Source organism: Georgenia alba (assembly GCF_042665525.1).
GTDB classification, from domain to species: domain Bacteria; phylum Actinomycetota; class Actinomycetes; order Actinomycetales; family Actinomycetaceae; genus Allobogoriella; species Allobogoriella alba.
Window position 1 is genome coordinate 1 of the sequence record NZ_JBHTCQ010000005.1, and the last position, 114,289, is coordinate 114,289.

The window sequence follows — 114,289 nt, forward strand, 5'->3', positions numbered from 1 at the left end:
CGGCACCCCTCGCGTGAGGGGGCCGGGCCGCCGTCGTGCTGGTTCTGCGTCAGGACGCGTTCTCGGTGGTGAGGTTGCGCGTCTTGCTGGCGTCCAGCGGGATGCCCGGGCCCATGGTGGTGCTGAGCGTCGCCTTGGTGATGTAGCGACCCTTCGAGCTCGCCGGCTTGAGCCGCAGGATCTCCTCCTGCGCGGCGGCGTAGTTCTCCACCAGCTGGGTCTCGTCGAAGCTCGCCTTGCCGATGATGAAGTGCAGGTTCGCGTGCTTGTCGATGCGGAACTCGACGCGACCACCCTTGATGTCGTTCACGGCCTTGGCCACGTCCATCGTCACGGTGCCGGTCTTCGGGTTCGGCATGAGGCCACGGGGGCCGAGCACGCGACCCAGCCGGCCGACCTTGCCCATGAGGTCGGGCGTGGCGACGGCGGCGTCGAAGTCCGTCCAGCCGCCCGCGACCTTCTCGATGAGCTCGTCGCCGCCGACCTCGTCGGCGCCGGCCTCGAGGGCCTGCGTGGCCCGGTCACCGACGGCGAAGACGATGACGCGGGCGGTCTTGCCGGTGCCGTGCGGCAGGTTGACCGTGCCGCGGACCATCTGGTCGGCCTTGCGGGGGTCGACGCCGAGGCGGAAGACCACCTCGACCGTCGAGTCGAACGTCGTGGTGGCGCCGGACTTGGCCAGGCGGACCGCCTCGAGGGGGGCGTAGAGCTGGTCCCGGTGGACCTTCTCGACGGCCTTGCGGTAGTTCTTGCTGCGCGTGGTCATCTGCTTTTCTCTTCTCTCGCAGTCGTGGTCGGACGGGCCCGCGCGGGCCCTGCCACTGGTGCGTCCCGGGGGACGCGGGGTGATGAGCTCGAGGCTCAGTCGACGGTGATGCCCATGGAGCGGGCGGTACCGGCGATGATCTTCTCGGCGGCCTCGATGTCGTTGGCGTTGAGGTCTTCCATCTTCGTCCGGGCGATCTCCTGGACCTGGTCCCGGCTGATGGAGGCGACCTTCACCGAGTGCGGCGTGCCGGAGCCCTTGGGGACGCCGGCGGCCTTCTTGATGAGTTCCGCGGCCGGCGGGGTCTTCGTGACGAACGTGAACGAGCGGTCCTCGTACACGGTGATCTCGACCGGGATGACGTTCCCGCGCTGCGACTCGGTGGCCGCGTTGTAGGCCTTGCAGAACTCCATGATGTTCACGCCGTGCTGACCCAGCGCGGGGCCGATGGGCGGCGCGGGGGTCGCGGCTCCGGCCTGGATCTGGAGCTTGATCAGGCCTGCGACCTTCTTCTTGGGAGGCATACGCGCGTTCCCTGCTTTCTACTCGTGGGCCGACGCCGTGGGCGATGACCCGGTTGCATGCCCCGCGACGTGGGCCGCGGGGCGGGTTCGGGGCCGTGCGACCCCAAGTCTGTGGAACATGTGTGTGGAGTTGGCGACCCGGCCGGATGTCCGGGTCCCGGAGGACGAGGCCCCCGCTTGTCGAGAACGTGGTCTAGATCTTGGCGACCTGGGAGAACGACAGCTCGACCGGGGTCTCGCGACCGAAGATCGTGACGAGCACCTTGAGCTTCTGGCTCTCGGGGCTGATCTCCGAGATGGTCGCCGGGAGGGTCTCGAACGGGCCGTCGGTGACGGTGACCGACTCGCCCACCTCGAAGTCGACCTGGATCGGCGTCGGGGCCGGCCCGCCCTCCGCGGCCGCGGCGGGCGCCTTGGTGGCGCCGGCGGCCTGGGCGGGGGCCTGCAGCGTCGGGGCGAGCATCGAGAAGACCTCGTCCTGCGTCAGCGGCACCGGCTGGTGGGTGCTCCCGACGAAGCCGGTGACACCCGGCGTGTGCCGGACGGCACCCCAGGACTCGTCGGTGAGGTCCATCCGCACGAGGCAGTAGCCGGGTACGCGGACCCGGTTGACGACCTTGCGCTGGGCGTTCTTGATCTCCACGACCTCTTCCATGGGGACCTCCACCTGGTGGATGTAGTCCTCCATGTTGAGACTCTGGATGCGGTTCTCGAGGTTCGTCTTCACGCGCTTCTCGTAGCCCGCGTACGTGTGCACCACGTACCAGTCGCCCGGGAGCATCCGCAGCTCACGGCGGAACTCCTCGACCGGGTCCTCGACGGCCTCGGCGGCGGGAGCGGCCTCCTCGGCCACGACGTCCGAGCTGGTGTCCTCTCCCGCGGCGTCGGTCGCATCCTCCGCCGGCACGGCGGAGAGCGCGCCGGCCTCCGGCTGGGACTCGAGCGACGTCTGCTCGACGTCTCGCGGCTCGAGATTCTCCTCAGACACTTCGGACCTGCTTTCTCGGGTAAGGGCTTGCTGGCTGTCGGGCGTCACGTACGGGGTCTCAGCCGAAGATCCACAGCACGAGGCGACCGAACGAGATGTCGAGGACGCCGACGAACGCCATGATCACGGCGACGAACACCAGGACGACGACGAAGTAGGTCATCAGCTCGCTGCGCGTAGGGCGCACGACCTTCTTGAGCTCCCCGACCACCTGTCGGACGAAGAGCACGATGCGCGCGAGCAGGCCGCGCCTCTTCTTCTTCGAGGCGTCCTCCGAGCGTGCTGCGCGCTCGGGCCGCCCCGACGTCGCGCTCGCAGACTCGCTCACGGGGATTCCTTCGTCCTGGGTCAGGTCTTGCCCGTCCGGTCGGACGGACCCGGTCCGCCGTGGCGGGCCGGTCCACCGCACACGAGGTGCGGCCTGGCAGGGCAGGAGGGACTCGAACCCACAACCGCCGGTTTTGGAGACCGGTGCGCTACCAATTGCGCCACTGCCCTTCGACGAACGGACCACCATGCGACCGGAGGGCAGGGTCGAGCATGGTGGAAAGTCCACCGCCGACGAGTGTACGTGCTGATCAGCTCCAAGGTCGAACCCGTCGCGGAGGGACCCTCGTCACACCGCCGGCGCACCGCGGGCGGATCCGTTCCGCGAGATCGCCCGGGACCGGCGCCACGGCCCGTGCGACGATACGCGGGTGAGTGCACCGCAGACGACCAAGCCCCGAGTGTCCGCACGACTGTCCGCCATCGCGGAGTCGGCCACGCTGGCCGTCGACGCCAAGGCGAAGGCCCTCAAGGCCGCCGGCCGGCCCGTGATCGGCTTCGGCGCCGGCGAGCCGGACTTCCCGACGCCGGAGTACGTCGTCGAGGCCGCCGTGGCCGCCGCGAAGGACCCCGCCAACCACCGGTACTCCCCCGCCAAGGGGCTGCCGGACCTGCGTGAGGCCGTCGCCGCGAAGACGCTGCGGGACTCCGGCTACGAGGTCTCGGCGGACGACGTCCTCGTGACGAACGGTGGCAAGCAGGCCGTCTACCAGGCCTTCGCGACGGTCGTGGAGCCGGGTGACGAGGTGCTGCTCCCGACGCCCTACTGGACCACCTACCCCGAGACGATCGCGCTGGCCGGCGGCCGCACGGTCGAGGTGTTCGCCGGCGCTGACCAGGACTACCTCGTCACGGTCGAGCAGCTGGAGGCGGCCCGCACCGACCGGACCAAGGTGCTGCTGTTCAACTCCCCGTCGAACCCGACCGGGGCCGTGTACTCCGCCGAGCAGACCGAGGCGATCGGCCGGTGGGCGTACGAGCACGGCATCTGGGTCATCACCGACGAGATCTACGAGCACCTGACCTACGACGGCGTCACCGCCACCCCGATCCAGCGCGCCGTGCCGGAGCTCCGCGAGACCTCCATCGTGCTCAACGGCGTCGCCAAGACGTACGCGATGACGGGGTGGCGGGTCGGCTGGATGATCGGCCCGAGGGACGTGATCAAGGCCGCGACGAACCTGCAGTCGCACCTGACCTCGAACGTCGCGAACGTCTCCCAGCGCGCGGCGCTCGCCGCGGTGAGCGGAGACCTGAGCGCCGTGGCGACCATGCGCGAGGCCTTCGACCGGCGCCGCCGCACGATGGTGCAGATGCTGTCCGCGATCGACGGCGTCACGGTCCCGACGCCGCACGGCGCGTTCTACACCTACCCCTCGGTCGAGGGGGTGCTCGGCCGGACGATCCGTGGCCGCACCCCGACCACGTCCGCCGAGCTGGCCGAGCTCATCCTCGAGGAGGTCGAGGTCGCCGTCGTGCCCGGGGAGGCGTTCGGGCCAAGCGGCTACCTGCGGCTGAGCTACGCCCTCGGCGACGAGGACCTGGCGGAGGGCGTCGGCCGGATCCAGGAGCTCCTGGCCTGACCCTCGCCCCGCCCGCTCGGCGTCCTCACCCGACCAGGAAGCAGAACGGGTGGCCGGCGGGGTCCGCCAGCACGTACAGCGGCTCCTCCGGATCGTCGGAACGGTCCAGGAGGATCGTCGCGCCGAGCGCGCAGGCACGGTCCCGGTGACGTGCCAGCTCGGTGGCATCCGGCACCGTGAAGTCCACATGGAGCTGCATCGGGACCTCGTGCGTGGGCCAGGTGCTGCGCGGCAGACGCTCGACCTGCTGGAAGGCGAGCTGCCGGCGCCCGGCCTGGTCCACGAGGACCAGCCAGTCGGCGTGCCGGTCGTCACCCGACGGCTCGTCGCCGGGCCGGTACCGCAGGCCGAGCAGCTCGCGGTAGAACTCCGCCGACCCGCGCGCGTCCGTGGTGTCGAGCACCGTGTGCAGCAGGCGCGGGTAGTCCGCCATGGCCGTCTCCTAGCGCCGCTCGAGCGCGTCCACGCCGTCGAGGGTCGAGACCTCGGGCTCGTCTCGGAGCGACGGGTCGCGGCGCAGGTACGCCCGGGTCTCGCGCGCGATGAGGCCACCGCAGATGATGAGGCCGATGAGGTTCGGCAGCGCCATGAGGCCGTTCATGACGTCCGAGAAGGCCCAGACCACGCTGAGCTCCGTCGTCGAACCGACGAAGATGACGGCGGTGAACACGACGCGGTACGGCACCACGCCCTTGATGCCGACCAGGCGCTCCATGCACCGCTCGCCGTAGTAGGCCCACCCCAGCAGGGTGGAGAAGGCGAAGAACATCACCGAGACGGTCACGATGTAGTGACCGCCCGGGAGGCCGGTGTCGAACGCGGTCGCGGTCATCACCGCGCCGTCCTCGCCGGACGTCCAGGCGCCGGTGGTGACGATGACCAGGCCGGTCATGGTGACCACGATGAGGGTGTCGATGAACGTCTGGGTCATCGACACCAGGCCCTGGCGCACCGGGTGCCGGGTCTGGGCCGCGGCGGCCGCGATGGCGGCCGACCCGAGGCCGGACTCGTTGGAGAAGATGCCGCGGGCGACGCCGAACTGGATCGCCGCCGCGACGCCCGCCCCGACGAACCCGCCGGTGGCCGCGGTCCCGGTGAACGCGTCGGTGAAGATGGTGGCGAAGGCCCCGGGAATGGCCTCCACGTTCAGCGCCAGCACGATGAGGGCGCCGACGACGTACAGGACGATCATGAGGGGCACGAACCCGGCTGTGACCCGGCCGATGGACTTGATCCCGCCGATGAGGACGACGCCGACCAGCACCGCCATGACGAGACCGGAGAGCCAGGTCGGCACACCGAAGGAGCTGTCCATCGAGGCCGAGACGGCGTTCGACTGGGTCATGTTGCCGATCCCGAAGCTCGCGATCACGGCGAAGACCGCGAAGAGGATCGACAGGGTGGTGCCGAACGCGTTCGGGATGGCCTTGGCGAGGTAGTACTGCGGCCCGCCGGAGATGGCGCCCTTGGCGTCCTTGGTGCGGAACCGCACGCCGAGGAAGGCCTCGGAGTACTTGGTGGCCATGCCGAGCAGACCGGTGACCCACATCCAGAACAGAGCGCCGGGCCCGCCCATGTAGATCGCGGTGGCGACGCCGGCGATGTTGCCGACACCGACGGTCGCGGCGAGGGCCGTGGTGAGGGCCTGGTAGTGCGAGATGTCGCCGTCCGCCGTCGCGTCCTTGCGGCGCAGCAGCGCGAGTCTCATCGCCGGCCCGAGCTTGCGCAGCTGCAGCCCGCCGAGCCGGGCCGTCAGGTAGATCCCTGTGCCGAGCAGCAGCGGGATGAGGAGCGCTGGTCCCCAGATGAATTCGCTCGCTGCCGCGAGCCAGGTCTCGAGCGTGTCCATGGCGAACTACCGTAGCGCTGCCGACCGCCCCGTCCAGCGAGATGCCGCGCCGACGCCCGTCAGCTGGCCGCCAACCGTCCGGCTTCCTCACGCTCCGCTCCCGGCAGACCTCGTCCCTCGCCCTACCGTCCGCTCGCGCCCGTCAGCGCGGCCACACCAACCGTCCGGCTTCCTCACGCTCCGCTCCCGGCAGACCTCGTCCCTCGCCCTACCGTCCGCTCGCACTCGTCAGCGCGGCCACACCAACCGTCCGGCTTCCTCACGCTCCGCTCCCGGCAGACCTCGTCCCTCGCCCTACCGTCCGCTCGCACTCGTCAGCGCGGACCGCGGCGCGCGAGGAGCTCGCGCCCGTGCGCCAGCCACGTCTCCGCCCGGGCCAGCCGGCCCTCGGCGTCCGATCGCCAGTGCGCCCCGTCGGTCCGCCGAGCCCCCGCGACGAGCGACAGCACCACGCCGGCGCAGCGGGCGTTGAGGGCCACCGGGTCCACGACGCGGCTGCACGCGTCCGTCCACTCCTGCAGGACCGACGGCACGTGCGGGTACGTCTGCGGCGCCAGGTGCGGCAGCACCGACACGTGGCCGAGGAGGCAGGCGAGGTCGTCGACGCGGTGCCCCGGGCCGACGGCGTCGACGTCGAGCAGGCTCGCGACCGAGTCGGTGGCGGCGTCCATGAGGACGTTGGCCTCGTAGAAGTCTCCGTGGGTGGGCACGACGGGTCCCGGGTCGGAGGAGGCCATGAGCTCGCTGACCCCCTGGGCCAGCAGCCGGGTGCGCTCGACGTGCTCGGGCAGCACGGTGGCAGCCGCGTGCGCGTAGTGGTCCACGCGGTCCGACCACGAGGGGCGGCGCGGGAGCTCGAGGACCTGCTCCGGGAGGGTGTCCAGCGTGGCGACCAGGGCGGCGAGGACGGTGCCCGACCGCTCCCCAGGCCCGTGCGCGAGCAGGTTCGCCAGCGGCGTGCCGCGACCGGTCTCCAGCAGCACGAGCCCGTCGTCGTCGGCGCGCAGCACGCGGGGTGCCGGCACGCCGGCAGCCGTGAGCATGCGGTGTCGCTCGACGAACGTCCCGTAGACCGCGGGGCGCACCACCTTCAGGTAGGCGGTGGCGTCCGCGTCCCCTGTCCGTTCCACGCGCGTCACGCGCAGGACGGCGCGGCGCGTCGGGCGGTAGGCGAGCAGCTCGACGCCGACCTGCGCGCCGAGACGCTCGGACAGACGCCCGGCGTCGCACGCGACCGGCAGGCCGGGCAGCTCCGGGTCCGCCGGATGCCGCCACAGGTGGACCGCGCGGCCACCGGGCGCGGGGAACCGGACCAGTCCCGGGGTGGTCGGCCGGCTCAGTCGCGCCGTCGTCGCGCACAGGTACTCCTCGGCCCGGACGGGCGCCGCACCTGCCCCGGCGAACCGCTCGACCGTGGCGGTGTAGCCGACGGTCACGCCGGCGCCGGGCCGGTGGTGGACCGTGTGCACCTGCCAGTCCAGCAGTCGCGAGCCATCGCCCTCGAGGGCACCGGCGAGCATCCCGCCGGCCTCGGCAGACGTCAGCATGGCGACGTCGGCCGGCTCTCGTTGCGCGGCCGCTGGGACGCTCATGGCCCCAGTTGACCACGGCTCGGCCGCCGATGTGGGCGGACACGACGTCCCGAACACGCCTCCCGTCCTGGCAGACTGCACGAGGTGCGAGACCTCGATGCCCTGCCGAAGGCGCACCTCCATCTGCACTTCACGGGCTCGATGCGGGTCTCGACCCTGCGCGAGCTGGCGGTCGAGACGGGCATCCGGGTACCGGCGTCCCTCACCGACACCGACCCCCTGCGCGTGCCCGCCTCCGCACGCGGCTGGTTCCGGTTCCAGCGGGCCTACGACGCCGCCCGTGCCGTGGTCCGCTCGGAGTCGGCGATGCGCCGGATCGTCCGCGAGGCCGCCGAGGACGACGCCGCCGAGGGGTCACGGCGCCTGGAGATCCAGGTGGATCCCACCTCGTACGCGCCGCACGTCGGCGGGCTCACCCCTGCCCTGGAGATCGTCCTCGACGAGGCGCGTGCGGCGGCCGCCGAGACCGGCGTGGAGATCGGCGTGATCGTCGCGGCCTCCCGCACCCGACACCCGCTCGACGCGCGCACGCTCGCCCGGCTGGCGGCGCGGCACGCGGGTGACGGGCCCGGCGAGGTCATCGGGTTCGGTCTGAGCAACGACGAGCGCCGTGGGACGACGTCCGACTTCGCCGGCGCCTTCCGCATCGCGCGCCGCGCCGGGCTCGCCGGCACCCCCCACGGCGGCGAGCTGGAGGGCCCCGGCCATGTGCGCGAGGTCATCGCCCACCTGAAGCCGACTCGTCTCGGGCACGGGATCCGCGCCAGCGAGGACCCCGAGCTGCTGGAACGGATCGCTGCGGACGGGATCGCGCTCGAGGTCTGCCCGGCGTCGAACGTCTCCCTCGGGGTCTACCCCGAGGGGCGGGACGTGCCGCTGCGCACCCTGCTCCAGGCCGGGGTCCCGGTGGCGCTCGGCGCGGACGACCCGCTGCTGTTCCTCTCCCGCCTCACCGACCAGTACCGCCTCGCGCGGGACGAGCACGGCCTCGACGACGCGGCGCTGGCGGAGCTGGCCCGTGCCTCGATCCGGGCGTCCCTGGCGTCGGACAGCTCCCGGCGTGCGATGCTCGCCGCGGTCGACGACTGGCTGGCGCAGGAGCCGTGAGCGTACGGACCGGCACCTCGGTCACCCGGCCGGCCGGCGCCTTCCTCCGTGTGCGGCGGTTCGCAGGGCCGCGGGAGGCCACGGCGACGTTCGTGCTGGTGCACGGGCTCGGTGTCTCCTCCCGGTACTTCCGGCCGTTGGCCCGCGTGCTCGCGGACCACGGCGACGTCCTCCTCGTCGACCTGCCCGGCTTCGCGGGCCTGCCCCGGCCGCGCCGCCCGCTCGGCATCGCGGGCTTCGCGGCCGTCGTGGCGCGCGGGCTGCTGGACGCCGGAGTCGCGGACTGTGTCGTCATCGGCCAGTCGATGGGGTCCCAGGTGGCGACCGAGCTGCTGGTGACGCGGCCGGACCTGGTGCGCGGTGCGGTGCTCGTGGGGCCCACGGTCGACGCCGCCGCCCGCGGCGTCTGGCCGCAACTCGTCCGCTTCGCCCGTACCGTGCCGCGTGAGCCCGCCCGGATGCGTGCCATCGCCGTCCGGGCGTACGTCGCGTGCGGGCCACGCTGGTACCTGCAGGTCCTGCCTGCCATGATCCGCTACCCGATCGAGGAGCGGCTGGCCCGGGTGACCGCGCCCGTCACCCTCCTCCGCGGCGAGCACGACGCCGTCTCCCCCGCCGCGTGGCTGCGCCACCTCGCGGCGCGCACCGGAGACGCGGACGCCCGCACGGTACGGGGATCGGCGCACTCCGTGGTCCTCGAGCGCACGGCGGAGGTGGCGGACGCGGCGCTGGACGTCCTGGCGAGAGGACCGTCCCGGTGAGCCCGCTGCGCCTGGGCGTACGGACCCGCGACTACGCCTACGCGCTGCGCCACCAGGCCCGGGCGCTGCTCGGGCCGCGCACCGACCCGGCCGGCCTCCTCGCGCTGCCGGACGCGCCCGCGACAGGACACGGCGCGCCGGTGCTGCTGCTGCCGGGCATCTACGAGACGTGGCGGTTCCTCGAGCCGCTCGCCCGGCGTCTGGTCGCGGCCGGTCACCCGGTGCACGTGGTGACCACGCTCGGGATCAACCGCCGCCCGCTCGACGACGCCGCGGCCCGGGCCGCTGACTACCTCGCGGAGCACGACCTGACCGGCGTGGTGCTCGTGGCGCACTCGAAGGGTGGCCTGATCGGCAAGGCACTGATGCTCTCCCCCGCCGGGTGGCGCGTCGCGGGCATGGTCGCCGTGGCCACGCCGTGGGAGGGCTCCGGATACGCGCGGCTCTTCCCGCCGGGATCCGCGGTCCGGCATCTCAGCTCGCGGGCGCGGCGGGTCCGTGCGCTGTCCCGCGAGCGCGCGGTCAACGCCCGGATCGTGGCGGTCGCACCGGCGTGGGACCCGCACGTACCGGGCACCGGTGAGCTGCCGGGAGCCCTGCGGTGCGTGCGGCTGGCCGGGTCGGGTCACTTCCGGGTCCTCGACGACGCCGACCTACTGGCCGCGGTCCGCTCCGCCGTCGCCGAGCTGGGCCACGCAGGACCGTGAGAGGACCGCGCGGTGCCGTCGCTACAGGCTGACGCCGACCAGGACGGGCTCGGGCTCGAGCGTGACGCCGAAGGTCTCGCGAACGCCGTCGCGGACGGTCCGGGCGAGAGCGAGGAGATCGTGCGCCGTGGCAGCGCCACGGTTGGTCAGCGCGAGCGCGTGCTTCGTGGAGAGCGTCGCGGGGCCGGGCGCGCCGAAGCCCTTCTCGAAGCCGGCGCGCGAGATGAGCCAGGCGGCGGACGTCTTGACCACGCCCTCGACCACCGGCACGGAGACCGCCGAGCGGCCGAGGCTCGCGTGGTCGGTGACCGGGTAGCGCGGGGCGTCCTCCGGCAGGAGCCGGTCCGCCTCGGCGGTCGGCAGGATCGGGTTCGTGAAGAAGGAGCCGGCGGACCACGTGTCGTGGTCGGCCAGGTCGAGGACCATGCCCTTGCCGCCGCGGAGCGCGAGGACCGCGTCGCGGACCTCGGCCGCCGGGACCCGGGTCTCCAGGGGCACGTCGAGGTGCCGGGCGAGCTCGGCGTACCGGACCGGCGCGGAGAGGCTCGCCAGGCGCATCTGGAAGGACACCTCGAGCACCACGTACCGGCCGGAGGGCTCCCAGGTCCGGCCTGCGCCGTCGGCGGGATCGGTGCGGGATCGTTTGAGGACGGACGTGCGGTACCCGAGCCCGAGCTCGCCGACCGCCAGCATCCGCACGCGCCGTTCGTGGCGGTCGTAGACCCGGACCGAGGCGAGGGTCTCGGCGACCTCCTGGCCGTAGGCGCCGACGTTCTGCACCGGGGTCGCGCCGGTGGAGCCGGGGATGCCGGAGAGCGCCTCGACGCCGGCCCACCCCTCCGTCACGGCGGTGGCGACCACCTCGTCCCAGTCCTGGCCGGCGGGCACGGTGACGTTCGCCCCCGCGCACGCGGAGTCCGCCGTCGCGTCGATGCCGCGGCGCAGGTCGCGCACGACGACCCCGTCGAAGCCGGCGTCGGCGACGAGGAGGTTGGACCCGCCACCGAGCACGAGCAGCGGCGTGCCGGACGCGTCGGCCGCCCGCACGGCGTCCACGAGCTCGGCCTCCGTGGTCGCCTCGACGAGATCCCGCGCGGGGCCGCCGACGCGCAGCGTGGTCAGCTCGGCCAGGCGAGCCGCTGACCGGCCGGCGGCCGACCCCGTGGCGTCCTGGGTCACCTCAGCCCGTCCGCAGGGTGACGACGGCCTGGGCCTTGGCGAGCACGCTCGTCCCCGCGCAGGTCACCGTGAGGTCGACCCGGACGGACTCGGCCGCGAGGTCGACGTCGCGGACCGTGCCGACCACCTCGACCTCGGTGCCCTCCGGGTCCGGCACGACGACGGGCCGGGTGAAGCGCACGCCGTAGTCCGTCACGGCACCCGGGTCGCCGGCCCAGTCGACGACGGCGGAGCCCGCCAGCCCCATGGTCAGCATGCCGTGGGCGATCACGCCGGGCAGCCCCGCCGCCTCGGCGACCCGGTCGCTGTAGTGGATCGGGTTGAAGTCGCCGCTCGCCCCGGCGTAGCGCACCAGCCGGTCCCGGTCCACCGGGTAGGTGCGGCGGAAGAGCTCCTGCCCGGTCTCGAGCTCGGTGAGCACGGGGGTCTGGTCGGTCATCGTCCGTCCCCCCGCACGGCCAGCGTGGAGGTGACGGTCGCGACAGGTGCGTCGTCGACGTCGGCGATCTCGGCCCGGGTGGTCACCAACGTGATCCCGGCGCGCTCGAGGATCTTGTCCACGTGCACCGTGGTCCGCAGCCGGTCCCCCGCGACGATCGGCCGGTGATGGGAGAAGTGCTCCTCGGCGTGCACCACGCGCGAGAAGTCGATGCCCGACTCCGGGCTGGCCACGTACGCCTGCTCGGCGCGCTGAGCGAGGACGACGGCGAAGGTCGGGGGCGCGACCACGTCGGCGTGGCCGAGCTCGAAGGCGGCGTCCGGATCGGTGTGCGCGGGGTGGACGGCACCGGTGGCGGCGGCCATCTCGGCGATCTTCGCGCGGGAGACCTCGTAGGTCTCGGTCGGGGCATAGGTGCGCCCCACGAGCGTCGGGTCGACGCCGGTGGGGCGCGGGCTGTCCTCGGTCATCCCCTCAGGGTAGGGCCGCGTCGCGGCGGTGGAGGTCAGCGGGTCTCGCGGTGCGTGGTCTTGGCGTTGCAGCGCGGGCAGAACTTCGCCATCTCGAGCCGGTCGGGGTTGTTCCGGCGGTTCTTCTTCGTGATGTAGTTCCGCTCCTTGCACACCTCGCAGGCGAGGGTGATCTTCGGGCGGATGTCAGACGTCTTGCTGGCCACGGCGGTTCCTCACGTTCGTCTCTCACGCGGCCGGCGGGCCGCGGTGTCGCTACCGGTAGCGGGGGCGGGGCTCGAACCCGCGACCTCACGATTATGAGTCGTGCGCTCTTACCGACTGAGCTACCCCGCCGCGTGGTCGCACTCGCCGAGGGTACGTCGAGGCGGACCAGAGCCCCGAAAGGGAATCGAACCCTTGACCTTCTCCTTACCATGGAGACGCTCTGCCGACTGAGCTATCGGGGCAGCGCGGATGAGCCTACCTGGCCGGTGACCGCCCGCGAAATCCTGCGGGGCTCCCCTGCCTGGTGAGACCACTCACACCGCCGGCGGACGTGCCCGGAGGCGGTCCGTGCGGTTCCGGTCACGACGGCGTCATGCCGGAGACCGGTCCGTGGCGGGTGCAGGATTCGAACCTGCGAAGCGTGACGCGGCTGATTTACAGTCAGCTCCCTTTGGCCGCTCGGGCAACCCGCCGTGCGCGAAGCGCAGATGGAACCATAGCAAGTGCGCGGCACCGGATGTGACCTCGCGCGGGCGAGGATGATCACATCGGGTACGCACCCGACCAGCGAGAACGGGACCGAGGAGCATGTCATGGCCGATTCGTCGTTCGACGTCGTGAGCAAGGTGGACCGGCAGGAGGTGGACAACGCCGTCAACCAGACCGCCAAGGAGATCGGGCACCGCTACGACTTCCGCGGCGTCGGGGCATCCGTGTCCTTCGCGGGTGACGCGGTGACGATGACCGCGAACTCCGAGGAACGGGTCCGGGCGGTCCTGGACGTGCTGCAGACGAAGCTGATCCGCCGGGGCGTCTCCCTCAAGGCCCTGGACCTCGGCGACGGCGAGCCGAGGGCCTCCGGCAAGGAGTACCGGCTCGTCGGTTCGATCAAGGAGGGCCTGAGCCAGGAGAACGCCAAGAAGATCACCAAGCTGATCCGCGACGAGGGCCCGAAGGGCGTCAAGACCCAGATCACCGGCGACGAGGTGCGGGTGAGCTCCAAGAGCCGGAACGACCTGCAGGCCGTCATCGCGCTGCTCAAGGACGCCCAGGACATCGACGCGGCGCTGCAGTTCGTCAACTACCGGTGAGCCGTGGCGGACAGCGGGCTGAGACCCGGTGTCCGCCCACGACCGCACGGTCCACATCGGGAGCCGTGAGTGACGGCACGTCCACCGGGACAGGTCCGGCCTCGGCGGGTGGTCGTCGCGCCCTCCTAGCGTCCGGGGCATCGCCGGACCGGCCGGCGTCCGACCTCGGGAGACCCGCATGTCCCAGCAGCACCCTGCCCGCCCCGCCCACCGTCTGCTCGTCCTCCTCGGGTCGGCGCTCGTCCCGCTCGCGACGCTGGGCGGTGCCGCGGCCGCGGCGCCGAGCGCCCCGTCACCTGCCCCGCCGCCCGACACGATCGTGCTCGTCACCGGCGACGCCGCGAACGGCTTCGGCATCAAGCACCACGACGGGACGTGGCTCTACCCGCCCACGGACTCCGAGGCGCTCGCCGAGTGCGGCGAGTACGACACGCGCCTGGCGCGCCAGCGCTGCCGCGTGGAGGTGCAGACCTGGTACCGCGACCTCGCGGCGATGCAGCAGACCATCGACTACTACCGCTCGCTCGGGCCGGGCTCGTCGGCACCAGCGGCGCAGCCGTCGCGGCCGTGAGCCGCCGACCGCTTTCCAGCGGCTGGGCGCTCAGTACCCGGCCAGCTTCTCCAGGCGCGCGATCCGCTCCCGCATGGGCGGGTGCGTGGAGAACATTCGGGACAGGCCGCCGCCACCGCGGAACGGGTTGGCGATCATCATGTGGCTGACCGTCTCGTTCCGCGGCGTCGGTTCCAGCGGCCGCGCCGCGGCGCCCGTCTCGATCTTCCGCAGCGCGGAGGCGAGGGCCAGCGGGTCGCCGGTCAGGCGCGCGCCGTCCTCGTCCGCATCGAACTCCCGGGTGCGGGAGATGGCCAGCTGGATGAGGGCTGCCGCCACCGGGGCGAGCAGCGCGGTCGCCAGCAGGGCGATGGGGTTCGCGCGGTCCCGGCCACCCCCGAAGAAGAGCGCGAACTGCGCGACCGACGTGATGACGCCGGCAACGGCGGCCGCGACGGCGGAGGTCAGGATGTCGCGGTTGTAGACATGCATGAGCTCGTGCCCGAGGACCGCGCGCAGCTCGCGCGGCTCGAGCAGCCGCAGGATGCCCTCGGTGCAGCACACGGCGGCGTGCCGCGGGCTCCGCCCGGTGGCGAACGCGTTGGGCTGGCCGGCCGGTGAGATGTACAGCCGCGGCATCGGTTGGCGCGCCGCGGTGGAGAGCTCACGGACCATCTCGTACAGGCCGGGCGCCTCGGCCTCGCTGACCGGCCGGGCCGCCATGGCACGGATCGCCAGCTTGTCGGAGTTCCAGTAGCTGTAGAACGTCATGGCGACGCCGAAGGCGGCGAACAGCCACACCACCATCGAGCTGCCGGTCCCCTTGGCCACGAGCGCACCGACCATCAGCAGGACCGCCCACATCCCTGCGAACAGCAGAGTGGTCTTCAGACCGTTGTGGTGGCGTCGGTTCATCGTGACGTGGTTCTCCTCGCTCCGGTGCAGGCTACGTCGGACCGCCGTGGGACTGTCACGGCAGGTGGTCGACACCTCGGACAACGACGTATCGGTCCCGGCCGTTCCCGATGTGGCGAGCGCCACCGGCGCGTTCCGTACGCTGTGCGCCATGAGCAGCGACTCCGGGCAGGTCCCGTACCGCGACCTGCTCGCGTCAGGGCCGCCGGAGACGCGGCCGGAGGCGGGACCCACCCAGGCCGGCACCACGGAGGCCGGCACCGCTGAGGACGGACCGGTCCTGGTGGTGGTCGCGCCGGGCGAGCTGTCCGCCCGTCCGTACCCGGGGACGACGGCACCTCCGGCGCCGAAGCCGGAACCGGTCGGCCCTGCGCGCCTCGCGGGACGCCCCAGGTCACGTCCGCGCCTGGGCGGCTACCTCGGGTTCGCCCTCCTGTTGTTCCTGGGCGTCGGCGTGGCCGGCGCGATCCTCGTGCTCGTCGCCGACGACGTCAGCACCTACTGGGACGAGGAGGTCCCGCTGGGGCAGGAGACGGCCCTCACGCTGCCGCGCGCCGAGGAACGGTGGATCTGGGTCCCGGAGGGGCACGCCGAGGACGTCGCCTGCACCGCCGGCGACGGCGCCGGAGCGGACCTGCCGATGTCCAGGGCGCCGGGGGAGCACCACGAGGACTACGAGACCGCATTCCAGTTCCCCACCGGGAACGGCTCCGTGACACTCTCGTGCCGGCTCACCGACGACCCGCAGAACCCGAGCTGGCAGCCGCAGTCGGCGACCCTGTGGCTGGGTCGCCCCTCGGACCTCACGTACGCGCCGTTCCTGCAGAACGCGATCCTGGTGCTGCTCGGCGGCCCGGGCGTCGGCGTGCTCGTCCTGGTCCTGGCCATCGTGGCGCAGGTCGCGTACGGGATCGTCCGCCTCGTGCGGCCGTCCGTCGCCCGCGGACCGGCCACGGCACCGGCCCCGGAGCCGGTGGACCTCAACACGGCCACCGCGGCAGAGCTCAGGCGCATCCACGGGATCGGGCGGAGCCTGGCAGCCGGCATCGTCGCGTGGCGGGAGACCCATGGCCCGTTCGGGTCCGTGGACGATCTCGTGCGCGTGCCGGGCATCGGCCCCTCCACCGTGGACGCCGTGCGCAGCCAGACGACCGTGTCGGCCGGAGGGTTCCAGCACGCCGAGTGACGCGGCACCGCAGCTCGAGCGCCCGACAGTGAGCTTCACGGGCGCTCACCACCGGCGCTGACGGTGCCGGACCGGTCGTGCCGGCTCAGTACAGCCGGCCCTCGTGCTCCTCGCCCCGCGAGATCGCGGTCATGGTGTCCCGGTCGACGACCTTGATCCGCTCGCGCGGCCCGTCGGTGAACTGGGCACCCAGCTGCTGCTCGAAGGCGTCCAGCAGCTCCCAGCCCTGCCAGGTCGTGTACCGCACGCCGGCCGCGTCGAGCGCCGCCAGCATGGCGTCGTGGCCCACCTCCGCGTCGTCCTCGGAACGGGCCTGGAGCAGTCCGGCCTCGGCGTCGGCGACGAGGTGCCCGATCGTCTGCCGCGCGTCGGACTTCGTGGAGCCGATGAGGCCGACCGGACCGCGCTTGACCCAGCCGGTGGCGTACAGTCCGGGCAGCCACTCGCCGTCCTCGCCCAGCACACGGCCCTCGATGTTCGGGATCACGCCGCGCACCTCGTCGAACGGGACGCCCGGGATCGGCGAGGAGAAGTAGCCGACGGCGCGGTAGACCGCCTGCACGGGCGTGTCCACGTACTCGCCCGTGCCGCGGACGTTGCCGTCGCCCGTGAGCTCGGTGCGCTCGGTGCGGATCGCCTCGACCTTGCCGTCGCCGAGGATCTCCACCGGCCGGTGCAGGAAGTGCAGGTGGATGCGGCGGGACGCGGTGCGCTCGTCCTCCTCCTTGAGCGTCCAGTCGATGAGCGTCTTGACGACCTGCTTGGTCTGGTTGGACGCCCGGATCGCCTCCTCCGAGCCCTCGTCGAACTGGAAGTCCTCGTCGTACACGACGACGTCGACGTCCGGCACCTGACCGAGCTCGCGCAGCTCGAGCGGCGTGAACTTCACCTGGGCCGGGCCGCGGCGGCCGAAGACGTGGACGTCGGTGATCCTGTTGGACCGCAGGCCCTCGGCCACGTTCTCCGGGATCTCGGTGGGCATGAGGTCCTCGACGTGCTTCGTGAGCATTCTTGCGACGTCGAGCGCGACGTTCCCGACGCCGATGACCGCCACCTGCTCGGCGTCGAGCGGCCAGGTCCGCTGCACGTCGGGATGCCCGTCGTACCAGGAGACGAAGTCCGCGCCGCCGTAGCTGCCCTCGAGGTCGACGCCGGGGATGTCCAGCGGGGCGTCCCGGTCCGAGCCGGTGGAGAGGATGACGGCGTCGTAGTGCTTCTGCAGGTCCGCGAGGGAGACGTCCGTGCCGACCGCGACGTTCCCGACGAGGCGGATGTCCCCCCGCTGGAGGATCTTGTACAGCGCGACGATGATCTGCTTGATCCGCGGATGGTCCGGGGCGACGCCGTAGCGCACCAGCCCGAAGGGTGCCGGCATCCGCTCGAAGAGGTCGATGCTGACCTCCAGCCCGGACTTCGACAGGATGTCTGCGGCGTAGATGCCGGCCGGACCGGCACCGACGAGTGCCACGCTCAACGGGCGGGAGTTGGTCACGGGTACCTCTCGACGGCGGGAGCTGCCCGCGCGCGCAGGTGGCGCTGCCGGGCGGGTGTGCGGCGTCCAGTCTATGAGGCCTGCGGGAGGTCGTTCCGGGGACGGGACGTAGGTCACACTCCCGCGGGCGCGGGTCGCGGGCTGGACCGCCGCGCGCGAGCGGCCAGGCCTGTGCGAGTGTTCGACCGTGGCCGACGACAGCACCGCGAACCGCTCCGGCCTGGTCATGGGCCTCTCGGCCTACGTGCTGTGGGGCCTCATCCCCGTCTACTTCCGGCTCATCGACCGGGCCGGCGCGGTCGAGATCGTCGCGCACCGGATCGTCTGGGCGCTGCTGCTGTGCCTCGTGGTCATGGCCGTCACGCGTCAGCTGGGCGGGATCCTCGCCATCGTCCGCCGGCCGCGCACGCTCGCGCTCGTGTCGCTCGCGGCCGGGTTCATCGCCGTGAACTGGCTCGTGTACGTCTACGGGGTCAACACCGGCCGGACGGTCGACGCGGCCCTCGGCTACTTCATCAACCCGATCGTGACGGTGCTGCTCGCCGTGGCCGTGCTGCGCGAGCGGCTGCGCCCCCTGCAGTGGGTGGCCTCCGGGCTGGGCGCCGCCGCGGTGGTCGTCATCGCGGTCGGGTACGGGCAGCTGCCGTGGATCTCGCTGTGCCTGGCCGGCTCGTTCGGCCTGTACGGGCTGGTGAAGAACCGCGTGGGCCGCACCGTCGGGGCGCTGCCGGGCCTCGCGGCCGAGACCGCCGTGCTCGCCCCGCTCGCGGCGGTGTACCTGGTCACTCTCGGCGCCGCCGGGACCGGGGCGTTCGGCGAGGACGCCGGCTTCAGCCTGCTGCTGACCGTCTCGGGCCCGGCAACGGCGGTGCCCCTGCTGCTGTTCGCGGCCGCCGCCCGCCGGCTCCCGCTGAGCGTGGTCGGCATGCTGCAGTACGCCGCCCCGGTGCTGCAGCTCGCCGTCGGGGTGCTCCTCTTCCACGAGCCGATGCCGCCGGAGCGGCTCGCCGGGTTCGTCATCGTGTGGGTCGCCATCGCGGTGCTCACGGTCGACGGGTTCCGGCACCGGCCGCGGCTGGCGCGGCGCACGACGATCGACCCGCCACGGTTGTGAGGACCACACCCCGGGCCCCCGTCAGGCCGGGAGGCCGGGCGCCACGGGTCAGGCCAGGCGGTCCACCAGCAGCCGCGCGAAGGCGGTGAACGCGTCCTTCACGGAGGACTCGGGCAGCGGGTCGAGCTCGGCGACGGCGTCGTGCGCCCACCGCTCGGCGAGCGAGCGGGCCTCCGCGACGACCTCGTGGGCGCGCAGGTCGGCGACGAGCGAGCGCAGCGTCTCCTCCGAGGAGAGCTCCTCGGCGCGCAGCCGGTCCAGCACCGCGACGCCGCTGGCGTCCAGCGCGCCGGTGGCCTGACGCTGGCGCAGGAGCAGCACGGGCATCGTGTCCACGCCCTCACGCAGGTCGGTGCCCGGCGTCTTGCCGGTGGTCGCGGAGTCGTCGGAGAGGTCGATGACGTCGTCGGCGAGCTGGAAGGCCACCCCGACCTTCTGGCCGTAGCGCATGAGCATCCGGGCGATCTCCGGCGGGGCGTCGGAGAACGTGGCGCCGTACCGGGCCGAGGTCGCGATGAGCGAGCCGGTCTTGTCCGCCAGCACCTGCAGGTAGTGCGCGACGGCGTCCTCGCCGTCGACCGGCCCCATGGTCTCGTGGAGCTGACCGAGGCAGAGCCGCTCAAAGGTCTCCGCATGCACCCGGACCGCCTCCGCGCCGAGCGAGGCGATGATCCGTGAGGCGCGCGCGAAGAGCAGGTCGCCGGTGAGGATCGCCACCGAGTTGCCCCACACCTCGTGCGCGGTCGGGGCGCCGCGCCGCATCGTCGCCGAGTCCATGACGTCGTCGTGGTACAGCGTCGCCAGGTGGGTCAGCTCGACGGCCACGGCTGCGGCGCGGACCTGCTCGTTCTGTCCCCCGCCGAGCTCGGCGGCCAGCAGGGTCAGGAGCGGGCGGAGCCGCTTCCCGCCGGCGGCCGCCAGGTGCGCGGTGGCCGGGTCGACGAGGCGGTCGGCACCGACGACCGCCTCACGGAGCTCGTGCTCGACGTGGTCGAGCACCGGGTGGAGGCGTTCCTCGAGCGCCTCGTCCCCCAGGGGCAGCATCGGCGTGGTGGTCACAGGCAGAACGGTACTCATGGCAGGAAGGTGGCCGCCTGCCCCGCGAGCTCGAGCAGCGGACCGGGCAGCACACCGAGCAGGACGGTGCCGGCCAGGCAGACCGTCACCCCGACGGTCGTCAGACCCTCGGAGCTGACGACCACGACCGTGTCCCCGTCCGGCTCGGTGAAGAACATGAGCACCACGAGCCGCACGTAGAAGAACGCGGTCGCCGCCGACGCGAGGACGGCCAGGACCACCAGGACGGTCTGCCCACCGGCCACGGCGGCGGAGAACACCGAGAACTTGCCGACGAACCCAGCGGTGAGCGGGATGCCCGCGAAGGACAGCAGGAACACCGTCATCCCGACCGCCGCGATCGGGCTACGGCGGCCCAGGCCGGCCCACTGCGCGATGTGGTTGGCCTCGCCGGTGACGTTCCCGTCCGGGTCCCGCTCCCGGACGAGGGTCACCAGCGCGAAGGCGCCGACCGTGGCGAGCCCGTAGGCCAGCAGGTAGAACAGCACGCCGGAGACCGCGGCCTGCTCGTAGGCGACGACGCCGACCAGCAGGAACCCGGCGTGGGCGATCGAGGAGTACGCGAGCATCCGCTTGACGTCGCTCTGCACGATGCCCACGACGGTGCCCACGAGCATCGTCAACGCGGCGACCGCCCAGAAGAACGGCGTCAGGTCCCAGCTCAGGTCGGGCAGGGCGACATAGACGAACCGCACCAGGGCGACGAGCGCCGCCAGCTTGGTCGCCGCCGCCATGAACCCGGTCACCGGGGTCGGCGCGCCGGTGTAGACGTCGGGCGTCCAGGAGTGGAACGGGACGGCACCGACCTTGAACAGCAGGCCGGCGATGACCAGGACCGCTCCGCCCAGCAGCAGGTAGTCCATGCCGACGGTCGTCGGAACCGCCTCGGACAGGCCGGAGAAGGTGATCGATCCGGAGTAGCCGTACAGCAGGGCGATGCCGAAGATCATGAACGCCGAGGCGAAGGCACCGAGGAGGAAGTACTTCAGCGACGCCTCCTGCGACAGCAGCCGGCGGCGCCGGGCCAGGCCGCACAGGACGTACAGCGGCAGCGAGAGCACCTCGAGCGCGATGAACAGCGTCAGCAGGTCGTTCGCCTGCGCGAAGACGAACATGCCGCTCAGGGCGAAGAGCGTGAGCGGGTACACCTCGGTCTGGGCGAGTCCGGCGCGGGTCGCGTCGGCCTCGGCGGTGGAGCCGGGCCGGGCGGCGGCCTGGGCGACGAACGCCCCCTCGCCCGACTCGGTCCGGTCGGCGATCACCAGCAGGCCGACGAAGCCGAGCAGCGCCAGCACCGCCTGCGCCGCGAGGGCGGGGCCGTCCTCGACGACGGATGAGCCGATGACGTGCTGCGGGCCGGAGCTGCTCACCTCGGTCCACCGCCACACGACGGCGACGAGCGCGAGCGAGGCCGCGAGGAGGCCGAGGACGAGCTGGACCACCCGGCGCGGCCCGCGGGGCACGAAGGCCTCGACGAGCACGCCGGCGACCGCGGCGCCGGCGACCACGAGGGTCGGCAGCAACGCCGACCAGACGATGGACGGAGCTTCGAACGTGGTCACTGCGTGCTCCCTTCATCGCCCGCCGCGCTGTCGATCGAGGCCGGTTGCGCCAGGGCGAGATCCTCGGCCACCGGGGTCACGACGTCGACCACCGGCGCCGGGTAGATGCCGAGCACGAGCATCGCGGCGACCAGCGGCACCATGACCCACCGCTCCCGCACGCCGAGGTCGGGCAGCTCGGCGAGACCGTCCCTGGTGGGGCCGGTGAAGATCCGCTGGTACGGCAGCAGCAGGTAGACGGCCGCGATGATGACGCCGAGCACCGCGACGGCGCCCGCCACCACGGAGACCCGGAACGTCCCGACGATCACGAGGTACTCGGGGATGAAGCCGCTCAGGCCGGGCAGCGAGATGAGCGCCAGGCCCGAGACGAGGAACGTGCCGGCCAGCACCGGAGCAACCTTCTGCAGGCCGCCGTAGGCCGGGATCTCCTGCGTGCCGCCGCGGTGCGTGAGGAACCCTGCGGCCAGGAACATCGCCGCCGTCGCCACACCGTGGGCGACCATGTAGACCATCGCACCGGTCAGGGCAACCTGGTCGCGGACGAAGATGCCCAGGACGATGAAGCCGAAGTGGCTCACCGACGTGAACGCGATGAGCCGCATGAGGTCACGCTGCCCCACGGCGAGCAGGCCGCCGTAGATGATCGAGACCAGGGCGAGCGCGATGACCAGCGGCGCCGCCCACTCCGCCGCGTTCGGGAAGAGCGGCAGGCACAGGGCGATCATGCCGAAGGTGCCGATCTTGTCCAGCACGCCCACCAGCAGCACCGACGCGCCGGGCGGGGCCTGCTCCGCGGTGTCCGGCAGCCACGTGTGCACCGGCCACAGTGGCGCCTTGATGGCGAAGGCGATGAAGAAGGAGACGAACAGCAGCCGCTCGGCCCACACCGGGACCTCGAGGGCTCCGGCGAGGTTCTCGATGAGGAAGGCCTGCTCACCGCCGGGTCCGAGGACGTACAGCGAGACGACGCCGACCAGCATGATGAACCCGCCGACGAGCGAGTAGAGCAGGAACTTCAGCGCCGCGGGCCGGCGGCGTGGACCGCCGTAGCTGCCGACGAGGAAGTAGACCGGGACGAGCACGGCCTCGAAGAGCACGTAGAAGAGGAACACGTCCCGGGCGGCGAAGACGCCCACGACGAGGGCCTCGAGCGCGAGGACCAGGGCGATGAACCCCGCCTGCCGGCGCTCGACCTGCTCCCCCTCGGCCGGGACCTCGTGCTCGCGCCAGGCGGCCAGCAGCACGACCGGGACGAGGAAGACGATCAGCAGCACCATCGCGAGGCCGAGGCCGTTGACGCCGACCGCGTAGGACGCGCCGATCTGCGGGATCCAGGCGTGGGTCTCGATGAGCTGGACCTCGCCGCCGGCGCCGAGGTCGAACGCCGTCGTCATGACGACGGCGAGCGCGACCTCCACGAGTGCGACCGCCATGCCGAAGGGGCGGGCGACGCGGCGCAGCGGCGGCACCAGCCACAGCAGGGCGGCGGCCGCGAGCGGCACCACGATCAGCACGGTCAGCCACGGGGCCATCGGTTCGACTCCATCCATGTGTCGGTCCCCTCCCTACACGCGCCAGGCGAGGACGACGACGAGGGCCAGGACGACGCCGCCGAGCATGAGGGCGGCGTAGGACCGGACGTAGCCGGTCTGGAAGCGGCGCAGCGTGCTGCCCAGCCCGGCGGTCGACCGGGCGATGCCGCGCACCAGCCCGTCGACGACGGCGACGTCGGTGAGCACGAGCGCACGGGTGAGGTGCTGCGACGGGCGCATGAAGACGCCCTCGTTGACGGCGTCCTGGTAGAGGTCGCGGCGAGCGGCCCGGGTCAGCGGGGACCCCTCCGGCGCGACGGCGGGGACCTCACGGGCGCCGTACCGCAGCCAGGCGAGCCCCGCGCCGATGACGACCAGGACGACGACGAGGACCTGGATCGCCAGCACGGGCAGCACGGGCTCGTGGTGCTCGGCGTGCCCCGTGACCGGCTCGAGCCAGTGGACGAACCCGTCGCCCCAGGCCATCGCCCAGCCCAGCGCGACCGAACCGATCGCGAGGATGATCATCGGGACGGTCATGAGCGCCGGCGACTCGTGCGGGTGCCGCACGATGCGGCCGGCCGCCGCGGCGGCGTCGACGTCCGCGTCGCTCTCGGTCCAGCGGGCCTTGCCGTGGAACGTCATGAAGAACAGCCGTGACATGTAGAACGCCGTGATGCCGGCGCCGACCATCGCGACCACGCCGAAGACCCACGGCCGCCAGCCGTCGCCGGTGGCGAACGCCGTCTCGATGATGGCGTCCTTGGACCAGAAGCCCGCGAACGGGGGGACGCCGAGGATGGCGAGCCAGCCGGCCGCGAAGGTGATCCAGGTGACGGTCATCGCCCTGCGTAGTGCGCCGAAACCTCGCATGTCGACGGAGTCGTTCATGCCGTGCATGACGGACCCTGCGCCGAGGAACATCCCGGCCTTGAAGAAGCCGTGGGTGACGAGGTGGAAGATCGCGAAGGCGTAGCCGACCGGGCCGAGGCCGGCACCCAGCATCATGTAGCCGATCTGCGACATGGTCGAGGCGGCGAGGACCTTCTTGATGTCGTCCTTCGCGCACCCGACGATCGCGCCGAACAGCAACGTGAGGGCACCGACGACCGCGACCGCCAGCATCGCGTGCGGCGCCGCGGCGAGGATCGGCCCGGACCGGACCAGCAGGTAGACGCCGGCGGTGACCATGGTGGCGGCGTGGATGAGCGCCGAGACGGGGGTCGGACCCGCCATCGCGTCCCCGAGCCAGGCCTGGAGGGGGAACTGCGCCGACTTGCCGCAGGCGGCGAGCAGGAGCAGCAGCCCGATGGCGGTGAAGACGCCTTCACCGGCCGCGTCCACGCCCTGGGTGACGTCCGTGAAGCTGACCGAGCCGAACGCGGTGAACATGACGCCCATGGCGAGGATGAGACCGGCGTCCCCGACGCGGTTCATCACGAACGCCTTCTTCGCGGCGACGGCGTAGTCGAGGTTGTGGTTCCAGAACCCGATGAGCAGGTAGGACGCCAGGCCGACGCCCTCCCAGCCGACGAACAGCAGCGCGTAGCTGTCGGCCAGCACCAGCAGCAGCATCGCCGCGACGAACAGGTTGAGGTAGGCGAAGAACCGTCGCCTGGCTGGATCGTGGGCCATGTACGCCACGGAGTAGATGTGGATGAGCGTGCCGACGAACGTCACCAGCATGACGAAGGTCATCGACAGCGGGTCCACCTGCAGGCCGGCGTCGACGCTCAGGTCACCCGCGGGGATCCAGGTGAACAGGTGGACTCCGAGGACCCGCTCCTCGGCCGGCATCGCGAGCATCTGGAGCAGGATGACCAGGCCGACGACGAACGCTCCCGCCGAGGCCAGGACGCCGAGCCAGTGGCCCCACCGGTCCGACCGGCGGCCGAGCAGCAGCAGGAGGCCCGCGGAGGCCAGCGGGATGGCGACGAGGAGCCAGGCGAGGCTCGCCGTCCCCTCGGCGGGCACCGCCTCCGGTGCCGCCGCGGCCGTCACGAGACCGTGCATGGTCGCAGAACCCGTCATGCTCTCCGCCCCGTCAGTTCTTCAGCAGGTTGACGTCGTCGACCGACGCGGACCTGCGGGTTCGGAAGATGGACACGATGATGGCGAGACCCACCACGACCTCGGCGGCGGCGACCACCATGACGAAGAAGGCCAGCACCTGGCCGGTCAGGTCGCCGTGGATGCGGGAGAAGGTCACCAGCGCGAGGTTCGAGGCGTTGAGCATCAGCTCCACGCCGAGGAGCGCGATGATGGCGTTGCGCCGCACCAGGACGGCCGTGGCGCCGATCGCGAAGAGGATGCCCGCCAGCACGAGGTAGTTGACGACGCTCACTTCTCGTCCTCCCCGGAGGTGGTGCTCGCGCCGTCCTCGGCTCCGCCGTCGTCCGCGGGCCTCTGGCCGTCCGCGGGCTCCTCACGCGCGGCGATCGTGGCTCGGTCCTCCTCGAGCAGGGCCACCCGGGGCGGCCCTTCGCCCCGCATGGACGGCATCTGCGCGGTGCTCACGCTGCGCGTCCCCTCTCCGCCCAGCGGCGAGCTCCCCTGCCCCGCCCGGGCCCGCGCGAGGGCCTCGGCGGTCTCGGGGCTGACCTCGCCGATGGTGCGCTCCTGCCCGCGGATCCGCAGCACCCGGGGCACGGAGGTGTCGATGGGCTCGCCGGTCGCGGACAGCGCCGGGAGGTCGGAGGCGTTGGACCGGGCGTACACGCCGGGGGCCGGCAGCTGGGTGATGCGGCCGTGGCCGGCGCGGTAGGCCGCCATCTTGGCCTCGGCGACCTCCTCCTGGGAGAACTTCCGCCCCAGCCGCTCGGTGTGCGTCAGGGTGACGGCACCCACGGCCGCGGTGATCAGCAGCAGGCCGGTCAGCTCCATCGCGAACACGTTGTCGGAGAAGATGATCCGGGCGACGCCGACCGGGTTGGTGTCGGCGTTCGCCGACTCGAGCCCGGCGGGCGGCGGGGTCGTCACGCGCAGCACGACGGCGGCGAGCAGGACCGCCAGCCCGAGCCCGGCCACGCCGGCCACCCATCGCTGACCCTTGATCGTCTCGTGCAGCGAGTCGGAGGCGTCGACGCCGACGAGCATGAGCACGAACAGGAACAGCATCATGATCGCGCCGGTGTAGACCACGACCTGCGCGACCCCGAGGAAGGTCGCGTCCTGAGCGATGTACATGACGGCGACGCACACCATGACCAGGACCACGGCCATGGCGGCGTAGACGGCGCGGCGCGAGAACAGCAGGCCCAGTGCCGCCAGCACCATCACCGGCGCCAGCACCCAGAAGAGCACCGTCTCGCCGGTGGAGACCGTGACCGTCGCCGCGCCCTGCGCGGCAGCCGTGACCGTTCCCGTCACCGCTGCCCCCCGGTCGAGGGCTCGGCGGCCGTGGTCCGCGCGGTGGCGAGCGTCGCGTCGTCCGGGCGGTGCGCCCGGACCCACTCGACCTGGTCCTCGGTCGGGCCGGTGACGTCGCCGCGGTAGTAGTCGTCGTCGTCCGTGCCCTCCACCATCGGGTGCGGGGCGGCCAGCATGCCCTCGAGCATGGGGGCCAGCAGGTCCTGCTTCTCGTAGATGAGGCCCTCCCGGGTCGGTCCGGCGAGCTCGAACTCGTTGGTCATGGTGAGGGCGCGCGTCGGGCAGGCCTCGATGCACAGGCCGCAGAAGATGCAGCGCAGGTAGTTGATCTGGTAGACGCGGCCGTACCGCTCGCCCGGCGAGTACTGGGCGTCCGGGGTGTTGTCGCCGGCCTCCACGAGGATGGCGTCCGCCGGGCAGGCCCAGGCGCACAGCTCGCAGCCGATGCACTTCTCGAGCCCGTCGGCGTACCGGTTGAGCTGGTGCCGGCCGTGGTAGCGCGGCTGGGTGGGCACCTTCTCGAACGGGTACTGCTCCGTCACGGTCGGGCGGAACATCGAGGAGATGGTCACCCCGAATCCGGCGACCGGTGCGAACAGCCGGCCCAGCGGCCCCTTCTCGGCGGGCGCCAGCTCGGGGGGAAGCTCCCGCCGCCTGGCGACCTCCTGCCGCTCACGGCGCTTCTTCCGGCCCACGCTCTTCTCGTCAGCCATCGTCGCCCTCCTTCGTGGCCTCGGGCGCTTGCCTCGTCGCGGTCGCGGTGACCGTCTTGCGCCGTTCCTGCTCGCGCCGGCGGCGCCGTGGCGAGTCCGGCAGCTTCTGACCGGGCCGCGGCGGCACGGGGTAGCCACCGGCGAACGGGTCGAAGGTGGTCTCCGCCGGCAGGACCTCGTCCCGGGTCCGCGGCGTCGCCGGCCGGTCGGAGCGATCCGCCTCGGCAGCGGCCTCCTGGTCCTCCTTCTTCTCCGGCCAGACCAGCATGATGACCATGAGCACGGCGAAGATCCCGCCGATCCACATGAGCATGGTGCGCAGGTCGGTGTCCGTGAACTGCCGGACGCCCTGCACGACCGCGACGGCGACCAGCCAGACGAGCGCGACCGGGATGAGGACCTTCCACCCGAAGTTCATGAACTGGTCGTACCGGAACCGCAGCAGGGTGCCGCGCAGCCAGAACATGAAGAACATGCAGAGCCACACCTTGCCGACGAACCAGAGCACCGGCCACCAGCCGGTGTTGAGGACGCCGTCGCCGATCCACGCCAGCGGCCACGGCGCGTGCCAGCCGCCGAGGAACAGGGTGGTGGCCACCGCCGAGACGTTGAACATGTTGATGTACTCGGCGAGGAAGAACCACGCGAACTTCATCGACGTGTACTCGACCATGTGGCCGGCGACGAGCTCGCCCTCGGCCTCGGGCAGGTCGAACGGCAGGCGGTTGACCTCACCGACCATTGACCCGAGGTAGACGAGGAACGCCGGGGCGAGCGCGACGCACCACCACATCTCGGTCTGCGCCGAGACGATCTGCGAGGTGGACAGCGAGCCGGAGACGAGGAACACGCTGACCAGGGACAGGCCCATGGCCAGCTCGTAGGAGATGACCTGCGCCGAGGAGCGCACCGACCCGAGCAGCGGGTAGGTGGAGTTCGAGGCCCACCCGCCGAGCACGATGCCGTACACGCCGAGCGCCGTGATGGCGAGGATGTAGAGCACGGCAACGGGCATGTCGGTCAGCTGCAGGGGCGTGACGACCCCGAAGATCGAGACCTCCGGCCCGAACGGGATCACCGCCATGACCAGCAGCGCCGAGGTGACCGCGATGAGCGGGGCGAGGACGTAGATGACCTTGTCCGCGCCGCGGATCGAGAAGTCTTCCTTCAGCAGCAGCTTGATGGCGTCCGCGAGGGACTGCAGCAGGCCGAAGGGACCGTGCACGTTCGGGCCCGGACGGGTCTGCATCCGGCCCAGCACCTTGCGCTCGGCCCAGATCGCCACGAGCACCGAGAGCAGCAGGAACACGAGGATGGCGACGGCCTTGATGACCCAGATCCACCACGTGTCGTTGCTGAAGTCGGCCGTCGGGGCGGCGACGGCGGCCATGACCTGTCCCGTCATCGCTCTCCCTCCCGCCGGGTCGCCGGCGAGATCGTCACGACGGCGCCCGCACCGACGCCGAGCATCTCCCGGACCCGTGAGCCCGGGGAGTTCGCGGGCAGCCACACCACCCGTTCGGGCATGGTGGTGACGGCCAGCGGCAGGGTGATCGAGCCTGCGGGCCCGGTCACCGTGACCTTCACGCCGTCGGCGCCGGCCCGGCCGGGCTCGATGCCGATGCCGGCCGCGGTCTCGCGGCTCAGGCGCACGACCGGCCGGTGGGCGGTCCCGGCGAGGTGCGGCTCGCCGTCCTGGCCGCGTCCGCCGTCGAGGTGCAGTCGCCAGGTGGCGAGCACCGCCTCCCCCTCCGCGGGCTCGGGCAGCGGTCCGGGCGCGACGTCGAGCGCCGCGGCGGCGTGCCGCCGGTGGTCGAAGAGATCGGCGATCTCGGCGTGCACCCGCTCCAGGCTGCCCACCCCGAGGTCGGTGCCCAGCTCGTCGGCGAGCTCGGCCAGGGCCTGCCGGTCGGACAGCGCCCGGGAGGCGAGGACCTGGCCGAAGGGCCGCGGCCGCCCCTCCCAGTTGAGGTACGTCCCGGCCTTCTCCGCCGGAGGGGCCACGGGCAGCACCACGTCCGCCCACCGGGTCACCTCGGACCGGCGGACCTCGAGCTGGAGGACGAAGCCGGCCGCGTCGAACGCCTCGCGGGCCAGCGCGGGGTCGGGCAGGTCGACCGCTTCCAGCCCGCCGACCACGAGACCTCCGAGCGCGCCGTCGCGGGCGGCGGTGAGGATCCCGGTGAGGTCGCGGCCGGGCTCCGCCGGCAGCGACGGCACGCCCCAGACGGCCCCGGTGTCGACCCGGGACTCGGCGTCGGCGACGTCGCGGCCGCCGGGCAGCAGGCCGGGCAGCAGGCCGGCGTCCACGGCGCCGCGGTCGCCGGCGCGGCGCGGCACCCAGGCGATGCGCGCCCCGGTGCGTCCGGCCAGCGCGACGACGGCGGACAGCGTGCCGGGCACCTCGGCCGCACGCTCGCCGACGAGGATCACCGAGCCGGGTCCGGCCAGTGCCTCGGCCAGCGTGGCGTGCTCGCCGCCCGGCGCGACGGCGCCGAGGACCTCGGGCTCGGTGCCCGGGGCGGCCGGGAGCAGCTCGGCACGCAGCTTGGCGGTGCCGCGGGTCGCCCACGGCGCGAGCGTCGCGACCCGGACGCTGCCGGCGAGGACACCCTTGCGGAGCCGCAGGAAGATCGTGCCGCACTCCTCCTCCGGCTCGAGCGCGACGAGCAGGACCTGGCCCGCGGTCTCCAGGTCGGGGTAGGTGACGCCGTCGCGAGCGGCGACGTGCCCGGCGAGGAACGCGGCCTCCTCGTCGCTGTGCACCCGGGCGCGGTGGTCGACGTCGTTCGTGCCGAGCACGACGCGCGCGAACTTCGACCAGGTGTAGGCGTCCTCCAGCGTGAGCCGGCCGCCGGGCAGCAGGCCGACCCCGCCGGCCTCCTGGGCGCGGCGCAGCCCGGTCGCCGCCACGTCGAGCGCGTCGGCCCAGCTGGTGGGCACCAGCTCGCCGGTCGTCTCGTCCCGGACCAGCGGCATCGTGAGCCGGTCCGGGGCCGTCTGCCAGGTGAAGGCGAACCGGTCCTTGTCGGTGATCCACTCCTCGTTGACCTCCGGGTCCTCGCCCGCGAGCCGGCGCAGCACGACGCCGCGGCGGTGGTCGACACGGATGGCCGACCCGCCGGCGTCGTGCTCGGCGATCGACGGGGTGGAGACGAGGTCGAAGGGCCGGGACCGGAACCGGTAGGACGCCGAGGTCAGGGCACCGACCGGGCAGATCTGGATCGTGTTGCCCGAGAAGTAGGACGCGAACGGCCGGCCGGAGGTGTCGGTCTCGGCGACGCCGAGCGGGCCGGCGGCCAGGCCGTCGGTGAGGCCGGCCTGCCCGCCGGGGCCGACCATGTCGGTGGCGAGCACCACCGGCTCCTCCTCGCCGGAGGAGGTGAAGTGCAGGACGTGCTCGTCGAAGGCGCCGATCTGGGAGCCGTTGACGCCGTGCACCTCGTCGCCCGGCGTGCCACCGCCCCGGCCCTGCAGCGCGATGAACGGGTCGCCGGCGATCTCGTCGGAGAACCGGGTGCAGCGCTGGCACAGGATGCACCGGTCACGGTCCAGCAGGATCTCGGTGGAGACCTTGATCGGCTTGGGGAAGGTCCGCTTGACGACGTCGAACCGGCTGGTGGCGCGGCCGTTGCTCATCGCCTGGTTCTGCAGCGGGCACTCCCCGCCCTTGTCGCAGACGGGGCAGTCCAGCGGGTGGTTGATCAGGAGGAACTCCATGATCCCGTGCTGGGCCTTCTCCGCGACGTCGGAGGTGTGCTGGGTCGCGACGACCATGCCCGGGGTGGCCTCGATGGTGCAGGAGGCCTGGGGCTTGGGCATGGCCCGCAGGTTGCCCTCCCGGTCCGGGGCGGAGATCTCCACGAGGCACTGCCGGCAGGCGCCCGCGGGCTTCAGCAACGGGTGGTCGCAGAACCGCGGGATCTGGATTCCGGCCTGCTCCGCGGCGCGGATGACGAGGGTGCCCTTCGGCACCTCGACCTCGACGCCGTCGATGGTGACGGTGATCAGCTCGACGGCCTCCTCGGCGCGGGAGGCGCTCCTCGTGCTCGCGGTCATCGCACACCCGCCTCGCTGAAGACGGCGGAGGCCTCGTACGGGAACAGCTCCCAGGCGGGGGTGCGGGTGCCCGCCTCGAACTCGTCGCGGAAGTGCTTGATGCCGCTCTGGATCGGGGTGGCGGCGGCGTCTCCGAGGGCGCAGAAGGACCGTCCGGCGATGTTGGCCGAGACGTCCAGGAGCAGGTCGATGTCGCTCTGCTTCCCCTGGCCGGCCTCGAGCCGGTGCATGACCTGCTTCATCCAGAAGGTCCCCTCCCGGCACGGTGTGCACTTCCCGCAGGACTCGTGCTGGTAGAAGTCGGTCCAGCGGGCGATGACCCGCACCACGGACGTGGTGTCGTCGAAGACCATGAGCGCCCGGGTGGCGAGCATGGAGCCGGCCGCGCCGACCGACTCGTAGTCGAGCGGGACGTCGAGCTCGGCGTCGGTGAGGATCGGCGTGGAGGAGCCGCCGGGGGTCCAGAACTTCAGCCGGCGTCCGTCCCGCATGCCGCCGGCCATGTCGATGAGCTCCCGCATGGTGATGCCCAGCGGCGCCTCGAACTGGCCGGGGTTGCGCACGTGCCCGGAGACCGAGAACAGCCCGTGCCCGGCGGACTTCTCGGTGCCCATGGCGGTGAACCAGTCGACGCCGTTCCTGATGATGCCGGGGACGGACGCGATCGACTCGACGTTGTTGACGACCGTCGGCCGGGCGTAGAGGCCGGCGACGGCGGGGAACGGGGGCTTGAGCCGCGGCTGGCCGCGCAGCCCCTCGAGGGAGTCCAGCAGAGCGGTCTCCTCGCCGCAGATGTAGGCGCCGGCGCCGGCGTGGACGGTGACCTCCAGGTCGAAGGGTGTGCCGTCGGCGGTCCGGCCGACCCCTCTCCCGATCAGCCCGGCCTCGCGGGCCTCGCGGACGGCCTTGAGGAGCCGTCGGTAGACGTGGACCGTCTCACCGCGCAGGTAGATGAAGGCGTGGTGCCCGCCGATCGCGTAGGAGGTGATCGCGACCCCCTCGATCAGGCTGTGCGGGTTGGCCAGCATGAGCGGGATGTCCTTGCAGGTGCCCGGCTCGGACTCGTCCGCGTTGACCACGAGATAGCGCGGGCCGCCGTCCGGGGCGGGCAGGAACGACCACTTCAGGCCGGTCGGGAAGCCGGCGCCGCCGCGGCCGCGCAGGCCGGAGGCCTTGACCTCGGCCACCACGTCCTCCGGCGCCATGGTCAGGGCACGCTCGAGCCCCTGGTACCCGCCGTGGTCGCGGTAGACGTCCAACGTCCAGGAACGATCCACGTCCCACAGGTCCGACAGGACCGGCGCGAGCCGGTCGACACGGTAGCTCACTGGTCCTCCTTCGCGGCGGCGCCGTCGCCGGCGTCCTCCGACTCCTCGGGGAGGTCTGTCTCGGCCGTACCCGGCGCCTCGGCCGCTGCGGGCTGGGCGCTCACGTCCGCGGCGCCGGTGGCCGGCCGCTGCGCGGAGGAGGCCTCCTCGGCAACCGGCTGCGTGCCGGACGCCTCGGCTCCGGCGACGTCGACGTCGGGCTCCGCCGTCGTGGTGCCCTGCTCGGGGGTCGGCTCCTCGTCCGCCGGCCGGGGTGCACGCCAGCCCTGCTCGCGGGCGAGCCGCAACCCCAGCAGCGTGGCCTCGCCGGCGCCGGCTCCCTCGTCCGCGCGGCCGTCCTCGAAGCCGGCGAGGACGTGCGAGATCTCCTTGAAGGTGGCCACGGTCTCGGCGCCGCGGGTGGGTCGCACCGGCTCACCGGCCGTGATGGCGTCGACGAGCTCGACGGCGGAGGTCGGGGTCTGGTTGTCGAAGAACTCCCAGTTGACCACGATGACCGGCGCGTAGTCGCAGGCGGCGTTGCACTCGACCTGCTCGAGGGTGATCCTGCCGTCCGGCGTCGTCTCGTCGTGCCCGATCCCGAGATGCTCGCTCAGCCGGTCCCAGATGATGTCGCCGCCCATCACGGCGCACAGGGCGTTGGTGCAGACCCCGACGGTGTACTCCCCGTTGGGGTGGCGCTTGTACTGGGTGTAGAAGGTCGCGACGGCACTGACCTCGGCGCGGGTCAGGTCGAGGATGTCCGCGCACAGCGCGATGCCGCGCGGCGAGACGAACCCGTCCTCGGACTGCACGAGGTGGAGCATCGGCAGCAGCGCGGAGCGCGGCTCGGGGTACCTCCCGATGATCTCGGCGGCCTCCGTGCGCAGGCGCGCCTCGACGTCGGGAGAGAAACGCTCGCGGGACTGGGGGGCCTGGTCGGGCTGGTCGGACAGGGCAGGCTGCGTACTCATCTAGCGGTCCACACCTCCGAGCACCGGATCGATCGAGGCGAGGGTGACGACCAGGTCCGCGAGCTGACCGCCCTCCGCCATGATGGCCGTCGACTGCAGGTTGGAGTACGACGGGTCGCGGAAGTGCGCACGGTACGGCCGGGTGCCGCCGTCGGAGACCACGTGCACGCCGAGGACGCCGCGGGCGTGCTCGACCGTGACGTGCGCCTGTCCCGCCGGCACCCGGAAGCCCTCGGTCACCAGCTTGAAGTGGTGGATGAGGGACTCCATGGAGGTCGACATGATCTCCCGGATGTGCTCGAGGCTGTTGCCCTGCCCGTCCGCACCGATGGAGAGCTGGGCCGGCCACGCGATCTTCTTGTCCGCGACCATGACGGGCCCGGGCGTGGCCTCGAGCCGCTCGAGGACCTGCAGGACGATCTTGATCGACTCGTAGCACTCCTCGAACCGCACCATGGTCCGGTTGTAGTTGTCGGAGTAGTCCCGGGTCGGGACGTCGAAGTCGTAGGTCTCGTAGCCGCAGTACGGCTGGGACTTGCGCAGGTCCAGCGGCAGCCCTGCGGCGCGCACGGACGGCCCCGTCAGGCCGAGGGCCATCGCGGCCGAGAGCGAGACGTACCCGATCCGCTGCTGGCGCAGCTTGAAGATCGGGTTCTCCTGGGCGAGGTCCTGCAGCTCCTTGACCGACAGGCGGATGTTGGGCAGCAGCTCGCGCACGTACTCGACGGTGCCGGGAGGCAGGTCCTGCGCCACGCCGCCGGGCCGGATGTACGCGTGGTTCATCCGCAGGCCGGTGATGCGCTCGAAGATCCGCAGGATGTCCTCGCGGCCCCGGAACGCCACCGTCATCATCGTCGTCGCGCCCAGCTCGTTGCCGCCGGTGCCGATGGCCACCATGTGGGAGGAGATCCGGTTGAGCTCCATGAGCAGCACCCGGATGAGCGTGGCGCGCTCGGGGACGTCGTCGGTGATGCCGAGCAGCTTCTCCACGCCCAGGCAGTACGCGACCTCCTGGAAGAAGGGGGCCACGTAGTCCATCCGGGTGCAGAACGTCACGCCCTGGGTCCAGGTGCGGAACTCCATGTTCTTCTCGATACCGGTGTGCAGGTAGCCGGTGCCGAGCCGGAGCTCGCGGACGATCTCGCCGTCGAGCTCCAGGACCACGCGCAGCACCCCGTGGGTGGAGGGGTGCACGGGGCCCATGTTGACCACGATGCGTTCCTCGCCGAGGCGCTCGGCCTCGGCGGCGATCTCGGCCCAGTCCCCGCCGTCGGCGACGAACTCGGGCGCGCCGGCGAGGTCGGCCGTCTCGGTGGCCGGCCCGGCGGCGGCCGGTCCGGTCGAGGTAGAGGACGTCATCGGTACGACCTCCGGCTGTCGGGTGGCGGGACGACGGCGCCCTTGTACTCCACGGGGATGCCGCCGAGGGGATAGTCCTTGCGCTGCGGGTGCCCGACCCAGTCGTCGGGCATGAGCGAGCGGGCGAGGTCGGGGTGGCCGTCGAAGACGATGCCGAACATGTCCCAGGTCTCGCGCTCGTGCCAGTCGTTGCCCGGGTAGGTCTCGACGACGCTCGGGATGCGGGCGTCGTCGTCGGGGCAGGTGACCTCCAGGCGGAGCTGGCGGGTGTGGGTGACGGACATGAGGTGGTAGACGGCGTGCAGCTCGCGGCCGGTGTCGCCCGGGTAGTGGACGCCGGAGACGCCGAGGCACAGCTCGAAGCGGAGGTCCTGGTCGTCGCGCAGGGCCAGGACCGCCGCGGGGAGGTGCTCGCGGGCGACGAAGATGGTCAGCTCACCGCGGTCGACGACGACCTTCTCGAGTGCCTCGTCGGCGTCGATGCCCTGCTCCGTGAGCACCTCGATGAGGATGTCGACGACCTCGTCGAACCAGCCGCCGTAAGGCCGTTCGGACGCGGGCGGCAGCGCGACGGTCGAGACCAGGCCGCCGAAGCCGGAGGTGTCGCCGGTCCCGGAGACGCCGAACATCCCCTGCCGGGTCTCGACCACCTCGAGCCGGCGGCGGGCGCCGGGGGCGGCGGGCACGTTCTGCGAGCCGGCCTCCAGCGCGGCCGCGGTGGCCGGCTGGCCGACGTCGGAGTCGGCGGAACCCGGCTTGACGGTGTCCGCGGCCGCCTGCTTCTCGTCGTCCCGCCCGCTCACGCCAGCAGCCCCTTCATCTGGTGCGTCGGCGTCGCGGCGAGCGCGGCCTCCTCGGCCTTGCGAGCCGCCTCCTCGCGATTGACGCCCAGCGGCGCGTTCTTGATCTGCTCGTGGAGCTCGAGGATCGCGTTGATGAGCATCTCGGGCCGCGGCGGGCAGCCGGGCAGGTAGATGTCCACCGGGACCACGTGGTCCACGCCCTGGACGATCGCGTAGTTGTTGAACATCCCGCCCGAGGAGGCGCACACGCCCATGGAGATGACCCACTTGGGTTCGGGCATCTGGTCGTAGATGGTGCGCACGACCGGAGCCATCTTGTGGCTCACCCGGCCCGAGACGATCATCAGGTCGGCGTGCCGCGGCGAGGCGCGGAAGACCTCCATGCCGAAGCGGGAGATGTCGAAGCGTGGCGTGCCGACCGCCATCATCTCGATGGCGCAGCAGGCCAGGCCCATGGTGACCGGCCAGACCGAGCCCTTTCGGGCGAGCCCGACGATCTTCTCCACCGTGCCCAGCGCGAAGCCGGCCGGGACCTTCTCCTCGAGACCCATCGTCAGCCTCCTTCCTGCCCTCTAGTCCTTAGTCCCACTCGAGCCCGCCGCGACGCCACTCGTAGACGTACGGCACGGTGATCAGGGCGATGAAGCCCAGCATCGCGACGAGGCCGAAGACGGCGAGCTCGGAGAACGCGACGGCCCACGGGTAGAGGAAGACGACCTCGATGTCGAAGATGATGAAGGTCATCGCCACGAGGTAGTACTTCACCGGGAACCGGCCCGCGTGCGCGGCGCGGGGCGTCGGGTCGACGCCGCACTCGTAGTTCGCGATCTTGACCCGGTTGTAGCGCTTGGGCCCGACGACGGCGCTGGTCGCGACGCCACCGATGGCCATGACCGCGGCGACGGCCGCCATGATGAGCAGCGGGACGTACGGGTTCGTCATCGTTCCTCCGTCGGGTCTGCTCGCGGTCCGTCGACAGGTGTGACGACCATCTCCTCGCCAGCGTACGACGTCCTCGGCCCGCGGACGGGACCTCCCCCGCCGCGCGGACGCACCTGCCCGGACCGGCCGGTGAGCTCGGCCCTCATGACGCCGGGGCCAACCTGGTCAGGGCGGTGATGGTCCGGTCCATCCAGTCGCCGTCGCGCCGGTCGAAGCCGTCCGAGAGCAGCTTCATCGTGAAGCGCATGAGGGTGGGCCGCGGCAGGCCGTGCCTGACGCACAGCCGCATGACCTCCGGCCGCTCGATGAGCCGGGCGAACGCCTGGCCGAGCGAGTAGTAGCCGCCGAGCTCCTCGCCGAGGATCTTCGGGTAGGTGCGCAGCGTCTTCTCCCGCTCGTACGCCGAGGACCGGGCGAGCGCCTGGGCGACGACGTCGGCGGCGATCCGACCGGACTGGAGGGCGTAGGCGATGCCCTCGCCGTTGAACGGCGAGACCATGCCGCCCGAGTCGCCCACCAGCAGCAGGCCCTGGCGGTAGTGCGGCTTGCGGTTGAACGCCATCGGCAGCGCCGCGCTGCGCAGCTCGCCGAGCTGGTTCTCCTCCGTGAAGCCCCACTCCGCCGGGACGTTGCGCATCCAGGTGCGGAACATCGCCTTGTAGTCCAGGCCGGTGGGCTTCGCCGTCGAGGAGAGCGAGCCGAGGCCGACGTTCACGGTGCCGTCCCCGAGGGCGAAGATCCAGCCGTAGCCGGGCATGAGCTTCGACCTGCCCGGCTCGCCGTCCCACAGCTCCAGATGGGACTCCATCATCGGGTCGTCGTGCCGTGGCGAGCGGAAGTAGGTGCGCACGGCGACGCCCATCGGCCGCCTGACGTTCTTCTCGATCCCGATGGCCGTGGCGAGCCGGGCGGAGACCCCGCCCGCGTCGATGACGACCGGTGCCCGGCAGGTGACCTCCTCACCGGTGCGCCGCCCCGACTCGTCGAGCAGCCGGGCGCGCACCCCGAGCACCCGGCCGGAAGGCTCGTGCCGGACCGGCCCGGTGACGAGGACGCCCTCGTGCAGGCGCGCGCCGGAGCGCACGGCGTGACGGGCGAGGGTCTCGTCGAGGTTCATCCGTGCCCGGGCCAGGCCGTAGGAGGGCATCTCGGCGAGCTCGGGCCAGCGCAGCTCGACGGTGTGCCCGGCGCCGTGGGTCCGCAGCCCCCAGTTCCGGATCCAGCCGTCGGACTCCTCGGTGGGCACGCCCATCCGGATCAGCTCGGCCACCGCGCGCGGCGTCAGGCCGTCGCCGCAGACCTTGTCCCGGGGGAAGCGCCCCTTCTCCAGGAGCAGCACCTCCAGGCCGGTGGACGCGAGGTAGTGGGCGGCCGCGGCCCCGCCGGGCCCGGCTCCGACGACGATCGCGTCGGCCTCCGCGGGGGGCGCCTCCGGCGTGCGGGCACGCTCGGTCCGCGGTGCCTCCGCACGCGCAGCTGTACCCACGTCATCGCTCCAGGACAGGTGTTGGACCTTCGTGGTCCCGACGTCTGGCGAGTCTATGAGAGCGGTCACGCACCGTCTTGTTAGGTCCGCCTAACCTCCGTCGCGCACCGCGCGGTGGAGCGCCACGATGCCCCCGGAGAGGTTCCGGTAGGCGACGTCGTGCCAGCCGGCCCGGCGGATGGTGCGTCCGAGCGCGACCTGGTCCGGCCAGGAGACGATGGACTCTGCCAGGTAGGTGTAGGCGTCGGGGTTGGAGGACACCAGGTCCGCCACCCGCGGGACCAGCGTGCCCAGGTAGTAGGTGTAGGCGGCGCGGAACGGCGCCCAGGTGGGCCGCGAGAACTCGCACACCACGAGGCGCCCCCCGGGGCGGGTCACCCGGAGCATCTCGCGCAGCGCCCGGTCGGTGTCGGCGACGTTGCGAAGCCCGAAGGAGATCGTCACGACGTCGAAGGTCTCGTCCGCGAACGGGAGCTGCATCGCGTCACCGGCGACGAAGGACAGGTCGGGGCGGCGGCGCTTGCCGACGTCGAGCATGCCGACGGAGAAGTCGCACGCGACCACGTCGATACCGGAGTCGGCGTACTCCTCGGCCGAGGTGCCGGTGCCGGCCGCGAGGTCGAGGACCCTGTCCCCCGGACGTGCCCCGGTGGCCTTCCTGGTGGCGACCCGCCAGATGCGGTCCTGACCGAGGGAGAGGACGTCGTTGGTGAGGTCGTACCGGCGTGCGACGTCGTCGAACATGCCCGCGACCTCGCGGGGCTCCTTGGCGAGAGTGGCCCGGGTGCCTGCTCGGATCATGCGGCCATGATCCCAGGTCGGACCGGGTGCCACACGGGATCCGTGGCGGGTTCGCGTCCCGGACCGCGTCGTGGCGGCACGTCGGCGGCAGTACGGTTGCCGCGATGACCTCCTCGCACACGCCCGGCTCGCCGGCGACCGGTCCCGACGGCGTCCCGCGCCTCGCGCCGGTCCCCTCCCCCGACGCCGGACCTGACCTGGTGGTGCGGACCCGGGAGATCGAGGACCCCGGCGAGCTGCTGTCGCTGCTGCCGGACGCGCGGGCGCGCGAGACGTTCTCCTGGGTGCGGCGCGGCGAGGGGCTGGTCGGCTGGGGCACCGCGCTGCGGATCGAGACCGCCGGGCTCGGCCGGGTCCGGGAGGCCGACGTCGAGTGGGCCCGGACGGTGGCCGCGATGGCGGTCGAGGACGAGGTCGGGGTCCCCGGGACGGGTCCGGTGGCGTTCGGGTCGTTCTCGTTCGCCCCCGACTCCCCCGCGGGCGGCGTACTCGTCGTCCCCGAGGTCGTGGTGGGCCGGCGAGACGGGCGGGCCTGGGTGACGACGGCCTCGACCGCGGCGGTCGAGGCCGGACCGTTGCCGGCTCCGCCTCCGGTCACCGGCCCCGGGCGGGTCACCTGGGCCGACGGGGCGCTCGGCGCCCGGGAGTGGGCGGACGCCGTGTCCGGCGTCGTGCGGCGGATCTCCGCCGGCGAGGTCTCCAAGGTGGTCATGGCGCGGGACGTGGTCGCCCGGACCGAGCGTCCGGTCGACGCCCGGCACCTGCTGGGCCGGCTCGCCGCCGGCTACGAGTGGTGCTGGACCTTCAGCGTGGACGGCCTGCTCGGCGCGACGCCGGAGCTGCTGGTGCGGCGGGAGAAGGGGCTGGCGGCCAGCCGGGTGCTGGCCGGCACCATCCGCCGCACCGGCGACGACGCCGACGACCTGCGGCACGCGGCCGAGCTGGCCCGCTCCTCCAAGGACCTCGAGGAGCACGAGATCGCGGTGGCCTCCCTGGTGCGGGCGTTGCGGCCGTACTGCGCGTCCATCAATGTGCCGGAGGCGCCCTTCGTGCTGCACCTGCCGAACGTCATGCACCTGGCGACCGACGTGACCGGCGTCGTCGACGGCGCGTTCGGGCACCCGAGCACCTTCCCCGCGCACTCCCCCGGCGGCCTCGGCCCGTCCAGCCTCGCGCTCGCGGCGGCCTTGCACCCCACCGCGGCGGTGGGCGGGACGCCGACCGGGCCGGCGACGCGGATCCTGGCCGAGGCCGAGCGCATGGACCGGGCCCGGTACGCCGGACCGGTCGGCTGGATCGGCGCAGACGGCGACGGCGAGTGGGGTATTGCCCTGCGGTCCGGCGAGGTCGATGCCCAGGATGACCGGGTGGTGCGGCTGTTCGCCGGCTGCGGCGTGGTCGCCGCGTCCGACCCGTGGGCGGAGCTCGCCGAGTCGGAGGCGAAGCTGGAGCCGATGCGCGCCGCCCTGGCGTCGGACTAGGGCCTGCGCGAGGGATCACAGCGTTTGATGGGCCCAGGCGTGACGTATGGCGCACGCCCGGGCCCATCAGCCGTAGGCGGCCCCGCTCAGACCTGGTCCTCCCGGGTGGCGAGCGTGGCCGTGATCTGCTCCTCCTCGCCGTCACGCACGACGGTCAGGGTGACCTGGTCCCCGCTCGCGTACTGGCGGACGTACCCGGTCAGCGACTGCGCGCCGTTGACGGCGTCCTCCCCGATCCCGATGACGACGTCACCGGGCTCGAGGCCGGCGTCCGCGGCGGGCGTCCCGGGCTCGATCTGCTCGATCTGCGCACCGGTGCGCTGCGCGCCGTCGACCTGCGCGGCACCGTCCGTGGCGTAGACGCCGAGGTAGGCGTGCTTGGCGACGCCGTCGGAGACGAGCTGCTCACCGACCCGGGAGGCCAGGTCGCTCGGGATGGCGAAGCCGAGCCCGATGCTGCCGCCGTCCTCGGAGCCGGGCACGCCGGCGTTGGAGCTCGTGATGCCGATGACGCGCCCGGTGGCGTCGAAGAGAGGCCCGCCCGAGTTGCCCGGGTTGATGGCGGCGTCGACCTGGATGGCGTTGGTGACGACGCTCTCGACCTGCTGGCCGGGCATCTGCTGCTCGGCCGAGGCCGTCGCGACCGGCCGGTCCAGCGCCGAGACGATGCCGGTGGTGACGGTGTCACTCAGCCCGATCGGGTTGCCGACCGCCATCACCTGGTCGCCGACGACGACGTCGTCCGAGGAGCCGATCGTGGCCGGCGTGAGGTCGTCGGGCGGGTCCTGGAGCGTGAGCACAGCGAGGTCGGTCGCCGCATCGGTCCCGGCCACCTCGGCCGGGTACTGGCGCCCGTCCGAGAGGGTGACGACGATCTGTCCGCCGTTCTGCGCGGCACTGACGACGTGGTTGTTGGTCAGGATGTTGCCGTCCTCGTCGAGGACGACCCCCGAGCCCAGGCCGCTGCCTCCGGGGGCCTGAACCTGGATGGCGACGACGGAGGGACGGACGGCGGCCGCGACGTTCGCCCAGTCGGGGTCGTCCGTCGTGGACGTCACGACGGGCTCCCCGCTGGGGCCGTCGGACGGGGCGGTGACCTGCGTCTGGGGGCTGCCCGAGCCGTCGGTGTCCAGCGCGCTGGTCAGCCCCACGGTCCCGACGCTGGCCACGACGGCGACGCCGGCCGCGATGGCCACGACGGCGCCCCAGCCCGGTCCGCGACGCTCCCGGCGAGGGCCCGCGCCGACGGGCGCGAAGGTGGCCGCGGAGGCATCCGGTCCCGCGGGCTCGGGCGGTGCGCCGCTTCCGTAGGTGTGCCTGCCCTGGTGCTCGTGCCCGTGGGCTCGGGCTCCGTACGGACCGCTGTACGGGCTGGCGAACGCGCCGCCGTACGGGTCGTGCACGGCCTCCGGTCGGTCGGTCTGCCAGGCCGGCGGCGCGGCCGAGGTGGACCAGGAGGCGGGGTAGGGCTCGGCGGAGGGCCCGTGCTGCTGGTCGTGCGCCGGGTGCCCGGCGGGATCTGGGGTGTGGCTGCTCATCGAACTCTCTCCTCGGTGGATCGCGTGATGAGTCCAGGGAACAACGGTCTCCTGGAGCGCACCTTGTCGCGACCTGGGAACGCGCTGGGTCCTGCTCAGCCGAGCGCGGCGCGCGCCGCCTGCCGCACGGCATCGGCGAGACGCCGACGTGACTCGCGCAGGTCGCGACGGTCGACGACGACCTCGACCACCGAGCGACCCCGCACCGGCGCGGCAAGTGCGGCCCGGAGCTCCTCGACGGACCTGACGGCGCGGTGCTCGGCCCGGTGCGCCGCGGCGAGGGCGGCGATGTCGACGTCCTGCGGTGTGCCGAAGAGCCGCTCGAAGGTCTCGGCGCGCTGGGGGGCACCGTGCTCGAGGGTCGCGAAGATGCCGCCGCCGTGATCGTTGAGGACCACCAGCTGGAGGTCGACGTCGCGCTCGAGGATGCCGCGCCCGAGCGATCCGGCGTCGTGCAGGAACGTCAGGTCCCCCAGCAACACGCGGACCGGCAGACCCAGGCCCAGGGCGACGCCGGTGGCGGTGGCGATCGTCCCGTCGATCCCGGCGAGGCCCCGGTTGGCGAGCACCGGGACCGGCTCGCCGGCGACCGGTCCGGCGGCGAGGTCGAGGTCGCGCACGGGGTTGGAGGAGCCGACCACGAGGGCGCCGACGCTGCGTGCGGACCACACCTCACGTGCCGTCGCGAGCCCGTCCAGGCGTCCGAGCCGGCCCAGGTGGTCCTCGATCGCCGTGCTCGCCGCGGCGGCCGCGAGCGTCCAGCGAGCCAGCCAGGCCGCGTCCTGCTCGGCCGCCGAAGCGTCCGGGGACTCCTCGAGGATGACCGCGCCGGCGACCCGGTCCGCCGTCCCGGCGACGTCCGTCCAGGTCCCGGACGGCGCCACCACGACCACCTCGACGTCCGGCCGGGCCAGCAGTGCGCTGACCGGGCGGGAGAGCGTCGGGTGCCCGAGGACGACCACGCGCTCGACGGCACCGCCGAGCTCGGGATCGCCGAGCAGCGGCCGGTACGGTCCGATCGCGGCCGGACCGCTGCGAGCGCCGGACGTGGGTTCGGCGAGCAGCGGCCAGTCGGCCTGCTCGGCGAGTGATCGCGCCGCGGGGCCGGCACCGTCCCCGGCGACGACGACGGTGCGCGGTCCGCGCAGGAGCGGCACCCCGGAGGGCCGGCCGGTGGCCGCCACGACGTCTCGCCGTGCGGGCGCCGGCCCGGTCTCCCACGGCCCGCCGGGCACCAGCGGGTCGCGGAACGCGACGTCGAGGTGCACCGGTCCCGGGTCGTTGCTGCGCAGGCCGCGGGCGGCAGCGAGCGCCCGGGTGACGACCTGGTCCAGCGCGGTCCCACCGGCCGGCCCGGCCGGCAGGTCGACGGCGTGCCGCACCGCGGTGCCGAAGAGGCCGACCTGGTCCGTGGTCTGGTTGGCGCCGGTGCCCCGCAGCTCGTGCGGCCGGTCCGCGCTGAGCACGACGACGGGCACGCCGGCGTGCGACGCCTCGAGCACCGCGGGGTGGAGGTTGGCGACCGCGGTGCCCGAGGTGGTGACCACCGGCACCGGCCGGCCCGTGGCACGCGCGAGGCCGAGCGCGACGAACCCGGCCCCGCGCTCGTCGAGCCGCACGTGCAGGCGCAGCCAGCCGGACCGCTCGGCGTCGTGCAGGGCGTAGGCGAGCGGTGCGCTGCGGGAGCCCGGTGCGAGCACCACGTCCCGCACGCCGTGCGCGGTCAGGGCGGTGACCAGGGCGCGGGCGGTCGAGGTGGCGTCCATGCTCACCCGGCCACCGCCAGGTGGCCGGCCACCTCGGCGAGACGGTCGGACCAGGCGCGGGTCACGTCGTCGCCGGCGGCGATCTCGGCGAGGGTGCCGGGCGTGGGCTCGGGGCGCCGGACCGGGATGGTGCCGCCGTCGGGAAGCAGCGGGTCGGGCACCGTGTCCGCGGTCAGCAGGTGCACCGTGGCGAGGCCGCAGGCGTGGGTGAGCTCGGGCAGGGCCGCGGCGAGTGCGAGGCCGGCGGCGATCCCCACGGAGGTCTCCAGCGCGGAGCTGACCACCACGGGGAGGCCGACCTCCTCCGCCAGCTGCAGACAGACCCGGACCCCGCCCAGCGGCTGGACCTTGAGGACGACGACGTCGGCCGCCTCGGCGCGGCGGACGGCCAGCGGGTCCTCCGCCCGGCGGATCGACTCGTCGGCCGCGATCGGCACGTCGGTGCGTCGGCGCAGCGCCGCCAGGTCCGCGACGGACGGGCAGGGCTGCTCGGCGTACTCCAGCCCTCCGGCGGCGCGGTCGAGGTGGCCGAGCCGGTGCACGGCCGTCTCGAGGTCCCAGGCGGCGTTGGCGTCGACCCGGATCCGGCCGTGCGGCCCGAGCGCGTCGCGGACCGCCTCCAGGCGGGCCTGCTCCTCCGCGAGGTCCTGGCCGGGCTCGGCCACCTTGACCTTGGCCGTCGTGCAGCCGCCGGAGGCGGTGACGATCGCGTGCGCCCGCTCCGGCCCGACCGCGGGGACCGTGACGTTGACCGGGATGCGGTCCCGGACCGGGGGCGGCCAACCCTCCTCGGTGGCCTCGAGCGCGGCCCGGAGCCAGGCGGCGGACTCGGCGGCGTCGTAGTCCCAGAACGGCGAGAACTCGCCCCAGCCGGCGTCGCCGCGCAGCAGCACGCCCTCGCGGACGGTGATCCGGCGGAACCGGGACCTCAGCGGGATCGCGTACGTCGCGCGGACCTCCGGCAGGGCGGTGGCGGGCATGCTGGCCAGGATAGGGCGGTCCGTACCAGGGCACCGACTGCTGCAGCCGTCGCCCGGTGCTGCTGGCATGCCTGCCACGGTGGGCGACGGCTGCAGCGGTGGCGCGGCATAGGGTTGCCGGGTGAGCAGCGTGCCCGACCGTGTGTCCGACATCTTCGACCCGACCCGCTGGCGCGACGTCGAGGGTGCCGAGTTCACGGACATCACCTACCACCGCGGGGTCGAGCGCGACGGCGGCACCAGCGGCACAGAGCGTGACCTGCCGGTGGTCCGGATCGCCTTCGACCGGCCGGAGGTCCGCAACGCGTTCCGCCCGCACACGGTGGACGAGCTCTACCGGGCGCTGGACCACGCCCGCACCACGCCCGACGTCGCCGCGATCATCCTCACCGGGAACGGACCCAGCCCGAAGGACGGCGGCTGGGCGTTCTGCTCCGGCGGCGACCAGCGCATCCGCGGCCGGGACGGCTACCGGTACGAGACGTCGGACGCCGACGAGGGCAGCGCGGCGCAGCGACGTGAGCAGCTCGACCCGGCCCGCGCCGGGCGGCTGCACATCCTCGAGGTGCAGCGCCTCATCCGCACGACGCCGAAGCCGGTCATCGCCGCCGTCCCCGGCTGGGCGGCCGGGGGCGGGCACAGCCTCAACGTGGTCTGCGACCTGTCGGTCGCCTCCCGGCAGCACGCGCGCTTCAAGCAGACCGACGCCGACGTCGGCTCCTTCGACGCCGGGTACGGCTCGGCCCTGCTGGCCCGGCAGGTCGGTGACAAGCGGGCACGGGAGATCTTCTTCCTCGCCCGCACCTACGACGCCGAGACCGCCGAGCGCTGGGGCGTGGTCAACGAGGTCGCCGACCACGAGGAGCTGGAGAGCCTCGCGCTGGAGTACGCGCGGGTCGTGGCGACGAAGTCGCCGCAGGCGATCCGCATGCTCAAGTTCGCCTTCAACCTGGCCGACGACGGCCTGGCCGGCCAGCAGGTGTTCGCCGGCGAGGCGACGCGGCTGGCGTACATGACGGACGAGGCCGTCGAGGGGCGTGACGCGTTCCTCGAGCGCCGCGACCCGGACTGGTCGCGGTTCCCCCGGTACTACTGATGCGCTGGGCTGCTCATGCGCGGCCCTCGTGCAGGCCAGCGGCATGTGAGGCCGACGGCGCCGCGCTGGCGACCATGCTCGGCCTGAGCGCGGTCTTCATGCTGCTCACCTTCGTGGTGTTCGCCGCCTACGGCGTGTTCGCGGCTGCGATCCGTGATCGCGTCCTGACCAGGCCCCGAGTCCTTGACGCCATGCGCAAGGTCTTCGCCGCCACCTTCGTGGCTCTGGCCGGGCGGCTGGCGGTCCAGAGCAGGTGACCCCGGACCGGGACGGCCGTCCCGTGCTGCTGAGGCGGTTCTGCCGACCGGAACCTCAGCTCACGAACGCCCCCATCCCGGTGATGGCCCGGCCGACCACGAGCTGATTGATCTCGTTCGTGCCCTCGAAGGTGTAGATCGCCTCGGCGTCGGCGTGAAAACGCGCCACGTCGGTGTCCAGGGTGATGCCGTTGCCGCCGCACACCTCGCGGGCGAGCGCCACCGTCTCGCGGGTGCGCCGCGCGATCCACGCCTTGGCCAGGGCGGCGTCGGCGTCGCTGTACCCGCCCTCGCCGTCGACCTGGTCCTCGGCGAGCTGGCTGAGGCGGACCGCCATCCCGAGCGAGGCGGTGAGGTTGCCGAGCATCGTGGCGAGCTTGTCCTGCACGAGCTGGAACCCGGCGATCGGGCGGCCGAACTGGTGGCGGTCCCGGGTGTAGCGGACCGCCGCGCGGAAGGCGCCCGCCTGCGCCCCGGTGGCCATCCAGCTGACCCCGGTGCGCATCGAGCGCAGCAGGCGGTTGACGTCGGCGAAGGAGTTGACCCGCTGCAGCCGGCGGGACTCCGGGACCCGCGCCCCGTCCAGGGTGATGTGGCCGTTGTCGACGATGCGCAGGGCCGCCTTACGCCGGATCTTCTCGATGCGCACGCCCGGGTCGTCGCGCTCGACGAGGAAGGCCTTGACCTGGCTGTCGGCCTCGTCCCGCGCCAGCACCGCCAGCAGATCGGCCTGCGCGGCGCCGCCGATCCAGCGCTTGGCGCCGGTCAGCACCCAGGTGTCGCCGTCGCGCCGCGCCGTGGTCTCCAGCCCGCGGGCGACGTCGCTGCCGTGGTCGGGTTCGGTGAGCGCGAAGACGCCGGTGCGGGCGAAGCTGCGCATGTCGGCGTCGAGCTCGGCCACCTGCTCAGGCGAGCCGCCGAGCAGCACTGTGTTCCGGAAGAGGTTCACGTGGCCGCTGAAGATCACCGAGACGGACACGTCCGTCTGCGCGATCTCGAAGGTGCGGAAGCCGTCGAAGAGCGGTCGGGGCCGGTACCCGGGCGGGGTCCCGCCGTCGACCGGCTCGGCGGGATCCATGGTGCGCAGGGCCGCCAACGGCTCGAGGACCGCGGGCGAGTACTCACCGCGCTCCCACAGGTCGTTGACGTGGGGGCGCACGTCGTTCTCGAGCACGGTCCGTAGCCGGGTGAGCACGGCGCGCTCGGCGTCGGTGAGCATCAGCTCGTAGCCGTACGGATCCACGTCGGCATACAGCCGTGCCAGGACAGGCGCAGCAGTCATCGAGACCTCCTCGTCCAGTTCGCCTTGTGGGCGAGCACGAGGCTACGCGGCCACCGGTGCCTCAGGCGTAGAACCGGGCCAGCGTCGTCGCGGCGACGGCCGGCTTGGTCCCGCCCTCGACCTCGATGACGTTGTCCATGGTGAGCTGGTACCCGCCGGGGACCTCTTTGACCTCGCGCACCGTGGTGGTCATCCGCACGCGCGAGCCGACCGGGACCGGCGAGGGGAAGCGGACCTTGTCCAGGCCGTAGTTGACCTTGGTGGTCACGCCCTCCACGTGGAGGAGCTCCTCCGAGAACGGGATGATCAGCGCGAGCGTGAGGTAACCGTGCGCGATGGGACCGCCGAACGGTCCGGCCTTGGCCCGCTCCGGGTCGGTGTGGATCCACTGGTGGTCGTCGGTGGCGTCGGCGAAGAGGTTGACCTGCTCCTGGGTGACCTCCCGGTACCCGGACGTGCCCAGCTCGACGCCGGTCAGGCTCGGCAGGTCCTGGAAGCTCACGGTCGTGGTCATGCGTCCTCCTTGTGCGCGTCCAGGCCCAGGAGCCGGACGGCGTTGTCCTTGATGATCTTCGGGCGGACCTCGGGCTTCATCTCCAGCCCGTCGAAGTCACGCATCCACCGGTCGGGGGTGAGCAGCGGGAAGTCGGAGCCGAACAGGACCTTGTCCTGCAGCAGCGAGTTCGCCTGCCGCACCAGCTGCGGCGGGAAGTACTTCGGCGACCAGCCGGAGAGGTCGATGTAGGTGTTGCCCTTGTGCGTCGCGACGGTGATGGCCTCGTCCTGCCACGGCACGGACGGGTGGGCCATGATGATCGTCAGGTCCGGGAACCGGGCGGCCACCACGTCCAGCAGGATCGGGTTGGAGAGCCCCATCTTGATGCCGAACCCGCCGGGCACGCCGGCGCCGATGCCGGTCTGGCCGGTGTGGAACAGGGCGGGCAGCCGGTAGCGCGCGATCGCCTCGTAGAGCGGGAAGTGCTGCTCGTCGGAGGGGTCGAAGTCCTGCACCGACGGGTGGAACTTGAAGCCCCGCACGCCGAGGTCCTCGACCTGGCGGCGGATCCGGTCCACCGCGTCGGTGGCCCACGGGTCCACGGACCCGAAGGGGATGAGCACGTCGTTGTTGCGGGCGGCGCCGGCCACGATGTCGGCCACCGAGTTCGGCGGCTGCCCCCAGAACGTGGTCGCGTCGACGGTGAAGACGACGGCGGCCATGGACCGCTGACGGTAGTACTCCGCGGTCTCGTCCACGTCCATGCGGTCGGTGGGGGCACGGAAGTACTTCGCGGCCGCCTCCACCACCTCGGCCGGGAGGGACATGTGGCCGTCGGCGTCCTTCTCGATGTGCACGTGCACGTCGACGGCGACGACCTGCGCGGCGTCGACCGCGCACTCGTACCGGGTCACGACCCTGCCTCTGGGGACGGCGCGGCGTCCGCGGGCGGCTCCGGCATGGGCTGGCCGACGCTCTGCAGGGACTGCCCGAAGGTGGATGCGAAGTCGCTCTCCAGGTCGCTCGCCGCCCAGCCGCCGTCGCGGAACGCGGTCACGACCTCCTCGGGGTGCGACCACAGCGTGAGGCGGTCCCCGCCGGCACCGATCGCCTGGCCGGAGATGCCCGCGGCGGCGTCCGAGGCGAGGTAGGCGATGAGGCCGGCGACGTCCTGCGGCGTGCCGAAGCCGAGCACCCGCCGGGCGAACGGGACGGGCTCACCCCGCTCCGCGGCGTCGGAGAACTGCTTGAAGTAGGGGACGGTGTCCGTCATGGCGGTCGCGGCAACCGGGATGACGGCGTTGGCGGTGATGTTCGCGCGGGCGAGCTCCAGCGCCCAGGTCCGCACCATGCCGACGATGCCGGCCTTGGCGGCGGCGTAGTTCGTCTGGCCGAAGTTGCCCCGCTGCCCGGTCGGGGACCCGATGCAGATGATGCGGCCGCCCTCGCCCTGGCCGCGCAGGTACGTCGCGGCCTCGCGGACGCAGGTGAAGGTGCCGCGCAGGTGGACGCCGATCACGGTGTCGAAGTCCTCGTCGGACATCTTCCACAGCACCGTGTCCCGCAGGACGCCGGCGTTCGTCACGAGGATGTCGAGCCGCCCGTAGGTCTCGACGGCGGTCGTCACGAGGCTCTTGGCCGTCTCGGTCGGACCCACGGGCGCGACGACGGCGACCGCCTTCCCGCCGTCGTCCGTGATCGCGGCGACGGCCTCGTCCGCGGCCTCCTGGTCGACGTCGTTGACCACCAGGCTCGCACCGTGCCGGGCGAGCTCCCGGGCGTACGCGAGCCCGAGGCCGCGTCCGCTGCCGGTGACGATGGCGACTTTCCCGCTCAGATCCATACACTCCTCCATGTCCACCTCGACCCGGCCAGCGGCACAGCCGCACCGCTCGCCGCTGCCGTCGGCGGCAAGTCTCCCCAGGGTTGATAGGCAGTGTCAATCATTGACCCCTGCAACTGTTTGCTCGTAGTCTGCTCGTCACGCGAGGGAGGAGTCCATGGTGACGTCGCAGAGCGTCGGGGCGTCCGACAACATCGGCCTGCTGCTCTCGCTCGCGAGCGCCCAGGGCGTCGCGGCCGCGAACGCCGCACTGCGGCCGATGGACCTCAGCACCCGCTCCTACACGCTGCTGGAGCTGATCATCCGCGCGGGTGGCGCGAGCCAGCGCGAGCTCGCCGACACCCTCCGCCTCGACCCGAGTCAGATCGTCGCCCTCGTCGACGGCCTCGAGCAGCGCGGGTTCGCCCAGCGACGACCCAACGCGGCAGACCGGCGGCAGAAGTCCGTCGTGGCCACGAACCGGGGCCGGCAGGCGTACCGCCGCGCCCGGGACCGGGTGGAGGCGTCGCTCGACGAGGTCCTCGGAGAGCTGGACGAGGCCGAGCGGGAGACGCTCCGCGCGCTGCTGACCAGGATCGTGCATCCGCGGCCGGCCACGGTCGAGCGGGTCAGCTAGAGCGAGCTGGCGTCTCCGGCGTCAGGGTCTCCTGGCACCGCCACCCCGCTCGCGACGGCCACGAGCACCGTCCGGCGCCACCGTGAGCAGATATCCCTCGTCCGCGTCGCGGTCGCCCATCAAGGGAGCCTGAGGTGATCGCTCAGGACTCCGGGTCGTCCTGGAACTTCCGCAGCTCCTGGGGGCAGCGGCAGGCGGCCGCGATCCTGGCGGCCCACTCCAGGGCCGCCTCCCGCGACGGCAGGTCGAGGACGGAGAAGCCCCCGTCGAGCTCCCGGGTCCGCCGGTAGGTCTCCTCCGACACGGTCCCGTCGCCGGAGACGAGGACGGCGTCGACGTCCTCGTCGATCCCGCCGCCGAAGACGTACACCCCGGCGGCCTTCGCCTCACGGATCACGGCGTGTGCGGCCTCGGCGACGGCGTCGAGGTCCGCCTCGGGCACCACCATCGCGGCGCTGGGGAACGAGATCAGGTACTTGACCATCCGATGTCTCCCTCGACGGGACGGTGCCGCCCGCGACGCCGCCGCCCACGACTCGTCGCGGACATCATCCACCCACTCGCCCGCCGCGGCGACGGTTCCGGCACCTCAGGAGACGAGGCTCAGGTCGATCCGGCGCGTCCGGCTCATCGCCCGGAACGCCGCCGGACGCAGCGGCAGCAGCGGCCGCGGCCAGGCCTGCTGGGCCAGGCAGTACAGGACGGCCTGCCGCTGGGTGCGGGCGACCACCGGGCGCACCTCGGACTCCCAGGTCCGCAGCATCGCGGCCACGCCGGCCGCGGTGCCGAGCCGGTCCCGCTCCCGGGCCGCGACCGCCGCGAGGTGGACGGCGTCGAGCGCGGCCATGGCGGCACCCTGCCCGCGGTGCGGCGGCATGCCGTGAGCCGCGTCCCCGATCACGGCCACGCGCCCGTCCGACCACGACGAGCAGACCACGGCGGAGAACGGGGCGAGCGTGGGCCGCTGGGCCGCGACGTCGCGCAGGATGTCCTCCTGCTCGGGGAAGGCGCGGACCCACCTCTCCAGGTCCAGCGCCGTCCGGTCGGCCGTCAGCCCGCGCGCCGGAGAAGAGAGGTAGACCGCGGAGATCCCGCCGCCCAGGGGCCCGAAGCCGAGCCGCAGCGGGCCGGCCCACCGCTCCTGGAACGATCCGGGCCGTACGCCGGTGAGCGGGCGGTCGAGCGTGACGCGCACGCCCCAGTGCCGGAGCCACCGGACCTTCGCCCGGACCGCCGGCAGGCGTGCCCGCAGCGCCGAGCCCACGCCGTCTGCGGCGACCACGAGGTCGGCCTCGCGCACCTGGCCGTCGGCGAGGGTCAGCCGGCCGGCGGGGTCGGCGTCCACGGCCACCGAGCCGGCATGCACGTGCACGCCGGCGTCCCGCGCCGAGTCCAGCAGGGCGCGGTGGACGTCGTGCCGGGTCACGTAGACGTAGCGGCCGCCGGCCGGGTTGGCCGTGGTGCGCACGTGCGGCCGCCCGCGGGTGTCCGCGTAGCTGAAGAGGTGCTTCGGGTCGCCGTTGCGGGTGGCCCGCTCGCTCGCATCCAGCCGGTCCAGGGCACGCATCATGTGCTCGAAGAGCACGATCGCCCCGCCCTCCTCCTTGACCTCGGGACGCCGCTCGTGGACGTGGACCTCGAAGCCCTCCCGCGCGAGCGCCGCCGCGGCGGCCAGGCCGGCGATACCCCCGCCGGCGATCTCGATGGTGAACGGCACCGTCCCGGTCACTCCCCCGTCGCGCCGTCGGCCAGCAGGGCGTCGACGTCGACCTCGTTCTCCACGAGGCCGTACTCGAGCGCGAGGTCGGCCTGGAGCTCGATGGACTCGAGGTTCACGGACCGCGAGTACACCGCGAGCACCATGCGCCGCGCGACGTCCTCCTCGATCTCGGTGAACGACAGGACCGTCTCGCGGGTGAGGTCCTCGTCCTGCCGGGCACGCTCCATCGAGCGTGTCAGGGCACGTTGGAAGGCGGCGACGAGCTCCGGGTCCGACTCGACGAGATCGCCGGAGGCAAAGTAGACGGCGGCGTCGAGGTGGTCCATCGTCGCCACGTACGGGTCGACGATGTTGACCATCCCCTCGTCCTCCCCGAGCGTCACGAACGGCTCCGCCTGCCACGCGACGTCCACGCTCCCGCTCATCACGGCGTGGTTCATCTCCGGGAACGGCAGCTCGACGAACTCCACGGTGCTGGAGTCGACCCCCTCGGCCTCCAGCGCGGCCCGTGTGGTGAGCTCGCCGGCGTTGCTCAGGGTCGTCACCGCGATCGTCTTCCCGGCGAGGTCCTGGACCTCCTCGATCCCGCTGTCCGGCGCGACCAGCAGGCCGTTGCCGCTGGTCTGCGCGTCGGCGCCGCCCTGCGTGCTGCCCGAGACGATCCGGATGTCCAGCCCACGGTCCCGCGCCTGCATGATCGAGACGGGGTTGCCGTAGCCGATCTGGAAGTCACCGCTGACCACGGACGGGACGATGCTCGCCCCGCCCTGGGAGACGACCGGCTCGACGGCGAGGCCCTCCTCCTCGAAGTACCCCTCCTCGATGCCGAGGTACAGGGGGGCCATGTTGGCCACGGGCAGGACACCGACCCGGACCTCGGTCAGGCCGTCGTCGGACCCGTCGGCGCCGCCGTCTCCGCCTCCCCCACCGGCACAGGCGGCCACCCCGACGGCGACCACGGCCGCCATGGCCGCGATGCGGGCTCTACGCATCCGATCCCCTCCAGCGCCTCGTCGCACCCGGTGAAGAATTCAGGAAACCTGTCCTTCTCGTCAAGGCGAAGATCTGCTGATCAGCGCCAGGCCTGAGAACTCTCACGCTACGATGCCACGGTTTCCTGTCGCCGGGCCGGAGGGGTGGACGTGAGGCGGTCGCGGACGCAGGTCGAGGAGCCACCGACGCTGCTGTACGTCGTCAAGCAGGTCGAGCTGGCCCAGCGGGCCCGGCTGGCCGAGGTGCTGCAGGGCTCCGGGATCACCGTCCTGCAGTACACCGCCATGACCGTGCTGCAGCGGCGCGGACCGATGTCCTCGGCCGCGCTGGCGCGCAGCGCGTTCGTGACGGCCCAGAGCATGGCGGACCTCGTCAAGGCGCTCGGCGCCCGCGGCCTGGTCGAGCGCGGGCCCGACCCGGCGGACCGCCGGCACCTGCTCGTCCGGCTGACCGAGGCGGGCCGAGATCTGCTCGACAGGTACGCCGGCGCCGTCGAGCGACTCGAGGCCGACATGGTCGCCGACCTCACGCCGCAGCAGGTCGCGGCGCTGCGCACCTACCTCAACAGCTGCCGCGCCGCGCTCGTGCCGTGACGGTCAGCCGCCGAACAGGGCGGCCGCGTTCACCGCGGTCTGGAAGACGCCGTAGGCCAGCGGCACCCCGACGACGACCCACGCCACCACGACCAGCGGCGAGCGGCGGGGGGCGACGTCGTCGTCCGTCACACCGTCCGCGCCGGACTCCTCGGACGTCGGCTCCACGTAGTCCTTCTCGTGGTACTTCTCGGCCACGGGACGTACGAGGATGTTGCAGACGAATCCGACCACGAGGATCCCGACCATGGTCAGCAGCGCGGGCCGGTAGTCACCGGCGACCAGGTTGCCCGGTTCACCCCGCGCGTCGAGGAAGCCGTTGATGATGAGCGGCCCCGCGACACCCGCGGCGGCCCAGGCGGTGAGCAGCCGGCCGTGGATGGCGCCGACCTGGTAGGTGCCGAACATGTCGCGCAGGTAGGCGGGGACGGTGGCGAACCCTCCGCCGTAGAAGCTGAGGATGATGCCCGCGAAGAGGACGAACAGGAAGATCGAGGCGGAGCCGAAGAGGGCCAGGAGAAGGTAGAGCACGACCCCCAGGCCGAGGTAGAGGATGTAGATGTTCTTCCGGCCGATGTAGTCCGACGTCGAGGACCACACGAACCGCCCGGCCATGTTGCACAGGGACAGCAGGCCCACGAAGCCGGCCGCCGCGCCCGCGGCCACGAGCGAGGAGCCGCCCTCGCGGAAGAAGTCCTGGATCATCGGTGCAGCCTGCTCGAGGATGCCGATGCCGGCCGTCACGTTGCAGAACAGCACGCCCCAGAGCAACCAGAACTGCGGCGTGCGGATCGCGTTGTTGGCGGACACGCTCGCCGTGGTCACCATGGGCTTGCGCTTCACGGCGTCCGGGTCGAAGTGGCGGGGGCGCCACCCCTCGTGCGGGACCCGCACGATCGCCGCCCCGAAGAGCATCACCACGCCGTACGCGAGGCCGAGCGTCACGAAGAGCTTCGCGACGGCGGACCCGGCCGCGACACCGGAGGCCGGGTCGTACGCGGGGTCGTACAGGCCCAGCAGCCACTGCGAGAGCGGGCTGGCGATCATCGCGCCGCCGCCGAACCCCATGATCGCCATGCCGGTCGCCAGGCCGGGCCGGTCCGGGAACCACTTGATGAGCGTGGAGACCGGCGAGATGTAGCCGATCCCGAGCCCGATACCGCCGATGACGCCGTAGCCGAGGTAGACCAGCCACAGCTGGGTGGTCGCGATGCCGAGCGCGCCGACCAGGAACCCGACCGACCAGCACAGGGCCGAGGCGACCATGGCGCGGCGCGGGCCGCCCGTGTCGACCCAGGTGCCGAAGATCGCGGCGGAGACTCCGAGCATGACGATGGCCACGGAGAAGATGACTCCGATCGCCGTCAGCGACGTGTCGAAGTGCTGAACGAGGGCGTTCTTGTAGACGCTCGTGGCGTACGCCTGCCCGATGCACAGGTGGACGGCGAGCGCCGCCGGCGGGATGAGCCATCGGTTGAAGCCGGGGCGCGCGATGGTGCGTTCGCGTTCGAGCACGGCCAAACTCACAGGTCACTCCTTCGTGGTCGGTCCCGCCGGGACTTCCCGCCAGAACCTAGGACCGTCGGCGACCGCGCGCCACTCGAGATCCAGGATCCGGACCGTCAGAAGGACAGCGAACCCCCGGAGACAGGGAGCAGCTCGATCCACGTCGGACCGGGTGCCAGCAGCACCGGCTCCCCGCCGCGGGTGAGCTGCATCGGCCGCGTCGGCCCACCCTTCGACCAGGCGGCCTCCACCGCACGGCCGCGCGAGAACACGACGGCGTCGCCCTCCCCCTGCAGGATCGTCTCGGGCACCTGGGCGCCCGCCGCGTCCCGCGCGCCGGTCATCTCGACCTGCACGCGCAGCACCACGACGTTGCTCGCCAGCACTGCCTTGCCGTCCTCGGAGCTCTGCGCCGCCCCGTCCTCGGTGCGTCGCCACGCCCCCGCCCCGACGCCACGGCCCGTGCGGGCGTCGGGCGTCCAGCGCCAACCCGGGTTCGCCGACGGGAACGAGACGCGGACGGTCCCGGCCCGCTCTCCGTGATCGGCGGCCGTCGCGCCGTCGGCCTCGCGGGCGAACTCGAGGATGTCGTTCGACGGCGACTCCGGCGAGCCGTTCGCGGCACGGAGGAACGCCCGCGGCCGGCCGTAGACGTTGTGCGGGGCGTACCGGTGCCCGGCGCGGTAGAAGCCCGGAGAGCCGGCGTCGAGCGACATGACCTGCAACCCCGCCTGGATGGCCCGGCGCACGTAGGCCCCCTGACCGCCGGAGAATGCCAGCAGGCCGCCGAACTGCCCTGAGATCGCCGCGTCCATCGGCCGGATCGAGCGGATCGGCCCCATGGTGCCCGGCATCACCGAGTGGAACACGGCGTTGAACCGTGTGGTCCCGCCCTCCACCATCTGCTCGAAGACGAGGTCGGCGTCCTCGAGACCCGACTGGGGTCTGGCGTCGTCCGAGTTCTCGATCTTGACCGACAGCGCGGGCCGGGGAGTCGGCCTGCCGTCGATGAGCGCTCCGGTCAGCGGCCAGCGCGGGGCGGACGCGCTCGCCGACGGCCCGGAGCCGGTCGCCGCGTCCCCGTCGGGGACCTGGTAGCCGCGGTCGACGGGCGCCGAGCGTCGCGAACCCTCGTCGCAGCCGGCGATGCCGAGCGCGACCACGGAGACCAGGCCGGCCGCCACCGCCCTTCGTCGGGGCATCCCCGGGAAGGCGTCGGGGCGAGTGCGGTCGTCGTGCTGCGGTTCGTCGGGCGGCTGCCCGACCGGGTTGTGAGTCATGCTCCGCCAACCAGCTCGTCGTCTCCCCCTGCGCCCGGACACCCTAACCGGCGGACCTAGGGTGAGTGTGTGAGCACCGGTCCCGGCGTGGGGCGTCCCTTCGCCCCGAGCCTGCTGCCCCTGCGAGGCGGCACGCGTCCCGACGACGTCGCGGCCCTGCGCGCAGCGGTGCACGGGACACTCCTGGAGGGCCGCCGGGACGCCGTGCTGCTTCCTCACGGCCCCGACCTCGACGGAGGGCGCGCCGTGCGCACGACGACCTCGCGGCTGCGGGGGCCGCTGCCCGCCGGCACCGTGGTCGTCCTGCAGACCTCGGGGTCGACGACCGGGACCGGTCATCTCGTCGCGCTCACGGCCGAGTCCCTGGTGGCCGGGGCCCGGGCGACGGAGGAGCGGCTCCAGGGACCGGGCCGCTGGGTCCTCGCCGTGCCCGCCCACCACGTCGCCGGTTTCCAGCTGCTGGTCCGGTCCGTGGTCGCCGGAACCGACCCGGTGGTCGTGGACACCGGGGCCGGGTTCGAGCCGGCGGCACTCGCGGCGGCGGTCTCCGAGATGGACGACGCCGTCCCCGGCTACCTCTCGCTGGTGCCCACCCAGCTGGTGCGTGTGCTGCAGGCCGGCGAGGGCGCGATCGCCCCGCTGCGACGGTTGTCGGCCGTCCTCGTCGGCGGCGCGGCGAGCTCGCCGCGGATGCTCGCGGACGCCCGCGCCGCCGGGCTCCGGGTGCGCACCACGTACGGGATGACCGAGACGGGGGGCGGCTGCGTCTACGACGGGCGTCCCTTGCCGGGCGTCCGGCTCCGGCTGGGCGAGGCGGGACGGGTGGAGATCGCCGGCCCGGTGCTGGCCGCGGGATACCTGGATGACCCGGCGTCCGACGCCTTCGTCGTCGACGACGGGGTGCGGTGGCTGCGGACGCGTGACCGCGGGGCCCTCGAGGAGGAGCACGGCGAGCTGCGGCTACGCGTGCTGGGCCGGATCGACGAGGTCATCACCACCGGCGGGGTGAAGGTCTCGCCCGGCCCGGTCGAGCAGGTCCTGGCGTCTCACCCCGGGGTCGCCGAGGCCTGCGTCGTCGGTGTGCCGGACCCGGAGTGGGGCGAGCTGCTCACGGCGGTGGTGGTGCCCACCGGACCGACGGTTCCCGCGCTGGCCACCCTGCGCGACCTCGTCGGCCGTGAGCTCGGAGGCCCGGCGGCGCCGCGCGCGCTGGTGGTGGTGGACGCGCTGCCGCTGCGCGGGCCCGGCAAGACGGACCGGCACGGGGTCGCACGCCACGCGGCGGACGCCCTCACGGGATCGGTCACCGTCCGGGGGGTCGAGAGGCACGGCCGGACGGTGTCCGGGACCGGCCGCCCGACCGGCATATCCTGAGGCGTCCCCCGCACGACCCCGGAGCACCATGCCGACCCTCTCCGACTGGATCGCGGGTGCGCGCCTGCGCACCCTGCCGGCTGCGATCGCTCCCGTGGCGGTGGGTACCGGCGCCGCCGTCGGCGCCGCTGCGGCCTCGGTGCCGCGGGCGCTGCTCGCGCTCGGCGTCGCGGTCGCGCTGCAGATCGGCGTCAACTATGCGAACGACTACTCCGACGGCGTGCGGGGGACGGACGACGTCCGCACCGGGCCCGCGCGGCTGACCGGGGGCGGCATCGCCGCGCCGGAGGCGGTGCGCGGCGCCGCGTTCGCCGCGTTCGGCGTCGCCGGCGCGCTGGGCCTGGTCCTGGTGATGCTCGCGGGGGCCTGGTGGCTGCTGGCCGTCGGCGTCCTGGCCGTGCTCGCCGCCTGGTACTACACCGGCGGGCGGCGCCCGTACGGGTACCTCGGCCTCGGCGAGGTGTTCGTCTTCGTCTTCTTCGGGCTCGTCGCGACGCTGGGCACCGCCTACACGCAGTCGCCCGGCGCGGCGCAGACCTGGACCGTCTGGGCGGGTGCCGCGGGGACCGGCACGCTCAGCTGCGCCCTGCTGATGATCAACAACGTGCGCGACGCCCGCACCGACGCAGGCGTCGGGAAGCGCACCCTTGCGGTGCGTCTGGGTGACCGCCGCGCGCGGCTGGCCTACGTCGCGATGCTCGTGGTGCCGGTGCTGCTGGGGCTCGCGTGCGCCGCCGTGCGGCCCTGGTCGCTGCTGGTGCTGCTGCTCGTGCCGTGGGTGGTGCGGCTAGCCCGCGTCGTCCTGTCGGGGGCGGTCGGGCGAGACCTCGTCGCGGTCCTCGGCGGAACCGGACGGGTCGGGCTCCTCTACGGTCTCCTGCTCGGTGCCGGGCTCGCCCTCTGAGTCGACCGGGCGGGCCGCACCGGACCTGGCCGTGGGCCGGTCCTCGGCATCCAGCGCCGCGTCCTCGTAGGCGGCGTCCTCCTCGACGTCGTCGGAGAAGGTCGGCCGCTCGGAGCGGAGCGGGTCGTACTGGGCGAGCACCTCGGCCGCGCCGGCGTGCTGGCGGCGCAGCGCGAGGAACGACACGAGCGCACCGAGCACGATCGCCACGGCCCACAGCAGCCAGGACCGCATGCCCAGGAGGTAGAGGATCCCGGCGCACGCCAGGACGATCCCGACGCGCAGCAGGGTGTAGAGGGCCAGTCGCACCCGGTCAGGGTAGGCGCTCGCGGACCCGCGCCGCCGGTACCGTCCCGCACGACGGCCGCGGGCGACCTACCCTGAGGACATGATCCGCGTCGTGTCCGCCCTCCTCGTCGTCGCGATGGTCGTCTATGCGCTCATCGACTGCTCGCGCACGCCGGACGAGGAGATGCCCGCCAGGATCCCGAAGATCGTCTGGGTGGTGCTCATCGTGGTCTTCCCCGGCATCGGGGCGCTGGCATGGATCGTCGTCAGCCGCGCCTCGCGCGCGTCCAGCGCCTCGGCGGGGCGACCGGGGTTGTGGAGCGGCCCGCAGCGTCCGGCACGACCGCGTCGTCGCGGCCCCGTCGCCCCCGACGACGATCCCGAGTTCCTCGAGCGCCTGGAGCGCGAGCGGCGCCGACGGAACGCCGAGGAGCGGGAGCAGCGCCGCAGCGAGGAACCCGACGACGGCACGAACGCCGACGACTCGACGACCGGCCGCACCTGACCGCCCCACCCGGCGGCGTGCCGGTGGCAGTGGTGCCCGCGGTCAGCCCAGGCCGCTGTAGGAGTGCAGGCTGTCGAAGAGCAGGTTGACCAGGAAGTAGTTCGCGAGCACGCAGACGAACCCGAGGATGGACAGGTATGCGGCGCGGCGCCCCTCCCAGCCGCGGGTGGCCCGGGAGTGCAGGTACGCGGCGTACACCGCCCAGACGATGAAGGACCAGGTCTCCTTGGGGTCCCAGCCCCACGGACGGCCCCAGGCGTGCTCGGCCCAGATGGCGCCGGCGACGATCGTGAAGGTCCACAGCATGAAGCCGACGGCGTTGAGCCGGAAGGCGAGCCGCTCCAGCTCCGTGGACGGCGGCATCGCGCGCAGCAGCCTCGAGGCCCGACCTGTCCCCGCCCCGCGCGGGGTCGTCGCCTTGGCCGCCGGAGCGCCCGCCGTGACGAGCTCCGGCTCCCGCTCGGCGGCGTGCTCGGCCTCCCGCTGCACGGCCCGGAGCTCGGCCCGCTCCTGCACGAGCTGGAGGCTGGAGAGAACGGCCGCCACGGTCAGGACGCCGGTGGCGATGGTGGCGATCGAGACGTGTATGACGAGCCAGTAGCTGTCCAGCGCCGGCTGGACGCCGTCGGCGCGGACGAAGAGCACGGAGACCGCGACGCCGAGCAGCAGCAGTACCGGGCCCACGACGAAGGTCCCCAGGAAGCGCATGTCGCGCCCGCGCTGGAGCCCCAGGAAGATCCCGACCGCGACGAGGGTGGCCAGGATGGAGAACTCGTACATGTTGGCCCACGGCACGCGGCCGGCCGCGATCCCACGGGTGATGACACCGGCGAGGTGCAGCACGACGCCGAGCTTCGTGGTGGTCATCGCGATGCCGAGCGCCTTGCGGCGGGCCTCGGGCGCGCGGGTGCGCAGCCCGGAGAGGTCGGCGGCGAAGGCGACCAGCGCGACGGCGTAGGCGGCCATGGCGCCGTAGACGAGCAGGGTGCTGAGCTGTCCGAGGTCGGTCATCGGGAGGATCCCTTCCTTGCCGTCGCACGCGATCGCGACGGCGGACGTGCCGTTGCCGGCACTGGGTCATTCTGCACGGGTGTACCGGCCGCCTCCACCACGCGGGCGAGGTCCCGGGACAAGCCCGGGTCGTCCCCACGGGCGAGGCCGGCCGAGGTGAGGCGCGTGCCGCCGTCGTCCGCGGGCTCGAGCCGGACCCACAGCCGGCGCCGGGGCAGGAACAGCGACGCGAACAGGCCGAGCATCGCCGCCACGGAGGACCCGAGGAGGTAGGGCAGCGACGGGTCGTACCGCAGGTCCAGGGCGGCGAACCGCGGCAGCCCCTCCCAGGAGACGGACCCGAGGCCCTCGGGGAGGTCGACGGTCTCACCGGGCCGGATGAACAGGGTCACGGGCCGCTGGCCGGTCGCGGCGGACCCGGCCGTGCCGTCGGGCTGCTCCTCGTACACCTGCCGCATCCGGTCGGTGTCGAGGACGTAGACGTTCTGGGGGCGCCCTTCGTCGAGCCCGAGGTCCCCGGCCCACAGGGTGAGCACGAGCAGCGGCGCGTTGGGCTGCGGGTGGATCGAGCGGGCGCCCGAGCCGTCGGGCTCGACGACTGCGGTCGGCAGGAGGGCACCGGTCAGGCCGAGCTGCTCCTGGCCGGGGCTGACGTCGGGCACCTTGACGACACCCCGGGAGGTGTAGACGAAGTCGTCCGGGAGGAACGGCACGGCGCCGGAGAACGCGATCTCGCCGGCACCGTCCCGCACCGTCAGCCGGGGTGCGTACCCGTTCCCGGAGAGGTAGACGTTCGCGCCGCCGGCGTTCATCGGGTGGTTGACCTCGATGGTCTCCTGCCGGGTGCTGCCGTCGGGCTCGATGACGGAGACGTCGGCCGCGAACTCGCGCGCCTGGGCGTCGACGGTGAACTGGGAGCTGAAGCGATCGAGCGTGAAGGTGAACGGCTGCAGATCCCCGGAGTCGAACAGCGTCCCGGGGTCGAAGGAGTCGTAGTCGACGACGGAGTTCGCGAACGACTCGCCCTCGACCACGACCGCCTGCCCGCGGTAGCTGTACAGCTGGCCGGCGGCGAGGGCGAGGAGGATGCCGATGAGCGAGAGGTGGAAGACGATGTTCCCGGTCTCCCGCAGGTATCCCCGCTCGGCGGTGATGCCGTCCGGTGTCGACAAGGCCCGGTACCTGCCCCGCAGGCTGCGCAGCACCGCCGCCTCGACCCGGTCCGGAGACTCGCGCAGGGTGCGGTCCGCACGCACGGCGAACCGGTCGAACCGGCGCGGCACGCGCGGCGGTGCGGACCGCATGGCGCGCCAGTGCACGGCGACGCGCGGCACGATGCAACCCGCCAGGGACGTGAAGAGCAGCAGGTAGACCGCCGCGAACCACGGCGAGGAGTACACGTCGAAGAACCCGAGGCGTTCCAGCCACGGCGCCACCACCGGGTGCTCCGCGCGGTAGTCGGCCACGGCGGTCGGGTCCTGCGGGAGCTGCGGGATGAAGGAGCCGGGCAGGGCGGCGACGGCGAGCAGCAGGAGCAGCATGAGCGCGACCCGCATGCTCGTCAGCTGTCGCCACATCCAGCGCAGCCAGCCGGTGATGCCCAGCCGGGGCTGCACGACGGCCGCGTCGCGCGCCTCCCCCTGACCGGCCTTGGAGCTGAGGTTGGTGGGGTCGGACGAGCTCCGCTCCTGATCCGCCACGCTCACACCACCGTCTCGAAGTCGCTGATGCGCTGCTGCAGGGCGCCGGACAGCTCCGCCCACAGCCCCGTCACGAGCGCGAGCCCGAGCAGGACCAGGAGCCCGCCACCGAGCAGCTGGATGGTGCGCCGGTGCCGCCGCAGGAAGCCGATGACGCGGGTCGAGGTCGAGAACAGCATCGCGAGCACCACGAACGGCACGCCGAGCCCGAGGCAGTACACGGCCGTCAGCACGAGTCCGCGCCCGGCGTCCGCGCCCTGGAGGGCGAGGGTGAGGACGGCGCCGAGGGTCGGGCCGATGCACGGTGCCCAGCCGAGCCCGAACACCACGCCGAGCAGCGGGGCGCCCACCAGCCCGGCACGCGGCGCCAGGTGAGGGCGGCGCTCGGTCTGCAGGAACGGCACGTACCCCATGAAGGCCAGACCCATGAGGACGACGAGGACGCCGAGGACCCGCAGCACCACGTCCATCCACTGCTGCAGCGCGACGCCGACCAGGGAGAACGCGACGCCCAGCAGCACGAACACGGCGGAGAAGCCGACGACGAACAGCACCACGCCCGCGAGCAGCCGACCGTTGCCGCGGCCGGCGGCCGGGGCGGCGCCGGTCATGCCGCCGAGGTAGCCGACGTACCCGGGCAGCAGGGGCAGGACGCACGGCGACGCGAAGGACACCAGGCCGGCGATCGCGGCGACCGGGATCGCGGCCAGCATCGACCCGTCGAGCACGGTCCGCTCGAAGGTCGCGGCGAGCTGCTCCCACACGGTGGCTCAGGCCTCCTCGGCGAGGACGTCGTCGATGAGGCCGCGCAGGATCGTCGGGTCGGCCTGGCCGAGGATGCGGGCCGCGACCCGGCCCTCGCGGTCCAGGACCACGGTCGAGGGCATGGCCTGCAGCGGCACCGCACCCTCGAACGCGGCGACGGCACGTGCCCCCTGGTCGTGCAGCGAGGGGTAGGGCACCTCGAAGGTGCGCTCGAAGGCCTGGGCGGCTCCGGCGTCGTCCCGCGGGTTGACCCCGAGCAGGCGGACGCCCCGCTCGGCGTAGTCGTCGTGGACCGCCGCCAGGTCGGGCGCCTCGGCGCGGCACGGCGGGCAGGCGGCGTACCAGAAGTTCAGGACGACGACGTCGCCACGCCAGTCGGCAAGGTCCAGGTCGGTGCCGTCGTACGTCGTGCCGGCGTGCTCCACGGGCTCGCCGCGGTCGGCCGCGTCCCAGGTGGTGAAGGACCCGTCGCCGGCCTCGTACCCGGAGTCCACGGCGCTGTCGCCACCCGGAGAGCTACCGCCCGGGGCGCACCCGGCGATCAGGAGGACAGCACCGAGAGCGGCGAGGAGCCGACGCGTCACGCCGTCTCTCCGTCGGGACGCGCGGAGGTGACGGTGGCCGGCAGCTCGGCGGGCGAGGTCCCGGGGACCATGTCCCGCGCCCCGACGAGCAGGTCGCCGGCAGGCTCCCAGTACTCCACGCCCGTCAGGCGCGTGCCGGCGAAGGTCAGCGACGTCAACGACGCCAGCGAGCACTCGCGACGGCGTGGGTCGTGCGCGAGCGGGCGTCCCTCGAGGTGGCGGCGAGTGACCCAGATCGGCAGCTGGTGGCTGACCAGGACGGCCTCGCCGCCCCCCACGCGCGGCAGGACGGCGGCGACGGCGTCACGGATCCGGCGGACCTGCTCGCGGTAGGGCTCGCCCCAGCTCGGCCGGAGCGGGTTGACGTACGCCGCCCAGTGCACCGGCCGCGCGAGCTCCCACCGGTTGGTGGACACGCGGAGACCCTCGAAGTGGTTCTCCGCCTCGATCAGACGCGGGTCGGTCTCGACCTCGAGACCGTAGGCCTGCGCCGTCGCCGCCGCGGTCTGCTGGGCGCGCAGCAGCGGCGACGCCACGACCGCGCGGACGTCGTGGCCCCCGGTGTGCAGGGTGACCGCCACCCGGGCGGCCATCTGCTGTCCCCGATCGGAGAGGCCGTAGCCGGACAGCCGCCCGTACAGGACGCCGTCGGGATTGTGGACCTCACCGTGCCGCACGAGGTGGACCGTGGTGCGCTGCATGGGTCCAGTGTCGCAAACGCGCCCACGGGCCCGGCCGCCCCGAGGGTGGCTGTGAGGACGTTCACCTACATCGGGCAGGCGATGTCCTCGCCGTCGGCGAGCACCGACATGATCTCCCCGAGCTGCCGGAGCTGTTCCGCGGTGAGCCGGTCGACGAGCCTCGCGCGCACGGAGGCGACGTGCCCCGGTGCCGCGCCGGCGAGCCGGGCCATGCCGGCGTCCGTGAGGGTGGCGGTGACGCCGCGGCCGTCCTCCTCGCAGCGGCGCCGCTCGACGTATCCCCCGGCCTCCAGCCGCCGCACCTCGTGCGTCAGCCGGGAACGGGAGTGGACCAGGTCCTCCGCGAGGACCGACATCCGCAGCGTGCGCCCCTCCGCCTCCGAGAGGCGCACGAGCACCTCATACTCGCTGAGCGAGAGCCCGGCGGACTCCTCGAGGTCGCGGTTCAGGTGCTCGAGGAGGCTCTGGTTGCCGCGCAGGTAGTTCCGCCAGGCACGCTGCTGCTCCTCGTCGAGCCACTGCACCTCGGCCTGTACCGCCATCGTCGTCCCTCCGCTCTCGCGCCCACGCCCATCGTGCCCCGTGACGTGCCGCACCGTCCCCGGTTTCTCGCACACCTTGCGCCATCGATCCGGTCGCAGTATATAGTTAAATCGTCAACTACCTCCGCCGGTTGCGGCGGACCCGACCAGGAGGGACGCCACCATGACCACCATCACCACGGGCACGTACGAGATCGACGCGAGCCACACCGAGATCGGCTTCTCGGTCCGGCACGCCGGCATCTCCAAGGTGCGGGGCAAGTTCGCGTCGTTCTCCGGCACCATCACCGTGGCCGAGTCCTTCACCGACTCCTCGGTGCAGGTCACGATCGACTCCGCCTCGGTGGACACCGGCGACGAGAAGCGCGACGGGCACCTGCGCTCGCCCGACTTCTGGGACGCCGAGAACAAGCCGGAGTGGACCTTCGTCTCCACCGGCATCTCCGGAGACCCGGAGGAGTTCACCGTCTCCGGCGACCTCACCATCAACGGCGTCACCCGGCCGGTCGAGCTGGCGGCCGAGTTCAACGGGTCCGTCGTGGACCCGTTCGGGTTCCAGCGCATCGGCTTCAGCGCCCAGACGACGATCTCCCGCAAGGACTTCGACCTGACCTGGAACGCCCCGATCGAGGCCGGCGGCGTGCTGGTCGGTGACAAGGTCACCATCACCCTCGACGTCGAGGCCACTCCGGCGACGACGGACGCGGACGCCGCGGCCGAGGCCGAGGCCAACGCCTGAGACGTACCCGACACAGCGAACGACGGCGGCACGGGATGTGCCGCCGTCGTTCGTCTCTGCGCTCGTCTCTGCGCTCAGGAGGCGAGCGCCGCCTTGACCCGCTCCGCCTCGATCCGCCAGTAGCCCTGCTGGACGCCGTCGACGGTGACGACCGGTACGAGCTCCCCGTACCGGGCCCGGAGGTCGTCGTCCGTGTCGACGTCTACCTCCACGAACTCCTCGCCCGTCTCCCGGCGGACGCGCTCCAGCACGCCACGGGCCCGTCCGCACAGGTGGCATCCCTCGCGGCCGTAGAGGACGACGCGTGCGGCGGGCGGTTCGACGGCGGTACCCATGACGTCGAGCCTACGCGGAGAACGACGAAGGCCCGGCGATGCGGCCGGGCCTCACGTCCAGCGCCTCGCGGGCGCCTCGCTCACTTCTTGTTGCGACGCTGGTGACGGGTCTTGCGAAGCAGCTTGCGGTGCTTCTTCTTCGACATGCGCTTGCGGCGCTTCTTGATGACAGAGCCCATAGGGGACCTCGCTGGATGGTCGGGACGAACATGAGCGCGCGGGCACTCACCCGCGCGCCGAACTCCAGGAGTCTACCTGTCTGCAGCGCCCTACCGCGCCGCTGCGCCCCACTCGTCGCCCAGACCCTCGGAGATGAGCTTCTCGACCGCGGCCTCGGGCACCCGGAAGGAACGGCCCATGCGGACGGCGGGGAGCTCACCGGCGTGCACCATGCGGTACACCGTCATCTTGGACACCCGCATCAGCTCGGCGACCTCGGCGACGGTGAGAAACCGTGGCGCTCCCAGCTGGTCGGCCATCTCCACCCGTTCTCTTCGTAGCCGCTCCCCCGCCGGCGGCCCGGACGCATGACGCAATATAGGGGTATCCGGCCTCTTTCCGAAATGCCTGGTCTCGAACAGCGGGCCCGCGGGCCGGTTCGCGATCAGTCCAGGACCGGGTCCAGACCGTGCCAGGGGAAGACCGCCTGGCGGGTCGCCATGATGGCCCGGTCGACCGCGTCGTCGGGGTTGTAGCCGTCGGCGAAACGCGCGAAGTCGGAGGCTCCGCCGTCGGACATCGTGGCGGGGACGGCGACGTCGGCGGACTCGGTGACGAGCCGCTGCCAGGCGGCGGGCACGGGCGCCTGGGGGTCGATCGGCGCACCGGCGACCACGGCCGCCAGGTGGGTCCAGGCGCGGGGCACGACGTTCACCACGTCGTACCCGCCGCCGCCGGTGGCGAGCCACCGTCCCCCGGCCTCCGCGTCGGCGAGGTCGGACATGAGCAGTGCCGCGCGCCGCTGGGCGTCCACCGAGACCTCGAGCTCGGTGAGCGGGTCGCGACCGTGGCTGTCGCAGCCGTGCTGGGTGACCAGGACGTCCGGCGCATGAGCGCGCACCAGCGGCAGGGCCACCGCCTCGACCGCCCGGAGCCATCCCGCGTCCGAGGTCCCGGCCGGGAGCGCCACGTTCGCCGCGGCCCCCCGCGCGGAGGAGGCGCCGACGTCCTGCGGGTAGCCGGTGCCGGGGAACAGGGTGTGCGGGTGCTGGTGCACCGAGACCGTCAGCACGCGGTCGTCGTCCCAGAATGCGCGCTCGACGCCGTCGCCGTGGTGCGCGTCGAGGTCGACGTAGGCGACCCGCCGGGCGCCGGCCTCCAGGAGCCAGGAGATCGCGATGGCGACGTCGTTGTAGACGCAGAAGCCGGAAGCACGCGCGGGCATGGCGTGGTGCAGGCCGCCGGCCAGGCTGAACGCGCGGGTCCCGCCGTCGGCCTGCCACACGCTCCGGGCCCCCTCGAGGGTCGCGCCGACCACGCGTGCCGAGGCGCTGTGCACCTGCGGGAAGGCCGGGTTGTCCGGGGTGCCGAGACCGAAGTCACCGTCCGCGACGGTGCCGCCCTGCTCGAGGTCGCGGACGGCCGCGACGTACTCCGGGGTGTGCACCCGCAGGAGCTCGCTGTCGGGCGCCGGGCCGGCGGCGCGGACCTCGACGCCCGGCAGGTCGAGCACCCCCATGGCGCGCAGCATCTCGACGGTCAGGACCAGGCGCACCGGCGCCATCGGGTGACCGGAGCCGAAGTCGTACGCCACGAGCTCGTCGGACCAGACGATCACGGCGGTGGACATGGACCCCCACCGTAGTCGTCGCGCGGGACACCTTCGCCCAGGACAGCTTCGCCCGACCCACCAGGGCCGACGCCCGCGCGAGCGGCCCGGGCTGTGCCACAGTGGGCACGGTCTTGCGGAACGCCGGCCCGGTCGGGGGCCACCCGCCGCGGGCCACGACACGGGAGGGTTGGTGGCACAGGCACCGGCGACGCGAGACGGCGTCAGGTGGGGCGCCCTGTCCGGCCCGCTCTGGCGGGCCCGGGACTGGGTGGACGATGTCGCCCGGCGGTCGCCGGCGCGCCTCGCGCTCCTCGTGTTCGCGGCGATCATCGCCGTCGTCACCGCGCTGCTCTCGCTGCCGGTCGCGACCGCGTCGGGGCAGCGCGCCCCGTTCGCCGACGCCCTGTTCACCGCGGTCTCGGCGGTGTGCGTCACCGGTCTGGTCACGGTCGACACGGCGACCTACTGGTCGGGGTTCGGCCAGGTGGTCATCCTCGTCGGGATCAAGATCGGCGGCCTCGGCGTGATGACCCTCGCCTCCATCCTCGGCCTGGCGGTCTCCCGACGGATCGGGCTGACGCAGAAGATGCTCGCCGCCACGGAGACCAAGACCACCCGGCTGGGCGAGGTCGGCACGCTCATCCGGGCCGTCGTCGTCGCCTCGCTCGTCATCGAGGCGGTCCTGACGCTCATCCTGTTCCCGCGCTTCCTCACCATCGGAGAGTCGATCGGCTCCGCCCTGTGGCACGGCTTCTTCATGTCGCTGAGCATCTTCAACAACGCCGGCTTCGTGGTCCTGCCTGACGGGCTCACCCCGTTCGTCGGCGACTGGTGGTTCTGCCTGCCGCTGATCGTCGGCACGGCTGTGGGCGCGATCGGGTTCCCGGTCATCCTCGACATCTCTCGCAGCGTGCGGAACCGCCGCTACGGGCAGCGTGCGGTGTGGCGCCGATGGTCGCTGCACACCAAGCTGAGCCTGGTCACGTACGCGGCGCTGGCCGCCGCCACCGCCGTCGCGATCGCCGTGATGGAGTGGACCAACCCCGACACGTTCGGGCCACTCGCGGTCCACGAGCGGATCCTGGCGAGCCTGGTGCAGTCGGTGAACCCCCGCTCCTCCGGACTGGCGACCATCGACGTGGGCGAGATGCGTGAGGCGAGCTGGTTCGTCACCGACGCGCTGATGTTCGTCGGCGGCGGATCCGCCTCGACGGCGGGCGGCATCAAGGTCTCGACCTTCGCCGTGCTGGTCCTGGCGATCGTCGCCGAAGCCCGCGGCGACCGGGACATCGAGGCCTTCGGCCGCCGGATCGGCTCCACCACGGTCCGGCTGGCCGTCTCGGTCGCCTTCCTCGGCGCGACACTGGTGGGCGTGGGCGCGCTGCTCCTGCTCGCGGTCACGGACTTCCACCTCGACGTGGTCCTCTTCGAGGTGATCTCCGCGTTCGCCACGGTGGGCCTGTCCACGGGGATCACGCCGGAGCTGCCGGACTCCGGCAAGTACATCCTCTCCGCGCTGATGTTCGCCGGGCGCACCGGGACGATGACCATGGCCGCGGCGCTGGCGCTGCGCCAGCGCCGCCGCGTGATACGCATGCCCAACGAACGACCCGTCATCGGCTGACCGCCGACGTGAGAGTGAGTGTGTGCCATGAGTGAGAGCCAGGTCTCCCGGGACACTGCGGTGCTGGTCATCGGCCTGGGACGCTTCGGCGCGGCCCTTGCCGCAACGCTGGAGCGACTCGGCCGTGAGGTGCTCGCCGTCGAGAAAGATCCGGACCTGGTGCAGCAGTGGTCGCACCGGCTGCCGCTCGTCGAGGCCGACGCGTCCAACGCGGACGCGCTCGAGCAGCTCGGCGCCGAGGACTTCCAGGTGGCCGTGGTCGGAGTCGGCACCTCGCTGGAGGCGTCGGTGCTCATCACCGCGAACCTCGTCGACCTGGAGATCCCGCAGATCTGGGCCAAGGCCATCAGCGCCGAGCACGGCCGGATCCTGCGCCGGATCGGCGCGCACCACGTCGTCTATCCCGAGTACGACGCCGGCGCCCGCGTGGCGCACATGGTCTCCGGCCGCATGCTCGACTACATCGAGATGGAGGACGGGTTCACCATCGTCAAGATGCGTCCGCCCCGGGAGACGCACGGGTTCACCCTGGCCGACGCGAACGTCAGGCAGAAGTACGGCGTGACGGTCATCGGGGTCAAGCCGCCGGGTGAGCCGTTCGAGTACGCGACGCCGAACACCCGGATCGGCAAGGACGACCTGCTCATCGTCAGCGGCGACTCCTCGCTCCTGGAGACGTTCGCGCACCGCCCCTGAGCCGGCACCGGGGTCATGCGGGCTGGGCCGGCACGGCCGGCGGGCCGGTGGACGCCCGGACGACGAGCGACGTCGCCAGCTCGAAGTGGTGGGTGTCGGGACGGTCCCCGTGCGCCAGCCGCAGCACCGTCCGCAGCGCCACCCGGCCCATCTCGACCATCGGCTGGCGCACCGTCGTCAGCTGCGGCGCCGTCCACTCGGCGGCGTAGGTGTCGTCGAACCCGACGATCGACAGATCCTGCGGTAGCCGCAGTCCTCGGGCGCGGGCTGCCGCCATGACCCCCAGCGCGGACGCGTCGCAGCCCGCCACGACGGCGGACGGCGGCTCCGGCAGGGACAGCAGCCGCTCCGCCATGCGCACGCCGTCCTCGTACGCGAAGCCCTCGCGCAGCACGAGCGCGTCGTCCCTGGGCACACCACGGCTCCCCAGGGCCGCGAGGTGCCCGTGCAGCCGCTGCTCAGCCGGCCGCGAGGCGACCGGACCGCCCGCGAACCCGATCCGCCGGTGCCCGAGCCCGAGCAGGTGCTCGGTGGCCTGCAAGCCACCCGACCAGTTGGTCCCGCTCACGCTCACCATCCGGTCGGTCGACGACGGATCGATGCTCACCGGGTCGATCGCCACGAGACCGAGCCCGGCCGAGGCGCACGAACGCACCTGCTGCGCGCTCATCTCGGTGGTGACCACGATGACGCCGAGGTGCCCGCGGGCCGCGACGGAGCGGAACCACGCAGGGCTCAGCGCCCCCGGCCCGGGACCGGCCGGCAGGTGCGTGACGACGACGTCGACCGCCTGCTCGATCCCCGCGGTCACGACACCGGAGAGCACCTGGGCCGAGTAGAGGTTGACGACCGCGTCGAAGAGCACGGTCACGGTCGGTGCGGCCGGTGTCCGCCGGCCGGTGGTCGGCATGTACCCGAGGGCCGCGATGACGGCCTGGACCCGTTCGCGGGTGGCTGGTCCGACGTCGTCCCGGCCGTTGATCACCTTCGAGACGGTCGCCTTGGAGACGCCCGCCTCGCGGGCGACGACCTCGAGCGTCGGCCGCGACGCCATCGCACCCCTCCTTCGGCAGCTCGCCCCTCGAAACTATTTCGCACGGGTCGAGCCGCCGTCAATGCGGTGCACGAGCGGCCCACCGGGCGACTCCGTGTCGACGAGTGGAGACTGCCGGGCAACGATGGCGAAACGTTTTCGCACCTTGGCGAACCCGACCCTGCCGGTGCTCGCGGCGTAGATGATCTGCCGGACCGGCCGCGGCTTCACCAGTAACGGACTCTTGTCACCAAATCGTTACCGTGTCACGGGCGATCGTGACTTGACGGACTATTGACAGTGCTTCGGGCGCGCAAGAACAATTCGGGGCGAGACCGTAGGGAACCCGGTCGCTCGTGCAGACGGGGATGTTCATCACCGTGGACCATCCGCGTCGTACGTCTTTCCGAGCATGCCAGCTCGCAGGGGGACGGGCCGTCGTAGGCCGCCGTGCGTCGACCGGTGCCGACGTCCCCCTTGACCCGTCGAGCTCGGAGCAGGCATGCGCGGATCAGCGCGAGAAGTCACCCACACCCGGAAGCGCGGGAGCCACCGCGCCGCAGTCGGGACCGTCGCCGCCGCGGCGATGGCCGGAGCGTTCCTCACTCCGCCGGCCGCCGCGTTGCCGAGCGACGACTCGGAGGCGCTCGCGAAGTTCCTCGAGTTGTCCGCCCTCGACCTCGAGGTCGCGGACGCCGTCGGCGCCGAGTCGGGCACACCGAGCGACCCGACGCTCAACACGGCGACCATCGATGCCGAGGTGCTGGGCGGGCTGCTGGGCGTCGACGTCGGGCTGCCCGGCCTGCCGCTCATCGGCGACGGCGAGAGCGAGGGGCTGCTGAACCTCGGCCCGGGAGCCGGCGCGGGTGTCCTGAACGACTTCGCCTACGCCCCGGACGCGCAGCACGCCTCCGCGGCGTCCGGTGCCGTCACCGACGACGGCGCCATCGACTCCGCCGCGATCGAGGAGAACGAGGGCTCGGACGTCGCGGTGCTCGAGCTCACGTCGCTGCTGGGCCAGCTCGGTGTCGACGGTCTCACCGACGAGGTCATCGACGGTGCGGGCCTCGGCATCGGTGCGCTCGCCTCCCGGGCGGACGCGGTCACGGGGTCCGACATCGAGTCGCAGTACGTCGTCTCCGGCCTCGAGCTCCGGCTCTCCGCGCCGCTCATCGAGGGCCTCACCCCCGCGCTCAACCAGGACCTCGACACGGTCAGCGACACCCTCAACGGGGTCCTCGGCCCGGACGGCACCGTGCAGCAGGCACTGAATGCCATCGACCCGGGTCCGGTGAGCGTCGCCGGGCTGGTGAACGTCAACCTCGGGTCGCCGACCATCGACGCACAGGTGGACCTGCAAGGCGTCACCGAGCAGGTGCTCACCGAGCCGCTGGTCTCGGACAACGGCCTGGTGGCGATCGACCTGACCACCGGTGACATCGTCATCGACCTGGAGATGCTGCACGGCGGCAACCTCTCCAACCTGCCGGCCAACACCCAGCTCCTCACCGAGGAGGAGATCACCCAGATCACGGACACCGTCGCGGACCTGCTCGGCCAGCTCACCGACCGCGTGACGACCGCCGTCACCGAGGCACTGCTCTCCACGCCGGTGACCATCACCTTCCCGCCGTCGCTGAGCGGCATCGGCGGCACCATCTCCGGCAACCTCGACGCCACCATCTCGGGAACGCTGGGCGACTTCGTCGGCCAGACCGACACCGACCCCACGGTCGACATCACCGGCAACCTGGTTCTCGACCTGCCGATCCTGCCGGACGTCACCGTGCCGATCAATCAGGTCGCCGGCGTCCTCACCCCCGTCCTCGAGCAGACCGTCCCGACCATCGGCAGCGCGCTGCAGCCGGTGCTCTCCGCCGGCCAGGAGGCGGTCACCGACGTGGTCGGCGGCACGCTCGCCGACGTCGTGGGGACCCTCGACCCGGTGCTCGAGGGCATCCTCGCCGAGCTGCTGACGGTCGTCGTCAACAGCCAGGAGACGGCCGAGAACGGCCTGTTCACGGTCCGTGCACTCGACGTGACGGTGCTCCCCGACCTCAACGCGGTGCCGCTGCCCCTGGCCTCCTCCAGCGTGCGCGTCCAGCCGTTGGCGCCCGCGGTCGACGCTACTCCCGGCGAGCTGTCCCCGGGCGGGACGCTGACGTCCAACATCACCGGGTTCGTCCCCGACTCCACCGTGACGGTGACCTACACGGACGCCGACGGGAACGTCGTCGGCACCGGCACCGTCGAGCTCGACACCACCGGGTCAGGCTCGCACTCGGTCGACCTCCCGGAGGACACCGCACTGGGTGACCTCACGGTCTCGGTCGACGACGGCGCCGGCAACACGGCCTCGGACGTCGTGTCCGTGGTCGAGCCACCGGCCGAGAACACGCCGCCGACCCTCGAGGGCGCGACCGACACGTCCGTCGAGCAGGGCACCGAGTTCGACCCGATGGCCGGCGTCACCGCGTCCGACACCGAGGACGGGGACCTCACCGACGCCGTCGAGGTCACCGGCGAGGTCGACACCACCACCCCGGGCGAGTACGAGCTCACCTACACGGTCACCGACTCCGGCGGCCTGACCACGAGCACGACGCGGACCGTCACGGTCACCGAGCCGCCCAACACCGCCCCGGTGCTCGAGGGCGTGACCGACACGTCCGTCGAGCAGGGCACCGAGTTCGACCCGATGGCGGGCGTGACCGCCACCGACGAGCAGGACGGCGACCTCACCGACCAGGTCGAGGTCACCGGCGAGGTCGACACCACCACCCCGGGTGACTACGAGCTCACCTACACGGTCACCGACTCCGGCGGCCTGACCACGACCGCCACGCGGACCGTCACGGTCACCGAGCCGCCCAACACCGCCCCGGTGCTCGAGGGCGTGACCGACACGTCCGTCGAGCAGGGCACCGAGTTCGACCCGATGGCCGGCGTGACCGCCACCGACGAGCAGGACGGCGACCTCACCGACCAGGTCGAGGTCACCGGCGAGGTCGACACCACCACCCCGGGTGACTACGAGCTCACCTACACCGTCACCGACTCCGACGGCGCCACCACCACCGCAACCCGGACGGTCACCGTCACCGAGCCGCCCAACACCGCCCCGGTCATCGAGGGCGCGACGAACACGTCCGTCGAGCAGGGCACCGAGTTCGACCCGATGGCCGGCGTGACCGCCACCGACGAGCAGGACGGCGACCTCACCTCCGAGGTCACCGTCGACGGCACCGTCGACACCACCACCCCGGGTGACTACGAGCTCACCTACACCGTCACCGACTCCGACGGCGCCACCACCACCGCAACCCGCACAGTCACGGTCACCGCGCCGCCCAACACCGCCCCGGTGCTCGAGGGCGTCGACCCGACCTCCGTGGTCGAGGGCGAGGACTTCGACCCGATGGCCGGGGTCACCGCCACCGACGAGCAGGACGGCGACCTCACCGACCAGGTCGAGGTCACCGGCGAGGTCGACACCACCACCCCGGGCGACTACGAGCTCACCTACACCGTCACCGACTCCGACGGCGCCACCACCACCGCGACCCGCACCGTCACGGTCACCGCCGCGCCGAACACCGCTCCGGTGATCGAGGGTGCGACGAACGTGTCCGTGGAGCAGGGGACGGTCTTCGACCCGATGGCGGGCGTGACCGCCACCGACGAGGAGGACGGCGACCTGACGGACGCCGTCGAGGTCGAGGGCACCGTCGACACCTCCACGCCGGGCGACTACGAGCTGACCTACACCGTCACGGACTCCGACGGCGCCACCACCACGGCGACCCGGACCGTCACGGTCACGGCGGCTCCGCCGGCGAACACGCCGCCGGTGCTCGAGGGCGTCGACCCGACCTCCGTGGTCGAGGGCGAGGACTTCGACCCGATGGCCGGGGTCACCGCCACCGACGAGCAGGATGGCGACCTCACCTCCGAGGTCACCGTCGACGGCACCGTCGACACCTCCACCCCGGGCGACTACGAGCTCACCTACACCGTCACCGACTCCGACGGCGCCACCACCACCGCGACCCGCACCGTCACGGTCACGGCGGCACCGAACACGCCGCCCGTGCTGGAGGGTGTCGCCGACACGCAGGTCGAGCAGGGCAGTGAGTTCGACCCGATGGCGGGCGTGACCGCCACCGACGAGCAGGACGGCGACCTCACCTCCGAGGTCACCGTCGACGGCACCGTCGACACCACCACTCCGGGCGACTACGAGCTCACCTACACCGTCACCGACTCCGACGGCGCCACCGTGTCCGCGACGCGGACCGTCACGGTGGTCGAGGGCGAGCCCGAGCCCGAGCCGACGAACACGCCTCCGACCCTGGAGGGTGTCGACCCCACGAACGTGGCCGAGGGTGAGGACTTCGACCCGATGGACGGGGTCACCGCCACCGACGCTGAGGACGGCGACCTCACCGACCAGGTCGAGGTCACCGGCGAGGTCGACACCACCACCCCGGGCGAGTACGAGCTCACCTACACCGTCACCGACTCCGACGGCTCGACCGTCACGGCCACCCGCGTCGTGACCGTCACCGCGGCGCCGAACACGGCCCCGGCGCTCGAGGGCGTGCAGGACGCGACGGTGGTCGCGGGCAGTGACTTCGACCCGATGGCCGGCGTGACCGCCACCGACGAGGAGGACGGCGACCTGACGGACGCCGTCGAGGTCGAGGGCACCGTCGACACCTCCACGCCGGGCGAGTACGAGCTCACCTACACCGTCACGGACTCCGACGGCGCCACCGTGTCCGCGACGCGGACCGTCACGGTGACCGAGCCGGAGCCGACGAACACGCCTCCGACCCTGGAGGGTGTCGACGCCACGACGGTGGCCGAGGGCGAGGACTTCGACCCGATGGCCGGGGTCACCGCTACCGACGCCGAGGACGGCGACGTGACCGACCAGGTCGAGGTCACCGGCGAGGTCGACACCACCACCCCGGGCGAGTACGAGCTCACCTACACGGTGACGGACTCCGACGGCTCGACCGTCACGGCCACCCGCGTCGTGACCGTCACCGCGGCGCCGAACACGGCCCCGGCGCTCGAGGGCATCGTGGACGCCGAGATCACCGAGGGTGACGACTTCGATCCGATGGCGGGCGTGACCGCCACGGACGCCGAGGACGGCGACCTCACCGACCAGGTCGAGGTCACCGGCGAGGTCGACACCACCACCCCGGGCGAGTACGAGCTCACCTACACGGTGACCGACTCCGACGGCTCGACCGTCACCGCGACGCGTGTCGTCACGGTCACGGCGGCACCGAACACCCCGCCGGTGCTGGAGGGTATCGACGCCACGTCGGTGCCCGCGGGCGAGGACTTCGACCCGATGGCCGGGGTCACCGCCACCGACGAGCAGGACGGCGACCTCACCTCCGAGGTCACCGTCGACGGCACCGTCGACACCACCACCCCGGGCGACTACACCCTGACCTACACGGTCACGGACTCGGGCGGCTCGACCGTCACCGCGACGCGTGTCGTCACGGTCACCGAGGCCCCCAACACCCCGCCGGTGCTGGACGGCGTCGACGCCACGACCGTGGTCGAGGGCGAGGACTTCGACCCGATGGCCGGGGTCACCGCCACCGACGAGCAGGACGGCGACCTCACCGACCAGGTCGAGGTCACCGGCGAGGTCGACACCACCACCCCGGGCGACTACGAGCTCACCTACACCGTCACGGACTCCGACGGCTCGACCGTCACCGCGACGCGTGTCGTCACGGTCACCGAGGCCCCCAACACCCCGCCGGTGCTGGACGGCGTCGACCCGGTCGAGGTCGAGACCGGCACGGCGTTCGACCCGATGGACGGCGTCAGCGCCACCGACGAGCAGGACGGCGACCTCACCGACCAGGTCGAGATCACCGGCGAGGTCGACACCACCACCCCGGGCGACTACACCCTCACCTACTCGGTCACCGACTCCGACGGCTCGACCGTCACGGTGGACCGGGTGGTGACCGTGGTGCAGGCAGCGCCGACGAACACGCCACCGGTGCTCGAGGGCGTGGGGCCGGTCGAGGTCGCCGAGGGCTCGGAGTTCGACCCGATGGCGGGCGTCACCGCCACCGACGAGCAGGACGGCGACCTCACCGACCAGGTCGAGGTCACCGGCGAGGTCGACACCACCACCCCGGGTGACTACGAGCTCACCTACACCGTCACGGACTCCAGCGGTGCGACCGTCACGGCCACCCGCGTCGTCACGGTCACCGAGGCGCCCAACACGCCGCCCGTGCTCGAGGGTGTCGCTGACACGCAGGTCGAGCAGGGCAGTGAGTTCGACCCGATGGCCGGCGTCACTGCCACCGATGCGGAGGACGGCGACCTCACCGACGCCGTCGAGGTCGAGGGCACCGTCGACACCTCCACCCCGGGCGACTACACCCTCACCTACACCGTCACGGACTCGGACGGCACCACGGTCACCGCGAGCCGCACCGTCACGGTGGTCGAGGGCGAGCCCGAGCCCGAGCCGACGAACACTCCCCCGACGCTCGAGGGGGTCGGCCCGACCTCCGTGGTCGAGGGCGAGGCCTTCGACCCGATGGCGGGCGTGACCGCCACCGACGCCGAGGACGGCGACCTCACCTCCGAGGTCACCGTCGACGGCACCGTGGACACCTCCACCCCGGGCGACTACACCCTCACCTACACGGTCACCGACTCCGACGGCTCGAGCGTCACGGCGACCCGTGTCGTCACGGTCACCGAGGCGCCGAACACGCCGCCGGTGCTGGAGGGCGTGGGTGACACCGCCGTCGAGGAGGGCGCGCCGTTCGACCCGATGACTGGCGTGAGCGCCACGGACGAGGAGGACGGGGACCTCACTGACGACATCGTCGTCGAGGGCACCGTGGACACCTTCACACCGGGCGACTACACGCTGACCTACACGGTCACCGACTCCGACGGCACCACGGTCACCGCGACCCGTACCGTCACGGTGACGGAGACTCCGCCGGCGAACACGCCGCCGGTGCTCGACGGGGTCGGCTCGACCTCGGTGGAGCAGGGTTCGGTCTTCGACCCGATGGCGGGCGTGACGGCCATGGACGCCGAGGACGGCGACCTCACCTCCGAGGTCACCGTCGACGGCACCGTCGACACCTCCACCCCGGGCGACTACGAGCTCACCTACACCGTCACCGACTCGGACGGCACCACGGTCACCGCGACGCGGGTCGTCACGGTCACCGAGGGCGACGGCGGACCCGGCGAGCCGGGCAACACCCCGCCCGTGCTGGGCGGCGTGGACTCGGTCGAGGTCACCGAGGGCGAGGAGTTCGACCCGATGGACGGCGTCACCGCCACCGACGCCGAGGACGGCGACATCACCGACCAGGTCGAGGTCACCGGCGAGGTCGACACCTCCACGCCGGGCGACTACACCCTGACCTACACGGTCACCGACTCCGACGGCACCACGGTCACCGCCACCCGAACCGTCACGGTCACGCAGGCCCCGCCGGCGAACACGCCGCCGGTGCTGGAGGGCGTCGGCTCCACGAGCGTCGGTGAGGGTGAGGAGTTCGACCCGATGGACGGCGTCAGCGCCACCGACGCCGAGGACGGGGACCTCACCGACGACATCGTCGTCGAGGGCACCGTGGACACCTCCACGCCGGGCGACTACACGCTGACCTACACGGTCACCGACTCCGACGGCACCACGGTCACCGCGTCCCGCACGGTCACGGTCACCGAGGGCGACGACGGACCCGGCGAGCCCGGCAACACCCCGCCGGTGCTCGAGGGCGTCGACACGGTCGTCATCGAGGAAGGCAGCCCGTTCGACCCGATGGACGGCGTCAGCGCCACCGACGCCGAGGACGGCGACCTGACCGACGACATCATCGTCGTCGGGACGTTCGACCCGTCGACTCCGGGTGAGTACGAGCTGACCTACACGGTCACCGACTCGGACGGCACCACGGTGACCGTCAGTCGCACCGTGATCGTGGAGGCCGGCGACGACGGCCCCGGTGACGGCGGCCCCGGTGACGGCGGCCCCGGCGACGGCGGCCCCGGTGACGGCGGCCCCGGTGACGGCGGCCCCGGCGACACGGGTCCCGGCGACGGACCGTCGGTGGACGCCGGCCCGGACGTGGTCGCACCCGGCGACGAGGTGACGATCGACCTCGACGGGTTCACCCCCGGCAGCCAGGTGCAGGTGGAGTGCGAGCTGTCCAACCCGGGCGTGGTCGGCTCGACCACGGTCACCATCGGCGAGGACGGCTCGGCCTCGGCGACGTGCACCGTTCCGGCCGGAGCGTCCGACGGGGAGCTGACGGTCACGGCGTGGGAGGTCGGTAACTCCGACGCCACCGCGTCCGACACGGTCAGCGTCTCGCGCTCGGGCGACCTGCCGGACACCGGTACCGGATCGGCGTTCACCATGGCGCTGTTCTCGGTGGTGCTGGCCCTGGCGGGTGGCCTCGCCCTCCTGGTGCGGCGCCGGTTCACCAGCGCCTGACGCGCACGAGAATGGGGCCCCGGTCGGATGACCGGGGCCCCTTCTCGTTGCGACGGTCAGTCGCGCTCGGCGACCAGCTCCCGACGCGAGGCGTACCGTTCCCGGACCTCCGGCGTCGCCTCGGCCTCGACCGTGCGGACCCTCGAGGTCTGCCAGGTCGGCGGCTCGTCCGTCGCGGCGAGCACCCACGCAGCCTGGCGCGCCGCGCCGTCGGCGACGTACTCGCCGGGGTCAGGCACGTGCACCGGTCGGCCGAGGATCGCCGGAGCCACCTGCTGGACCGCCGTGGACCGCGCGCCGCCGCCGATGAGCTGGATCCGTTCGACCGGCACACCGAGTGCCTCCACGGCCGCCAGCCCGTCCGCCTGCCCGCACAGCAGCCCCTCGACGGCGGCCCGGGCGAGGTTCTCCCGGGTCATGCCGGCCACCGACAGGCCGAGCAGCGACCCGGTAGCCCGCGGGAGGTTCGGGGTGCGCTCCCCCTCGAGGTACGGCACCAGGGTCAGTCCACCGGCACCGGGCGCACCGGCCAGCGCGAGCTCGGCGAGGCCGGCATGGTCCACCCCGAGCAGCGTCGCGGTCGCGTCCAGCACACGGCTCCCGTTCAGGGTGACCGCCAGCGGGAGGAACGCGCCGGTCGCATCGGCGAAGCCGTTGACCGTCCCGCTCGGGTCGTCCACCGGCTCCGGCGCGACGGCGGACACGACCCCGGAGGTCCCGATCGAGATCGCCACGTCACCGCGCCTCATCCCGAGCCCGAGCGCGGCCGAGGCGTTGTCACCGGCTCCGGGGCCGAGCGCGAGGTGCCCGAGACCGGCCGAGACGTCACCGATGCCGGCGGTCTGGTTCGGGCCGAGCACCCGCGGCAGCACGACGTCGTCCGCGTCATCCCGCCGCAGGGCCATGGCGAGCAGCTCCCGTCGATACTCCCCCGCCGCGGCGTCGAAGTAGCCGGTGCCCGAGGCGTCCGAGCGGTCGGTGGCGAGCGTGTCGAGCGCCTGCGCGCCGGAGAGCTTCCAGGTGAGCCAGTCGTGCGGCAGCGCGACGGCGGACACCCGGGCGGCGTGCTCCGGCTCGTGGTCCGCGAGCCACCGCAGCTTGGTGACCGTGAGCGAGGCGACGAGCACGGACCCCGTCGCCCCGGACCACGCCCCGGGACCGCCGAGCTCGGCGATGAGGTCCTCCGCCGCATCCGCGCTTCGCGTGTCGTTCCACAGCAGCGCGGGCCGGATGACCTCGCCGTCGGCGTCCAGCGCGACCATCCCGTGCTGCTGCCCGCCCACGGAGACGGCCGCGACGTCGTCCAGACCACCGGCGGCAGCCACGGCCGCCTGGAGGGCGTCCCACCAGGCGGCCGGGTCCACCTCGGTGCCGTCCGGGTGTGGCGCCTGACCGAAGCGGCGCAGTGCACCCGTCTCGGCGTCGCGGACGACGACCTTGCAGGACTGGGTCGAGGAGTCGATCCCCGCGACCAGCTGGTCGCTCATCTCTCCCCCGCTCAGCCGACGAGGTGCGCCATCGCGAGCTGGTTCAGACGAACGAACCCGTACTCGCGTTCGGCTGCGGCGTCGGCGTCGAAGTCCTCGAAGGCGCTGCGGTCGGCGAGCAGGTCCTGGATCGTCTCGCCGGCGCCGAGCGTCGGCTGGGCGAGCTCGAGGACGCCGGCCTTCTCGAACGCGGCCTGGACCTCGGGGTCGGCCCGGTAGGCCTTGGCCTTCTCGGCGAGCAGGAGGTACATCTCCATGTTCGCCGCGGCCGACTCCCACACGCCCTCCATGCCCTCGGTGCGGGACGGCTTGTAGTCGAAGTGGCGCGGGCCGTCGTAGGTCGGTCCGCCGCCGGGGAAGCCGTTCTCGACGAGGTCGACGGTGAAGAACGCGGAGAGCAGGTCGCCGTGGCCGAAGACGAGGTCCTGGTCGTACTTGATGGACCGCTGGCCGTTGAGGTCGATGTGGAAGAGCTTGCCCGCCCACAGCGCCTGGGCGATGCCGTGGGTGTAGTTGAGGCCGGCCATCTGCTCGTGCCCGGTCTCCGGGTTGAGCCCCACGATGTCGCCGTTGTCGAGCTTGGCGATGAGGCCGAGCGCATGCCCGACGGTGGGCAGCAGGATGTCTCCGCGGGGCTCGTTGGGCTTCGGCTCGAGGGCGACCCTGAGGTCGTAGCCCTGCTGCTTGATGTACGCGGCGACGGTGTCGATGCCCTCCGCGTAGCGGTCGAGGGCGGCGTTGACGTCCTTGGCGCCGTCGTACTCGCTGCCCTCGCGGCCGCCCCACATGACGAACGTCGTGGCGCCGAGCTCCGCGGCGAGGTCGACGTTGCGGAGCAGCTTGCGCAGGCCGAACCGGCGGACCGAGCGGTCGTTCGAGGTCAGCGCACCGTCCTTGAACACCGGGTGGGTGAAGGTGTTGGTGGTGACCATCTCGACGACGAGGCCGGCGTCGTCCACCGCCTTCTTGAAGGTCCGCAGGATGTCCGCGCGGGTCGCGTCGTCGGAGCCGAACGGCACGACGTCGTCATCGTGGAAGGTGACGCCCCAGGCGCCCAGCTCGGCCAGCTTCGTGGCGTACTCCCACGGGTCGAGCGCGGGACGGGAGGCGTCTCCGAACTGGTCTCGGGCGGTCCAGCCGACGGTCCACAGACCGAAGGAGAAGCGGTCGTCGGGAGTGGGCGTGCGCACCATGGTGGGCTCCGTTCCTGTCTCGTCCTCGAGGGAGATTTGTTGTCCTGTGAAACTTACGTCCGCGTTCGGAGTAGGGTCAAGCCCGTGACCCGACGTGAAGCCAGCCGCGGGACGACCCTCGCGAGGCGTCGTGACCACGCCGCCCGTCAGTCGTCGCTGCGCGAGCACAACCTCGCCGTCGTGTGCCGGACCGTGTTCGCCTCCCCGACCCCGATCTCGCGTGCCCGGCTCGCCGCGGAGACCGGCATGACGCGGTCGACCGTCTCACGTCTCACCGAGGAGCTCGTCCGGGCGGGGCTCATCGCCGAGCGCGACGCCGACGGCAGCGGGCGGCCCGGACGACCCGCCGTGCCGCTCGCGCCCGCAGGCGGTTCCGTTGCGGGGCTCGGGCTGCACGTGAACGTCGACTACATGGCCGGCCGGGTCGTCGACCTGACCGGAGCCGTGCTGGCCGAGGAGATCCTGGAGGGCGACTTCGAGGGCTCCGACCCGGCGGAGGTCCTGCCGCGGGCCGCCGCACTGGCGGCCCGGCTGGTCCGCAGTGCGGCTGCCGGCGGTGCACGGGTCGCGCGCGCGTGCCTCGGGCTCCCCGGACTCGTGGACTCCGGGTCCGGGCGGCTGCTGCTCGCGCCGAACCTGGGCTGGCGCGACGTCACGCCGAGCGCGCTCATGGGTTCCGGGATGCTCCCCGGTGACGTCCCGCTGGAGATCGACAACGACGCGCACCTCGCCGCGTACGGCATCGCGCACGCCGCTCCCGGGCGGGTGGCGGAGCGCGACACGTTCGTCTATGTGGCCGGCGACGTCGGCGTCGGAGCCGCCATCGTCAGCGGCGGGCGCGTCGTGGGCGGCCAGCACGGCTGGGCGGGCGAGATCGGGCACGTCTCCGTCGAGCCGGTCGGTCCGGCCTGCCACTGCGGGGCCCGCGGCTGCCTCGAGGTGTACGCCGGCCGGCACGCCGTGCTCGCGGCCGCCGGCCTGCCCGCGTCGTCCACCGGCTCGGACCTCGCGGCCGCGGTGGCGTCCGGGGACGCGCGGGCGCGCTCCGCCGTCGACCGGGCGGCCTGGGCCCTGGGGATCGCGCTCGCGTCCACGGTCAACATCGTCGACGTCGACGAGATCGTGCTCGGCACCGGGTTCGTGCCGCTCGTCGACGCCCTGTGCCCGGGCATCGACAAGGAGCTCCGCGTCCGCACGCTCGCCGCACCGTGGTCCGCGGTCACCCTGCGCGCGGCTCCCGTGGACCCGACGCCGGCGGCGACCGGGGGCGCCGTCCGCGCACTGGAGTCCGTCATCACCGACCCGGCCTCGTGGATCGGCGGCACCGCCGTCACAGCCGCGGTCTGACACCCACCCGATCCGGCCCCGCGTGACCGTCTCGGGGCTGATGAGGGCGCCAGCCGCGCGCTAGCCTGCCACGGTGGACGTCCGCCGGAGCGGGAACCCGATGATCCGGGCGGTCTCGTCCGGGCTGCGGTGGTTCAACGCGCGCCACCCGTGGAGCCACAACGACCGCTTCCACGGCTGGATCCTGCGGCGCCCGCCGCGGCGCCGTCGGCGAGCGCTCGACGTCGGGTGCGGCACGGGTCTGCTGGTGTCCCGGCTCGCGGGCACCTTCGACGAGGTGGTCGGTATCGACGCCGACGCGACCATGGCGGTACGGGCGGCGCAGCGCCTCGCCGGGTCTCCCGGCGTTACCATCCGCCACCAGCGCCTCCAGGACGTCACCGGCCGGTTCGACCTCGTCACCTTCGTCGCGTCCCTCCACCACATGCCGCTGGAGGAGGGCCTGCGCCATGCGGGGGACCTGGTCGCACCCGGTGGCCGGCTCCGGGTCGTGGGCGTGGCGCGGCCGGCCACGCCCGTCGACCTGGCCTACGACGTCGCGTCGGCGCTGCTCAACCCGCTGGTGGGGCTGGTCAAACATCCCCGGGCGGTGCGGACCCCGGGCCCGTCCGACCCGACGCCGGTGCGGGACGCGACCGAGTCCGTGGACGAGATCGCTCGGGTGGCGCGGCGCGTCCTGCCCGGCGCGGTCGTCCGCCGGCGGCTGTTCTTCCGCTACACCCTCGAGTGGGGCAGGCCGACCGGCCGGTTGGCACGGAAATGACGACTCGGCACGGAAGTGACGACTCGGCGGGAGGAGGTCAGGAGTCCTTCTGGGTGACGGGGCCCAGCAGGGCGTTCGCCCAGGCGCCGTGCACGGACTCGTCGTCGCTCGGGTGGAACAGACCGGCCAGCACGTCACGGTAGAGCCGGGACAGCTCGTTGGTGTTGGCGTACATCCCGCCGCCGGAGACACGGACGGCCTTGGTCACGACGTCCAGGGCGACCTCCGTGGCGCGCGACTTCAGCGCCGAGAACCGCGGCAGGGTGAACGGGCCGACCTCGACGCCCTCGTCCACCTCGCGGGCACGGGCCGCCAGCTGCGGCAGCACCGAGTCGAGCTGCATGGCGGCGTCCGCCAGGCGCCACCGGATGTCGGCGTCGTCGGCATACGGCCGACCGTCGTTCTTGAGGCTGGTGCGCCGCCGGACCGTCTCGGTGGCGAGCTCCACCGCCCGCTCGGCGATCCCCGTGTAGACGGCGGCGAGGAGCACCTCGAAGGTGGTGAAGATGCCGACGACGAACGGGTCCGTCGTCGGGCCGGGCGGCAGGCGCCGCACCACGCGGTCCGCGGGTGCGTGCGCGCCGTCGAGGCGGGTGGCGAAGGATTGCGACGCGCGCATGCCGAGCACGTCCCACTCCCCCACCTGCTCGGTGCCGTCACGGGGGACGAACCCCCAGACGTTGACCTTCTCGCCCTCCGCCGTCGTCTCGGTGCCGAAGGTGCCCAGCCGGGTCCAGACCGGCGCCAGCGAGGTGAAGATCTTCAGGCCGTGGAAGGTGTAGCCGCCCGTGCCGTCGGGCCGTGCCTCGCTCACCGAGGCGAACAGGACCAGGTCGTTGCCGGGCTCGGAGACCCCGAACGCGAACAGCTCGCCGGCCGCGGCCTCCTCGAGCACGAAATCCAGCGACCGGTCACCGGTGGCACGCACCGCGTTCGCGACGGCGACCCACACCTGGTGCATGTTGATCCCGAGCGCCGTGGCCGGGGCGGCAGCCGCGAGCCGCCGCTGCTCGCGCGTCATCTCCTCGAGGCTCAGCCCGCCCCCGCCGAGCTCCGTCGGCACCATGGCGGTGAGGTAGCCCGCGGCGCGCAGGTCCGCCAGGTCCTCGTGGGGGAAGGTGTTCTCGGCGTCGTACCGCGCGGCGCGGGAACGGATGCGGTCGAGCAGGTCCTCCGGCAGATGGCTCACGGCACGGGAACCGCGCTGCGCGGCGCATCATTCCCGCGCTCACGCGTAGCCGGACGTTCCGAGGGCCGGGCGGCCCCTGTACGTCCGGCTACGCGGGCGGGCTCAGCGGGTGGCCTGGGCGCGCCGCTTGTTGTAGATGTCGAACGCCACGGCGAGCAGCAGCACGATGCCCTTGACCACCGACTGCATCGGCTGGCCGACGTCCAGCAGGTCCATGCCGTTGGACATCACCGCCATGAACAGGCCACCGACGAGCGCCCCGACCACGGTGCCGACACCGCCGGTGACCGCCGCGCCGCCGACGAAGGCGGCCGCGATGGCGTCGAGCTCGAACATGTTGCCGGCGTTCGGCTGCGCGCTGTTGAACTTCGAGGCGTAGACGATGCCGGCGATCGAGGCCAGCACACCCATGTTGACGAAGAGGAGGAAGCTGACCCGCTTCGTGTTCACGCCGGACAGCTGGGCCGCGGACAGGTTGCCGCCCATCGCATAGATGTGCCGCCCGAACACGCTGCGCTTGGTGACGAACCCGTAGATCAGGACCAGCGCGGCGAGGATGAGCAGCACGATCGGCATGCCGCGCGCATACGCGAGCCGCTGCGCGATCGCCATGACCACCGCTCCGACGAGCACGATCTTGAGGATGAAGAGCGGGAGGGTCTCGACCGGCTGGTTGTACTCCAGCTTCGCCCGCCGAGCCCGCCACTCGAAGTAGGCGAAGCCGAGCACTCCGAAGACCCCGACGAACAGCGTGAACGCGTCGAAGCCGGCACCGCCGAGCAGGCCGTTGAGGTATCCGCCGCCGATCTCCTGGAACGCGTCGGGCATGGGTGAGATGGAGACGTTGTCCAGCACCAGCCAGGTGAGCCCACGGAAGATGAGCATGCCGGCGAGGGTGACGATGAAGGCCGGGATCCCCACGTAGGCGACCCAGAACCCTTGCCAGACCCCGACGACCAGACCGGTCGCGAGCGCGGCCACGACGCCGACCCACCACGGCATCCCCATCTGGACGGTGACGACGGCGGCCACGGCGCCGGTGACGGCGACCACGGAGCCGACGGAGAGGTCGATGTGCCCGGCCACGATGATCATGACCATGCCGATGGCCAGGATCAGGATGTAGGAGTACTGCCCGATCACGTCGGTGACGTTGCCCGGGGAGAGCAGGTCGCCGCCCGTGAGGACCGCGAACAGCACGATCACTGCGACGAACGCGATGTAGATGCCGCTCTGACGCAGGTTGCGCCTCAGAAGCTCGGCGATGCTCGACGTGCCGGCCATGGTCAGTCCTTCTCTTTCGTCATGAGTTCCATCAGGCCCTCCTGCGTCGCACGCTCAGCGTCCACGTCCCCGGTGATCCGACCGGCGGAGAGCGTGTAGATGCGGTCGCAGATCCCGAGCAGCTCGGGCAGCTCGGAGGAGATGACCAGCACGGCCTTCCCGGACTCCGCGAGCTGGTTGATGATCGTGTAGATCTCGTACTTGGCGCCGACGTCGATGCCGCGAGTCGGCTCGTCGAGGATGAGCAGATCGGGCTCGGTGAACAGCCACTTGCCGAGCACCACCTTCTGCTGGTTGCCGCCGGAGAGCTGGCCGACCACGGACATCACCGAGGGCGCCTTGATGTTCAGGTCGGCGCGATACTTCTCGGCGACGGCGATCTCCTTGTTGCCGTCGACCCAGCCACCGCGCGCCATCTTCCTCAGGCCCGCCGCTCCGACGTTGCGCCGGATGTCCTCGATGAGGTTGAGACCGTACGTCTTGCGGTCCTCGGTGGCGTACGCGATGCCGTGCTCGATCGCCTCGCCGACGGTGCGGGTGCGGATCTCCTTGCCGTGCATGAAGACCCGCCCCCTGATGTCGCGCCCGTAGCTCTGACCGAAGACGGACATCGCCAGCTCGGTCCGCCCCGCGCCCATGAGGCCGGCGATCCCCACGACCTCGCCGGCCCGGACCGACAGTCCCGCGCCGTCGACGACGACGCGGCCCGGCTGGGTCGGGTGCATGACCGTCCAGTCCTCGAGCCGGAACACCTCCTCGCCCGGCTCGCGCGACTCACGCTCGGGGAACAGGTGGTCGAGGTCGCGCCCGACCATGCCGCGGATGATGCGCGCCGTGGTCGCGTCCGAGGAGGACATGTCCAGCGTCTCGATCGTCGAGCCGTCCCGGATCACCGTCGTCGAGTCGGCGATCTCGGCGATCTCGTTCAGCTTGTGCGAGATCATGATGCACGTGACGCCGCGGTCACGGAGCGTGCGCATCAGCCCCAGCAGGTGCTTGGAGTCCTGATCGTTCAGCGCCGCGGTGGGCTCGTCGAGGATGAGCAGGCGCACGTCCTTGGACAGCGCCTTGGCGATCTCCACGAGCTGCTGCTTGCCGACTCCCAGGGAGCCGATGGGCGTGGTCGGGTTTTCGTCGAGACCGACCTGGGCGAGCAGGTCGGCGGCTCGGGCGTTGGTCTCGTGCCAGCTGATGAATCCGCGGCGGGCACGCTCGTTGCCGAGGAAGATGTTCTCGGCGACCGACAGGTGCGGGACGAGCGCGAGCTCCTGGTGGATGATGACGATGCCACGGGCCTCGGAGTCGTTGATCGACCCGAAGGTGACCGGTTCGCCGTCGAGATGGATCTCACCCTCGTACGTCCCGGTCGGGTACACGCCGGAGAGGACCTTCATGAGGGTCGACTTGCCCGCCCCGTTCTCCCCGCAGATCGCGTGGATCTCGCCGCTGCGCACGGCCAGGGAGACGTCCTTCAGCGCGATGACGCCGGGGAATCTCTTGGTGATGGAGCGCATCTCGAGGATGTGATCGCTCATGTGCTGTCTCCTCCTGGTCAGATGGAGGGGCAGGGCGGGAGGCCGCCGGAGGGATGCCGGCCTCCCGCCCCGCCGGCCCGGGCCGACTTACGGGCGCGGGCGTTCGGGGTGGGGCTGTCAGAGCTGCCCGGACTCCACCTGCTCCTCGGTGTAGTACTCGGACTCGACGAGGGCCTCCTGGATGTTGTCCCGGGTGACCGTCGTGATCTCCAGCAGGTAGGACGGCACGACGATCTCGCCGTTGTCGTAGTCCTCCGTGTTGTTCGCCTCCGGCTCCTCGTCGTTCATGAAGGCCTCGGCCGCGGTGACGGCCTGGTCGGCCAGGTCCCGGGTGTCCTTGAAGATCGTCGAGTACTGCACACCGTCCGCGATGAGCTTCACGGAGCCGATCTCGGCGTCCTGGCCGGTCACCACCGGCAGCCCGTCCTCGATGGTCTGGCCGTAGCCGGCGCTGCGCAGGGCGTTGATGATGCCGCGCGAGAGCGGGTCGGCCGGCGCGAGCACGCCGTCCACCTCGGTGCCGTCGTTGTACGTCGACGTCAGCAGGGTCTCCATCCGCGCCTGGGCGGTCGGGCCCTCCCAGCGTTCGGTCGCGGCCTGCTCGATGTCGGTCTGGCCGGACGGCACCTGCAGGGTCCCGTCCTCGAGGTACGGCTGGAGGGTGTCCATCGCGCCGTCCCAGAAGAAGTGGGAGTTGTTGTCGTCGAGCGCACCGGCGAAGAGCTCGACGTTGAACGGGCCTTCCGGAGCGTCCTGAAGCCGCTCGCCGTTCTCGTCGACGAGGCCGAGGCCCTGGAGCAGCGACGTCGCCTGCGCCACGCCGACCTGGTAGTTGTCGAAGGTGACGTAGAAGTCGACGGCTGCACTGTCGCGGAGCAGCCGGTCGTAGGCGATGACCGGGATCCCCGCTTCCTCGGCGGCCTCCAGCTGCTGGGAGAGCGCGCTGCCGTCGATCGAGGCGATGATCAGGACATCCACCCCGGCGTTGATCATCTGGTCGATCTGCTGCGCCTGGGTGGGGATGTCGTCGTTGGCGTACACCAGGTCGACGTCGTCGTACCCGGAGTCCAGCAGGCCCTGTTCGATGTTCCGCCCGTCAGCCACCCAGCGCTCGTACGTCTCGGTCGGCATCGCGACACCGGCGGTCAGCTCGCCGTCGTCCGCACCGCCTCCGCCTCCGCCGCCCGCGCCCTCTCCGGCGCAGGCGGTCAGGGTGAGCGCAAGGGTCAGCCCGGCGCCGAGCGCCGCGATCCTGCTGCTTCGCATGTGTTCCTCCTAGGTTCTCGCCCGGCCGGGCGAGTGTCGGTCGGCCCGGCTCTTCAGAGCCCCTGGGCCAGTCGGTGGTAGGCGGCGTTCCACCGCAGCTCCTGGGCGAAGCCCCGCGTGGTGGTGGCACCGTCGATGGTGGCGAGCTCGACCCCGGCGATCTCGGCGAGGTCCTCGAAGACGGGGAGGCCGAGAGCCGTGGTGAGCACCGTGTGGTGGGCGGCTCCGGCGGTGAGCCAGCACTCCGCCGAGGTCGCGAAGTCGGGCCGCGGCTCCCACACCGCGCGGGCCACGGGCAGGTTGGGCAGCTCGGCGTCCGGGGGGACGACGTCGACGACGTTTGCGACGAGTCGGAACCGCTCGCGCAGGTCGGACATGGCGACGACGACGCCTTCGCCGGGGTCGGTGTCGAAGACCAGGCGCACGGGGTCCTCGCGGTCCCCGATCCCCAGCGGATGGATCTCGAGCCTCGGCGTCGAGGTGGTCAGGGTCGGGCAGATCTCGAGCATGTGGGCCCCGAGGATCTTCTCCCTCCCCGGGGTCATCTCGTACGTGTAGTCCTCCATGAGGGACGCCCCGCCGGGCAGGCCGTGCCCCATGACCTTGGCGGCCCGGACCAGGATCGCGGTCTTCCAGTCCCCCTCGGCACCGAACCCGTACCCGTCGGCCATGAGTCGCTGCACGGGCAGGCCGGGCAGCTGGCGCAGGCCGCCGAGGTCCTCGAAGTTCGTGGTGAAGGCGCCGAAGCCGCCGTCGTCGAGGAAGGACCGCATGCCGGCCTCGAGCCGGGCGCCGTAGGCCAGGGACTCGCGGCGCTCGCCACCGGCACGCAGCTCGGGTGCGACGTCGTAAGCCTCGTCGTACACGGCGAGCAGAGCGTCCACCTCGGCGTCGGTGACGGCGTCGACCCGCTCGACGAGGTCGTTCACGCCCCAGGTGTTCACGGAGGTGCCGAGCCGGATCTCCGCCTCCGTCTTGTCGCCCTCGGTGACCGCGACGTTGCGCATGTTGTCGCCGAACCGGGCGAGGCGCAGGTTCGTCAGCGCGTCCCAGCCGGCGGCGGCGCGGGCCCAGGTACCGATCTTGGACCGCACGGCCGGGTGGGTGGCGTGCCCGACCACGGTCTTGCGGCGGTTGCCCATCCGGGTCGCGATGTAGGCGAACTCGCGGTCACCGTGCGCGGCCTGGTTGAGGTTCATGAAGTCCATGTCGATGTCTGCCCACGGCAGCTCGACGTTCGCCTGCGTGTGCAGGTGCAGCATCGGCTTGGCCAGCGCATCGAGGCCGAGGATCCACATCTTCGCCGGGGAGAACGTGTGCATCCAGACGATCACGCCGAGGCAGTCGGGATCGCTGTTGGCCTCCAGCGCGGCCCGGCGGATCGCGTCCCGGTCCTTCAGCACCGGCTTCCAGACCACCTCGACCGGCAGGACGGCGTCGTCGGCGTCGTTCAAGGCCGCGGCGACCTGCTGGGACTGCTCGGCGACCTGACGGAGGGTGTCCTCCCCGTACAGGTCCTGGGACCCGGTGAGGAACCAGATCTGCTTGCCGTCAAAGGGGTTGTTCACGCGGTGGGCTCCTTCGCCTGGCCGTGTTCGACTTGCCCGGCTCCTCGCACTCCGCTCGTTCCTCGCTCGTGCTCGTCGGCCTGGCCGTGTTCGACTTGCCCGGCTCCTCGCACTCCGCTCGTTCCTCGCTCGTGCTCGTCGGCCTGGCCGTAGACGTTCTGGTAGCGGGCGTACAACGAGTCGATCTGTGCCTGGTCGATGCGCTGCGGCTCGCCGTACTGCCGCGCGACGTGCACCGTGCGGGCGACCTCCTCGCACATGACGGCGGCCTTGACCGCGGCCTTGGCGTCCTTGCCGACGGTGAACGGCCCGTGCTGCGCCATGAGCACCGCGGGCGAGCGGGAGGTGCGCAGCGTCTCGACGATGCCCCGCCCGATCGAGTCGTCACCGATGAGCGCGAAGGGGCCGACGGGGATGTCGCCGCCGAACTCGTCCGCCATCATCGTCAGCACGCACGGGATGGGTTCGCGCCGTGCGGCCCAGGCCGTGGCATAGGTGGAGTGGGTGTGCACGACGCCGCCGACCTCCGCCATGTACCGGTAGACGTAGGCGTGCGCGGCGGTGTCGGACGACGGCGAACGGTCGCCCTCCACGAGGTTTCCCTCGAGGTCGCACACGACCATGGTCTCGGCGGTGAGCTCGTCGTACGTCACCCCGGAGGGCTTGATCACCAGCAGGTCCGGATGGCCGTCGACGCCGCGGACGCGTTCGGAGACGTTCCCGGCCGTCCACACCACGAGCTCCCAGCGGGGCAGCTCGGCGTGCAGCCGGGCCACCCGGTCCTTCGCGGCGTCGACCGCCGCACGCATCGCGTCGGGCACCGTGCTCGGAGTAGTCCCCATCGGCGTCGTCCCGTTCCTCTCGGTCACCGGACCGCCTCGGCGGCCGCCTGCTGGATCCGCAGCCCGGCGGAGTACTGCTCCAGCCAGGCGGCGTAGCCCGCGACGTCGTCGGCGTCGGGCTCGACGACGTCGAGCTCGGCGTCGGCGAACACCTGCTCCGCAAGGTACTCCGCAAGATCGGATCCGGCGGCGTTCTCGCGGTACGAGGCGAGTACGGCGATGCCCCAGGCCCCGCCCTCGGCAGCGGTGTCGCCGACGGCCACCGGTGCGCCGATGGCGGCGGCCAGCAGGCGCTGGGCCACGCCGGCGGTCTTGAACAGGCCGCCGTGGGCGAACATCTGGTCCAGGGCCACGCCCTCCTCGTCGAGCACGCGCATCCCCAGGGACAGCGTGCCGAAGACCCCGTAGACCTGGGTGCGGGCGAAGTTGGCCAGGGTCAGACGGCTCCCCGGCGTGCGGACGACCATCGGACGGCCCTCGGCCAGGCCGGTGATGGGCTCGCCGGAGAGGTAGTTGTAGGCGAGCAGGCCACCGCCGTCGGCCTCACCCTCCAGCGCCGCCCCGAGCAGCGCGCCGTACACGTCCCCCGGCTCCGCCGGGTGGCCGAGCGCCGTCGCGAACTCCCGGAGCAGGTCCGCCCACGCGCCCAGCTCGCTGGCGCCGTTGTTGCAGTGCACCATCGCGACGAGGTCGCCCGCCGGGGTGGTGACGACGTCGAGCTCGGGGTGGACGCGGCTCAGCGGTCGCTCGAGCACGACCATGGCGAAGATCGACGTGCCCGCACTGACGTTCCCCGTCCGCGGCGCGACCGCGCCGGTGGCGACCATGCCGGTCCCCGCGTCGCCCTCCGGCGGGCACAGCGGGATGCCGGGTTGCAGCGTGCCGGTCGGGTCCAGCAGTGCCGCCCCCTCGGCCGTGAGCGCGCCGGCGTCCTCGCCCGCCACGAGCACGCGGGGAAGCAGCGCCTGCAGCGGGCGGGTCGGCGCGTGGCCCTCGCGGGCCACCCGCTCGTCGAAGGCGGCCAGCATGCCGGCGTCGTAGTCGCGGGTGGCCGGGTCCAGCGGGAACATGCCCGAGGCGTCGCCGACGCCGAGCACCTGCTGCCCGGTCAGCCGCCAGTGGACGTAGCCGGCCAGCGTGGTGAGGAAGTGGACCTGCGGGACGTGCGCCTCGCCGTCGAGCACGGCCTGGTACAGGTGGGCGACGGACCACCGCAGCGGCACGTTGTGCCCGAACAGCTCGGTCAGCTCGGTGGCGGCCCGCTCGGTGGTGGTGTTGCGCCAGGTGCGGAACGGGACCAGCAGCTCGCCGTCGCCGCCGAAGGCGAGGTAGCCGTGCATCATCGCCGAGACGCCCATCGCGCCGACGGTGGTCGGCCGCACGCCGTGACGCCGCTCGGTGTCGTCGAGCAGGTCGGCGACGGCCGCCTGCAGACCGGACCAGACGTCCTCGAGGGAGTAGGTCCACATGCGGTCGACGAACTGGTTCTCCCAGTCGCTGCTCCCGGTGGCCAGCACCTCGTGGCCGGGACCGGTCAGGCACGCCTTGATGCGCGTCGAGCCCAGCTCGATCCCCAGAGCCGTGCGCCCCGAGGCGATCACCTCGGACGGCTCTGTCTGGTTCTGCGGCGACATGTCATCCGCTCCTTCGCGTGCGTTGTACGGCGGTCGATGTTAACGATCACAATCCGGCTGTCAAAGTGACGAGGATCTGGGGACCAGCTCGGGCGGCAGCGCGACCGGCTCGACCGGGCGCGACGCCCCGCTCTCCGCGCCGAGACCGGCGAGGAGCACCTCGACGACGGCGCGGCCCACGGCGTCGAAGGGCTGGCGGACCGTGGTGAGCGGGGGGTTGAAGTAGGCCGCGCCCTCGATGTCGTCGAAGCCGATCACCGAGAGGTCCTCGGGCACCCGCACACCCGACTCCGTGAACGCACGGATCATGCCGAGGGCGAGGTAGTCGTTCGCGGCGAAGATCGCGTCCGGGAGCTCGCCCGCGGCCACGAGCTCGTGGGCCACGCGATAGCCGTCGACGGTGTCCCAGCCGGCCTCGACCGTCTCCCCGGTCAGACCCGCCGTCACGAGCTCCTCCCGCCAGCCGACCACGCGACCGCGGGCGTCGAACCAGTCGCCCGGGCCGGCGACGTGCAGGATCCTGCGGTGCCCGCGCTGCAGGAGGTGCCGCGTGGCGATCCGGCCCCCGAGCCGCTGGTCCACCCCGACCACGCGGATCCCCGCCGCCGGTCGCAGGTCGGAGGCCACGAGGACCACGGGAAGGCGGCGGGAGAGCTGCTCCGCCGCCTCGGCGACCGCGTCCACCGCGGCGATCACGATGATCCCGTCCACACGGTGGTCCAGGAAGTAACCCAGCACCTTCTCGACGGCGGCCGGGCGTGCGTCCCGCAGCGCGGTGAGCAGGGTGGCGTAGTCCTGGGACCGGGCGGCCTCCTCGATCGCCATCGTCATCCGGGACGGGCCGTAGTAGCTCTCCCCGGAGCTGACGACGCCGACGAGGCCGGACCGCTGGGTTCGCAGGGCACGGGCGGCGTAGTTCCGCCGGTAGCCGAGCCGGCGGATGGCCTCCTCGACGCGTCGCCGGGTCTCCGGCCGGACGGCGTCGGGAGTGTTCAGGACGCGGGAGACCGTCTGGTGAGAGACCCCGGCGAGGGCGGCGACGTCGGTCATCGACGGGGACGCCGAGGCGCCGGGACGCACCGTCCTGGGCATCGCCACTCGCTCCTCGTCACCGGTGATGGGCATCGCGAGTGTACTGAGCGGAGGCTGCGCCGCCGACCGCCTCCCCGCCATGTGGGTCGGGTCGCCGTACGGTGGTGCGCATGCCGCCGAAGAACCGTGTCCGCGCCCACTACCGGTGCACCGAGTGCGGCTGGACCACCCCGAAGTGGGTGGGGCGGTGCGGCGAGTGCCAGGCGTGGGGCACGGTCGAGGAGACGGCGGCCCCGTCCGCGGCACGCCCGGCCGTGTCGGCCCCCGCTCCGGGACGTCCGGCGCGACGGGTCTCGGAGATCTCCGCAGCGGAGGTGGGCACCCGACTGCGGACCGGGTTGTCCGAGCTGGACCGGGTGCTGGGCGGCGGGCTCGTGCCCGGCCAGGTGCTGCTCGTCTCCGGAGAACCCGGGGCCGGGAAGTCCACCCTGCTGCTCACCGCGGCGAACGCCGTCGCCGAGTCCACCGGACGCCCGGTCCTGTACGTCTCGGGCGAGGAGTCGGTCCACCAGATCGCCACGCGCGCCCGGCGCATCGGCGCCGTCAGCGACGAGCTCTACCTGGCCGACTCCGACGACCTCGGCGAGGCCGTCGCGCACCTCGACGCGCTCGGCGACTCGGTCGCCATGGTCATCGTGGACTCGGTGCAGACGATCGCCTCCGCGGAGGTCGAGGGACGCCCGGGTGGCGTCGCGCAGGTGATGGCGGTGGCGACCACGCTGACGCGACTGGCGAAGGCTCGCGGCATCCCGTTCTGCCTGGTCGGCCAGGTCACGAAGGAGTCCACGGTCGCGGGGCCGCGGGCGTTGGAGCACGTCGCCGACACCACGCTCACCATGGAGGGGGACCGGCAGACGACCCTACGCATCCTGCGGGCGGTGAAGAACCGGTTCGGTCCCGCCGACGAGGTCGCCTGCTTCGAGCAGACCGACGGCGGCATGGTCGAGGTGCCCGACCCGAGCGGACTGTTCCGCGGGGTCCGGGACGAGCCCGTGCCCGGCACCTGCATCACCGTGACCGTCGAGGGCCGCCGGCCGCTGCTGGCCGAGATCCAGTCCCTCGTCGCCGCCTCCAGCGCACCCAACCCGCGCCGCGGCGTGAGCGGCCTGGACAGCTCCCGCGTCTCGATGCTCGTCGCCGTCACCGAACGCGTCGCCGGGGTGAGCCTGCGCGAGAAGGACGTCTTCGTCGCCACCGTGGGCGGCATGCGCTCCACCGACCCGGCCAGCGACCTCGCCGTATGCCTGGCCATCGCGTCGGCCGTCTCGGATGTCCCCCTCCCGCTCGACGTCGCCGCGATCGGCGAGGTCTCCCTGTCCGGGGACATCCGGCGGGTCAGCATGCTGAGCCAGCGCATCGCCGAGGCGGCGCGCCTCGGCCACCGGCGCATCCTGGTCCCCGCCGGCACGCGTGAGGCGGTCTCGCTCGGGAAGGTGCGGGCCGAGGTGGTCGAGGTGGCCACCATGCAGCAGGCGCTGCTCGCGCTGGACAACCTGGCGCCGGCCGGCATCACGACCGGCCGAGAGAGCCGGAACCGGCCCCGGCTCGTGGCGCCGCCCGAATAGACTGTGACCTTCGAGGGCGGCGGCCCGTGCCGCCGTCTCGCGACTCCCACCCAGTGAGGTCACGTGCCCGAGGTCCCCGCCGAGAACAAGCTGCGCACCATCCTGGCGCAGGTCGCACCGGGCACCGAGCTACGCGACGGCCTGGAGCGGGTGCTGCGCGGCCGCACCGGGGCCATCGTGGTCCTCGGGTACGACGAGGCCGTCGAGGAGATGTGCTCCGGCGGCTTCCACCTCGACGTCGAGTTCTCCGCGACCCGGCTGCGCGAGCTGGCGAAGATGGACGGCGCGGTCGTCGTGGACCACGTCGGCCGGCGGATCCGGCGCGCGAACGTCCAGCTGCTGCCGGACGCGAGCATCGAGACCTCCGAGTCGGGGATGCGGCACCGCACCGCCGAGCGGGTCGCGAAGCAGTCCGGCTACCCGGTCATCTCGGTCAGCCAGTCGATGCACACCGTCGCGCTGTACCTGGACCACCACCGCCACGTGCTGGAGGACTCCGACATCATCCTCGCCCGCGCCAACCAGGCCCTGGCGACGCTCGAACGGTACAAGTCCCGCCTGGACGAGGTCTCGGCAACCCTCTCCGCGCTGGAGATCGAGGACCTGGCGACGGTCCGGGACGTCGTCACGGTGGTCCAGCGGATGGAGATGGTCGCCCGCATCTCCGCGGAGGTCGCCGGGTACGTCGTCGAGCTGGGCACGGACGGCCGGCTGCTGTCGCTCCAGCACGACGAGCTGGTCACCGGCCTGGACCAGGACCGCGGGCTCATCGTGCGGGACTACGTGGCCCAGGACGGCGCGGAGTGCCCGGACGAGGTGCTGCCGGCCCTCGCGCGACTCACCTCCGCCGAGCTCGTCGACATCCCGACGGTCGCCCGGATCCTCGGGGTGGGCGGCCCGGAGGGCGACGCGGTCGACACCTCCCTCAGCCCGCGTGGGTACCGGGTGCTGGCGCGGATCCCGCGCCTGCCGCTGCAGGTCGCGGAGGCGATCGTGGCCCGGACCGGGACGCTCCAGGCGCTGCTGTCGGCGAGCGCCGAGGACCTGCAGGGCGTGGAGTGGGTCGGCCCGAGCCGCGCGCGGGCCATCCGCGAGGGCCTGTCGCGGCTGGCGGAGTCCTCCATCCTCGAGCGCTTCAGCTGAGTCGCGCGCCCGTACAGCCCGGGGCTCGGCTCAGTCGTCCGCGGTGGTCATCGCCCGGGCACGCTCACGCCGGATCGCCTCGTCCACCGGGGCCAGCCGGAAGCGCACGCGGGCGATCGTGCCGGTGAACCGGTTGTCGATCGCCGGATAGGCGTCCGTCACCGGCGACCCGCGGTCCACACCCACGTTGAACGTCTCGTCGAAGGCGAAGTAGTACGCCGTGGTCCGCTCCAGCCGGCACTGCCCCACGACGGCGTCGTCGAGGATCAGCCGCACGTCCGCCGGCCCACCGGGCTCGCGCCCGCCCCGGTAGTCGAGCTCCACCGCCACCCGGTGCTCGCCGCCCGTCAGCGTCCGGTCGGAGACCACCGTCGTCAGGTCGGCCCCGTAGCAGTTGTAGGCGTAGGCGGGATGTCCGTCGACGCAGTACAGCGACCAGCCGCCGAACCGACCGCCCTGGGCCACCAGGACGCCGGTGTCCTGCCCGCCACCGGTCAGGTCGACCGTGATCGTGTGGCTGCGGTTCTTGACGTTCGGCGCCACCTCCTCCGTCAGGCGCCCGGCGCGCGGTCCGTACGTCATCTCCGTCCGCCCCTCGTTCGGGTCGAACCGTCCGGCGATCTGCGGGTTCTCCCGCTCGGTCACGCGGTCGTCGAGCGGCAGCACGTGGTGACGCTCGGCCTCACGCTCGAACAGGTCTCGCAGCTGCGCGAGCCGCTCCGGCCGGGACTGCGCGAGGTCGTGCGCCTGGCTGGGGTCGGTGCGGGTGTCGTACAGCTCCCACACGTCGTCGTCGAACGACCCGTGGCCGCCGACCATCCGCCACGGCACGCTGTGCCGGGCGCCCGCCGTCCAGCCCTCGTGGTAGATCGCGCGGTTGCCGACCATCTCGAAGTACTGCGTGCGGCGCCGGTCAGGTGCCGCGGCGTCGTCGAAGCTGTAGCGCATGCTCACGCCCTCGACCGGCTGCTGCCTCACCCCACCGACCGTCTCGGGCTCGGGCAGGCCGGCGACGTCGAGCACCGTCGGGAGCACATCGATGAGGTGGTGCCACTGGGAGCGGATCTCGCCGCGCGCGTCGATACCCGCCGGCCAGGAGACGATCATGCCGTCGCGGGTTCCGCCGTAGTGCGAGGCGACCTGCTTGGTCCACTGGTACGGCGTGTTCATCGCGAGCGCCCAGCCGGCCGGGTAGAGGCCGTAGCTGCGCGGTCCGCCGAGGTCCTCGAGGTGGGCGTCCATCCAGGCCACGTCGTCGGCGAAGCCGTGCCCGACGAGGTGCTCCCGCATGGTGCCCTCGATGCCGCCCTCACCGGAGGCGCCGTTGTCCCCGAGGATGAGGACGACGAGGGTGTCCTCGAGGGTGCCGAGGTCCGCGAGCGTGTCGAGCAGGCGTCCGACCTGGGCGTCGGTGTGCTCGGCGAAGCCCGCGTAGGTCTCCATGAAACGTGCCGCGACCCGCCGGGAGGTCGCATCGAGCTCGTCCCAGTGCGGGACGCCGTCCGCCCACGGAGCCAGGACGGTCTCCGGTGGCACGACGCCGATGCGCCGTTGCTCGGCGAGGGTCCGCTCGCGCTGTACGTCCCAGCCGTGGTCGAACTGCCCGGCGTAGCGCCGCCGGTACGCGGCGGGCACGTGGAAGGGGGCGTGGGTGGCGCCGAACGCGAGATAGGTGAACGTCGGCCGGTCCGGCATCGCCTCGTGCTGGCTCCGGAGCCACTCCGCGGCTTTGTCCGCGAGGTCCTCGGACAGGTGGTAGCCGTCCTCGGGCCGGCGGTCCGGCTCGACCGGCGTGGTGCCGTCGTACAGCTGGGGGTACCAGTGGTTCATCTCGGCTCCCATGAACCCGTAGAAGTGGTCGAAGCCCTCACCGGTCGGCCATCGCGTGAACGGGCCGGACGGTCCGACCTCGGCCGGAGGCGCCTGGTGCCACTTGCCGAACGCGGCGGTCGCGTACCCGTTGCCGGACAGGATCTGTGCGACCGTCGCCGCGGAGGCGGGTCGGAACCCGCTGTAGCCGGGACGGCTCGTCGCCATCTCGGTGGTCACGCCCATGCCGACCGAGTGGTGGTTGCGTCCGGTGAGCAACGCCTGCCGACTGGGCGAGCACAGCGCGGTGACGTGGAACTGGTTGTACCGCAGGCCGGCACCGGCGAGCCGTTCCGCGGCCGGCATGCGACAGGGTCCGCCGAACGGGCTGGAGGCGCCGAAGCCCATGTCGTCGACGAGGATCACCAGCACGTGCGGTGCCCCCTCGGGCGGCCGGACGGGCCGGACCGGCTGCCCGGGCGGCAGCTCGCCGGAGGTCGGTGTCGGCACGTCGAGCGGGAGGTGCTTGCGGTCCATCACGTCCCCTATCGCACCATGGCGGCCCGGTGCGGGAGCTCGCCGTCGCGCCCATCCGCCGCACAGCCTCAGGCCCGGCGCACCGTGCCGCCGGCACGGCCCACGGCGTCCGCGAGCCGGTCCTCGAGGAGGCCCGCGGTGAGGATGAGATCCACCTCGTCGACGCGGCACACCCTCGCCGTGCCGTGGTGGACGAACTTCGAGGCGTCCGCCGCCGCGACCCGGAGCTTCGCGGAGGCCAGCATCCGCCGCTTCAGCTCGGCGTCGACCGGGGTGGCCGCCGAGATGCCGTCGGCGTCGGAGATGCCGTTGCACCCGACGAACGCGACGGTGGCGATGACCCGTTCCAGGATGAGCTCGGAGTAGGGGCCGCCGAGGGAGTGCGCACGCGGGTACACCGTCCCGCCGGTGACCACGACCGTCAGCCGCGGCGCGCCCGCCTCCAGCGCGAGCGCGGTGCTCAGCGACGGGGTGTAGACCGTGAGGTCGGTCAGCTCCGGGGTCGCGACCAGCGCGTGCGCGATCGCCATGCACGTGGTCCCGCCGTCGAGCACGACGGCGGAGCCCGGCTCCACCAGCGCGGCCGCGGCTGCGCCGATGGCCGCCTTCTCCTCGGGGTAGGTGCCGAGCCGGACCTCGAAGGGGGGCTCGCCGTCGTCCTCCCGCGCGATGATCGCCCCGCCCCGCACCTGCCGCACCAGCCCGGCGCCGGCGAGGTGGGCCACGTCGCCGCGGGCGGTGACGAGGGAGACGCCCAGCTCGTCGGCGAGCTCGGACACCGGGACGAACTCGCGGGCCCGCACGAGGTCGAGCGCCAGCTGCCGGCGGCCGGTGGTGCTCAGCCGCGGCCGGGTGCGCGGCGCCCGGGCCATCGACGCCGCCTCAGGTCGTGTAGCGGTTCTTGAGGCTGTCGATGGCGACCGCGACCACGATCACCAGCCCCTGGACGATGAGCTGGGTGAAGAACGGCGTGTTCATGAGGATCATGCCGTTGGACAGGACGCCCATGATGAGGGCACCGACCAGCGTGCCGAGGATCCGGCCGCGGCCGCCCATGAGCGAGGTCCCGCCGAGCACGACGGCGGCGATCGCCTCGAGCTCGTAGCCCTGGCCCGAGTTCGGCTGCCCGGACTCCACGCGCGCTGCGAGCATCACGCCGGCGAGGCCCGCGGTGACGCCGGAGATGATGTAGACGGAGGTCAGGACCCGCTTGACCTTGATGCCGGCCATGAGGGCCGCCTCGGGGTTGCCGCCGACCGCGTACACGTGACGTCCGAAGGTGGTGCGCTCCAGCAGGAACCACAGCACGGCGTACGTGGCGAGCATGAGCCAGATCGGCACCGGCACGGCGATGAAGTTGCCGCCGCCGAGCATGTCGAAGCCGAGGTCGCCCTCGGCGATCAGGGGCCGGCCGCCGGTCAGGGCGTAGGCCGTGCCCCGCCAGGCGGTCAGGCCGGCGAGGGTGACGATGAACGCCGCCAGGGACAGGTACGCGACGAGGGTCCCGTGCAGCAGGCCGATGAGGGCGCCGAGCACGATCGGGACGAGCACGCACAGCACCACGGGCACGCCGGCGTTCCAGAGCAGGACGGAGCTGACGCCGCAGACCGCGAGGACCGAGCCCACGGACAGGTCGATGCCGGCGGTGAGGATGACGACGGTGACGCCGGCGGCCAGGATCGCCGTGATCGACGTCGCGCGCATGATGTTGAAGGCGTTGGAGAGGCTCACGAAGTTCGGCGCGATCAGCGCCATGAGCACGATCAGGAGCAGCAGGACCAGGGCGATGCCCCAGGTGCCCCACAGGTCCAGTGCGCGCCGGATGACCCGGGTGCGGCCCGAGGGCGCCGTCGGGGGCGCTCCGACCGCGGCGGAGTTCTGCTGCTGGGTCATCCGGCCTCCTTCAGCACACCGGTGGCGTACGACATGACGTCCTCCTCCGTGGCGGTGGCGCCGTCGAGCTCCTTCACGACCCGGCCGTCCCGGACCACGAGCAGCCGGTCGCTGATGCCCAGGGCCTCCGGCAGGTCCGAGGAGACGATGAGGACGGCGGTGCCGCGCTCCGCCTGCTCGTTGATGATGCGGTAGATCTCGTGCTTGGCGCCCACGTCGACGCCGCGAGTCGGCTCGTCGAGGATGAGGACGCGGGGGTCGTTCGCGAGCCAGCGGGCCAGGACGACCTTCTGCTGGTTGCCGCCGGAGAGGGTCCGTACCTCCTGCCGTGGGGAGCGGGCGCGGATCCGGAGGCTGTCGACGAAGTGCCGCGCGGCCTCGTCCACCCGGCGGGGGTCGAGCACACCGAAGCGGGCGTGCTGCCGCAGAGACGCGACGGTGATGTTGTCCCGGACCCCCATCCAGGAGAACAGCGCCTGCTCCTTGCGGGACTCCGGGACCATGCCGACGCCCAGGGCGATGGCATCCCCCGGCGCCCCGATGCGGGCGGGACGGCCCTCGATCGTGACCGAGCCGGAGAGGCGGGTGTCCGCGCCGTAGAGGGTCCGGGCGATCTCCGTGCGCCCGGCGCCGATGAGGCCCACCAGGCTGACCACCTCACCGGCCCGGACGTCGAAGGACACCGGGCCGATGCCGTTGCGGCCGACGAGGTCGCGGACCTCGAGCACGGGCTGACCGGGGCGGCGGTGCTCGCGCACGTACAGCGCGTCGACCTGCCGGCCGATCATGCGGGCGACGACGTCGCCCTGCTCCAGCTCGCCGCGCGCCGTGGTGCTGACGTGCGCGCCGTCCCGCAGGACGGTGACGCGGTCCGCGAGGCGCCACACCTCGTCGAGACGGTGGGAGATGTAGAACAGGCCCATCCCGGAGGCGCGCATACCCTCCAGCACCTCGAACAGCCGCTGCGCCTCGGTGTCCGAGAGCGACGCCGTCGGCTCGTCGAGGATGAGGATGCGGGCCTGCTGGTCGATCGCGCGGGCGATCTCGACCATCTGCTGCCGGCCGACCGACAGGGTCCGCATGCGCGCGTCCGGGTCGATCCCCCCGCCGATCGGCGCCAGCTTGCGTTCCGCCTCCGAGCGCAGCCGACGCCGGTCGAGGAGGAATCCGGCTCGTGCCGGCTCGTTGCCGAGGGCGAGATTCTCCGCCACGGTCATCTCGGGGACGGTGCTGAGCTCCTGGTGGATCATCGCCACGCCGGCGGCGATCGCCTGGCCCGGCGAGCCGAAGGCGACCGGTTCGCCGTCGAGCTCGATGAGGCCGTCGTCGGGCGCGTGCACCCCACCCAGGATCTTCATCAGCGTCGACTTGCCCGCGCCGTTCTCGCCGACGAGCGCGTGGATCTCACCGCGGTCGAGGTCGACGTCGACGTCGCTGAGGACCCGGGTGCCGGCAAAGCTCTTGGAGACGCCCCGCATCCGCAGGAGCGGCGCGGCCCCGTCCCCGGCCGCCATCACCAGCTCTCGTACTCGTCGAGGTTGTCGCGGGTGAGCATCTCGGTGGGCACGAGGCGCGTCTCCTCCTCGAGCTCCTCGCCGTTGAACAGCTGGTGCGCCATCTCCAGCGCGATCGAGCCCTGTGTGGTCGGATCCTGCTTGGCGGAGCCCATGAACATCGAGTCCTGGTTCTCCAGCGCGTCAACGGCCTCCGGCGAGGCGTCCACACCGACGATGACGAGGTCGTCGATGCCGGCCTGCTCGGCCGCGAGCATCGCGCCGAGCGCGGTGGGGTCGTTGATGCCGAAGATCCCGTCGACGTCCGGGTGGGCGGTGAGCAGGTCGGCGGTGATGCTCAGCGCCTGGTCACGGCCGTTGTCGCCGTTCTGGTGGCCGACGACCTGGACGTCCGGGTTCTCCTCGAGGACGCTCTCGCAGCCGGTGACGCGGTCCTGGACGGAGCTGATCGGCGTGCCATCGATGAGCAGGATGTTCCCGGACCCGCCGATCTGGTCGACGAGGTACTGGCACGCGACCTCACCTGCCTGGACGTTGTCCAGCGTGACGGTGGCCATGGCGCCCGGGGCGGTCACGTCCACCGCGACCACGACGATGCCCGCGTCGATGGCACGCTCGACCGCCGGGCCGATGCCCTCCGAGTCGACGGCGTTGAGCAGGATGGCGTCGACGCCCTGCTGGATGAAGGTGTCGATCTGCTCGTTCTGGGCGTTGAGGTCCTGACGCCCGTCCTGGGTGTTGACCTCGACGCCGAGCTCCTCGGCCTGCTGCTGGATCCCCTCCTCCATCGCCTGGAAGAACGGGTTCGACATGTCCTGCGCCATGTAGCCGATGAGGTCGAACTCGCCGTCGCCGCCGCCCTCGCCACCGGCCTCGCCGGGATCGCCCTCGCTGCACGCCGCGAGCGCCGTGAAGAGGGTCAGGCCCGCGAGGGCACCGGCCGCCCTGGTCGTCCTGCTGGTTCGCATCGTCGCCTCAGCTCTCTGGTCCGTCGTCGTCGGCGGTCCGAGCGGCAAACTAGGAGCGGACGAGCCGGACTGTCAACAGGAACAGCACACTTTCGGAACTGAAAGTTCAGCGGGTGAAGGACGACTCCGTGCCGCGGAGCTGCGCACCACCGAGCGAGGCCTCGACCCGGTAGGTGCCGGAGCCCGCCACGGACTGGTTCCCCGGACAGCCCGGCTCGGAGCGCGTGCCGCCCCAGCTCAGTGCCTCGTCGACGGTGTCGCCGGAGTCCAGGAGCAGCAGATGCTCCGCGGCCCCGGCGGGGCAGTCGGCCGAGGACCAGACGCGATCGTCCCCGGAGTGAACGGTGAGCACGAGCGACGCCGAACCGGTGTCGAGGAGGCAGGGGTCCTGCCCGTCGTTGGTGAACGACATCGCGAAGTCCGTGCCCTCGCCCGCGGCGGTGGACGCGAGCGTGGCGTCGAGGTCCGCCGGGGCGCACCGGCCGGGGTTCGGCGGGAGCGTGTCCTCCTCCGTCGGCGCCTCCGTGGTCTCGGCGTCGTCCGCGAGCAGGTCGCCGACCCAGCCGGACGCGAGACCGGCGAGCGCGACACCGCCCCAGACCAGACCACCGACAAGGGCGAGCAGGATCACCAGGGCGACGATGCGCCGTCGCCGGATGACGGCCTTGCTGGGCCGTCTCCTCGGCCGGCGCCCGGGAGCCTGCTTGCCCGGCGCCGGACCGCCGCGGCCGGGTGCCCCGCGTCCCGGCGCCCGAGTTCTCTCCCGCGTCGTGACCACGACTGGGACGGTACGACGACGCCTCCCGCCTCCCGTGCCTCCCACGCCGTCGCCCTGCAACACGCCCACCGCTGCACCCGTCGCCGACTGCTGCAGCCATGCCAGCAGCGGTCGGCGACCGTTGCCGCACCGGGTGGGTGCGGGACCGGCCGGCACAGTCGGGCAGACTGGAGTGGTGCCGTCCGCAAGCCCCGTGCTCGACCTCACGGAGACCCACGAGGCCGTGCTGTCCTGGTACGACGCGCACGCCCGGGACCTCCCCTGGCGCCGGCCCCGCACGAGCGCGTGGGCCGTGCTGGTCAGCGAGGTCATGCTGCAGCAGACACCGGTCTCCCGGGTCGAGCCCGCGTGGCGTGCGTGGCTTGCCCGGTGGCCCACCCCGGCCGACCTGGCCGCCGCCCCGACGGCGGAGGTGCTGCGCGCCTGGGACCGCCTGGGCTACCCGCGGCGGGCGCTGCGCCTGCGCGAGTGCGCCGCGGTCATCCGCGACCGGCACGGGGGCCGAGTGCCGCAGAGCGAGGAGGAGCTGCGCGAACTCCCGGGGATCGGCACGTACACGGCCGCCGCGGTGGCCGCGTTCGCGTACGGGCGCCGCGCCGTCGTGCTCGACACCAACGTGCGGCGGGTGCTCGGCCGGGCGCTGGCCGGACAGGCGCTGCCACCACCGGCCCTGGGACGCGACGAGCGCGACCGGGCGGCGGCCTACCTGCCCGCCGACGCCGCACGGTCCGTCCGGTGGAACGTCGGCGTCATGGAGCTCGGGGCGCTGGTGTGCACCGCACGCGCGCCGCGCTGCGAGGCGTGCCCGCTGCGTGGCTCCTGCGCATGGCTGCGTGCCGGACGCCCCGCCGACCCCCACGCGGCGACCCGCCGCCGCCAGGCCTGGCACGGCACCGACCGGCAGGCCCGCGGCCGGATCATGGCGGTGCTGCGCGCCCGTGACGGCTGGCACGCGGAGGCCGACCTGCTGCGCGCCGGCGCCGGCGGCGCCGACCCGGCCGCCCTCACCGACCCCACCCAGCCCGCCCGTGCGCTCGCGTCGCTGGTCAGCGACGGCCTCGCCGTCGTGCGGTACGACCAGCAGCACGCTGGCGGCGAGCACGAGCGGGGAACGAGCGGAGTGCAAGGAGCCGGCGAGTGCAACCACGACGGCGCGGCACCGACCTACCGGCTGCCGTGACGGACGGTCCGGGCTCCCGCGCCGCCACGGCGCTGCGCACCGCCCTCATCGCGACTGCCGGCGCCTGCGTCGGGCTGGGGGTGCTGGGCGCCGCACTGGTCCTGCTCTCCGGCGACACCGACCCGTGGCCCGGGCTCTCGCTGCTGCTCGCCGGGCAGGCGACGGCCCTGGTGGCCGCGGTGGTCTCGGGCATCGGCCTGCGCCGCGTGCTGACCGGGTCCGCGCCGCAGGGGGTGACCCCGTGGGTCCGGCGCACGCTGTCCCGGCTGGTGCCGGTCCTGCTGGCCGTGCTGGTCACGGGAGTGGCCGCCTGGATCGCGCTGCGGCCCGGGGCCTGGCTCGCCGTCGTGACCTGCGCGCTGGTGACGGCCCAGCTCGCGGCGATGCTGCGCTGGCTCAGCCGCTGACCCTCACAGCTTCAGCCAATGGTCGCCCTTCCTCGGCTCCGCTGCGGCCGGAGGCTCGTTCCTCGCCCCAACCTCCGCTGCGCCTTCGTCAGAGCTCCAGCCATCGGTCGCCCTTCCTCGGCTCCGCTGCGGCCGGAGGCTCGTTCCTCGCCCCAACCTCCGCTGCGCCTTCGTCAGAGCTCCAGGAGCATCCGGGAGTTGCCCAGCGTGTTCGGCTTCACCCGGGCGAGGTCGAGGAACTCGGCCACGCCGTCGTCGTGCGAGCGGAGCATCTCGGCGTAGACGTCGGTGCCGACCGGTGTGCCGTCGATGACGTGGAATCCGTGGCGCGTGAAGAACTCGACCTCGAAGGTCAGGCAGAAGACGCGCCGCAGCCCGAGGGCCCGGGCGCGGTCCAGGAGCGCCTGGAGCAGCTGGTGCCCGATGCCCCGCCCGGACATCTCTGGTGCTACGGCGAGGGTGCGGACCTCGGCGATGTCGTCCCACAGCACGTGCAGCGCGCCGCAACCGACGATCGCCGAGGCCCCCGGCCCGCCGTCGTCCTCGGCGACGACGAACTCCTGCACGGCCTCGAAGTACTCGACGAGCTCCTTGGCGACCAGGATGTTGCGCTCGGCGTACGGCCGGACCAGCTCGTAGATCACCCGCACGTCTGCGGGCAGTGCCTGCCTGACCTCGATACCGCCGCTCACGCCGCGATACTAGGAGCCCGTGTCCGTGCCGGCCGAGGTCCGCCGACACGTGGACGCCGTGAGCTCCACGCGTCTCATGGCCGGTCGACCTGGCCGCGCTCGCGCGAGTGCAGCCGCGCGACGGCGGCATCGGCGGCGCGCCAGGTACCTCGGCCCGCCGGCTCCCGCACCCGTTCGATGGCCGCACGCGCGGTCGTCTCGTCGATGACCAGGTCGGTGACGACGCCGGCACGGAGCGCGCCGAGCAGCGGGCTCACCTTCGCCGTGCCGGCCACCACGCAGATGCGCCGGGCTATCCGCTGCAGCTCGCGAGGCGTCGGGCCGGTGGCGCGCTCGTTGAGCTCGATGTCGGAGTAGGAGCCGTCCTCCCGCAGCAGCACGGTGCACACGTCGCCGACCACGCCGGACCCGCGCAGGGTGGCGATCTCCTCCGGGTCGAGATAGCCGGCGGAGTACACGTGCGAGGCCAACGGCCCGGTGAGCGCTCCGACGCCGAACAGGGCGATGTCGGCCCGCTCCTGCACGGCGAGGACACGCCGGATGGATCGTTCGCGCCACATCGCCGCCTTGGTCTCCGGGTAGTCGAAGAACGCCGGGACGGGGAAGTGGTGGACGCGGGCGTCGAACGCCTCCGCCGCCGCCGTCATGATCGACCCGGCGTACGGGATGCCGGAGGTGACGGGGTTCGCCGCCCCGTTGAGCTGGACGACGGCGCTGCCCGGCGCGCGCTTGGGCGTCAGGTGCCCGACGACCGCGGAGGTGGTGGTCCCCCACGCCAGCCCCAGCACGGTGCTGGGCTCGACCCACGAGGAGACGAGCCGTCCCGCGACCTGGGCCACCTGCTCGAGGCGCTGCACGTCCGCGGTGCCTTCGCGCACCGCGACCACATGGGCACGCACACCGAAGACCTCCCGGAGCTCACGGGAGAGGGCGTCGGCACCGGCGGTGCGCGGCTGGAGGGAGATGTGCACCAGACCGGTGTCCCGGGCACGCTGGATGAGCCGGGACACCGTCGAGCGGGAGACCTCCAGCCGCCGCGCGATGGCCTCCATGGTCTCGTCCTGGAGGTAGTACATCTGCGCGGCGACGTACACCATCTCGTCCCGGGTCCTCACGGGAGATCACGACCGCTCACGCCACCTCCCGTTCATCGCACGTTCGTGCAGCGCCATTGCGCGTGTGTGCGCCGGCCGTCAGCATAGGGCCAGCCGGGACGAACCGGGCCGATCGACGACGAGGAGCGGACGCGTGGCCAGCCAGCTGAACCGGGAGACCCGCTCCGCCGCACTCGAGGACATGGCGGACGCAGAGGGCGTCGACGTGCTCGTCATCGGCGGGGGCGTCACCGGCGCGGGCATCGCCCTCGACGCCGCCACCCGCGGGCTGCGCACCGCGATCGTGGAGATGCAGGACTGGGCCTCCGGGACGTCCTCCCGCTCCTCCAAGCTCGTGCACGGCGGCCTGCGCTACCTCTACCAGCTGGACTTCGCCCTGGTCGCCGAGGCGCTGCGCGAGCGCGGCCGCCTGCTGCGCACCACCGCGCCGCACCTGGTGCACGCCCAGCCGTTCCTGTGGCCGCTGAAGACCCCGCTGATCGAGCGGGCGTACAGCGCCGTCGGCGTCGGCATGTACGACGCCCTCGCCATCCTCGGGGCACGCGGCGTCTCGGTCCCGGTGCAGAAGCACTACAGCAAGGCCGGGGCGCTCAAGATCTTCCCGCAGATGCGGCCGGACAGTCTGAGCGGCGCCATCCGGTTCTACGACGCCCGGGTGGACGACGCCCGGCTCGTCCTCGCGCTGGTGCGCTCTGCCGTCGGGCACGGGGCGCTCGCCGCGTCCCGGGCACAGGTGGTCGACCTGACCAAGGACCCGACGGGCCGGGTGACCGGCGCGGTCGTCGCGGACCTGGAGAGCGGGGCCGAGCGCACCGTGCGGGCGAACCACGTCATCAACGCCACCGGCGTGTGGACGGAGGAGACCGAGGCCCTCGGCGGGGGCGAGCACGGCCTGAAGGTCCTCGCGTCCAAGGGCGTGCACATCGTGGTGCCCAAGGAGCGGATCTCGGGTCAGACCGGCCTGTTCCTGCGGACCGAGAAGTCGGTGCTCTTCGTCATCCCGTGGCAGCGGTACTGGGTCATCGGCACCACCGACACCCCGTGGACCGAGGAGCGCCAGCACCCGGTGGCCACCGCCGAGGACGTGGACTACATCCTCGAGCAGGCGAACAAGGTGCTCTCGCCGGCGCTGACCCGCGAGGACATCATCGGCGTGTACGCGGGCCTGCGGCCCCTGCTGCAGCCGGTGGCGAAGGGCGACGGGCAGTCACAACAGTCGACCAAGGTCTCCCGGGAGCACACCGTCGCCGAGGCGGCGCCGGGGCTGACCGTCATCGCGGGCGGCAAGCTCACCACCTACCGGCAGATGGCCGAGGACGCCGTGGACTTCGCGCTCGGCGCCCGGGCACGCACGATGCCCTCGGTGACGGCGTCGACGCCACTCGTGGGGGCCGCCGGGTACCGCGCGACGAAGGCTCGCGCCGGCCAGATCGGCGCGGCGCACGGCTGGACGGCCGACCGGGTCGAGCACCTCCTGCACCGGTACGGCTCGGAGATCTCCCTCATCCTCGAGTCGATCGAGGCCACGCCGGAGCTCGGCAGGCCGCTGACCGGCGCCGAGGCCTACCTCGCCGCGGAGGTGGCGTTCGCCGTCACGCACGAGGGCGCGCTGCACCTGGAGGACATCCTCACCCACCGCGTCCGGCTCAGCTACGAGACCCGCGACCGTGGCGTCTCCGCCCTCGAGGAGATCGCGGCGATCGCAGGGCCTCTGCTCGGCTGGGACGAGGCGACCACGACGCGGGAGATCGACGCCTACCGCCGCCGGGCCGAGGCGGAGGCGACCGCCGAGCAGGAACGCACCGACACCGCCGCCGCGGCCGCACGGCTGACCACCGACGACGTCGTGCCCGTCCGCAGCCTCGACGCACCGACCACCTGACACCGATCCAGCACGACACACCGGGGGGATCCTGCGCGAAAACCCGCCCACGAAGGGCACCTGACGAGCATCATCCAGACAAGCCGCCGAACCGGCGGGCCACCACGCGCCACCGACGGCGCCCGACTGGCTCACAACGGTTGTGACCAGAGAGTGGGTTGACAGTGGAAGTTTCGTTGACGGAGATCTTCTTCTCCGAAGTCATGGGCACCGCGATGCTCACCCTGCTGGGTTGTGGCGTCGTGGCGAACCAGGTCCTGCCGAAGACCAAGGGGAACGACACCGGGTGGGTCCTCATCACGTTCGGATGGGGCATCGCGGTCTTCGCGGGTGTGTACGCGGCGTACCGGACCGGCGGTCACCTGAACCCTGCCGTCACGCTGGGCCTGCTCGCCAACGGCAGCGACATGTTCGCAGGCACCGACCAGCTCCCGGCGATCCCGGCGACCGGTGGCACCGTGGTGACGTACCTGGCGGGTGAGATGGTCGGCGCGTTCCTCGGCGCCGTCGTCGTCTACCTGGCGTACAAGCGGCACTTCGACCAGGATGCGCCGGGCGGCATCAAGCTGGCGGTGTTCTCCACCGGCCCGGAGGTCCGCAGCTACGGGTGGAACTTCGTCACGGAGGTCGTGGGCACGTTCGTCCTGGTCTTCGTCGTCATCATGTTCGGCAACACGCCGTCCGGGCTCGGACCGCTCGCCGTCGCCTTCCTCGTCGTCGGTATCGGTATGAGCCTCGGTGGCCCCACGGGGTACGCCATCAACCCGGCTCGTGACCTCGGACCCCGTATCGCGCACGCCGTGCTGCCCATCAAGGGCAAGGGCTCCTCCGACTGGGGCTACTCGTGGGTCCCGGTCGCGGGTCCGATCGTCGGCGGTGTGCTCGCCGGGCTCCTCGCCATGGCCTTCTGACCAGCTCCTCCAGCCCTCACCCGACCCTCCCGGGCACCGAGCGCCCGGAGAACCGAAAGGAACACCATGGCTGACGCCACGTACGTCCTCGCCATCGACCAGGGCACCACCAGCACCCGGGCGATCGTCTTCGACCACTCCGGCCAGATCGTCGAGACCGGCCAGCTCGAGCACGAGCAGATCTTCCCCAAGGCCGGCTGGGTCGAGCACGACCCGCAGGAGATCTGGCGGAACACCCGCGAGGTCGTCGGCATGGCGCTGACCCGCGCCAACATCACCCACGAGCACATCGCGGCGGTCGGCATCACCAACCAGCGCGAGACCACGGTGGTGTGGGACAAGAACACCGGCGAGCCGGTGTACAACGCCATCGTCTGGCAGGACACCCGCACGCAGAAGATCGTCGAGGAGCTCGGCGGCTCGGAGGGCGCGGACAAGTACAAGGCCAAGGTCGGCCTGCCGCTGGCGACGTACTTCTCCGGCCCGAAGGTCAAGTGGATCCTCGACAACGTCGACGGCGCCCGCGAGAAGGCGGAGGCCGGCGACCTCCTCTTCGGCAACACCGACGCCTGGCTCGTGTGGAACATGACGGGCGGCACGGACGGCGGCCGGCACATCACCGACGTCACGAACGCCTCCCGCACCATGCTGATGAACCTCGACTCGCTGACGTGGAACGAGGACATCGCCGCCGACATGGGCATCCCGATGTCGATGCTGCCCGAGATCCGCTCCTCCTCCGAGGTGTACGGCGAGGGCCGCCGGGGCGGCATGGTCCCGGGCGTGCCGATCGCCGGCATCCTCGGCGACCAGCAGGCGGCAACCTTCGGGCAGGCCTGCTTCGAGGTCGGCATGGCCAAGAACACCTACGGCACCGGCAACTTCATGCTGATCAACACCGGCACGGAGGCGGTGCCGTCGGAGAACGGCCTGCTGACCACCGTGGCGTACAAGATCGGGGACAACGCGCCGATCTACGCGCTGGAGGGCTCGATCGCGGTCACCGGCTCCCTGGTGCAGTGGTTCCGCGACAACCTCGGCATCATCTCCTCGGCCCCGGAGATCGAGGACCTGGCCAAGACGGTCGAGGACAACGGCGGCGCCTACTTCGTCCCCGCGTTCTCCGGCCTGTTCGCGCCGTACTGGAAGGCGGACGCGCGCGGCGCGCTGGTGGGCCTCACGCGGTACGTCAACAAGGGTCACATCGCCCGCGCCGTGCTCGAGGCCACCGCGTTCCAGACGCGCGAGGTCAACGACGCCATGGCGGCCGACTCCGGCGTCCAGCTCACCGAGCTCAAGGTCGACGGCGGCATGGTCGCCAACGAGACGCTCATGCAGTTCCAGGCCGACATCCTGGGCGTGGACGTGGTGCGCCCGAAGGTCGCGGAGACGACGGCGCTCGGCGCCGCCTATGCCGCGGGCATCGCCGTCGGCTACTGGCAGGGCGAGCAGGACGTCATCGACAACTGGGCCGAGGGGAAGCGCTGGACGCCCCAGATGGACGACGCCGAGCGCGAGCGCACGTACCGCCTCTGGAAGAAGGCGGTGACGAAGACCTTCGACTGGGTCGATGACGACGTGAGCTGACGAGCACGAAGCCGAGGTGGGACCGAGGAACGAGGTCCCGCCGAGGCGGAGAGCGAGGAAGCGAGCACATCGAGCACGTGAGCTGACGAGCACGAAGCCGAGGTGGGACCGAGGAACGAGGTCCCGCCGAGGCGGAGAGCGAGGAAGCGAGCACATCGAGCACGTGAGCTGACGAGTTGTCCACACGCCGCGGTCAAAGTCCGGCCGGGACATCGGGCGCGGCGGTAGGCTTGACCGTGCAGGACGTCGCACCTCGTACCGGGACGAGGTGCCGACCGGGCCGATTCCCCAGGTCGGCCGGGGACGAGTGCGAACCCGGGGTCGACGGGCCCTTCCACCGACGTCGGTGGGAGGGCCCGTCGCCGTGCCGGGCAGCTACCGTCCGCGCTCGGCGGCGGCCTTCTCCACGGCGTCGACCGGAGCCGCGCGACGGGTGGACGCGGAACGTGCGGCGGAGCCCTTCCGCGCGGTCTGCTTCCCCTTGCCTCCGGAACGCGGCAGACCCGGCCGTGGCGCCTGCTCGGCGGCCTGGTCCGCCACCTCCGGGACCGGGACGAGGCGCGCGAGCTGGGTGACGTGCCGCGGCTCGAGCTCGGCCAGGGACTGCACACCCAGCAGCTTCATGGTGCGCTCGACTTCGCTGCGCAGGATCTCCACCGCGCGGTCGACGCCGGCGCGCCCACCTGCCATGAGGCCGTAGAGGTACGCGCGCCCGACGAGTGTGAAGTCCGCGCCGAGTGCCACCGACGCGACGACGTCGGCACCGTTCATGATGCCGGTGTCGACCATGACCTCGGTGTCCTTGCCGACCTCGCGCACGACCTTCGGCAGGAGGTGGAACGGGACGGGCGCCCGGTCCAGCTGCCGGCCGCCGTGGTTGGACAGCAGGATGCCGTCCACGCCGGCGTCGACGAGGCGCACCGCGTCCGGGACGTTCTGCACGCCCTTGATGACGATCTTCCCGGGCCACAGCTCGCGGATGACCTCGAGGTCGTCGTAGCTGATCGTCGGGTCCATCGCCGCGTCGAGGAGCTCGCCGACCGTGCCGCCGGTGGAGCTCAGCGAGGCGAACTCGAGCTTGGGCGTGGTGAGGAAGTCGAACCACCACCAGGGCCGCGGGACGGCGTCGAGGATCGTCCGGACGCCGATCTGCGGCGGGATGGAGAAGCCGTTGCGCTTGTCCCGCAGCCGGGCACCGGCGATGGGGGTGTCCACCGTGAAGAACAGCGTGTCGAACTCGGCCGCGGCAGCCCGGCGGGTGAGCTCGTAGGAGACCTCCCGGTCGCGCATGACGTACAGCTGGAACCAGTTCCGGCCGTCGGGGTTGGCGGCCTTCACCCCCTCGATCGACGTGGTGCCGAGCGTGGAGAGGGTGAACGGGATGCCTGCGGCTCCCGCCGCTCCTGCCCCGGCCACCTCGCCCTCGGTCTGCATGAGCCGGGTGAACCCGGTGGGGGCGATGCCGAACGGCAGGGCGCTGGGCCCGCCGAGGATCTCGGTCGAGGTGTCGACGTCCTCCGCCGGGCGGAGCACGTCGGGGTGGAACTCGACGTCCTCGAACGCCTGCCGGGCCCGCTGCAGCGACAGCTCGCCCTCGGCGGCGCCGTCCGTGTAGTCGAACGCGGCGGCCGGGGTACGGCGTTTCGCGATCGCCCGCAGGTCGTAGATCGTCAGCGCGGCGGACAGCCGTCGTCGCCGTGCGTTGAGATCGGGCTTCTTGAGCTTGAGCAGCTC

General features: G+C 72.5%; 101 protein-coding genes, 4 tRNA genes and 1 pseudogene (1 of these 106 cut by a window edge). 29 read left to right on the plus strand and 77 right to left on the minus strand.

The window, feature by feature from the left end; all coding sequences use genetic code 11:
• Nucleotides 1-49 precede the first annotated feature (49 nt).
• The 5 genes from rplA to ACFQQL_RS17715 form a co-directional block, all read right to left on the minus strand.
• The gene (gene rplA / locus ACFQQL_RS17695; protein ID WP_382396498.1) at nt 50-766 is read right to left on the minus strand and encodes a 50S ribosomal protein L1; all 717 of its coding nucleotides are present in this window, start codon (nt 764-766) and stop codon (nt 50-52) included.
• Nucleotides 767-861: 95 nt separating this feature from the next.
• Nucleotides 862-1,290 (minus strand): 50S ribosomal protein L11, encoded by a 429-nt coding sequence (gene rplK / locus ACFQQL_RS17700; RefSeq protein ID WP_382396499.1) that lies wholly within the window; start codon nt 1,288-1,290, stop codon nt 862-864.
• Between the two features lie 193 nt (nt 1,291-1,483).
• Complete coding sequence (gene nusG, locus ACFQQL_RS17705) at nt 1,484-2,278, minus strand: transcription termination/antitermination protein NusG (RefSeq protein ID WP_382396500.1); 795 nt, start codon at nt 2,276-2,278, stop codon at nt 1,484-1,486.
• A gap of 58 nt (nt 2,279-2,336) precedes the next feature.
• A complete protein-coding gene (gene secE, locus ACFQQL_RS17710; RefSeq protein WP_382396501.1) occupies nt 2,337-2,606 on the minus strand; it encodes a preprotein translocase subunit SecE in 270 nt (89 codons plus the stop codon).
• 94 nt (nt 2,607-2,700) lie between these two features.
• Nucleotides 2,701-2,776: transfer RNA gene (locus ACFQQL_RS17715), tRNA-Trp, on the minus strand.
• A 200-nt stretch (nt 2,777-2,976) separates the two neighbouring features.
• Between ACFQQL_RS17715 and ACFQQL_RS17720 the strand changes: the two genes are divergently transcribed.
• Nucleotides 2,977-4,188, plus strand: coding sequence for a pyridoxal phosphate-dependent aminotransferase (locus ACFQQL_RS17720; protein WP_382396502.1), 1,212 nt, complete (start codon nt 2,977-2,979; stop codon nt 4,186-4,188).
• A 25-nt stretch (nt 4,189-4,213) separates the two neighbouring features.
• On the opposite strand, the gene ACFQQL_RS17725 is transcribed toward ACFQQL_RS17720, so the two are convergent.
• The 3 genes from ACFQQL_RS17725 to ACFQQL_RS17735 all read right to left on the minus strand — a co-directional run bounded on the left by ACFQQL_RS17725 (nt 4,214) and on the right by ACFQQL_RS17735 (nt 7,629).
• The gene (locus ACFQQL_RS17725; protein ID WP_382396503.1) at nt 4,214-4,621 is read right to left on the minus strand and encodes a VOC family protein; all 408 of its coding nucleotides are present in this window, start codon (nt 4,619-4,621) and stop codon (nt 4,214-4,216) included.
• Nucleotides 4,622-4,630: 9 nt separating this feature from the next.
• Nucleotides 4,631-6,037, minus strand: coding sequence for an alanine/glycine:cation symporter family protein (locus tag ACFQQL_RS17730; RefSeq protein ID WP_382396504.1), 1,407 nt, complete (start codon nt 6,035-6,037; stop codon nt 4,631-4,633).
• A 314-nt stretch (nt 6,038-6,351) separates the two neighbouring features.
• A complete protein-coding gene (locus ACFQQL_RS17735) occupies nt 6,352-7,629 on the minus strand; it encodes a phosphotransferase family protein (RefSeq protein WP_382396505.1) in 1,278 nt (425 codons plus the stop codon).
• 84 nt (nt 7,630-7,713) lie between these two features.
• On the opposite strand from ACFQQL_RS17735, the gene ACFQQL_RS17740 reads away from it, so the two are divergent.
• The 3 genes from ACFQQL_RS17740 to ACFQQL_RS17750 are packed head-to-tail and all read left to right on the plus strand — an operon-like array spanning nt 7,714 to nt 10,204.
• Complete coding sequence (locus tag ACFQQL_RS17740) at nt 7,714-8,736, plus strand: adenosine deaminase (protein WP_382396506.1); 1,023 nt, start codon at nt 7,714-7,716, stop codon at nt 8,734-8,736.
• Nucleotides 8,733-9,497, plus strand: coding sequence for an alpha/beta fold hydrolase (locus tag ACFQQL_RS17745; protein WP_382396507.1), 765 nt, complete (start codon nt 8,733-8,735; stop codon nt 9,495-9,497). Before ACFQQL_RS17740 ends, ACFQQL_RS17745 begins: the two co-directional genes overlap by 4 nt.
• Complete coding sequence (locus tag ACFQQL_RS17750) at nt 9,494-10,204, plus strand: esterase/lipase family protein (RefSeq protein ID WP_382396508.1); 711 nt, start codon at nt 9,494-9,496, stop codon at nt 10,202-10,204. Before ACFQQL_RS17745 ends, ACFQQL_RS17750 begins: the two co-directional genes overlap by 4 nt.
• Before the next feature lie 21 nt (nt 10,205-10,225).
• Here ACFQQL_RS17750 and ACFQQL_RS17755 read toward each other — a convergent pair whose 3' ends face one another.
• From ACFQQL_RS17755 to ACFQQL_RS17785, 7 genes are all read right to left on the minus strand, one after another.
• On the minus strand, nt 10,226-11,383 hold the full coding sequence (locus ACFQQL_RS17755) for a UDP-N-acetylmuramate dehydrogenase (protein WP_382396509.1): 1,158 nt from the start codon (nt 11,381-11,383) through the stop codon (nt 10,226-10,228).
• Between the two features lies 1 nt (nt 11,384).
• The gene (locus ACFQQL_RS17760; RefSeq protein ID WP_382396510.1) at nt 11,385-11,822 is read right to left on the minus strand and encodes a MaoC family dehydratase; all 438 of its coding nucleotides are present in this window, start codon (nt 11,820-11,822) and stop codon (nt 11,385-11,387) included.
• Entirely contained in the window at nt 11,819-12,292 is a 474-nt protein-coding gene (locus tag ACFQQL_RS17765; protein ID WP_382396511.1) for an FAS1-like dehydratase domain-containing protein, read from the minus strand. Before ACFQQL_RS17765 ends, ACFQQL_RS17760 begins: the two co-directional genes overlap by 4 nt.
• A 35-nt stretch (nt 12,293-12,327) precedes the next feature.
• Entirely contained in the window at nt 12,328-12,498 is a 171-nt protein-coding gene (rpmG, locus tag ACFQQL_RS17770; protein ID WP_382396512.1) for a 50S ribosomal protein L33, read from the minus strand.
• A 56-nt stretch (nt 12,499-12,554) separates the two neighbouring features.
• Nucleotides 12,555-12,628: transfer RNA gene (locus tag ACFQQL_RS17775), tRNA-Met, on the minus strand.
• Nucleotides 12,629-12,668: 40 nt separating this feature from the next.
• Nucleotides 12,669-12,741: transfer RNA gene (locus tag ACFQQL_RS17780), tRNA-Thr, on the minus strand.
• A gap of 149 nt (nt 12,742-12,890) precedes the next feature.
• Nucleotides 12,891-12,972: transfer RNA gene (locus ACFQQL_RS17785), tRNA-Tyr, on the minus strand.
• Nucleotides 12,973-13,092: 120 nt separating this feature from the next.
• Here ACFQQL_RS17785 and ACFQQL_RS17790 point away from each other — a divergent pair.
• Together ACFQQL_RS17790 and ACFQQL_RS17795 are read left to right on the plus strand one after the other, a co-directional pair.
• Complete coding sequence (locus ACFQQL_RS17790; RefSeq protein ID WP_382396513.1) at nt 13,093-13,590, plus strand: YajQ family cyclic di-GMP-binding protein; 498 nt, start codon at nt 13,093-13,095, stop codon at nt 13,588-13,590.
• 178 nt (nt 13,591-13,768) lie between these two features.
• The gene (locus ACFQQL_RS17795) at nt 13,769-14,161 is read left to right on the plus strand and encodes a hypothetical protein (RefSeq protein ID WP_382396514.1); all 393 of its coding nucleotides are present in this window, start codon (nt 13,769-13,771) and stop codon (nt 14,159-14,161) included.
• A 30-nt stretch (nt 14,162-14,191) separates the two neighbouring features.
• Here the strand turns inward: ACFQQL_RS17795 and htpX are convergent, their stop codons facing one another.
• A complete protein-coding gene (gene htpX / locus ACFQQL_RS17800) occupies nt 14,192-15,055 on the minus strand; it encodes a zinc metalloprotease HtpX (RefSeq protein ID WP_382396515.1) in 864 nt (287 codons plus the stop codon).
• A 151-nt stretch (nt 15,056-15,206) separates the two neighbouring features.
• On the opposite strand from htpX, the gene ACFQQL_RS17805 reads away from it, so the two are divergent.
• Nucleotides 15,207-16,241 (plus strand): ComEA family DNA-binding protein, encoded by a 1,035-nt coding sequence (locus ACFQQL_RS17805; protein WP_382396516.1) that lies wholly within the window; start codon nt 15,207-15,209, stop codon nt 16,239-16,241.
• Between the two features lie 85 nt (nt 16,242-16,326).
• Here ACFQQL_RS17805 and ACFQQL_RS17810 read toward each other — a convergent pair whose 3' ends face one another.
• The gene (locus ACFQQL_RS17810) at nt 16,327-17,733 is read right to left on the minus strand and encodes an FAD-dependent oxidoreductase (RefSeq protein WP_382396517.1); all 1,407 of its coding nucleotides are present in this window, start codon (nt 17,731-17,733) and stop codon (nt 16,327-16,329) included.
• A gap of 226 nt (nt 17,734-17,959) precedes the next feature.
• On the opposite strand from ACFQQL_RS17810, the gene rarD reads away from it, so the two are divergent.
• Entirely contained in the window at nt 17,960-18,847 is an 888-nt protein-coding gene (gene rarD / locus ACFQQL_RS17815; protein WP_465254077.1) for an EamA family transporter RarD, read from the plus strand.
• A gap of 48 nt (nt 18,848-18,895) precedes the next feature.
• Here rarD and ACFQQL_RS17820 read toward each other — a convergent pair whose 3' ends face one another.
• The 17 genes from ACFQQL_RS17820 to ACFQQL_RS17900 form a co-directional block, all read right to left on the minus strand.
• On the minus strand, nt 18,896-19,906 hold the full coding sequence (locus ACFQQL_RS17820; RefSeq protein ID WP_382396519.1) for a polyprenyl synthetase family protein: 1,011 nt from the start codon (nt 19,904-19,906) through the stop codon (nt 18,896-18,898).
• 14 nt (nt 19,907-19,920) lie between these two features.
• Nucleotides 19,921-21,486 carry an NADH-quinone oxidoreductase subunit NuoN gene (nuoN, locus tag ACFQQL_RS17825; protein WP_382396520.1) on the minus strand — a complete coding sequence of 522 codons (1,566 nt, stop codon included), beginning with the start codon at nt 21,484-21,486 and terminating at the stop codon, nt 19,921-19,923.
• Nucleotides 21,483-23,021 carry an NADH-quinone oxidoreductase subunit M gene (locus tag ACFQQL_RS17830; protein ID WP_382396521.1) on the minus strand — a complete coding sequence of 513 codons (1,539 nt, stop codon included), beginning with the start codon at nt 23,019-23,021 and terminating at the stop codon, nt 21,483-21,485. Before ACFQQL_RS17830 ends, nuoN begins: the two co-directional genes overlap by 4 nt.
• Before the next feature lie 33 nt (nt 23,022-23,054).
• The gene (gene nuoL, locus ACFQQL_RS17835; RefSeq protein ID WP_382396797.1) at nt 23,055-25,034 is read right to left on the minus strand and encodes an NADH-quinone oxidoreductase subunit L; all 1,980 of its coding nucleotides are present in this window, start codon (nt 25,032-25,034) and stop codon (nt 23,055-23,057) included.
• Nucleotides 25,035-25,065: 31 nt separating this feature from the next.
• Complete coding sequence (nuoK, locus tag ACFQQL_RS17840; protein WP_382396522.1) at nt 25,066-25,365, minus strand: NADH-quinone oxidoreductase subunit NuoK; 300 nt, start codon at nt 25,363-25,365, stop codon at nt 25,066-25,068.
• Complete coding sequence (locus tag ACFQQL_RS17845) at nt 25,362-26,390, minus strand: NADH-quinone oxidoreductase subunit J (protein WP_382396523.1); 1,029 nt, start codon at nt 26,388-26,390, stop codon at nt 25,362-25,364. The genes nuoK and ACFQQL_RS17845 overlap by 4 nt, the downstream gene beginning before the upstream one ends.
• On the minus strand, nt 26,387-27,103 hold the full coding sequence (gene nuoI, locus ACFQQL_RS17850; protein ID WP_382396524.1) for an NADH-quinone oxidoreductase subunit NuoI: 717 nt from the start codon (nt 27,101-27,103) through the stop codon (nt 26,387-26,389). Before nuoI ends, ACFQQL_RS17845 begins: the two co-directional genes overlap by 4 nt.
• A complete protein-coding gene (nuoH, locus tag ACFQQL_RS17855) occupies nt 27,096-28,508 on the minus strand; it encodes an NADH-quinone oxidoreductase subunit NuoH (RefSeq protein ID WP_382396525.1) in 1,413 nt (470 codons plus the stop codon). Before nuoH ends, nuoI begins: the two co-directional genes overlap by 8 nt.
• Complete coding sequence (locus tag ACFQQL_RS17860) at nt 28,505-31,162, minus strand: NADH-quinone oxidoreductase subunit G (RefSeq protein ID WP_382396526.1); 2,658 nt, start codon at nt 31,160-31,162, stop codon at nt 28,505-28,507. The genes nuoH and ACFQQL_RS17860 overlap by 4 nt, the downstream gene beginning before the upstream one ends.
• Nucleotides 31,159-32,490: an NADH-quinone oxidoreductase subunit NuoF gene (gene nuoF, locus ACFQQL_RS17865; protein ID WP_382396527.1), complete on the minus strand. Its 1,332-nt coding sequence runs from the start codon at nt 32,488-32,490 to the stop codon at nt 31,159-31,161. Before nuoF ends, ACFQQL_RS17860 begins: the two co-directional genes overlap by 4 nt.
• On the minus strand, nt 32,487-33,443 hold the full coding sequence (gene nuoE / locus ACFQQL_RS17870; protein WP_382396528.1) for an NADH-quinone oxidoreductase subunit NuoE: 957 nt from the start codon (nt 33,441-33,443) through the stop codon (nt 32,487-32,489). Before nuoE ends, nuoF begins: the two co-directional genes overlap by 4 nt.
• A complete protein-coding gene (locus ACFQQL_RS17875; protein ID WP_382396529.1) occupies nt 33,444-34,802 on the minus strand; it encodes an NADH-quinone oxidoreductase subunit D in 1,359 nt (452 codons plus the stop codon).
• A complete protein-coding gene (locus ACFQQL_RS17880) occupies nt 34,799-35,605 on the minus strand; it encodes an NADH-quinone oxidoreductase subunit C (protein WP_382396530.1) in 807 nt (268 codons plus the stop codon). The genes ACFQQL_RS17875 and ACFQQL_RS17880 overlap by 4 nt, the downstream gene beginning before the upstream one ends.
• The gene (locus ACFQQL_RS17885) at nt 35,602-36,156 is read right to left on the minus strand and encodes a NuoB/complex I 20 kDa subunit family protein (RefSeq protein ID WP_382396531.1); all 555 of its coding nucleotides are present in this window, start codon (nt 36,154-36,156) and stop codon (nt 35,602-35,604) included. Before ACFQQL_RS17885 ends, ACFQQL_RS17880 begins: the two co-directional genes overlap by 4 nt.
• A gap of 28 nt (nt 36,157-36,184) precedes the next feature.
• Nucleotides 36,185-36,547, minus strand: coding sequence for an NADH-quinone oxidoreductase subunit A (locus tag ACFQQL_RS17890; protein WP_382396532.1), 363 nt, complete (start codon nt 36,545-36,547; stop codon nt 36,185-36,187).
• A gap of 142 nt (nt 36,548-36,689) precedes the next feature.
• Complete coding sequence (locus tag ACFQQL_RS17895) at nt 36,690-37,952, minus strand: geranylgeranyl reductase family protein (RefSeq protein WP_382396799.1); 1,263 nt, start codon at nt 37,950-37,952, stop codon at nt 36,690-36,692.
• A 171-nt stretch (nt 37,953-38,123) separates the two neighbouring features.
• Nucleotides 38,124-38,834, minus strand: a complete 711-nt coding sequence (locus ACFQQL_RS17900) for a demethylmenaquinone methyltransferase (RefSeq protein ID WP_382396533.1) — start codon at nt 38,832-38,834, stop codon at nt 38,124-38,126.
• 104 nt (nt 38,835-38,938) lie between these two features.
• On the opposite strand from ACFQQL_RS17900, the gene ACFQQL_RS17905 reads away from it, so the two are divergent.
• Nucleotides 38,939-40,315, plus strand: coding sequence for an isochorismate synthase (locus ACFQQL_RS17905; RefSeq protein WP_382396534.1), 1,377 nt, complete (start codon nt 38,939-38,941; stop codon nt 40,313-40,315).
• Between the two features lie 86 nt (nt 40,316-40,401).
• Here ACFQQL_RS17905 and ACFQQL_RS17910 read toward each other — a convergent pair whose 3' ends face one another.
• From ACFQQL_RS17910 to ACFQQL_RS17920, 3 genes are all read right to left on the minus strand, one after another.
• Nucleotides 40,402-41,853: a trypsin-like peptidase domain-containing protein gene (locus ACFQQL_RS17910; protein WP_382396535.1), complete on the minus strand. Its 1,452-nt coding sequence runs from the start codon at nt 41,851-41,853 to the stop codon at nt 40,402-40,404.
• Nucleotides 41,854-41,948: 95 nt separating this feature from the next.
• A complete protein-coding gene (gene menD, locus ACFQQL_RS17915) occupies nt 41,949-43,619 on the minus strand; it encodes a 2-succinyl-5-enolpyruvyl-6-hydroxy-3-cyclohexene-1-carboxylic-acid synthase (protein ID WP_382396801.1) in 1,671 nt (556 codons plus the stop codon).
• Nucleotides 43,620-43,621: 2 nt separating this feature from the next.
• Entirely contained in the window at nt 43,622-44,599 is a 978-nt protein-coding gene (locus ACFQQL_RS17920; protein ID WP_382396536.1) for an o-succinylbenzoate synthase, read from the minus strand.
• Nucleotides 44,600-44,720: 121 nt separating this feature from the next.
• On the opposite strand from ACFQQL_RS17920, the gene ACFQQL_RS17925 reads away from it, so the two are divergent.
• Both ACFQQL_RS17925 and ACFQQL_RS17930 read left to right on the plus strand, forming a co-directional pair.
• Nucleotides 44,721-45,695, plus strand: a complete 975-nt coding sequence (locus tag ACFQQL_RS17925; protein ID WP_382396537.1) for a 1,4-dihydroxy-2-naphthoyl-CoA synthase — start codon at nt 44,721-44,723, stop codon at nt 45,693-45,695.
• A 74-nt stretch (nt 45,696-45,769) separates the two neighbouring features.
• Entirely contained in the window at nt 45,770-45,952 is a 183-nt protein-coding gene (locus ACFQQL_RS17930; protein WP_382396538.1) for a hypothetical protein, read from the plus strand.
• Nucleotides 45,953-46,007: 55 nt separating this feature from the next.
• Here the strand turns inward: ACFQQL_RS17930 and ACFQQL_RS17935 are convergent, their stop codons facing one another.
• The 4 genes from ACFQQL_RS17935 to ACFQQL_RS17950 all read right to left on the minus strand — a co-directional run bounded on the left by ACFQQL_RS17935 (nt 46,008) and on the right by ACFQQL_RS17950 (nt 49,573).
• On the minus strand, nt 46,008-47,234 hold the full coding sequence (locus ACFQQL_RS17935) for an acyl-CoA dehydrogenase family protein (protein WP_382396539.1): 1,227 nt from the start codon (nt 47,232-47,234) through the stop codon (nt 46,008-46,010).
• A gap of 61 nt (nt 47,235-47,295) precedes the next feature.
• Entirely contained in the window at nt 47,296-47,748 is a 453-nt protein-coding gene (locus ACFQQL_RS17940) for a MaoC family dehydratase (RefSeq protein ID WP_382396540.1), read from the minus strand.
• Nucleotides 47,745-48,644 carry an amidohydrolase family protein gene (locus ACFQQL_RS17945; RefSeq protein ID WP_382396541.1) on the minus strand — a complete coding sequence of 300 codons (900 nt, stop codon included), beginning with the start codon at nt 48,642-48,644 and terminating at the stop codon, nt 47,745-47,747. Before ACFQQL_RS17945 ends, ACFQQL_RS17940 begins: the two co-directional genes overlap by 4 nt.
• Nucleotides 48,641-49,573 (minus strand): SDR family NAD(P)-dependent oxidoreductase, encoded by a 933-nt coding sequence (locus ACFQQL_RS17950; protein WP_382396542.1) that lies wholly within the window; start codon nt 49,571-49,573, stop codon nt 48,641-48,643. Before ACFQQL_RS17950 ends, ACFQQL_RS17945 begins: the two co-directional genes overlap by 4 nt.
• Nucleotides 49,574-49,733: 160 nt before the next feature.
• Here ACFQQL_RS17950 and ACFQQL_RS17955 point away from each other — a divergent pair, with 160 nt between their 5' ends.
• Nucleotides 49,734-50,189, plus strand: coding sequence for a MarR family winged helix-turn-helix transcriptional regulator (locus tag ACFQQL_RS17955; protein WP_382396543.1), 456 nt, complete (start codon nt 49,734-49,736; stop codon nt 50,187-50,189).
• A gap of 142 nt (nt 50,190-50,331) precedes the next feature.
• Here the strand turns inward: ACFQQL_RS17955 and ACFQQL_RS17960 are convergent, their stop codons facing one another.
• The 3 genes from ACFQQL_RS17960 to ACFQQL_RS17970 form a co-directional block, all read right to left on the minus strand.
• Entirely contained in the window at nt 50,332-50,673 is a 342-nt protein-coding gene (locus tag ACFQQL_RS17960) for a YciI family protein (RefSeq protein ID WP_382396544.1), read from the minus strand.
• 105 nt (nt 50,674-50,778) lie between these two features.
• Nucleotides 50,779-51,906: an FAD-dependent oxidoreductase gene (locus tag ACFQQL_RS17965; RefSeq protein ID WP_382396545.1), complete on the minus strand. Its 1,128-nt coding sequence runs from the start codon at nt 51,904-51,906 to the stop codon at nt 50,779-50,781.
• An 8-nt stretch (nt 51,907-51,914) separates the two neighbouring features.
• Nucleotides 51,915-52,901 carry an ABC transporter substrate-binding protein gene (locus tag ACFQQL_RS17970; protein ID WP_382396546.1) on the minus strand — a complete coding sequence of 329 codons (987 nt, stop codon included), beginning with the start codon at nt 52,899-52,901 and terminating at the stop codon, nt 51,915-51,917.
• 150 nt (nt 52,902-53,051) lie between these two features.
• On the opposite strand from ACFQQL_RS17970, the gene ACFQQL_RS17975 reads away from it, so the two are divergent.
• On the plus strand, nt 53,052-53,495 hold the full coding sequence (locus tag ACFQQL_RS17975; protein ID WP_382396547.1) for a MarR family winged helix-turn-helix transcriptional regulator: 444 nt from the start codon (nt 53,052-53,054) through the stop codon (nt 53,493-53,495).
• Between the two features lie 3 nt (nt 53,496-53,498).
• Here the strand turns inward: ACFQQL_RS17975 and ACFQQL_RS17980 are convergent, their stop codons facing one another.
• Nucleotides 53,499-55,016 (minus strand): OFA family MFS transporter, encoded by a 1,518-nt coding sequence (locus tag ACFQQL_RS17980; RefSeq protein ID WP_382396803.1) that lies wholly within the window; start codon nt 55,014-55,016, stop codon nt 53,499-53,501.
• Nucleotides 55,017-55,117: 101 nt separating this feature from the next.
• Nucleotides 55,118-56,281 carry a DUF3048 domain-containing protein gene (locus ACFQQL_RS17985; protein ID WP_382396548.1) on the minus strand — a complete coding sequence of 388 codons (1,164 nt, stop codon included), beginning with the start codon at nt 56,279-56,281 and terminating at the stop codon, nt 55,118-55,120.
• A 69-nt stretch (nt 56,282-56,350) separates the two neighbouring features.
• Here ACFQQL_RS17985 and menE point away from each other — a divergent pair, with 69 nt between their 5' ends.
• Together menE and ACFQQL_RS17995 are read left to right on the plus strand one after the other, a co-directional pair.
• Entirely contained in the window at nt 56,351-57,655 is a 1,305-nt protein-coding gene (gene menE / locus ACFQQL_RS17990; protein ID WP_382396549.1) for an o-succinylbenzoate--CoA ligase, read from the plus strand.
• A gap of 28 nt (nt 57,656-57,683) precedes the next feature.
• Nucleotides 57,684-58,559, plus strand: coding sequence for a 1,4-dihydroxy-2-naphthoate polyprenyltransferase (locus ACFQQL_RS17995; RefSeq protein WP_382396550.1), 876 nt, complete (start codon nt 57,684-57,686; stop codon nt 58,557-58,559).
• Here ACFQQL_RS17995 and ACFQQL_RS18000 read toward each other — a convergent pair.
• Nucleotides 58,443-58,868: a DUF4229 domain-containing protein gene (locus tag ACFQQL_RS18000; protein ID WP_382396551.1), complete on the minus strand. Its 426-nt coding sequence runs from the start codon at nt 58,866-58,868 to the stop codon at nt 58,443-58,445. The genes ACFQQL_RS17995 and ACFQQL_RS18000 overlap by 117 nt on opposite strands.
• A 79-nt stretch (nt 58,869-58,947) precedes the next feature.
• Between ACFQQL_RS18000 and ACFQQL_RS18005 the strand changes: the two genes are divergently transcribed.
• Entirely contained in the window at nt 58,948-59,352 is a 405-nt protein-coding gene (locus tag ACFQQL_RS18005; RefSeq protein WP_382396552.1) for a PLD nuclease N-terminal domain-containing protein, read from the plus strand.
• Nucleotides 59,353-59,394: 42 nt separating this feature from the next.
• On the opposite strand, the gene ccsB is transcribed toward ACFQQL_RS18005, so the two are convergent.
• The 6 genes from ccsB to ACFQQL_RS18035 form a co-directional block, all read right to left on the minus strand.
• The gene (ccsB, locus tag ACFQQL_RS18010) at nt 59,395-60,363 is read right to left on the minus strand and encodes a c-type cytochrome biogenesis protein CcsB (RefSeq protein WP_382396553.1); all 969 of its coding nucleotides are present in this window, start codon (nt 60,361-60,363) and stop codon (nt 59,395-59,397) included.
• Nucleotides 60,360-62,063 (minus strand): cytochrome c biogenesis protein ResB, encoded by a 1,704-nt coding sequence (resB, locus tag ACFQQL_RS18015; protein ID WP_382396554.1) that lies wholly within the window; start codon nt 62,061-62,063, stop codon nt 60,360-60,362. Before resB ends, ccsB begins: the two co-directional genes overlap by 4 nt.
• Nucleotides 62,064-62,065: 2 nt before the next feature.
• Nucleotides 62,066-62,827 carry a cytochrome c biogenesis CcdA family protein gene (locus ACFQQL_RS18020; RefSeq protein WP_382396555.1) on the minus strand — a complete coding sequence of 254 codons (762 nt, stop codon included), beginning with the start codon at nt 62,825-62,827 and terminating at the stop codon, nt 62,066-62,068.
• Nucleotides 62,828-62,833: 6 nt separating this feature from the next.
• Nucleotides 62,834-63,412, minus strand: coding sequence for a TlpA family protein disulfide reductase (locus ACFQQL_RS18025; RefSeq protein WP_382396556.1), 579 nt, complete (start codon nt 63,410-63,412; stop codon nt 62,834-62,836).
• Entirely contained in the window at nt 63,409-64,113 is a 705-nt protein-coding gene (locus ACFQQL_RS18030) for a histidine phosphatase family protein (protein ID WP_382396557.1), read from the minus strand. Before ACFQQL_RS18030 ends, ACFQQL_RS18025 begins: the two co-directional genes overlap by 4 nt.
• Nucleotides 64,114-64,178: 65 nt before the next feature.
• Complete coding sequence (locus ACFQQL_RS18035) at nt 64,179-64,655, minus strand: MarR family winged helix-turn-helix transcriptional regulator (protein WP_382396558.1); 477 nt, start codon at nt 64,653-64,655, stop codon at nt 64,179-64,181.
• 163 nt (nt 64,656-64,818) lie between these two features.
• Between ACFQQL_RS18035 and ACFQQL_RS18040 the strand changes: the two genes are divergently transcribed.
• Complete coding sequence (locus tag ACFQQL_RS18040) at nt 64,819-65,394, plus strand: YceI family protein (RefSeq protein WP_382396559.1); 576 nt, start codon at nt 64,819-64,821, stop codon at nt 65,392-65,394.
• A 74-nt stretch (nt 65,395-65,468) separates the two neighbouring features.
• On the opposite strand, the gene ACFQQL_RS18045 is transcribed toward ACFQQL_RS18040, so the two are convergent.
• The 4 genes from ACFQQL_RS18045 to ACFQQL_RS18060 form a co-directional block, all read right to left on the minus strand.
• Nucleotides 65,469-65,729: a glutaredoxin family protein gene (locus ACFQQL_RS18045; protein WP_382396560.1), complete on the minus strand. Its 261-nt coding sequence runs from the start codon at nt 65,727-65,729 to the stop codon at nt 65,469-65,471.
• Between the two features lie 80 nt (nt 65,730-65,809).
• Nucleotides 65,810-65,908, minus strand: coding sequence for a 30S ribosomal protein bS22 (locus ACFQQL_RS18050; protein ID WP_005504750.1), 99 nt, complete (start codon nt 65,906-65,908; stop codon nt 65,810-65,812).
• A 90-nt stretch (nt 65,909-65,998) separates the two neighbouring features.
• On the minus strand, nt 65,999-66,208 hold the full coding sequence (locus ACFQQL_RS18055; RefSeq protein ID WP_382396561.1) for a helix-turn-helix domain-containing protein: 210 nt from the start codon (nt 66,206-66,208) through the stop codon (nt 65,999-66,001).
• Between the two features lie 125 nt (nt 66,209-66,333).
• Nucleotides 66,334-67,518: an acetoin utilization protein AcuC gene (locus ACFQQL_RS18060; protein WP_382396562.1), complete on the minus strand. Its 1,185-nt coding sequence runs from the start codon at nt 67,516-67,518 to the stop codon at nt 66,334-66,336.
• Here ACFQQL_RS18060 and ACFQQL_RS18065 point away from each other — a divergent pair.
• Together ACFQQL_RS18065 and ACFQQL_RS18070 are read left to right on the plus strand one after the other, a co-directional pair.
• The gene (locus ACFQQL_RS18065; RefSeq protein WP_465254078.1) at nt 67,517-69,124 is read left to right on the plus strand and encodes a TrkH family potassium uptake protein; all 1,608 of its coding nucleotides are present in this window, start codon (nt 67,517-67,519) and stop codon (nt 69,122-69,124) included. The two genes, ACFQQL_RS18060 and ACFQQL_RS18065, sit on opposite strands and share 2 nt — an antisense overlap.
• 27 nt (nt 69,125-69,151) lie before the next feature.
• A complete protein-coding gene (locus tag ACFQQL_RS18070) occupies nt 69,152-69,820 on the plus strand; it encodes a potassium channel family protein (protein ID WP_382396564.1) in 669 nt (222 codons plus the stop codon).
• Nucleotides 69,821-69,833: 13 nt separating this feature from the next.
• Here the strand turns inward: ACFQQL_RS18070 and ACFQQL_RS18075 are convergent, their stop codons facing one another.
• Nucleotides 69,834-70,874 (minus strand): substrate-binding domain-containing protein, encoded by a 1,041-nt coding sequence (locus ACFQQL_RS18075; protein WP_382396565.1) that lies wholly within the window; start codon nt 70,872-70,874, stop codon nt 69,834-69,836.
• 481 nt (nt 70,875-71,355) lie between these two features.
• Between ACFQQL_RS18075 and ACFQQL_RS18080 the strand changes: the two genes are divergently transcribed.
• Complete coding sequence (locus tag ACFQQL_RS18080; RefSeq protein ID WP_382396566.1) at nt 71,356-79,374, plus strand: immunoglobulin-like domain-containing protein; 8,019 nt, start codon at nt 71,356-71,358, stop codon at nt 79,372-79,374.
• Nucleotides 79,375-79,430: 56 nt separating this feature from the next.
• Here the strand turns inward: ACFQQL_RS18080 and xylB are convergent, their stop codons facing one another.
• Together xylB and xylA are read right to left on the minus strand one after the other, a co-directional pair.
• The gene (xylB, locus tag ACFQQL_RS18085; protein WP_382396567.1) at nt 79,431-80,861 is read right to left on the minus strand and encodes a xylulokinase; all 1,431 of its coding nucleotides are present in this window, start codon (nt 80,859-80,861) and stop codon (nt 79,431-79,433) included.
• 11 nt (nt 80,862-80,872) lie between these two features.
• Nucleotides 80,873-82,054, minus strand: coding sequence for a xylose isomerase (xylA, locus tag ACFQQL_RS18090; RefSeq protein WP_382396568.1), 1,182 nt, complete (start codon nt 82,052-82,054; stop codon nt 80,873-80,875).
• Nucleotides 82,055-82,138: 84 nt separating this feature from the next.
• Between xylA and ACFQQL_RS18095 the strand changes: the two genes are divergently transcribed.
• Nucleotides 82,139-83,401: an ROK family protein gene (locus ACFQQL_RS18095; protein WP_382396569.1), complete on the plus strand. Its 1,263-nt coding sequence runs from the start codon at nt 82,139-82,141 to the stop codon at nt 83,399-83,401.
• Nucleotides 83,402-83,474: 73 nt separating this feature from the next.
• A complete protein-coding gene (locus ACFQQL_RS18100) occupies nt 83,475-84,164 on the plus strand; it encodes a class I SAM-dependent methyltransferase (RefSeq protein ID WP_382396570.1) in 690 nt (229 codons plus the stop codon).
• A gap of 37 nt (nt 84,165-84,201) precedes the next feature.
• Here ACFQQL_RS18100 and ACFQQL_RS18105 read toward each other — a convergent pair whose 3' ends face one another.
• From ACFQQL_RS18105 to ACFQQL_RS18140, 8 genes and pseudogenes are all read right to left on the minus strand, one after another.
• Nucleotides 84,202-85,353 (minus strand): acyl-CoA dehydrogenase family protein, encoded by a 1,152-nt coding sequence (locus ACFQQL_RS18105; RefSeq protein WP_382396571.1) that lies wholly within the window; start codon nt 85,351-85,353, stop codon nt 84,202-84,204.
• A 102-nt stretch (nt 85,354-85,455) separates the two neighbouring features.
• Nucleotides 85,456-86,637 (minus strand): multiple monosaccharide ABC transporter permease, encoded by a 1,182-nt coding sequence (mmsB, locus tag ACFQQL_RS18110; RefSeq protein WP_382396572.1) that lies wholly within the window; start codon nt 86,635-86,637, stop codon nt 85,456-85,458.
• A gap of 2 nt (nt 86,638-86,639) precedes the next feature.
• The gene (mmsA, locus tag ACFQQL_RS18115) at nt 86,640-88,172 is read right to left on the minus strand and encodes a multiple monosaccharide ABC transporter ATP-binding protein (protein ID WP_382396573.1); all 1,533 of its coding nucleotides are present in this window, start codon (nt 88,170-88,172) and stop codon (nt 86,640-86,642) included.
• Between the two features lie 117 nt (nt 88,173-88,289).
• Nucleotides 88,290-89,438 (minus strand): multiple monosaccharide ABC transporter substrate-binding protein, encoded by a 1,149-nt coding sequence (gene chvE, locus ACFQQL_RS18120; protein WP_382396574.1) that lies wholly within the window; start codon nt 89,436-89,438, stop codon nt 88,290-88,292.
• A gap of 53 nt (nt 89,439-89,491) precedes the next feature.
• Nucleotides 89,492-91,006 (minus strand): L-arabinose isomerase, encoded by a 1,515-nt coding sequence (gene araA / locus ACFQQL_RS18125; protein WP_382396575.1) that lies wholly within the window; start codon nt 91,004-91,006, stop codon nt 89,492-89,494.
• 143 nt (nt 91,007-91,149) lie between these two features.
• Nucleotides 91,150-91,815 (minus strand): annotated as a pseudogene (locus ACFQQL_RS18130) (L-ribulose-5-phosphate 4-epimerase); the annotation flags it as partial.
• 56 nt (nt 91,816-91,871) lie between these two features.
• Nucleotides 91,872-93,482, minus strand: a complete 1,611-nt coding sequence (locus tag ACFQQL_RS18135) for a xylulokinase (RefSeq protein ID WP_382396576.1) — start codon at nt 93,480-93,482, stop codon at nt 91,872-91,874.
• A 60-nt stretch (nt 93,483-93,542) separates the two neighbouring features.
• Nucleotides 93,543-94,607 (minus strand): LacI family DNA-binding transcriptional regulator, encoded by a 1,065-nt coding sequence (locus tag ACFQQL_RS18140; RefSeq protein ID WP_382396577.1) that lies wholly within the window; start codon nt 94,605-94,607, stop codon nt 93,543-93,545.
• 77 nt (nt 94,608-94,684) lie between these two features.
• Between ACFQQL_RS18140 and radA the strand changes: the two genes are divergently transcribed.
• Nucleotides 94,685-96,139: a DNA repair protein RadA gene (gene radA / locus ACFQQL_RS18145; RefSeq protein ID WP_382396578.1), complete on the plus strand. Its 1,455-nt coding sequence runs from the start codon at nt 94,685-94,687 to the stop codon at nt 96,137-96,139.
• A gap of 63 nt (nt 96,140-96,202) precedes the next feature.
• Nucleotides 96,203-97,282 carry a DNA integrity scanning diadenylate cyclase DisA gene (gene disA, locus ACFQQL_RS18150; RefSeq protein ID WP_382396579.1) on the plus strand — a complete coding sequence of 360 codons (1,080 nt, stop codon included), beginning with the start codon at nt 96,203-96,205 and terminating at the stop codon, nt 97,280-97,282.
• Between the two features lie 30 nt (nt 97,283-97,312).
• Here disA and ACFQQL_RS18155 read toward each other — a convergent pair whose 3' ends face one another.
• The 6 genes from ACFQQL_RS18155 to ACFQQL_RS18180 form a co-directional block, all read right to left on the minus strand.
• Entirely contained in the window at nt 97,313-99,628 is a 2,316-nt protein-coding gene (locus ACFQQL_RS18155) for a sulfatase-like hydrolase/transferase (RefSeq protein WP_382396580.1), read from the minus strand.
• Nucleotides 99,629-99,696: 68 nt separating this feature from the next.
• Nucleotides 99,697-100,500, minus strand: coding sequence for a DeoR/GlpR family DNA-binding transcription regulator (locus tag ACFQQL_RS18160; RefSeq protein ID WP_382396581.1), 804 nt, complete (start codon nt 100,498-100,500; stop codon nt 99,697-99,699).
• Between the two features lie 10 nt (nt 100,501-100,510).
• Nucleotides 100,511-101,521, minus strand: coding sequence for an ABC transporter permease subunit (locus ACFQQL_RS18165; RefSeq protein ID WP_382396582.1), 1,011 nt, complete (start codon nt 101,519-101,521; stop codon nt 100,511-100,513).
• Complete coding sequence (locus ACFQQL_RS18170; protein ID WP_382396583.1) at nt 101,518-103,035, minus strand: sugar ABC transporter ATP-binding protein; 1,518 nt, start codon at nt 103,033-103,035, stop codon at nt 101,518-101,520. The genes ACFQQL_RS18165 and ACFQQL_RS18170 overlap by 4 nt, the downstream gene beginning before the upstream one ends.
• Complete coding sequence (locus ACFQQL_RS18175) at nt 103,035-104,003, minus strand: ABC transporter substrate-binding protein (protein ID WP_382396584.1); 969 nt, start codon at nt 104,001-104,003, stop codon at nt 103,035-103,037. The genes ACFQQL_RS18170 and ACFQQL_RS18175 overlap by 1 nt, the downstream gene beginning before the upstream one ends.
• A gap of 106 nt (nt 104,004-104,109) precedes the next feature.
• Nucleotides 104,110-104,781, minus strand: coding sequence for a hypothetical protein (locus tag ACFQQL_RS18180; protein ID WP_382396585.1), 672 nt, complete (start codon nt 104,779-104,781; stop codon nt 104,110-104,112).
• A gap of 172 nt (nt 104,782-104,953) precedes the next feature.
• Here ACFQQL_RS18180 and ACFQQL_RS18185 point away from each other — a divergent pair, with 172 nt between their 5' ends.
• On the plus strand, nt 104,954-105,961 hold the full coding sequence (locus tag ACFQQL_RS18185; protein WP_382396586.1) for an HhH-GPD family protein: 1,008 nt from the start codon (nt 104,954-104,956) through the stop codon (nt 105,959-105,961).
• Nucleotides 105,958-106,368, plus strand: coding sequence for a hypothetical protein (locus ACFQQL_RS18190; protein WP_382396587.1), 411 nt, complete (start codon nt 105,958-105,960; stop codon nt 106,366-106,368). Before ACFQQL_RS18185 ends, ACFQQL_RS18190 begins: the two co-directional genes overlap by 4 nt.
• 173 nt (nt 106,369-106,541) lie before the next feature.
• Here ACFQQL_RS18190 and ACFQQL_RS18195 read toward each other — a convergent pair whose 3' ends face one another.
• Both ACFQQL_RS18195 and ACFQQL_RS18200 read right to left on the minus strand, forming a co-directional pair.
• Complete coding sequence (locus tag ACFQQL_RS18195; protein WP_382396588.1) at nt 106,542-107,060, minus strand: amino-acid N-acetyltransferase; 519 nt, start codon at nt 107,058-107,060, stop codon at nt 106,542-106,544.
• A 74-nt stretch (nt 107,061-107,134) separates the two neighbouring features.
• A complete protein-coding gene (locus ACFQQL_RS18200; RefSeq protein ID WP_382396589.1) occupies nt 107,135-108,175 on the minus strand; it encodes a sugar-binding transcriptional regulator in 1,041 nt (346 codons plus the stop codon).
• 181 nt (nt 108,176-108,356) lie between these two features.
• Here ACFQQL_RS18200 and ACFQQL_RS18205 point away from each other — a divergent pair, with 181 nt between their 5' ends.
• From ACFQQL_RS18205 to glpK, 3 genes are all read left to right on the plus strand, one after another.
• Nucleotides 108,357-110,057, plus strand: coding sequence for a glycerol-3-phosphate dehydrogenase/oxidase (locus ACFQQL_RS18205; RefSeq protein ID WP_382396805.1), 1,701 nt, complete (start codon nt 108,357-108,359; stop codon nt 110,055-110,057).
• Between the two features lie 203 nt (nt 110,058-110,260).
• Nucleotides 110,261-110,968, plus strand: coding sequence for an MIP/aquaporin family protein (locus ACFQQL_RS18210; RefSeq protein WP_382396807.1), 708 nt, complete (start codon nt 110,261-110,263; stop codon nt 110,966-110,968).
• Nucleotides 110,969-111,034: 66 nt separating this feature from the next.
• Nucleotides 111,035-112,555: a glycerol kinase GlpK gene (gene glpK, locus ACFQQL_RS18215; RefSeq protein ID WP_382396590.1), complete on the plus strand. Its 1,521-nt coding sequence runs from the start codon at nt 111,035-111,037 to the stop codon at nt 112,553-112,555.
• Between the two features lie 375 nt (nt 112,556-112,930).
• Here glpK and ACFQQL_RS18220 read toward each other — a convergent pair whose 3' ends face one another.
• Nucleotides 112,931-114,289 carry the 3' portion of an alpha-hydroxy acid oxidase gene (locus tag ACFQQL_RS18220; RefSeq protein WP_382396591.1) on the minus strand. The gene runs 39 nt beyond the window's last position, so only the last 1,359 of its 1,398 coding nucleotides appear in the window; its start codon lies off the right edge, out of view; it ends in the stop codon at nt 112,931-112,933.

Bases quoted from the DNA above. Each gene is read 5' to 3' on its own strand.
- rplA (WP_382396498.1), bottom strand. From the start codon at position 766: ATGACCACGCGCAGCAAGAACTACCGCAAGGCCGTCGAGAAGGTCCAC.
- rplK (WP_382396499.1), bottom strand. From the start codon at position 1,290: ATGCCTCCCAAGAAGAAGGTCGCAGGCCTGATCAAGCTCCAGATCCAG.
- ACFQQL_RS17725 (WP_382396503.1), bottom strand. From the start codon at position 4,621: ATGGCGGACTACCCGCGCCTGCTGCACACGGTGCTCGACACCACGGAC.
- ACFQQL_RS17730 (WP_382396504.1), bottom strand. From the start codon at position 6,037: ATGGACACGCTCGAGACCTGGCTCGCGGCAGCGAGCGAATTCATCTGG.
- ACFQQL_RS17735 (WP_382396505.1), bottom strand. From the start codon at position 7,629: ATGAGCGTCCCAGCGGCCGCGCAACGAGAGCCGGCCGACGTCGCCATG.
- ACFQQL_RS17760 (WP_382396510.1), bottom strand. From the start codon at position 11,822: ATGACCGACCAGACCCCCGTGCTCACCGAGCTCGAGACCGGGCAGGAG.
- ACFQQL_RS17765 (WP_382396511.1), bottom strand. From the start codon at position 12,292: ATGACCGAGGACAGCCCGCGCCCCACCGGCGTCGACCCGACGCTCGTG.
- ACFQQL_RS17790 (WP_382396513.1), top strand. From the start codon at position 13,093: ATGGCCGATTCGTCGTTCGACGTCGTGAGCAAGGTGGACCGGCAGGAG.
- ACFQQL_RS17795 (WP_382396514.1), top strand. From the start codon at position 13,769: ATGTCCCAGCAGCACCCTGCCCGCCCCGCCCACCGTCTGCTCGTCCTC.
- htpX (WP_382396515.1), bottom strand. From the start codon at position 15,055: ATGAACCGACGCCACCACAACGGTCTGAAGACCACTCTGCTGTTCGCA.
- ACFQQL_RS17805 (WP_382396516.1), top strand. From the start codon at position 15,207: ATGAGCAGCGACTCCGGGCAGGTCCCGTACCGCGACCTGCTCGCGTCA.
- rarD (WP_465254077.1), top strand. From the start codon at position 17,960: ATGGGCCTCTCGGCCTACGTGCTGTGGGGCCTCATCCCCGTCTACTTC.
- ACFQQL_RS17830 (WP_382396521.1), bottom strand. From the start codon at position 23,021: ATGGCCCCGTGGCTGACCGTGCTGATCGTGGTGCCGCTCGCGGCCGCC.
- nuoL (WP_382396797.1), bottom strand. From the start codon at position 25,034: ATGCACGGTCTCGTGACGGCCGCGGCGGCACCGGAGGCGGTGCCCGCC.
- nuoI (WP_382396524.1), bottom strand. From the start codon at position 27,103: ATGGCTGACGAGAAGAGCGTGGGCCGGAAGAAGCGCCGTGAGCGGCAG.
- nuoH (WP_382396525.1), bottom strand. From the start codon at position 28,508: ATGACGGGACAGGTCATGGCCGCCGTCGCCGCCCCGACGGCCGACTTC.
- ACFQQL_RS17860 (WP_382396526.1), bottom strand. From the start codon at position 31,162: ATGACCGCGAGCACGAGGAGCGCCTCCCGCGCCGAGGAGGCCGTCGAG.
- nuoE (WP_382396528.1), bottom strand. From the start codon at position 33,443: ATGAGTACGCAGCCTGCCCTGTCCGACCAGCCCGACCAGGCCCCCCAG.
- ACFQQL_RS17875 (WP_382396529.1), bottom strand. From the start codon at position 34,802: ATGACGTCCTCTACCTCGACCGGACCGGCCGCCGCCGGGCCGGCCACC.
- ACFQQL_RS17885 (WP_382396531.1), bottom strand. From the start codon at position 36,156: ATGGGTCTCGAGGAGAAGGTCCCGGCCGGCTTCGCGCTGGGCACGGTG.
- ACFQQL_RS17890 (WP_382396532.1), bottom strand. From the start codon at position 36,547: ATGACGAACCCGTACGTCCCGCTGCTCATCATGGCGGCCGTCGCCGCG.
- ACFQQL_RS17900 (WP_382396533.1), bottom strand. From the start codon at position 38,834: ATGATCCGAGCAGGCACCCGGGCCACTCTCGCCAAGGAGCCCCGCGAG.
- ACFQQL_RS17905 (WP_382396534.1), top strand. From the start codon at position 38,939: ATGACCTCCTCGCACACGCCCGGCTCGCCGGCGACCGGTCCCGACGGC.
- ACFQQL_RS17910 (WP_382396535.1), bottom strand. From the start codon at position 41,853: ATGAGCAGCCACACCCCAGATCCCGCCGGGCACCCGGCGCACGACCAG.
- menD (WP_382396801.1), bottom strand. From the start codon at position 43,619: ATGGACGCCACCTCGACCGCCCGCGCCCTGGTCACCGCCCTGACCGCG.
- ACFQQL_RS17920 (WP_382396536.1), bottom strand. From the start codon at position 44,599: ATGCCCGCCACCGCCCTGCCGGAGGTCCGCGCGACGTACGCGATCCCG.
- ACFQQL_RS17930 (WP_382396538.1), top strand. From the start codon at position 45,770: ATGCTCGGCCTGAGCGCGGTCTTCATGCTGCTCACCTTCGTGGTGTTC.
- ACFQQL_RS17935 (WP_382396539.1), bottom strand. From the start codon at position 47,234: ATGACTGCTGCGCCTGTCCTGGCACGGCTGTATGCCGACGTGGATCCG.
- ACFQQL_RS17940 (WP_382396540.1), bottom strand. From the start codon at position 47,748: ATGACCACGACCGTGAGCTTCCAGGACCTGCCGAGCCTGACCGGCGTC.
- ACFQQL_RS17950 (WP_382396542.1), bottom strand. From the start codon at position 49,573: ATGGATCTGAGCGGGAAAGTCGCCATCGTCACCGGCAGCGGACGCGGC.
- ACFQQL_RS17960 (WP_382396544.1), bottom strand. From the start codon at position 50,673: ATGGTCAAGTACCTGATCTCGTTCCCCAGCGCCGCGATGGTGGTGCCC.
- ACFQQL_RS17970 (WP_382396546.1), bottom strand. From the start codon at position 52,901: ATGCGTAGAGCCCGCATCGCGGCCATGGCGGCCGTGGTCGCCGTCGGG.
- ACFQQL_RS17985 (WP_382396548.1), bottom strand. From the start codon at position 56,281: ATGACTCACAACCCGGTCGGGCAGCCGCCCGACGAACCGCAGCACGAC.
- ACFQQL_RS17995 (WP_382396550.1), top strand. From the start codon at position 57,684: ATGCCGACCCTCTCCGACTGGATCGCGGGTGCGCGCCTGCGCACCCTG.
- ACFQQL_RS18005 (WP_382396552.1), top strand. From the start codon at position 58,948: ATGATCCGCGTCGTGTCCGCCCTCCTCGTCGTCGCGATGGTCGTCTAT.
- ccsB (WP_382396553.1), bottom strand. From the start codon at position 60,363: ATGACCGACCTCGGACAGCTCAGCACCCTGCTCGTCTACGGCGCCATG.
- ACFQQL_RS18030 (WP_382396557.1), bottom strand. From the start codon at position 64,113: ATGCAGCGCACCACGGTCCACCTCGTGCGGCACGGTGAGGTCCACAAT.
- ACFQQL_RS18035 (WP_382396558.1), bottom strand. From the start codon at position 64,655: ATGGCGGTACAGGCCGAGGTGCAGTGGCTCGACGAGGAGCAGCAGCGT.
- ACFQQL_RS18040 (WP_382396559.1), top strand. From the start codon at position 64,819: ATGACCACCATCACCACGGGCACGTACGAGATCGACGCGAGCCACACC.
- ACFQQL_RS18045 (WP_382396560.1), bottom strand. From the start codon at position 65,729: ATGGGTACCGCCGTCGAACCGCCCGCCGCACGCGTCGTCCTCTACGGC.
- ACFQQL_RS18050 (WP_005504750.1), bottom strand. From the start codon at position 65,908: ATGGGCTCTGTCATCAAGAAGCGCCGCAAGCGCATGTCGAAGAAGAAG.
- ACFQQL_RS18055 (WP_382396561.1), bottom strand. From the start codon at position 66,208: ATGGCCGACCAGCTGGGAGCGCCACGGTTTCTCACCGTCGCCGAGGTC.
- ACFQQL_RS18065 (WP_465254078.1), top strand. From the start codon at position 67,517: ATGGACCCCCACCGTAGTCGTCGCGCGGGACACCTTCGCCCAGGACAG.
- ACFQQL_RS18060 (WP_382396562.1), bottom strand. From the start codon at position 67,518: ATGTCCACCGCCGTGATCGTCTGGTCCGACGAGCTCGTGGCGTACGAC.
- ACFQQL_RS18070 (WP_382396564.1), top strand. From the start codon at position 69,152: ATGAGTGAGAGCCAGGTCTCCCGGGACACTGCGGTGCTGGTCATCGGC.
- ACFQQL_RS18075 (WP_382396565.1), bottom strand. From the start codon at position 70,874: ATGGCGTCGCGGCCGACGCTCGAGGTCGTCGCCCGCGAGGCGGGCGTC.
- ACFQQL_RS18080 (WP_382396566.1), top strand. From the start codon at position 71,356: ATGCGCGGATCAGCGCGAGAAGTCACCCACACCCGGAAGCGCGGGAGC.
- xylB (WP_382396567.1), bottom strand. From the start codon at position 80,861: ATGAGCGACCAGCTGGTCGCGGGGATCGACTCCTCGACCCAGTCCTGC.
- xylA (WP_382396568.1), bottom strand. From the start codon at position 82,054: ATGGTGCGCACGCCCACTCCCGACGACCGCTTCTCCTTCGGTCTGTGG.
- mmsB (WP_382396572.1), bottom strand. From the start codon at position 86,637: ATGGCCGGCACGTCGAGCATCGCCGAGCTTCTGAGGCGCAACCTGCGT.
- mmsA (WP_382396573.1), bottom strand. From the start codon at position 88,172: ATGAGCGATCACATCCTCGAGATGCGCTCCATCACCAAGAGATTCCCC.
- chvE (WP_382396574.1), bottom strand. From the start codon at position 89,438: ATGCGAAGCAGCAGGATCGCGGCGCTCGGCGCCGGGCTGACCCTTGCG.
- ACFQQL_RS18135 (WP_382396576.1), bottom strand. From the start codon at position 93,482: ATGTCGCCGCAGAACCAGACAGAGCCGTCCGAGGTGATCGCCTCGGGG.
- ACFQQL_RS18140 (WP_382396577.1), bottom strand. From the start codon at position 94,607: ATGCCCATCACCGGTGACGAGGAGCGAGTGGCGATGCCCAGGACGGTG.
- radA (WP_382396578.1), top strand. From the start codon at position 94,685: ATGCCGCCGAAGAACCGTGTCCGCGCCCACTACCGGTGCACCGAGTGC.
- ACFQQL_RS18155 (WP_382396580.1), bottom strand. From the start codon at position 99,628: ATGGACCGCAAGCACCTCCCGCTCGACGTGCCGACACCGACCTCCGGC.
- ACFQQL_RS18160 (WP_382396581.1), bottom strand. From the start codon at position 100,500: ATGGCCCGGGCGCCGCGCACCCGGCCGCGGCTGAGCACCACCGGCCGC.
- ACFQQL_RS18165 (WP_382396582.1), bottom strand. From the start codon at position 101,521: ATGACCCAGCAGCAGAACTCCGCCGCGGTCGGAGCGCCCCCGACGGCG.
- ACFQQL_RS18170 (WP_382396583.1), bottom strand. From the start codon at position 103,035: ATGGCGGCCGGGGACGGGGCCGCGCCGCTCCTGCGGATGCGGGGCGTC.
- ACFQQL_RS18175 (WP_382396584.1), bottom strand. From the start codon at position 104,003: ATGCGAACCAGCAGGACGACCAGGGCGGCCGGTGCCCTCGCGGGCCTG.
- ACFQQL_RS18205 (WP_382396805.1), top strand. From the start codon at position 108,357: ATGGCGGACGCAGAGGGCGTCGACGTGCTCGTCATCGGCGGGGGCGTC.
- ACFQQL_RS18210 (WP_382396807.1), top strand. From the start codon at position 110,261: ATGGGCACCGCGATGCTCACCCTGCTGGGTTGTGGCGTCGTGGCGAAC.
- glpK (WP_382396590.1), top strand. From the start codon at position 111,035: ATGGCTGACGCCACGTACGTCCTCGCCATCGACCAGGGCACCACCAGC.